General features: G+C 40.7%; 77 protein-coding genes, 1 pseudogene and 1 riboswitch. Of the genes and pseudogenes, 44 read left to right on the top strand and 34 right to left on the bottom strand.

What is annotated here, in order from left to right; translation table 11 throughout:
• The 4 genes and pseudogenes from QMA00_RS06675 to QMA00_RS06660 form a co-directional block, all read left to right on the top strand.
• A pseudogene (locus QMA00_RS06675) lies at positions 1–1,352 on the top strand (type I restriction endonuclease subunit R); the annotation flags it as partial.
• A complete protein-coding gene (locus tag QMA00_RS06670; RefSeq protein WP_076922123.1) occupies positions 1,352–2,179 on the top strand; it encodes a SprT family zinc-dependent metalloprotease in 828 nt (275 codons plus the stop codon). The pseudogene QMA00_RS06675 and the gene QMA00_RS06670, both read left to right, overlap by 1 nt.
• Before the next feature lie 532 nt (positions 2,180–2,711).
• Positions 2,712–2,909, top strand: a complete 198-nt coding sequence (locus QMA00_RS06665; RefSeq protein WP_356947888.1) for an Hpt domain-containing protein — start codon at positions 2,712–2,714, stop codon at positions 2,907–2,909.
• A complete protein-coding gene (locus QMA00_RS06660) occupies positions 2,899–3,798 on the top strand; it encodes a diguanylate cyclase (RefSeq protein WP_076922122.1) in 900 nt (299 codons plus the stop codon). The genes QMA00_RS06665 and QMA00_RS06660 overlap by 11 nt, the downstream gene beginning before the upstream one ends.
• A gap of 13 nt (positions 3,799–3,811) precedes the next feature.
• On the opposite strand, the gene QMA00_RS06655 is transcribed toward QMA00_RS06660, so the two are convergent.
• Together QMA00_RS06655 and QMA00_RS06650 are read right to left on the bottom strand one after the other, a co-directional pair.
• Positions 3,812–4,192 carry a DUF3192 domain-containing protein gene (locus QMA00_RS06655; protein WP_013465869.1) on the bottom strand — a complete coding sequence of 127 codons (381 nt, stop codon included), beginning with the start codon at positions 4,190–4,192 and terminating at the stop codon, positions 3,812–3,814.
• 175 nt (positions 4,193–4,367) lie between these two features.
• Positions 4,368–5,312, bottom strand: coding sequence for a D-2-hydroxyacid dehydrogenase (locus QMA00_RS06650; RefSeq protein WP_076922121.1), 945 nt, complete (start codon positions 5,310–5,312; stop codon positions 4,368–4,370).
• A 440-nt stretch (positions 5,313–5,752) separates the two neighbouring features.
• On the opposite strand from QMA00_RS06650, the gene QMA00_RS06645 reads away from it, so the two are divergent.
• Together QMA00_RS06645 and QMA00_RS06640 are read left to right on the top strand one after the other, a co-directional pair.
• The gene (locus tag QMA00_RS06645; protein WP_076922120.1) at positions 5,753–6,886 is read left to right on the top strand and encodes a 1-acyl-sn-glycerol-3-phosphate acyltransferase; all 1,134 of its coding nucleotides are present in this window, start codon (positions 5,753–5,755) and stop codon (positions 6,884–6,886) included.
• Between the two features lie 103 nt (positions 6,887–6,989).
• Entirely contained in the window at positions 6,990–7,235 is a 246-nt protein-coding gene (locus tag QMA00_RS06640) for a DUF1289 domain-containing protein (RefSeq protein ID WP_076922119.1), read from the top strand.
• Here the strand turns inward: QMA00_RS06640 and QMA00_RS06635 are convergent.
• Positions 7,232–7,957, bottom strand: coding sequence for a transporter substrate-binding domain-containing protein (locus QMA00_RS06635; protein ID WP_290156514.1), 726 nt, complete (start codon positions 7,955–7,957; stop codon positions 7,232–7,234). The two genes, QMA00_RS06640 and QMA00_RS06635, sit on opposite strands and share 4 nt — an antisense overlap.
• A gap of 354 nt (positions 7,958–8,311) precedes the next feature.
• Here QMA00_RS06635 and QMA00_RS06630 point away from each other — a divergent pair, with 354 nt between their 5' ends.
• From QMA00_RS06630 to QMA00_RS06620, 3 genes are read left to right on the top strand one after another with little or no spacing between them, the layout of a single operon-like run.
• The gene (locus QMA00_RS06630; protein WP_013465864.1) at positions 8,312–8,515 is read left to right on the top strand and encodes a DUF3283 family protein; all 204 of its coding nucleotides are present in this window, start codon (positions 8,312–8,314) and stop codon (positions 8,513–8,515) included.
• Positions 8,516–8,527: 12 nt separating this feature from the next.
• Entirely contained in the window at positions 8,528–8,929 is a 402-nt protein-coding gene (locus QMA00_RS06625; protein WP_076922118.1) for a GNAT family N-acetyltransferase, read from the top strand.
• A 25-nt stretch (positions 8,930–8,954) separates the two neighbouring features.
• Positions 8,955–13,460 (top strand): EAL domain-containing protein, encoded by a 4,506-nt coding sequence (locus QMA00_RS06620; RefSeq protein WP_290156511.1) that lies wholly within the window; start codon positions 8,955–8,957, stop codon positions 13,458–13,460.
• Between the two features lie 225 nt (positions 13,461–13,685).
• Here the strand turns inward: QMA00_RS06620 and QMA00_RS06615 are convergent, their stop codons facing one another.
• Both QMA00_RS06615 and QMA00_RS06610 read right to left on the bottom strand, forming a co-directional pair.
• Positions 13,686–14,630: an ion transporter gene (locus tag QMA00_RS06615; protein ID WP_076922116.1), complete on the bottom strand. Its 945-nt coding sequence runs from the start codon at positions 14,628–14,630 to the stop codon at positions 13,686–13,688.
• Positions 14,631–14,638: 8 nt separating this feature from the next.
• A complete protein-coding gene (locus QMA00_RS06610; RefSeq protein ID WP_138627324.1) occupies positions 14,639–17,305 on the bottom strand; it encodes a bifunctional acetate--CoA ligase family protein/GNAT family N-acetyltransferase in 2,667 nt (888 codons plus the stop codon).
• A 114-nt stretch (positions 17,306–17,419) separates the two neighbouring features.
• Here QMA00_RS06610 and QMA00_RS06605 point away from each other — a divergent pair, with 114 nt between their 5' ends.
• Positions 17,420–18,136, top strand: a complete 717-nt coding sequence (locus QMA00_RS06605; RefSeq protein ID WP_008467710.1) for an SIMPL domain-containing protein — start codon at positions 17,420–17,422, stop codon at positions 18,134–18,136.
• Here QMA00_RS06605 and QMA00_RS06600 read toward each other — a convergent pair.
• From QMA00_RS06600 to QMA00_RS06565, 8 genes are all read right to left on the bottom strand, one after another.
• Positions 18,128–18,787, bottom strand: a complete 660-nt coding sequence (locus QMA00_RS06600) for a hypothetical protein (RefSeq protein ID WP_076922114.1) — start codon at positions 18,785–18,787, stop codon at positions 18,128–18,130. The genes QMA00_RS06605 and QMA00_RS06600 overlap by 9 nt on opposite strands.
• A 303-nt stretch (positions 18,788–19,090) precedes the next feature.
• The gene (locus QMA00_RS06595) at positions 19,091–20,923 is read right to left on the bottom strand and encodes a DUF885 domain-containing protein (protein WP_076922113.1); all 1,833 of its coding nucleotides are present in this window, start codon (positions 20,921–20,923) and stop codon (positions 19,091–19,093) included.
• A 37-nt stretch (positions 20,924–20,960) separates the two neighbouring features.
• The gene (gene hemW / locus QMA00_RS06590) at positions 20,961–22,097 is read right to left on the bottom strand and encodes a radical SAM family heme chaperone HemW (protein ID WP_290156505.1); all 1,137 of its coding nucleotides are present in this window, start codon (positions 22,095–22,097) and stop codon (positions 20,961–20,963) included.
• A complete protein-coding gene (locus QMA00_RS06585; RefSeq protein ID WP_290156503.1) occupies positions 22,094–22,693 on the bottom strand; it encodes an XTP/dITP diphosphatase in 600 nt (199 codons plus the stop codon). Before QMA00_RS06585 ends, hemW begins: the two co-directional genes overlap by 4 nt.
• A gap of 2 nt (positions 22,694–22,695) precedes the next feature.
• The gene (locus QMA00_RS06580) at positions 22,696–23,139 is read right to left on the bottom strand and encodes a DUF4426 domain-containing protein (RefSeq protein ID WP_290156501.1); all 444 of its coding nucleotides are present in this window, start codon (positions 23,137–23,139) and stop codon (positions 22,696–22,698) included.
• Between the two features lie 58 nt (positions 23,140–23,197).
• A complete protein-coding gene (locus QMA00_RS06575) occupies positions 23,198–23,731 on the bottom strand; it encodes a YggT family protein (protein WP_008113334.1) in 534 nt (177 codons plus the stop codon).
• 26 nt (positions 23,732–23,757) lie between these two features.
• Positions 23,758–24,579: a pyrroline-5-carboxylate reductase gene (gene proC, locus QMA00_RS06570; protein ID WP_290156497.1), complete on the bottom strand. Its 822-nt coding sequence runs from the start codon at positions 24,577–24,579 to the stop codon at positions 23,758–23,760.
• Positions 24,580–24,596: 17 nt separating this feature from the next.
• Positions 24,597–25,310, bottom strand: a complete 714-nt coding sequence (locus QMA00_RS06565) for a YggS family pyridoxal phosphate-dependent enzyme (RefSeq protein ID WP_076922112.1) — start codon at positions 25,308–25,310, stop codon at positions 24,597–24,599.
• 2 nt (positions 25,311–25,312) lie between these two features.
• Between QMA00_RS06565 and QMA00_RS06560 the strand changes: the two genes are divergently transcribed.
• Both QMA00_RS06560 and QMA00_RS06555 read left to right on the top strand, forming a co-directional pair.
• Positions 25,313–26,353 carry a type IV pilus twitching motility protein PilT gene (locus QMA00_RS06560; RefSeq protein ID WP_010391590.1) on the top strand — a complete coding sequence of 347 codons (1,041 nt, stop codon included), beginning with the start codon at positions 25,313–25,315 and terminating at the stop codon, positions 26,351–26,353.
• Positions 26,354–26,362: 9 nt separating this feature from the next.
• Positions 26,363–27,499, top strand: coding sequence for a PilT/PilU family type 4a pilus ATPase (locus QMA00_RS06555; protein WP_076922111.1), 1,137 nt, complete (start codon positions 26,363–26,365; stop codon positions 27,497–27,499).
• 58 nt (positions 27,500–27,557) lie between these two features.
• On the opposite strand, the gene ruvX is transcribed toward QMA00_RS06555, so the two are convergent.
• The 6 genes from ruvX to QMA00_RS06525 form a co-directional block, all read right to left on the bottom strand.
• Positions 27,558–28,007 (bottom strand): Holliday junction resolvase RuvX, encoded by a 450-nt coding sequence (ruvX, locus tag QMA00_RS06550; protein WP_064663514.1) that lies wholly within the window; start codon positions 28,005–28,007, stop codon positions 27,558–27,560.
• Positions 28,008–28,286: 279 nt separating this feature from the next.
• Positions 28,287–28,844, bottom strand: coding sequence for a YqgE/AlgH family protein (locus QMA00_RS06545; RefSeq protein ID WP_076922110.1), 558 nt, complete (start codon positions 28,842–28,844; stop codon positions 28,287–28,289).
• Between the two features lie 135 nt (positions 28,845–28,979).
• Positions 28,980–29,930, bottom strand: a complete 951-nt coding sequence (gene gshB / locus QMA00_RS06540) for a glutathione synthase (protein WP_076922109.1) — start codon at positions 29,928–29,930, stop codon at positions 28,980–28,982.
• A 66-nt stretch (positions 29,931–29,996) separates the two neighbouring features.
• Positions 29,997–30,731: a 16S rRNA (uracil(1498)-N(3))-methyltransferase gene (gene rsmE / locus QMA00_RS06535; RefSeq protein ID WP_055012525.1), complete on the bottom strand. Its 735-nt coding sequence runs from the start codon at positions 30,729–30,731 to the stop codon at positions 29,997–29,999.
• Positions 30,732–30,801: 70 nt separating this feature from the next.
• Entirely contained in the window at positions 30,802–31,275 is a 474-nt protein-coding gene (locus tag QMA00_RS06530; protein ID WP_076922108.1) for a hypothetical protein, read from the bottom strand.
• 77 nt (positions 31,276–31,352) lie between these two features.
• Positions 31,353–32,246 (bottom strand): hypothetical protein, encoded by an 894-nt coding sequence (locus QMA00_RS06525; RefSeq protein WP_076922107.1) that lies wholly within the window; start codon positions 32,244–32,246, stop codon positions 31,353–31,355.
• 78 nt (positions 32,247–32,324) lie between these two features.
• Here QMA00_RS06525 and glnE point away from each other — a divergent pair, with 78 nt between their 5' ends.
• Positions 32,325–35,120, top strand: a complete 2,796-nt coding sequence (glnE, locus tag QMA00_RS06520; RefSeq protein WP_076922106.1) for a bifunctional [glutamate--ammonia ligase]-adenylyl-L-tyrosine phosphorylase/[glutamate--ammonia-ligase] adenylyltransferase — start codon at positions 32,325–32,327, stop codon at positions 35,118–35,120.
• Between the two features lie 64 nt (positions 35,121–35,184).
• Here the strand turns inward: glnE and QMA00_RS06515 are convergent, their stop codons facing one another.
• From QMA00_RS06515 to tolC, 3 genes are all read right to left on the bottom strand, one after another.
• Positions 35,185–35,757: a toxin co-regulated pilus biosynthesis Q family protein gene (locus QMA00_RS06515; RefSeq protein WP_076922132.1), complete on the bottom strand. Its 573-nt coding sequence runs from the start codon at positions 35,755–35,757 to the stop codon at positions 35,185–35,187.
• A 37-nt stretch (positions 35,758–35,794) separates the two neighbouring features.
• Positions 35,795–36,718: an LpxL/LpxP family Kdo(2)-lipid IV(A) lauroyl/palmitoleoyl acyltransferase gene (gene lpxL, locus QMA00_RS06510; RefSeq protein WP_076922105.1), complete on the bottom strand. Its 924-nt coding sequence runs from the start codon at positions 36,716–36,718 to the stop codon at positions 35,795–35,797.
• A 635-nt stretch (positions 36,719–37,353) separates the two neighbouring features.
• The gene (gene tolC, locus QMA00_RS06505; RefSeq protein ID WP_076922104.1) at positions 37,354–38,712 is read right to left on the bottom strand and encodes an outer membrane channel protein TolC; all 1,359 of its coding nucleotides are present in this window, start codon (positions 38,710–38,712) and stop codon (positions 37,354–37,356) included.
• Between the two features lie 158 nt (positions 38,713–38,870).
• Between tolC and QMA00_RS06500 the strand changes: the two genes are divergently transcribed.
• The 9 genes from QMA00_RS06500 to rraB all read left to right on the top strand — a co-directional run bounded on the left by QMA00_RS06500 (position 38,871) and on the right by rraB (position 47,861).
• Positions 38,871–39,497 (top strand): NUDIX domain-containing protein, encoded by a 627-nt coding sequence (locus tag QMA00_RS06500; protein ID WP_076922103.1) that lies wholly within the window; start codon positions 38,871–38,873, stop codon positions 39,495–39,497.
• A gap of 30 nt (positions 39,498–39,527) precedes the next feature.
• A complete protein-coding gene (locus tag QMA00_RS06495; RefSeq protein WP_013465838.1) occupies positions 39,528–39,986 on the top strand; it encodes a DUF1249 domain-containing protein in 459 nt (152 codons plus the stop codon).
• Entirely contained in the window at positions 39,973–40,758 is a 786-nt protein-coding gene (locus tag QMA00_RS06490; protein WP_076922102.1) for a metallophosphoesterase, read from the top strand. The genes QMA00_RS06495 and QMA00_RS06490 overlap by 14 nt, the downstream gene beginning before the upstream one ends.
• Positions 40,743–41,306 carry a YqiA/YcfP family alpha/beta fold hydrolase gene (locus QMA00_RS06485; protein ID WP_008110593.1) on the top strand — a complete coding sequence of 188 codons (564 nt, stop codon included), beginning with the start codon at positions 40,743–40,745 and terminating at the stop codon, positions 41,304–41,306. The genes QMA00_RS06490 and QMA00_RS06485 overlap by 16 nt, the downstream gene beginning before the upstream one ends.
• Positions 41,307–41,326: 20 nt before the next feature.
• Positions 41,327–43,216: a DNA topoisomerase IV subunit B gene (gene parE / locus QMA00_RS06480; protein WP_036980166.1), complete on the top strand. Its 1,890-nt coding sequence runs from the start codon at positions 41,327–41,329 to the stop codon at positions 43,214–43,216.
• Between the two features lie 27 nt (positions 43,217–43,243).
• A complete protein-coding gene (locus QMA00_RS06475) occupies positions 43,244–44,338 on the top strand; it encodes a PQQ-dependent sugar dehydrogenase (protein WP_076922101.1) in 1,095 nt (364 codons plus the stop codon).
• A gap of 10 nt (positions 44,339–44,348) precedes the next feature.
• On the top strand, positions 44,349–46,646 hold the full coding sequence (gene parC / locus QMA00_RS06470) for a DNA topoisomerase IV subunit A (protein ID WP_193049683.1): 2,298 nt from the start codon (positions 44,349–44,351) through the stop codon (positions 46,644–46,646).
• A gap of 166 nt (positions 46,647–46,812) precedes the next feature.
• Positions 46,813–47,526, top strand: a complete 714-nt coding sequence (locus tag QMA00_RS06465) for a 1-acylglycerol-3-phosphate O-acyltransferase (RefSeq protein ID WP_036980160.1) — start codon at positions 46,813–46,815, stop codon at positions 47,524–47,526.
• On the top strand, positions 47,526–47,861 hold the full coding sequence (gene rraB, locus QMA00_RS06460; protein WP_008110603.1) for a ribonuclease E inhibitor RraB: 336 nt from the start codon (positions 47,526–47,528) through the stop codon (positions 47,859–47,861). The genes QMA00_RS06465 and rraB overlap by 1 nt, the downstream gene beginning before the upstream one ends.
• Positions 47,862–47,929: 68 nt before the next feature.
• Here rraB and QMA00_RS06455 read toward each other — a convergent pair whose 3' ends face one another.
• Positions 47,930–48,901 carry a zinc transporter ZntB gene (locus tag QMA00_RS06455; protein WP_076922099.1) on the bottom strand — a complete coding sequence of 324 codons (972 nt, stop codon included), beginning with the start codon at positions 48,899–48,901 and terminating at the stop codon, positions 47,930–47,932.
• 575 nt (positions 48,902–49,476) lie between these two features.
• Here QMA00_RS06455 and QMA00_RS06450 point away from each other — a divergent pair.
• The 3 genes from QMA00_RS06450 to QMA00_RS06440 all read left to right on the top strand — a co-directional run bounded on the left by QMA00_RS06450 (position 49,477) and on the right by QMA00_RS06440 (position 51,915).
• Positions 49,477–49,899 (top strand): ATP-dependent zinc protease, encoded by a 423-nt coding sequence (locus QMA00_RS06450; protein WP_008110607.1) that lies wholly within the window; start codon positions 49,477–49,479, stop codon positions 49,897–49,899.
• Between the two features lie 65 nt (positions 49,900–49,964).
• A complete protein-coding gene (gene rimK / locus QMA00_RS06445; RefSeq protein ID WP_008110610.1) occupies positions 49,965–50,870 on the top strand; it encodes a 30S ribosomal protein S6--L-glutamate ligase in 906 nt (301 codons plus the stop codon).
• Positions 50,857–51,915, top strand: a complete 1,059-nt coding sequence (locus QMA00_RS06440; RefSeq protein ID WP_008110612.1) for a succinylglutamate desuccinylase/aspartoacylase family protein — start codon at positions 50,857–50,859, stop codon at positions 51,913–51,915. The genes rimK and QMA00_RS06440 overlap by 14 nt, the downstream gene beginning before the upstream one ends.
• A gap of 98 nt (positions 51,916–52,013) precedes the next feature.
• On the opposite strand, the gene QMA00_RS06435 is transcribed toward QMA00_RS06440, so the two are convergent.
• From QMA00_RS06435 to recQ, 4 genes are all read right to left on the bottom strand, one after another.
• Positions 52,014–52,589, bottom strand: a complete 576-nt coding sequence (locus QMA00_RS06435; RefSeq protein WP_024600801.1) for a mechanosensitive ion channel domain-containing protein — start codon at positions 52,587–52,589, stop codon at positions 52,014–52,016.
• Positions 52,590–52,653: 64 nt separating this feature from the next.
• Positions 52,654–54,372, bottom strand: a complete 1,719-nt coding sequence (locus QMA00_RS06430; protein WP_076922098.1) for a POTRA domain-containing protein — start codon at positions 54,370–54,372, stop codon at positions 52,654–52,656.
• A 128-nt stretch (positions 54,373–54,500) separates the two neighbouring features.
• Positions 54,501–54,785, bottom strand: coding sequence for a DUF3630 family protein (locus QMA00_RS06425; RefSeq protein ID WP_016900566.1), 285 nt, complete (start codon positions 54,783–54,785; stop codon positions 54,501–54,503).
• A 7-nt stretch (positions 54,786–54,792) separates the two neighbouring features.
• Positions 54,793–56,616, bottom strand: a complete 1,824-nt coding sequence (recQ, locus tag QMA00_RS06420; RefSeq protein WP_076922097.1) for a DNA helicase RecQ — start codon at positions 56,614–56,616, stop codon at positions 54,793–54,795.
• 151 nt (positions 56,617–56,767) lie between these two features.
• On the opposite strand from recQ, the gene QMA00_RS06415 reads away from it, so the two are divergent.
• Both QMA00_RS06415 and rarD read left to right on the top strand, forming a co-directional pair.
• Positions 56,768–57,223 (top strand): thioesterase family protein, encoded by a 456-nt coding sequence (locus tag QMA00_RS06415; RefSeq protein ID WP_028835656.1) that lies wholly within the window; start codon positions 56,768–56,770, stop codon positions 57,221–57,223.
• A 51-nt stretch (positions 57,224–57,274) separates the two neighbouring features.
• Positions 57,275–58,195 (top strand): EamA family transporter RarD, encoded by a 921-nt coding sequence (gene rarD / locus QMA00_RS06410; protein WP_076922096.1) that lies wholly within the window; start codon positions 57,275–57,277, stop codon positions 58,193–58,195.
• Positions 58,196–58,200: 5 nt separating this feature from the next.
• On the opposite strand, the gene QMA00_RS06405 is transcribed toward rarD, so the two are convergent.
• Complete coding sequence (locus tag QMA00_RS06405) at positions 58,201–59,433, bottom strand: diguanylate cyclase (protein WP_076922095.1); 1,233 nt, start codon at positions 59,431–59,433, stop codon at positions 58,201–58,203.
• An 86-nt stretch (positions 59,434–59,519) separates the two neighbouring features.
• A complete protein-coding gene (locus tag QMA00_RS06400) occupies positions 59,520–59,894 on the bottom strand; it encodes a DUF413 domain-containing protein (RefSeq protein ID WP_008110628.1) in 375 nt (124 codons plus the stop codon).
• Positions 59,895–59,983: 89 nt separating this feature from the next.
• On the opposite strand from QMA00_RS06400, the gene QMA00_RS06395 reads away from it, so the two are divergent.
• The 8 genes from QMA00_RS06395 (at position 59,984) to ung (ending at position 67,614) form a co-directional block, all read left to right on the top strand.
• A complete protein-coding gene (locus tag QMA00_RS06395; protein WP_016900557.1) occupies positions 59,984–60,853 on the top strand; it encodes a LysR family transcriptional regulator in 870 nt (289 codons plus the stop codon).
• 163 nt (positions 60,854–61,016) lie between these two features.
• Positions 61,017–61,946, top strand: a complete 930-nt coding sequence (locus tag QMA00_RS06390) for a porin (protein ID WP_076922094.1) — start codon at positions 61,017–61,019, stop codon at positions 61,944–61,946.
• 60 nt (positions 61,947–62,006) lie between these two features.
• Positions 62,007–62,131: riboswitch (cobalamin riboswitch) on the top strand.
• Between the two features lie 78 nt (positions 62,132–62,209).
• Positions 62,210–63,022 (top strand): ABC transporter ATP-binding protein, encoded by an 813-nt coding sequence (locus QMA00_RS06385; RefSeq protein WP_013465821.1) that lies wholly within the window; start codon positions 62,210–62,212, stop codon positions 63,020–63,022.
• A 1-nt stretch (position 63,023) separates the two neighbouring features.
• Positions 63,024–64,034 carry an iron ABC transporter permease gene (locus QMA00_RS06380; RefSeq protein WP_028835661.1) on the top strand — a complete coding sequence of 337 codons (1,011 nt, stop codon included), beginning with the start codon at positions 63,024–63,026 and terminating at the stop codon, positions 64,032–64,034.
• On the top strand, positions 64,034–65,515 hold the full coding sequence (locus tag QMA00_RS06375) for a cobyric acid synthase (protein WP_076922093.1): 1,482 nt from the start codon (positions 64,034–64,036) through the stop codon (positions 65,513–65,515). Before QMA00_RS06380 ends, QMA00_RS06375 begins: the two co-directional genes overlap by 1 nt.
• Positions 65,508–66,107 carry a cob(I)yrinic acid a,c-diamide adenosyltransferase gene (cobO, locus tag QMA00_RS06370; RefSeq protein WP_076922092.1) on the top strand — a complete coding sequence of 200 codons (600 nt, stop codon included), beginning with the start codon at positions 65,508–65,510 and terminating at the stop codon, positions 66,105–66,107. The genes QMA00_RS06375 and cobO overlap by 8 nt, the downstream gene beginning before the upstream one ends.
• Positions 66,107–66,955: a cobalamin-binding protein gene (locus QMA00_RS06365; RefSeq protein WP_076922091.1), complete on the top strand. Its 849-nt coding sequence runs from the start codon at positions 66,107–66,109 to the stop codon at positions 66,953–66,955. Before cobO ends, QMA00_RS06365 begins: the two co-directional genes overlap by 1 nt.
• The gene (gene ung / locus QMA00_RS06360; RefSeq protein ID WP_076922090.1) at positions 66,952–67,614 is read left to right on the top strand and encodes a uracil-DNA glycosylase; all 663 of its coding nucleotides are present in this window, start codon (positions 66,952–66,954) and stop codon (positions 67,612–67,614) included. The genes QMA00_RS06365 and ung overlap by 4 nt, the downstream gene beginning before the upstream one ends.
• A 59-nt stretch (positions 67,615–67,673) precedes the next feature.
• Here the strand turns inward: ung and QMA00_RS06355 are convergent, their stop codons facing one another.
• Complete coding sequence (locus QMA00_RS06355; protein ID WP_013465815.1) at positions 67,674–67,862, bottom strand: DUF3545 family protein; 189 nt, start codon at positions 67,860–67,862, stop codon at positions 67,674–67,676.
• A gap of 227 nt (positions 67,863–68,089) precedes the next feature.
• Positions 68,090–69,040, bottom strand: a complete 951-nt coding sequence (tal, locus tag QMA00_RS06350; RefSeq protein WP_076922089.1) for a transaldolase — start codon at positions 69,038–69,040, stop codon at positions 68,090–68,092.
• Between the two features lie 218 nt (positions 69,041–69,258).
• Here tal and yaaA point away from each other — a divergent pair, with 218 nt between their 5' ends.
• Both yaaA and QMA00_RS06340 read left to right on the top strand, forming a co-directional pair.
• Positions 69,259–70,038 (top strand): peroxide stress protein YaaA, encoded by a 780-nt coding sequence (gene yaaA / locus QMA00_RS06345; RefSeq protein WP_013465813.1) that lies wholly within the window; start codon positions 69,259–69,261, stop codon positions 70,036–70,038.
• A 119-nt stretch (positions 70,039–70,157) separates the two neighbouring features.
• Positions 70,158–71,114, top strand: coding sequence for a mechanosensitive ion channel family protein (locus tag QMA00_RS06340; protein ID WP_013465812.1), 957 nt, complete (start codon positions 70,158–70,160; stop codon positions 71,112–71,114).
• Positions 71,115–71,859: 745 nt separating this feature from the next.
• On the opposite strand, the gene QMA00_RS06335 is transcribed toward QMA00_RS06340, so the two are convergent.
• Together QMA00_RS06335 and srmB are read right to left on the bottom strand one after the other, a co-directional pair.
• On the bottom strand, positions 71,860–72,180 hold the full coding sequence (locus QMA00_RS06335; RefSeq protein ID WP_013465811.1) for a BON domain-containing protein: 321 nt from the start codon (positions 72,178–72,180) through the stop codon (positions 71,860–71,862).
• A gap of 239 nt (positions 72,181–72,419) precedes the next feature.
• A complete protein-coding gene (gene srmB / locus QMA00_RS06330; RefSeq protein WP_013465810.1) occupies positions 72,420–73,646 on the bottom strand; it encodes an ATP-dependent RNA helicase SrmB in 1,227 nt (408 codons plus the stop codon).
• A 76-nt stretch (positions 73,647–73,722) separates the two neighbouring features.
• On the opposite strand from srmB, the gene QMA00_RS06325 reads away from it, so the two are divergent.
• Both QMA00_RS06325 and QMA00_RS06320 read left to right on the top strand, forming a co-directional pair.
• Complete coding sequence (locus QMA00_RS06325; protein ID WP_013465809.1) at positions 73,723–74,421, top strand: methyltransferase; 699 nt, start codon at positions 73,723–73,725, stop codon at positions 74,419–74,421.
• Positions 74,422–74,502: 81 nt separating this feature from the next.
• The gene (locus tag QMA00_RS06320) at positions 74,503–74,961 is read left to right on the top strand and encodes a DUF2147 domain-containing protein (RefSeq protein WP_008467790.1); all 459 of its coding nucleotides are present in this window, start codon (positions 74,503–74,505) and stop codon (positions 74,959–74,961) included.
• Positions 74,962–75,008: 47 nt separating this feature from the next.
• Here the strand turns inward: QMA00_RS06320 and fldB are convergent, their stop codons facing one another.
• Positions 75,009–75,530 carry a flavodoxin FldB gene (gene fldB, locus QMA00_RS06315; protein ID WP_008467792.1) on the bottom strand — a complete coding sequence of 174 codons (522 nt, stop codon included), beginning with the start codon at positions 75,528–75,530 and terminating at the stop codon, positions 75,009–75,011.
• 105 nt (positions 75,531–75,635) lie between these two features.
• Here fldB and xerD point away from each other — a divergent pair, with 105 nt between their 5' ends.
• The 5 genes from xerD (at position 75,636) to lysS (ending at position 81,975) form a co-directional block, all read left to right on the top strand.
• A complete protein-coding gene (gene xerD, locus QMA00_RS06310) occupies positions 75,636–76,562 on the top strand; it encodes a site-specific tyrosine recombinase XerD (protein WP_008467794.1) in 927 nt (308 codons plus the stop codon).
• A 72-nt stretch (positions 76,563–76,634) separates the two neighbouring features.
• Complete coding sequence (gene dsbC, locus QMA00_RS06305; RefSeq protein ID WP_013465808.1) at positions 76,635–77,363, top strand: bifunctional protein-disulfide isomerase/oxidoreductase DsbC; 729 nt, start codon at positions 76,635–76,637, stop codon at positions 77,361–77,363.
• 84 nt (positions 77,364–77,447) lie between these two features.
• Entirely contained in the window at positions 77,448–79,169 is a 1,722-nt protein-coding gene (gene recJ, locus QMA00_RS06300; protein WP_076922088.1) for a single-stranded-DNA-specific exonuclease RecJ, read from the top strand.
• A 145-nt stretch (positions 79,170–79,314) separates the two neighbouring features.
• A protein-coding gene (gene prfB, locus QMA00_RS06295) for a peptide chain release factor 2 (protein WP_096038752.1) occupies positions 79,315–80,413 on the top strand; the annotation gives its coding sequence in 2 pieces (ribosomal slippage) (positions 79,315–79,389 and positions 79,391–80,413; 1,098 coding nt in all).
• Positions 80,414–80,439: 26 nt separating this feature from the next.
• Positions 80,440–81,975, top strand: coding sequence for a lysine--tRNA ligase (lysS, locus tag QMA00_RS06290; RefSeq protein WP_076922087.1), 1,536 nt, complete (start codon positions 80,440–80,442; stop codon positions 81,973–81,975).
• Positions 81,976–82,644 lie beyond the last annotated feature (669 nt).

The raw sequence follows: 82,644 nt of genomic DNA, 5'->3' as shown, positions 1-82,644 counted from the left end.
ATGTTGATAAAATGGATGAAAAAGCCTACACCAAAGCCATTATTGAAGACTTTGGCAGAGATGACGGCCCTGACATCATGATAGTGGTTGATAAACTGCTAACGGGCTTTGATGAGCCAAAGAACACCGTACTGTATATTGATAAACCTCTAAAAGAACATAACCTTATTCAAGCCATTGCCCGTGTAAACCGTTTACATAGCAAAAAGCAGTTTGGTTACTTAATTGATTACCGAGGCATTTTAAAAGAGCTTGATACCACCATTGAAAAGTACCAAGACCTTGCGGAGCGAACTCAAGGCGGCTTTGATATTGATGATCTGAAAGGTTTATATAACCGAATGGATACGGAATACAAAAAGCTTCCGGGGCTGCACAGCGATTTGTGGGCGATATTCGATGGTGTTAAAAACAAACAAGATGGCCCCGCTTTACGCCAAGCACTAGCACCGAAAGTGCATGAGGTTGATGGTAAGCTTACCGACACCAACCTTAAAAAGCGTGATGATTTTTACTCAATACTTACGGCATTTTCAAACTGTATGAAAGTAGCGCTGCAATCTGCCACCTACTTTGAAGATAAGTCATTCGACAACAAGCGCGACCTATACAAACGAGACTTAAAAGCCTTTGTAGATTTACGTAAACAAGTACGTGAGGATGCCGACGAAACCATTAACTATGACGAATACGCAGAAGATATCCGTAGCTTGCTCGATAAACACATAGCGGGTATTGAAGTAAAAGAACCTGACGGGGCGTATTTAGTCGGTAACTTGGGCAAAGACGTTAAACCACAGGATATGAGCGATGACGAAGCGCGTAACCAAACAGATAAAATCACTGGCCGAATCACTAAGATGATTGAGCAAGACTTAGCTGACGATCCGTATGCGCAGGAATATTTTTCTAAGATGCTTAAAAAGGCCATTGAAGATGCCAAAGCGATGTTTGATGCGCCAGTAAAGCAGTACATATTGTTCGCTGATTTTGAGCAAGAAGTAAAAGACCGCAAGATCGCTGATGTTCCCAATGACTTTATGGATGACGCAGGCAAGTTAAACAAACATGGCCAAGCCTATTTTGGCCTGTTCAAACATTTATTCGATAGTGAGCTTTTAACTGAAAAGGCACTGGATAATGAGAAATTGGTAGCGCTTGCTTTTGATATTGATGCCGTCGTAAATGACGCGGTTGCTGAGTATTCCATTAATCCAGCAGAGATTGAAAACGCTATTCACATGAAGTTATTACCCATACTGTTTGCTGAGCTTGGCCTTGATAACGCACAAAAGCTGATTGAAGAAGTGTTAAAACGAGCAAGGTTAGGATTATCACGAGGTGATTTTTAGTGTCTAATTTAACATTAGCTGCTGAGATCCAAACAACGACCAATGAACACGGTGTTTTTACTTATGGTAACGACACCATTCGCTATGAGGTTATTCGTAAAACAAAGCCTAGTGATACCGCTAAAAAAGTAGCACGTAAGGTCATTATTAAGGTTCACCCTGATCAGCGTGTTGTTGCGACTGTGCCTTATGATGCGAGTGATGACGCTATTGTTGATGCCATGCATAAGTGTGCAAGATGGATATGGCAAAGTATTAATGACTTTGCAAAGCAAAAAGACACGGTATTACATAAACGTTATGTAAGTGGCGAAACCCAATTTTATTTAGGTAAGCGCTATGTACTCAAGGTCATTGTTGATGCTGAGCAAGTGCCCAGTGTGAAGCTCAGCCGAGGCAAATTGAACGTCACACTCAAGTATGAAATAAGCAAAGATACTGCCCCGGATAGTCAAGGTAGCCGCGCTGCGAAAATTAAACCACTTATTGACAAATGGTATCAACACAAAGCTAAAGCTATTTTTCATGAGCGACTAGCCGAATTGCTGCCTAAAGCTTCATGGGTAACAGGCATTCCGTCTTTTCGTGTGATGGCAATGAAAAAGCAATGGGGAAGCTGCTCTACCAAGGGTAACTTGATGCTCAACCCACACCTTGTTAAAGCCCCGAAAGAATGTATTGATTACGTGATACTACACGAGCTTTGCCATATTGTTGAACACAATCACAGTGAGCGCTTTTGGCGTTTACTAACTCAAGTAATGCCAAACTGGAAAGAAGTAAAAGCTAAACTGGACGATATGGCTGAGATGTATTTAAATGAGTAAAGCACTTCTTAGTAATTTAACTAATAAGTGTTGAAGCTATTACTAATCACTACCGGTGTGCTAGATCTGACGTTACTTATTTTTAAGCATATGGCTGTTAGTTTAGATTTGAGCTACTCCCTAAATATACTTATTCTTTAATGGTTTTATTAGCCTATTTTATTTGCATCGATAGCTGATTTAGGCATATCTAAGCCTTGCTTTTTTGATAAAACCTTCGCTTTGACACAGTTCAATAATGATGAGAAGCTATTGCAAAGCATGCTTACTAAGTTAGCGGTGTTAAGTGAGTCATATTCCGCTGAGCTTCAAAAAGACATACCTAACCTGAACTCTGGTTAAGAGATTTACTAACATATTGAATCATCGTTATATTTAATTTTATTTTCTCTAGCCAGAGGTTTTCAGTGAAAACAAGGCGAATTTACGCGTCAATAGCTGGCCTATTGCAAGTAAATTCAACGCAGTTAGCGCTGAAAACAGCTGCTTGAGATAAGTTTATTATCCGGAGCTCAGGTTACCTACTATTGAAATGGTACGCTTAGTGCATAGTCTAAAAGGGATTGCAGGAAACTTAGGGTTTAACCGATTATTATTATGTGCTCAACATACTGAGCAATTATTAAAAGTGGGCGACAAGAACGCTAATGCTGCAATTAAAGAGCTGATAATACAGTTAAAACAAGTTCATATTTATATAAAAATTTTAGATGTAAGCAATGATAAATAAAGCAAAAATATTAATTGTAGATGACGATGCGCTTAACCGAATCATTTTAGAAAAAACCTTAAGCGATGAGCATGATGTTTACTTAGTGACAAGCGGTGAAGACGCGCTGGCGTTTGTTAAACACACGCCAGTAGACTTAATCATTTTAGATATCATGATGCCTGGTATGAATGGTTATGAAGTACTCGTACAGCTAAAAGAGAACAGTATAAGCCAGGCTATTCCTATTATTTTTATCTCTGCAAACAACCGTCATGAAGATGAGGTAAAGGGGCTAGAGCTCGGCGCAATGGATTATATTGGTAAGCCATTTAGTGCCGCTATTGTGAAAGTTAGAGTGCGGAACCAGTTATTAATTAAGCAAAAAAATGATTTGCTAGAAATACTTGTCTCTATTGATGGCTTAACAGAAATACCCAATAGACGTTATTTAGATGAGAACTTAGAAAGAGAGTGGCGTAGAAGTAAGCGTAACAACTCTCCTTTGTGCGTTTTACTCATAGATATTGATCATTTTAAACGTTATAACGACTACTATGGCCACCGAGCTGGAGACGAATGTTTAAAAACAGTGGCAAAAACGTTAGCCGCGCAATGTGAGCGTGGCGGTGATTTTGTTGCGCGTTACGGCGGTGAAGAATTTGTGGCCGTATTACCAGAAACCAATCAGCAAGGTGCAATCGCTTTTGCCAACAAGTTACGTAACGCCGTTAATGATTTGAATATTGAACATAATGCGTCTTTAAACGCTACACACGTCACCATTAGCATCGGTATTGCTTCTAGTGAGAGTAGCCAAGCTTACACTGAAAAAGCATTGTTAGAAGAAGCTGACTCCGGTTTGTATAATGCGAAAAAGTTAGGGCGCAATCAAATTAGCGCCCAATAAATGCTGTAGTTACTTAGTTTGTCAGCATTTGCAGTGCTGAGGCACCAATACCAACTAATTTATCATTTTTAAATACCAACGGTGTGCATTCATCTTTAGTCATTTTACCATCTGAATGGATGCTGTGCGTTGCATAAAATAAGACTTGGTAAACATCCTCTTCTTTTTTGAGTAATTCGGTGAAGTCAGGTGTTTTTAGGGTTTTTAATACCGACTGATAAGAGCTATCCATTGCCAAGCCTGAAATAATTTCACGATTATTCTTATGTGTTGCTTGCCAGCTAGAAGAACTATTACCAGCCCAATGACCTTCCGCTTCGCCATCGGATACAGCAATAACACAGCCAGTTAAAAAAGGAGCGGTGAGGGCGGCGATTAAAAGCGTTTTTTTCATTTTTTATTATCCTAGATGATTAATTACAGACTTTAGAGCAAAGACTAGGCCAGTTTTTTAATCCTTTAAAAATCAATGGGTTGTTATTGTTGTGTTTGGTGGGGTGGTGGCTTTTTTAAGAAATAAAATTAAAAAGCCACTTTTTAGTTATTTTGACTAACTTAATTTAACGGTATTAAACCAAGCGATTACGCGACTCTTGTTGACTAAATGCAGCGATATTTAAACTCACTTCTTTAACCAAGCGCACAATAGATTCGGTACTGGCCCACGCGATATGTGGGGTTAGTAGTAAGTTATCTCCCGTGTAATTGGCCAGTGGATTGTTGTGCTCAGCAGGCTCTTTGGTTAGTACGTCAACACCTGCACCAGCAATCACATTGGTTTTTAAGGCTTGTGCTAAGCCGGCTTCGTTAATGATCCCCCCGCGCGCGGTGTTAATAATAAGCGCAGTTGGTTTCATCATTTTTAATTCATTAAGCGTAATTAAGTCACGCGTTTCATCATTAAGTGGGCAATGTACGCTGATAATATCCGCTGTTTTTATTGCAGTTTCAAAAGGCGTGCGTCCTTGGCGACACTCAGCACCTTTGCGCTCTGCAACAATGACATGAGCACCAAAGGCTTCAGCCACTTTAGATACAGCATTGCCCAGAGTTCCCCCACCAATAATGGCTAATGTTTTACCTTGAATGTCATTAAAGCTGTAATCAAGGCGACAAAACATGTCACTTTTTTGCCATGCGCCTTGTTGGCAGTCCGCTTGGTAGCGATGAGTATTGCCTAATAAGTTAGTAATTAACGAAAAGGTATGCTGCACAACCGAGGGGGTTGAATAACCAGCAACATTGGTTACCGCAATGCCTAAATCTTTCGCGGCATTTAAATCAACATTATTGGTGCCGGTGGCACTAACACAAATAAGTTTGAGTGATGTTAATTGTGCCATGGTGTCACGATTAATCACTACTTTATTGGTGATTAACACCTCTGCATTTTGGCTATGTGCTAGCACTTGCTCTGGGCTAGTTAGCTGATGCACGGTAAGCTTTCCCAGTGCTGAGATACAATCAAGTGAGGTGTTTGCCAGTGTGGCGTTATCAAGAATTGTTATGTTCACGGTGTGTCCTAATAGTGTATGTGTTAAGGGAATAATAACCCCTGTACGCAAAATGCTTGTGATAAAAAGAGTATCATCTATTTGAATGTTATTGGGTTTATCATGTTGCGTTTACATTAGCAGTTGTAGAGCCATATTTAAATGTGGTCTGCCCACTGACGGTTAACTTGCATGTTATTATGATCAACTGCCTTGCTAAGTTAACTTGAACAAAGTGCTGTTAGTAGGGTCTACCCATTTAAATTAATAATTAATAGCCATAGTTTATACGTATGCGTTGTTAGCAAGACAGCTTGGCTCGGCGTTAAACTATAACGCTATGAAAACTCAGTAAATCGAACTTTAGTATTGCTAGTTTCGTATTTTTGATTGAGTTATAATCAAAATCAGACACAGCGGGGCGTTTTAACGCGCCGTTTTTAACTTTGTAGATGCAGTAAATGATTGAATTAGAAGATAAGTACGCAGATATAAGACCTTACAATGACGATGAAGTTGCTGCCTCATTAGCGCGATTAATTAACGATAATGCGTTTATTGATGTAATTGCAAAATACAATTTGCCACGCTTTATATCCGCAGTTGGGTTTTTAGCACGCGCTATAATAAAGCATCAGTTGCGCAAAAAGTGGGGCAAAGTTAAAACGGTTGAAGATGTACAAAATGAAGTGGCACATTACTTAAATAAATTAATAAAACGTACCACCTCAAAAGTCACTTTTTCTGGCTTAGAAGACTTAGACCCTAATCAAGCCTATCTTTTTGTTTCAAACCACAGAGATATTGTACTTGACCCTGCACTGGTTAATTGGGGCTTATTCCAGCATAAAATGAAAACAGTGAGAATTGCGATTGGCGATAACTTGCTGCAAATTCCTTACATTACTGAGCTTATGCGCTTAAATAAAAGTTTTATTGTGAAACGCTCAGCAAAAGCCCCAAAAGAGATGTTAAAAGCGCTGACTCAGTTATCGGCTTATATTTATGATTCACTCAGTAGCGGGCACTCAATTTGGATTGCACAAAAAGAAGGGCGCGCTAAAGATGGGGTTGATCAAACTGATCCTGCGCTTTTAAAAATGTTGCAACTTAATGGCCGTAAACAAAAGAAAGAATTTGGCGAATACATTAAAGAGCTCAAAGTGGTGCCGGTTGCAATCTCTTACCAATACGAACCATGTGCAATTGCCAAGGCAAAAGAGCTATATCATAAACAACATCATGGCAAGTATGTTAAATCGGCGGGTGAAGATATTGCCAGCATTGTTGAAGGGTTTAGTTCAGCCAAAGGGCATGTGCATTTATCGTTTGGTCAGCCCATTGAGTCAGGTTGTGACAGTGCCGATGAACTGGCAAAAACCATTGATAAGCAAATTATTGATTCGTTTTACTTACACCCAGGCAACTTTATTGCTGCTGGTTGCACTGAGGCGGTGATCAATAAAAATGACGCAGCACAGTTTGAAGAACGTTTGGCCAAGGTGCCAGAAGAGTTAAGGGCTTTGGTTTTAGCTATGTATGCCAAGCCATTTCATCGAAAAACACAAGTAGATGAACAAAGCTGTGAGCAGTAATTAACAGTTTAAGCTAACAACAAAGCAGCAATTTATTTGCTGCTTTTTTTTTGCACAAAAATAGCGCTATACTCAGGCTATGCTTTTAATACCGGAGGGTAAAATGCAACAAATTGAAATATTTGATATTCCTAGCCCTTGTAAAGGTATTTGCTTAGTTAATAATCGCGGTTATTGCAAAGGCTGCTATCGCAGTCGCGATGAACGTTTTTCTTGGAATTCGTTAACGAATTCCCAAAAGAAAAAAGTATTGAATTTATGCCAGCAGCGCTATAAACGTTACTTACAGCAAAAAAATAAAGTGGCACAATCATCACCGCAAGCAGATCAACAAGGTTTTGATTTTTAAAACTGTAGGTTGTATTTTGACCTGAGTTTTGCAACTGCGCCGTTATTGTGTAACTTATCCAGTGTTGCTTCTAGCTGGGGAACAATATCCGCATGACTGTTATGTAAATAATGATAAAGCGGGTAGGTTGTAACTACTTGTTTTTCATAGCAGCCTAAAGAGGGGGGAATGGTTTTATTTGCCATCGCAAAATCAATAAGTAACGCTCCTTGTACTTTTTGCTGGATCAGTAAGTTAAGCTGCGTATTATTATTTTTAACTTCAATTACCTTACCTTGAAAATCAATACTGTCTAAATATCGCTGTTGCACAGGGTAACTGGCAATAATGGCAATGCTATCTATGGTTTTAGTGGAGCTGGGCTCACAGTGTTTATAAAGCTCAAGGTTAAATTTAAAGAGTGGATAGTTAACTCGAATTAAATTTTTATAGGCACTTTCAATACTGATATCGCGAGCAAGCTGCCCATCCAACATGCCATTATCCGCTGCAAATAATGCATTTTGACGATTAAAATCGACAATATTTAGTTTAAAGCCCATATCTGCATAGGCCAATTGTAATAGCTCAATGGTATAGTTTGCTTGTTGAGTGTTTTGCGGGCGATTAAATGTGTAGCTATAACTGTGCGCAAAAGACATATTACTAAAAACTAAGCACAGTAATACCAGCAATCCGTTAAAGCGTTTAAGCACGTCAGTATTTCCAATTAATTGCGGCAAGATAATAAGCGGCTATAGTAACAAATTGTCTGTCTTTTGCACAGTTTGCATTAGTAATCTTGCAACAGTTACCACCAACAATTATTGATTACGTTGAATTATTTACAGTCGCTTATTTTTATTAGTTATTGAGTTAGTTTTTTATAAGTTTAAACGTATAATCTACGTTTTATTGAGCGAGGGGTTGTTGACCTTTGCGGATGAAAATTTGTTCAAACTAGGGGCGCTCGGCGCGAGTTGTTTAATCTAGTGGGCTAGTAAAAGTCGAGCAAAGCCTCCGTGTGCTGCTCACGGCCCTTACCTGTATTCATGCAGGCAACAATAAGTTTATAGCCCCTAATAATTGGAGTGAATATGAGTTTTAATCTGTGTAACTTGCCGCGAGAGCAAAAGTATCAAATTCAGTTAGATTACGAGGCCTCATTTTGGGCTTATCAAATTAAGCGCGGTAAAAAAACGCGTGAGCAAGTGTACGACACTCTGCATAGTCGTCCTGTTGCAGAGCAAGGTGTTTTAAAACAAAAATTTGAGCAGTATTTGGCTATTATGCTTAGCTAGGGTTTGCCTACTATGCTTGTAATTAAACAATTAGAATCAATTAAAACGCCCTTAGTTAATAAGTTTTATACGTTACATCACGTCCGCGGCCGTGCTAACAAACAGGATCAAGTCTGGGTCGCTTACGATAATAATACGATTATTGCCGCCTGCCGGTTACAGAATAAGCCCACTTTTTTATTTTTATCAACGGTGTTCGTGGCTCCTTCTTATCGTTTAAAGGGGGTGGCAACCCAGTTATTAGTTGCCCTTTTAAATGCGCAAACAGAACCAGTTTACACCTTTGCTTATCAACGCCTTACTGATTTTTATCAAGCACTTGGTTTTAACCAAGTGTTAACATATACTCCTGCATTATTAACGCTATTTGATGCCTATAAGCACCGAAATATTACCGCATTGAAATATCAATAAAACATAAATTAGCAATAGGACAAGCATGGGTATGAGTATTAATGGGTTTATCACAGCCATATTTGTGCTGTTTATGCTCATAAGCGTTGAAGTAACAGCGCAAGTAAAACGATTATCCCCAAGCGAAGGCTTATCTCAAAGTTACGTTAATACCATGCTTATCGATAACAATGGGTATTTATGGCTCTCTACTGAGGGAGGCCTTAACCGATACGATGGCTATCAAGTTATTCCAATCAATGGCCCTAATGGTGAGTTAGAAGAGGCGATCATCGATCGCATATATCAAGACCAACAAGGGCATATCTGGATTGCCTCCTTATTAGCAGGCTTGTTCAGATACGATCCGAAAACGGATACCTACCAACAATACATAGAAAAACCTGTCACAGAAGAGCAAATACTACAGCAGTCCGTTTTTACTATGTTAGCCACCGATGATAAAACCTTATGGATTGGACAAGGCCGAGAGTTTGCAAAACTCGATATAGACAACGGCTCTATTACCTCATTATTTACACTTCCTGAGCAATTTGAAAATGCGTTTGTGCGTACTTTGTTTCATTATAACGGTTATATTTTTATAGGTAGCACAGACGGCGCGTATGTTTTTAACATCGCAACACAGCAGGTAAGGCCACTCGAGTACTTGAGCGAAACGGATGTACATATTTATCAAAAGAATGTGAAATCATTTGCGCTAGGTAATAACAATCAGTTGCTTGTAGGTGCGGTTAAGGGCTTATACGCTGTTGATATTAGTAATTTAGAGGCAATGTTTAACAACCGCGAACAATCATTTACAAGCCAAAAATTACTGGCCGATTTGAATGTTTGGGATATTGATAATCAGCAAGGAGTGCTCGATTTAGCAACAGATAAAGGCCTGCTTTGTTTTAATTTAACTACTAAAAAAGTGGTAAAAAATAAACGTATCCAACAGAGTAAGTACACCCTCGCCGATAACAGTATTATTGATATGGTGAAAGATAAATCGGGCGGAATGTGGCTAGCCACTAAAACCGATGGTGCGTTTTATTTATCGGGCGACAATTACAAGTTTTATAATGTAGAGGGAAATGCACTGGTTGGGGATGGTTTATCACATCATTCGGTATGGTCAATTAAGGAGTTCCAAGAAAAGCTATGGTTAGGCACACACAATGGTTTAACTGCGGTTGATTTAAAAAGTAATCGCTCAAAGGTGTATTTAAAAGATTATAAAGTCGATTTACTGACCACAGAGTTTACTATTTTCAAAATTATGCCTTACAAAGATAAACTCTGGTTGCACTCAAACCGAGGATTATTCATTTTTGACCCGCAAACTCAGCAACTTACCCAACCAAAAACCAACAGTCCTACCAATCAGATTTTTTTAAATGATTGGATGCATGGCCTGACATTGCTACCAAACGGGGATTTGTATTTTGTACACCCAGATCATGGTATGTTTAAATATAATATTGATAGCCGACAATTAGTTCACTTAAAAGGCGAATTAGCACAATTTGACCCTTTTTTAGCGCATGGCTTTTTACCCCCATTACCGAACCAACCCGAGAAGCCATTATTTTTTAGTGGTGGCGTTTTATATCAATTTAACCCCAATGATTTAAGTTTAAACACCATTTATAAAGTGCCAAAACACCATGAAAATGTAGCCGTTAGTATTCTTTCCTACGTGGTAGATGGGCAAGACATACTTTGGCTATCGTTATCTAATTTTGGGCTGATTGGTATAGATGCAACGACCTATGAGTTAGTGCACACAATTGATTTAGATAAAAATAAACTCGGTACCTTGTTGTACGATATGGTTCTTGATGAAGAGGGAATGATTTGGATGAGTAGCCATAAAGGAATATGGCGACTAAATCCTGAAACAATTCATTTTCAGCAATTTACAACATCAGATGGGGTGCTCTCTGCTGAGTTTAATAATGGCGCTATGGCTAAGTTAGCGGATGGTCGAATTGCCTTCGGTAGCCTCAAGGGTTTTACCTACTTTGACCCTAAAGACAATAAAAATAGCCAAGGTTTATTAGATCAGGTCAATATCACGCGCATCAACTTAATGTCTCGGGACTTGTCTATAAATTTACAGCAGCCATTAAAAAATATCACTTTAAACCATGATGATATCGGGCTTGAGATTGCATTTTCAGCGATGTCATTTAGCTTCCAAGAGCGCATTATTTATGAATATCAGCTCGATAAAGGTAAAAAAAGTTATACCCGAAATAATCGAGTGGTGTTTCCTAAATTAAACCCCGGCAGTTACCAGTTAAAAGTCTGGGCAAAAGACCCACTGACCGGCGACTATACTGCGCCAGCCACGTTAAATATTAAAGTGAAATATCCGCTATGGCGTGCTCCATACTTTTTAGCGCTTTATGCCATTTTATTGATCACCATAGTGACTGCATGGGTAATGAGGCGCAACAAAATACAGCGTATCTTATTGGCAGCACACAAAGAAAGCCAAGACAGTGAGGCGCGTTTAAAGCTTGCACTAGAGGGAAGTGAGTCCGGGGTATGGGATTGGCAGGCGAGCCAGTTAAATATTTATCAGCCTAGATTAGTCAACGAATTAGGCTACGAGGATGACTCGGTGAGTTTAGATGCCTACCTAGAAAAAATTCACCCTCAAGAGCGTGCTATTTTTAGGTTGGAGTGGTTAGAATTTTTATCAACAGATAAAGGGTATTTTAATTGTACCTACCGATTACGCCACGCCAAAGGTCATTGGCGCTGGTACAAAGATTTTGGCAAGGTGGTTGAATGGGACAAAAAAACGCCGCAAAAAGTAGCCGGTACGTATACCAATATGACACGCGAAAGGGTGTTTGAAGAGCATGCGCGGTTATTTACCGCCGCGTTTGAACAAACCCGAGATTGGGTGTTTATCTTAGATAAAAACTTTAATATACGTGCCTCAAATAAATCGCTGCAAAGCGCTTTTGGCTTATCAGCAGAGCCTCGTTCAACCCGTGCGCTTAATTTGGGAATGTCCCGCAGTAGCTATTTTGATTATTTACGAATTATGCAAAAGCTTGAAGTGGGCGAACATTTTTCATGTGAAGACACTGTCGTTCTGGCAAACAAAGAGCAACGCCATGTACTGGTTAAAATAAGCGCCGTAGCTGATGAAAGCCAAAGGCTGAGTAGTTTCGTGATTATTTTAACGGATATTCATGCACAAAAGTCAGCTGAGAGCGAACTGCATATACTGGCTAATTACGATTCACTTACTGGGCTGCCAAACAGAACCTTGTTTAACGACAGAGCTATACATGCCATCGATCAGGCGCGCCGCCATCAGTGTAAAGTGGCTTTGTTACACGTTAATATAAAACGGTTTAAGTATTTTAATGATTCATTTGGCACAGAAAACGCCAATGAGATAATAAAGCTGGTGGCGAACCGCTTGAAAACAGCATTACGTCCTTGTGATAGCGTCGCGCGTTTAGGCGGTGATGAATTTGTAATTCTAGTTGAAGATATTCAGCAAATAGAAGAAGTATTACTTATATGCACCAAACTAATGGATTGCGTGAGTAAAGACATTGTTATGAATCAGCAAAGCGTCAATGTACACCTAAGTATTGGTGTGGCTATTTTCCCTGATGATGCCGTGCATTATAAAGCACTATTGAAAGCATCAAATGTGGCGCTTTATTATGCTAAAGATGGCTTGGAAGGGTGTTATAAGTTTTACAAACAAGAAATGAATCAACGTGTTGAAAGAGCGATGCATTTAGAATCACAGTTGATCAAAGCTTATCATGAACATGAATTTTGTAATTATTATCAACCCATTATTAATGCGTCTACGCAAAAAACAGTGGGCTTTGAGGTGTTACTACGCTGGCCTTATAATCAGTTAGCGAGTACACAAGAGTTTGCAAACGTAGCTGAAAATATAGGTTTAATCACTAAAATAATGCTACAAACATTTAAGCGTGCTTTGGTGCAGTTAGCTCGTTGGCGTAAAGTGTGTCCTGATCTATACCTATCAATTAACCTCTCAGCACTGGATTTTGAATTTATCGGACTCGTCCCTGAAATATCCCAAGCACTAAACAATGCAGCACTGCCGCCCGAGGCTATTGTATTTGAAATAACAGAGTCTATTTTAATGCGAGACTCAGAACATGCGCTTAAAAATATGGACTTATTAAAGCAACTAGGCTGTAAGTTGTACATGGATGATTTTGGAACAGGGTATGCCTCGTTAACTTATTTGAAGCGCTTTCCGATTGATGTATTAAAAATAGATCGCAGCTTTGTGCAAGATATTGGTATTGATTCGGATAACGAAGCGATTATTCAATCTACACTAACTTTAGCAAGCAGTTTAGGTAAAGAGTGTATTGCTGAAGGGGTTGAAAGCGCACATCAGTTGGCTTTTTTAAAAGCGCAAGGTTGTAGCTACTTTCAAGGTTACTTGTTTAGTAAAGCGGTGCCTAAAGAGCAGGTGCTTGAGCTTATTGAGCACGATTGGCATCCTGTATTCTCACAAGCTTAAAGCGCCGCTTAATACATTATTTTATTAAGGAACCTGAACTCTGGATAATAAATCAATCTCAAGCAGCTATTTTCAGCGCTAACTGCGTTGAATTTACTTGCAATAGGCTAGCTATTGACGCGTAATTTCGCCTTGTTTTCACTGGAAATCTCTGGCTAGAGAAAAATAAACATAAATATCATTTTTGATTCAATACGTGAGTAAATCTCTTAACCAGAGTTCAGGTTAAGGACGCTTACCACAGTGACGGCAAAATAAGTGTGAGCTGCGTTTATTTAGCTCCGCTTTTATTGCTTTATTGGCCTCTAGTTTACTTAGCCCTAGTTTGTAGCGTAACTCCTCAAGGTGATGCATCTGCTCATCAGTGAGCTTACCATCGGTTATTTTCTCGTGGGTGGCATCTTCAAATAGCTGGCGACGTTTGCGTACTTGCTCTGAGAAACTCGACGCTAATAAACCGGTTGGTATGGCAACCATCCCCATACTCACCAAAGTGATTACGCCACCAAATAGTTTACCAATAGGCGTTATAGGTACAACATCGCCATAACCAACCGTAGTTAGGGTTGCCATTGCCCACCACATGGCTGCAGGAATAGAGCCGAACTTGTCTGGTTGAATGTCGTGTTCTAATAAATAAATACCGCAAGAGGCTAAAATAAGTACCACAGACATAATAAAAAATGCCGCCAGTAATGAACTCGATTCATCAATAAACGCCTGCAATAACAATTGCATTGCTCGAGAATAACGGGTGAGCTTAAATACCCGCAACAACCGCAGTACCCGTAAAAAACGTAAATCGATAGCAAAGAAAAACATTAATAAACTAGGCAAAATGGCAATTAAATCGATAATTGCCAGTGGTGATAAAATATATCGAATCCGTTTTTGTGTATTTGAGCAATTCATGGAGGCGTACTTTACGCGATCGACACAAGTCCAAGCACGTATTAGGTATTCAGCACTAAATATGGCAACCGATACCAGCTCTAACATTAAAAATTCGTTGTAGTACTCAGTGGCAATGCTATGCACTGATTCGAGTACGATGGCCACCACATTAATCATAATGATGCTGATCAGTATGACATCTAAAATGTGTCCCGCTCGCTGATACTTACCTGACGCTTCAAATACTTGGTTTATGGTTTGTCTTAGTTTACGCATAGTACCTATTACAATGTGAGCAGCATATTGATACTGCCTTCTTCAAAATCACGACTTATTTTAAACCCGAGTTTACGAGCCAACTCAATCATGCCGGTATTTTCTGGCAGGGTGATACCTTCAACCGTTTTCACGCCTTGGCGTCTGCAGTGAGAAATAGCCGCGTTCATTAAAATACGCCCTAACCCAAGTCCTTGGCAATCAGAACGTACCACAATGGCAAACTCTGCTTGTAAGTTATCGGGATCCATAATCACTCGCGAAACCCCTAATGTGTGTTGTTGCTCGTCTTGTGTTTGGGTAACAATAAATGCCATCTCGCGGTCGTAATCAATTTGCGTCATTTTAGCGAGTTGATCATGGTTAAATTGTGGCAATTCACCAAAAAAGCGCTTGTATCTATCTTCTTTGCTTAAGGAGCGGTCAAACTCTTGATGTGCCTGCTCATCTTCAGGTTTGATTGGTCTGAGCGTTGCTAAGGTCTTATTTTTTAGGGTCACCGTTTCAACCAGCTCAATAGGATAAGGGCGGATTGATAAACGTTTTCGGTGCGCCTGAACCTGATACTGATTTAGGTTCATGGTGGCATCAAGGACTAAAAACTGCCCATTACTGGCTAAAATAGGATTTAGCTCTAATGAGGTGATATCGGGTTGATCTACGACCAATTGAGAAATTCGAGTTAGTAGTGAACACAAGCGATATTTATCTACTTTTTCTGGCAGAATGCGATCTTTAAGAACTCCCTTATCATGGGCGGCGGCAATTAAATATTTAGCTAGGTTCATATTCAGTGGTGGCAAGGCCACCGCCGCTTGAGCGTACTCAAGCCCTGTGCCAGCTTCACCTAATAAAATAACTGGCCCAAAATTAGGCTCTGTTTTAATGGCTATGCGCAGCTCATTGGCACCTGCTCTAGGCGCCATTTTTTGTAACGAAAAGCCATCAATAATAGCATCAGGGTAGGTGTTTTTTATTCTTAACAGCATGGCAAATGCCGTTTGCTCGACCTCTTGTGCATCATTGAGGTTGAGTACTACGCCACCGACTTCAGACTTAGAGGGAATACTGGGGCTCATCAATTTTAATGCGACCGGAAAACCTAGCTCTATTGCTTGCTCTTTGGCCTCGGTAGGGGTGTAGGCTACTTCAGTTTGGATACAGTCTATACCGTAGCTACTTAAAATTTGACTCGCTTGATGGGTTGATAAGTAATGTTGCTCATCATTTAAAAACTCTTTAATAGCTGCTTTCGCTGCTACTTTATTAATAGTCGCATCATCGGTGTTTGATTCTGGCGTTTGGGTTAAATGTTTTTGGTTACGACGATAGCTTACTAAGTGCATAAAGGCACCTACTGCGCCTTCTGGGGTACGATAGGTCGGAATGGCGTTATTCGCGCAGATGCGTCTGGCTGCAAATGCAGCATCTTCTCCCATGAAATTAGTGATCACATACGGGCGTGCCATTTTCGGTAATTTATTCAGTGCCTCAACAATAACCTGAGCGTAATTTTCACTCGGGGCCAATGCCGATGGAGTATGAATGATCAGTAAGTTTTTAACTTCTTTAGCATTTAGTAATATTTCCAACGCATGCTTGTAACGCACTGGCGCAGAATCGCCAAAGATATCGACAGGGTTGGATGTTGTGTCTGAATGTGGGATCACTTTATTGAGTGCTTCGCGCGTTTCATCACTAAGCTGAGCAAGTTTACCTGAGCTTTGAATAAGTTCATCAACGGCCATCACTCCAGGGCCGCCGCCATTAGTTAATATAGTTAGCTGCTCTACTTGCAATAATTTGGGGTGCATTGCTAAGGTTTGAGTGGCGGCAAAGAGTTCACGCAAATCATTTACTCTTAACATCCCTGCACGTTGAAACATGGCATCATATACTGCATCTGAGCTTTGTTTTCCGCCGGTGTGTATTTCAGCGGCAAGAGCGCCTGCACTGGTTCTGCCCGTTTTAATGGCAATAACGGGCTTAGAAAATGCCGCCGCACGCGCGGCAGAAATAAAGCTGCGAATATCATTAATATTATCTATGTAAAGTAGGATAGCTTTGGTTTTAGCATCGCGGCCTAAAAAGTCGAGTATTTCGTCAAACTCAATATCTAAACAATCTCCCATAGATACAAAGTATGAAAAGCCAATTTCTTTATTTTTAGCCCAATCAAGAATCGTTGAACAAACAGCCGCTGATTGCGACACAAAAGCCAGTTTACCTGGCGTGGCAACAGTGTGCGAAAAACTCGCGTTTAAACCTATGTGCGGAATAAGTAACCCTAAGCAATTTGAGCCAAGCAGCGTCACTTTATGCTTTGCAGCGTTATCTTTAAGTTCTTGTTTTTGAGTACTTGTTAGACCATCAGCAATAATAATAGCGCTATGGCACCCCAGCGTACCTAGCTGTTCAATAATTTTCATTAAGGTGTTTTTATTGGTACAGATAACGGCTAAATCAGGTACTTTGGGGAGGGCTTCAATACTTGGGTAAGCCAATACGCCATGCACTGCAGTATGATTGGGTGTAACAGGCATGATGGGCCCTTTAAAGCCCCCTTGTAATAAATTACGCATTACCACATTACCAGCCCGAGTGGGGGTGTTTGATGCCCCAATAACAGCGACTGAGCTTGGATTAAAAAACTGGCTAATACGTTTTAGACTCATTGCGTTTCCTTGGCTGATTAAGTTTTGCTATCTATACCTTCTCAATGTAACCTGTTTATAGTGTTTTTTCGAGCGTGAACGTGCATATTATTGATATCGGTCAAGGAGACTAAGGTGAATAAAATATCGAATGTAACCGTTGTTATGGCAGCGGCGTGTTTAAGCATTGGCCTAATTGCATTGGGTTTTATTATAAAAGGGGCTGCGCTTGATATTAAAGGGATGGAGCGCACGGTGCAGGTAAAAGGGTTAGCTGAACGTGAAGTTGTGGCTGATACCGTTATTTGGCCTTTGCAGTTTAACGATGCCGACAACAATCTTGAAAAGCTTGTTGAGCGAGTTGAGCAAAAAAACGATGCGGTGATTGCTTTTTTAAAGTTACACGGCTTTGATGATCAAGAAATATCGACAGGTACTCAATCTATTATTGATAAGCAAGCCCGTGAATACGCGAATGATAACCAAAAGTTTAGGTATGTTATTAGCTCAAATATTATTGTTTACTCCAATGCTCCTGATAAAGTTAAAAACGCACTGAGCAAAGTGAGTCAGCTAGCTAAACAAAATATAGCTATTGTGCAAGACAACTATCAAACCCGTATTGAGTATATTTTTACTGGGCTTAACGATATAAAACCAGCCATGGTGCAAGAAGCCACAGAAAAAGCTCGTGAAGTGGCAGATAAGTTTGCTAAAGATTCAAATTCACGCTTAGGTAAAATTAAAACCGCTCGCCAAGGGCAGTTTAGCATTAGCGATCGGGATTCAAACACGCCGCAAATTAAAAACGTACGTGTTGTTACCAGCGTAGAATATTACTTATCAGATTAGAGCCGCCACTTGTTCAGTAGAGCGCTGTAAATAAGCGGCGCTCAGTAGCAAGGTTATCTCGCTTGGGGGATTATTTTTTAATGCCTCAAGTATTTGTAATTTTGCTGCAGGATTTTGTTTTTGCTCTATTTCTATTAATGCGAGCAAGGCCGAAAATTCATGTTTTACCGGAATGTTTGGCTTATGTGCATAGGCGATGTAACTGGCAACCGGAGTGAGCCCTTGCTTATTTGTATGTGCTAATGCATGTAGTAACTCTTCGTTAGATTCAAATAACATTAACGAGCGAACATAGTTAAAAGGCAGTTGTGTGGGCATTGCTTGCTTAAATACATTATGCAGGGCGTTATTGCCAGAGTCGTCTGTACTAATAAATCCCTTATTTAATTTAAGTGCAGGCGTAAAAAAACTCAGTGCGTCTAAACTGGTTAGTTTTTCAATAAACGGCGCTGGTGGCGTATTGGTGGTTAAAATACGCACGGCGATGTTTTGCATAAAATCGTATTTAATACTCATGCGTAGCGCAATTTCAAACAGGTAATTAAGCTGTATTACTTGCTGTGCCTCAGTGAGCTTTTTAAAATCGTTATCTAGCTCATCAAACTGCTGTTGTTTAATACGCGCATTGAGTAGCTGTATGCTTAGATCCATTCTGTTCTCCTTGAGTTCCAACTTTATCCTAGCTTAATTTACCTGAGCTCCGGATAATAAACTTATCTCAAGCAGCTGTTTTCAGCGCTAACTGCGTTGAATTTACTTGCAATAGGCCAGCTATTGACGCGTAAATTCGCCTTGTTTTCACTGAAAACCTCTGGCTAGAGAAAATAAAATTAAATATAACGATGATTCAATATGTTAGTAAATCTCTTAACCAGAGTTCAGGTTAATTTTTTGTTTTATAAAACAAAAGGCCGCAATTGCGACCTTTTATACCTTTAAGTAAATACTTAAAAATTAAGCTTGTTTGCTGGCAATCCACTCATTAACGAAGTTTTCTAGTACGTTTAATGGTACAGGGCCATTTTTAAGCACTACATCGTGGAACTGGCGGATATCAAACTTATCGCCAAGTTGCATTTTAGCATCTTCACGTAGTTCTAAAATTTTCAGCATACCTACTTTGTAAGCCGTTGCTTGAGAGGGCATTACAATATGACGCTCAACCATTTTTACACCGTCAGAAGTGGCGTTAGGGGTGTTGTTAACGTAGTAATCAATACCTTCTTGACGAGTCCACTTCATTGCGTGAATACCGGTATCAACCACTAAACGACATGCACGCCATAATTCCATGGCTAAGCGACCAAAATCTGAATACGGGTCTTCGTAAAGGCCCATTTCTTTTGGTAGTAATTCTGAGTATAACCCCCAGCCTTCAATGTAGGCTGTGTAACCACCAAATTTACGGAACTTAGGTACACCTTCAAGTTCTTGTGAAATGGCAATTTGCATATGGTGACCCGGAATCCCCTCATGATAAGCCAAGGCTTCCATTTGGTATGTAGGCATTGCTTCCATGTCGTATAGGTTGGCGTAGTAAATACCTGGGCGAGAACCATCTGGCGCAGGTTGTTGATAAAACGCTTTACCTGCCGCTTTTTCACGGAATGCTTCAACACGTTTTACAATCATGTCGGCTTTTGGTTTTACAACAAACAGCTCATCTAAGCGTGTTTTCATGTTATCAATTAAGCCTTTAGCTTCACTTAAGTACTGTGTTTTACCAGCTTCAGTGTTAGCTAAATAAAATTGCTTGTCGGTTTTCATAAACTGCATAAAGGCGTTTAAGTCGCCCTCAAAACCGACTTTATCTTTAATGGCACGCATTTCATCATGAATACGTGATACTTCAGCAAGGCCAATGGCATGAATTTCTTTTGCTGTAAGGTCTGTGGTGGTGGTGCGTTTCAGTGCGTTATTGTAAAACGCTTCGCCATTAGGGAATTTCCAAGCACCGTCACGGTCATCAGCACGTTTTTCTAACTGTGCAATGTAGTTAATTAACTTAGAGTAAGCAGGTTTAACCGCTGTTTTTAATGCTTCAGTCGCTTTACTAATAAGTGCATCTTTTTCAGCTTGGTCTATTTCTAAGGCATTAACTTTGCGTTTAAAGTCAGCTAAAAGCGTAGAATCTTCACCTTGTTCAAACGGCGCACCTTTAATGATGTTTTTGCTTGAATCAATGACGTGTGGAAATACAAATTTAGGCGCGATGATGTTTTTATCGGCGCGAATTTCTAAGCCAGTAATAAGCTGATCAAATACACCCGGTACCCCATTTAAACGAGCAATGTAATCGTTGGCTTCTTTTACGTTGCTAATTTGATGCTGGTTGATTAAAAAAGCCGGCACCATAGAGTGCGTACCAAACATTTGGTTTACTGGGTAGTTATGGTAACGCCATTTGAAATCAGCAATGCTGGCTTCTAAATCTTGTTTTTTTAAATCATAACTTACTTGGGTTGCTGTATCTAATTGCGCACGATCAATGCTGTTGAGTGTGACCAAATCGGCTTTAGCTTGTGCAAGGTCTTTAAGGGCTTTTTCTTCGCTGTTGTCATCCCATTTATCGTAATCTTTTTTGATGCCCATGTAGGTTTGATAAACTGGGCTGCTCATGACATCACGATTAAAAGTGTCTTCAAAAAAAGCATTCGCTTTATCAATTTCACTTTGAACAGGTTGAGCTTGAACCGCAGGTGCAGGCGTTGATTGTTGTGTTGCTTGTTGGCAACCTGCAAGCAGTGCCACACTAATGGTGGCAGCAATTAGAGTAAGTTTACGCATTCGTTTCCCTTTTGTTGTTAGAAACCTATTATTGTCACTAAACAAATAACGCAAGTAGATCATTTAAAAAACGTTGCCCTTGGAGTGTAACGTGCCAGTGGCTGTCTGTTTTTGTTAGTAAACCGGCATTAATGGCTTTATCTAGTGCATGCTGTTGGCTTTGCAGTGGTTGCTGCGTCAGCGCATTAAAATCATTTATAGGGCATGGCTCTGTTAAACGAAAGCGATTCATAAAAAATTCAAACGCTAAGTCGTCTTGTTCTACTTGCCAGCTTTTGTACAAGTAGGGCTTAATAATGTCCATGTAGCCCCGTGGGTGTTTAACCTTTTCAGTGCGTGTTATCACCCCCGTTTTCGCATCAGTAACCTTACCATGCGCGCCGCAGCCAATGCCAAGATAATCGCCAAACCGCCAATAATTCAAGTTATGTTGGCATTGATAGCCAGGTTTTGCATACCCTGATATTTCATATTGCTGATAGCCAGCTTGTGCTAATAATGCTTGGCCTTGCTCTTGAATATCCCATAAGGTTTCATCTTGTGGCAAAGTCGGCGGTTTTGAAGCAAATTGCGTATTGGGCTCAATGGTGAGCTGATACCAAGAAATATGCGGTGGATTGAGCGCAATAATTTGTTTTAAATCACTCAGTGCATCATCAAGAGACTGCTCTGGTAAGCCATGCATTAAGTCAAGGTTAAAGCTATTTAACCCTGCTTCACTGGCTTGCTGTGCAGCATAACTGGCTTCATCGGCACCATGAATTCGACCTAGGGCTTTTAACTTATCGTCCTGCATGCTTTGCACGCCGATAGAGATACGGTTAATGCCTGCTTTTACATAATCTTTGAAACGGCCAGTTTCTACTGTGCCGGGATTTGCTTCAAGGGTTATTTCACAGTTATCGGTTAAGCCAATTAGGCTATCTACTTCCTTGAGTAAACGGGTGTATGCCGCGCCGGTTAATAGGCTTGGTGTGCCGCCACCTATAAAAATACTGTGAATTTTACGCCCTTGTACTAAGTGTAAATCAGCTTTTAAATCGTCGATTAAATGCTGCACATACTCAGCTTCAGGGATGTCACCTTTTTGCCCGTGGCTATTAAAGTCGCAGTAAGGGCACTTTTGCACGCACCAAGGCACGTGCACATATAAACTCAGTGGAGGAAGGTTCACAGGCCGCCTTTGTGTTGTAACTCTTGTAGTAATTTATTAAGTGCTTGCCCACGGTGACTTAGTGCATTCTTCTGCTCTTTTGTAAGCTCTGCACTGGTACAATTTTCTGATGGTACAAAAAAGATAGGATCGTAACCAAAGCCACCTTTACCGTGTTGGCTAAGGGTAATTTCGCCCTCCCAGCTAGCACTGCAAATAAGTGGAGTAGGGTCGTCGGCATGACGCATTAGTACCAACACACACCAAAAACGAGCGCGGCGGTTAGGGTTATCGCCTAAATCAGCCAGTAATTTATCGATATTATCTTGATCGCTTGCGCTATTTCCTGCAAAACGAGCAGAGTAAACACCGGGTGCGCCATTCAGGCCATCAACTTCTAAGCCTGAATCATCTGCAATAGCAGGCAGTCCGGTAATTTTAGCCGCATGACGCGCTTTAATTATCGCGTTTTCTACAAACGTGGTGCCTGTTTCGTCTACGTCACTGACATTAAAGTCGCTTTGCGGTACAACATTAATATTAAATGAGCTGAGCATGTTAGCCAGCTCATTCACTTTTCCGGGGTTGCCGGTTGCAAGAACTAAGGTGTTGGTCATATTTAATCTACGTAAAATTTTTGCTTAAACTTTAATGTTTGAAACTGATTACCTTGTTGGATTTCAATTTCAAAACGTAAAATCTCTTCGTTGGTGTAATCTACTTGTGCTAGGTAATAAGTTGAATCGCCTTCAACGACTTCTTTAAAGTTAAGGGTTTGCTTGTTACCTAATAAGTTTTTAGCGGTACCTTGTAATGTCGCTTTTTGCGCTGTTTTATCAGTATCATTTTTTAAGATGGAAATATTAACAATACCTTTGTAGCCACTGCGTTCCAGGCCATACGTTTTGGCTATTTGCGGTTGAATAAACGTTGATGGAAAGGCTATGTAATGAACTTGCCAAGGGCCTAGTTCTTTATACTGGGCGCCTTGTTCTTGTGCGCTGTGTGCATTAAATGCTAAAGCGAGACAAGCAATAAAACAAAACTTTATTAAACGTTGCATGGTTAACTCCTGAGTATGTAAAAAAGAGGCGCTAGGCCTCTTTTATATTACGTTATGCTTAAGCTAAAAGGTCCATTAGCAGCATTTGTAAAAACTGAATGCCGATGATAAGTACCAGTACCGATAAATCTAATCCCCCTAGTGGCGGTAAGATTTTACGGATTGGCTTTAGCATTGGCTCAGTAAGCTGATGGAATACCGCTTCAATTGGGTTATAGCCTTGGCTTACCCAGCTTAAAATAGCGCGGATGATTAATACCCAAAAGACTAAATTTAAACCTTCTTTTAAAACAGTTATTAGTGCCTGTATAAGCACAGGTTGAATAGCCCAAGAGCTATAAATAAGCCACATTAATGTACTTATTTTTGCCGCAGCCACTATAAATGCCAGCAACAAAGAGGCTAAATCAAGCCCGCCTAGCCCTGGAATGATTTTTCGCAGCGGGTTAACTGCAAACGAAGTGGCTTTGACCACAAATTGGCTCATTGGGTTGTAAAAGTCGGCTTTTGCCCACTGTAGCCAAAAACGCAGTAGTACCACCATTAAAAATAGATCAAACAAGGTGCTAATTAAAAATTGCATGGCATTCATAGTATAACCTTCAATAAAAAATGGTTTTAAAGTTCTTGTTCCATTTGCACTGCACGCGCAATACATGCATCCATTGCATCGCCTACGGTTTTAGTTAAACCTTGTGCTTTTAAATGCTCAACGGCTGCATGCGTGGTACCGCCTTTTGATGTCACATTTGAGCGTAATTGTGAAATGCTAATATCTGGTTGGCTAAGTGCCATTTCAGCTGCGCCTAGGGCGGTTTGCTGCACTAAGCGGCGTGCGTCTTCATCACTAAACCCAAGCGCTTTGGCTTTTTCTTCAATGGCTTCCATAAATAAGAAAAAGTAAGCCGGCGAAGAGCCTGTCACAGCAATCACGTCGTTTATTTGCGACTCTTTTTCAACCCATACAACAATGCCTGTACATTCAAATACTTGCTGTACAAACTCATGCTCGCTTTGGGTTTCGCCTGCACCATATAAGCCAGATACACCACGACCAAGTAATGATGGCGTATTTGGCATACAACGTACCATTTTTACATCTTGACCAAGCATTTCACGTAAGCGCTTAACGGTTAAGCCTGCCGCGACTGAGATAAATAATTTATCGCTAAAGTCGACACCTGAATCTTGAAATGATTGGCATAAATCGCCCATCATTTGTGGTTTAACAGACAAAACAATGACATCGGCATCGCGCATAGCTTCGTTATTGTCACTGGTGGTTTGCACCTTAAAGTCGGCAGCTACCTTAGCTAGTTTTTCTTGGTTGCGGTTAGTCGCAATAATATTATTTGCGTTAAAGCCGTTTTTTACCATGCCACCAATGATGGCGTAGCTCATATTACCTGTGCCTATAAATGCGATTTTTTTATCTGACATATGTCTGTTATCACCTTTTAAGTTCGTGTTCCAAAAATATCTGTGCCGATCCTCACCATGGTTGAACCTGCCGCTATGGCAGCCTCTACATCGTTACTCATCCCCATCGACAATGTATCTATATGAGGATATTGGGTCTGTAGTTTATCAAAGCAAGTTTGTAATTGCTCAAAATATTGAATTTGCGTGTTTGCATCGTCGCTTTTAGCGGGAATAGCCATCAGTCCGCGCAACTGTAAATGGGCACATTGATCTATATATTGCGCCAGCTCAGTGATTTCATTGGGGTGACAACCAGACTTTGCTTCTTCTTCGCTAATATTGACTTGAATAAGTACATTCAGTGGCGGCATTGTCTCAGGGCGTTGACTGTTTAATCGCTTGGCTATTTTAAGTCTGTCTACACTTTGCACCCAAGCAAAATTGGCAGCGACTAAAGCACTTTTATTTGACTGAATAGGGCCAATGAAATGCCAAACAATATCGCTAAATGTGGCTAGTTGCGCTATTTTATCTACAGCCTCTTGAACATAAGATTCACCAAATTGACGTTGCCCTTGCTCATAAGCTGCCATAATATCAGTAGCAGGTTTGGTTTTAGATACTGCAAGTAACGTAATATCGTTACTATTACGTTGTGCTTTGTGCGCTGCCTCTGCAATTCTAGCGTAGGCGGATGTGAGTCGTTCTGCTATTGTAACCATATATTTATCAGTTAGTTGTGGAGTCATAAATGGATATCACCGAATTATTGGCATTTAGTGTGCAACATAAAGCATCAGATTTGCACTTATCATCAGGGGTATCACCTATGATACGTGTTGATGGTGATGTGCGACGAATTAATATACCAGCACTTGGAGATAAAGAAGTCAGCAGTCTGGTTTATGACATTATGAACGATAACCAGCGTAAGGACTATGAACAAAATCTCGAAGTGGATTTTTCTTTTGAAGTCCCTAATTTAGCACGTTTTCGTGTAAATGCCTTTAACTCTAATCGTGGTCCTGCTGCCGTGTTTCGTACTATCCCGAGTGATGTATTGACACTTGAAGATTTGGGCGCGCCGGAAATATTTAAACAAATTTCAGATAACCCACGAGGCTTAGTATTAGTTACCGGCCCTACAGGCTCTGGTAAGTCGACTACACTTGCAGCCATGGTGGACTATATAAATCAAAATAAACATCACCATGTACTGACCATTGAAGATCCTATCGAATTTGTGCACGATAATAAACTCAGCTTAATTAACCAGCGTGAAGTTCACCGCGATACACATAGTTTTTCTAATGCGCTGCGAAGTGCATTGCGTGAAGACCCTGATGTTATTTTGGTCGGTGAGTTACGAGACTTAGAAACTATTCGCCTTGCTATGACTGCTGCTGAAACTGGTCACTTAGTGTTTGGCACTTTGCATACCACGTCGGCACCTAAAACCATTGACCGTATTATTGATGTATTCCCTGGTGAAGAAAAAGACATGATCCGCTCTATGCTTTCTGAATCACTTCGTGCGGTTATCTCACAAACATTGATCAAGAAGGTCGGTGGAGGGCGAGTGGCTGCACATGAAATTATGTTGGCAACGCCTGCTATTCGTAACTTAATTCGTGAAGATAAAATTGCTCAAATGTACTCATCGATTCAAACCGGTGCGTCGCAGGGCATGCAAACCATGGATCAATGTTTAACGAATCTAGTTAACCGAGGCATTATCACTCACTCAGCGGCGTATACAAAAGCACAAGATAAGACGCAGTTTAGCGCTTAAGGAATTATTATGACTTTATCTTTAAATCACTTTTTACAAATAATGATCGACAAAAAAGGCTCTGATCTATTTGTATCGAGCCAGCTGCCTATTAGCGCTAAAATTAACGGCGAGCTGATACCTCTTAATGATGACAAACTAACCGATGAGCAAGCGCTGGAATTAGTTGAATCAGCGATGAGTGAAAAACAAAAAGCAGAGTTTCATAACACTAAAGAATGTAACTTTGCGATTGCAACTAGCGAAGGGCGCTTTCGTATTTCGGCTTTTTGGCAACGCGACAGAGCGGGCATGGTTATTCGCCGAATCGTCACTAAAATTCCCGATGTTAAAGAGCTTGGATTACCTTCTGCATTGACCGATGTGATTATGTCAAAGCGCGGACTCGTGTTATTTGTAGGTGGTACGGGAACCGGTAAATCAACGTCTTTGGCGGCACTTATTGGTTATAGAAATCGCAATCAACGTGGGCATATTTTAACCATAGAAGATCCAATTGAGTTTGTTCATGAACATAAAAAAAGCATTATTACTCAACGTGAAGTGGGTTTAGATACTGAAAGCTTTGAATCGGCACTTAAAAGCTCTTTGCGCCAAGCGCCTGATGTTATTTTAATTGGTGAAATTCGTTCGCAAGAAACCATGGAATATGCGTTGAGCTTCGCAGAAACAGGTCATTTATGTGTTGCCACCCTGCATGCTAACAATGCTAACCAAGCTATTGACCGCATTATGCACTTAGTACCAAAAGAAAAGCACGATAAGCTTAAATATGACTTAGCATTAAATTTACGCGCTATCATTGCTCAGCAACTTATTCCGACCTCTGATGGGGAAGGGCGTGTTGCTGCCATTGAGGTATTACTTAATACGCCAATGGTCAGTGAGCTAATTAAAAACGGTAATATTGGTGGCATTAAAGAAACCATGGCTAAATCAACTGAAATGGGCATGCAGACCTTTGACCAAGCGCTGTTTGAGCTTTACAGACAGCAACGTATTAATTATGCCGATGCATTACATCATGCAGACTCGCCAAATGATTTACGTTTAATGATAAAACTACGTAATAACGAGCAGCAAGGAGCTGGGTTTTTGCAAGGTGTAACCATTGATGGCCTTGATGATAAAGGTAATATTACTTAGTCTTAACCCACATAAAAAAAAGCGCCTTAGGCGCTTTTTTTTATGTGTGTTAAGTGCTTTATTCACCATAACTGGCTTCAAAAAAGCTCTCTAGAATAATCACCGCAGACATATTATCTACGTTGCCTTTACCTAAGTTTTTATAACCACCACGTTCAAATAACCGTGCCTTTGCATCTGCAGTCGTTAAGCGTTCATCTTGAGTATGAACCGCTATACCGTAATGATTATGCAAACGATTAGCAAACTTTTTGGCTTTAAAGGTAACCTCTTGTGAGGTGCCATCCATGTTTAGCGGTAAGCCAACCACCATTAAATCGGGTTGCCACTCTTTTACCTGTACAGCAATGTCATCCCAATTAGGAATGCCATCTTGGGCTTTCACCGCTTTTAAGCTGGTGGCGCTGCCTGTGAGCTCTTGACCAATAGCAATACCAATGCTCTTAGTACCAAAGTCAAATCCCATAACGGTGCGCTCACCTTGCGCTTTTACTATTTTTTTAGTCATGTTTGTCTTTTATGTTATTAGGGTCTGTTAACCTTTCAGGTTGAATTTGCAGCAGTCTGTTTGGTATTTGGGCAAGGCAGAGCCTTTGTGGTGTTCTTCCCCATAAATAGGCGATAACGCAGCATCAATGCCAAACAGGCGCTGCCCGAAGGGTTCTGCCTAGGGGCGATTTACTCTTTGTTGCTCGGTTTTTACTTAGCCCACTAGGTTACAAACTTCGCGCCGCGATTAAACCGCCCCTAGTTTGAACAAATTTTAATCCGCAAAGGTCAACAGACCCTAAGCATGTCCAGCTTCGGGGCTTAATTGGCTAACATCAAAACCAAGCATAGAAACGGCCATTTCCCAGCGCTTTTCCACTGGGGTACCAAAAATTATTTTAGGATCGGCTTTAATGATCAGCCAGCTATTGTCTAATAGCTCTTGCTCTAATTGGCCTTGTTCCCAACCGGAGTAACCTAAGGTAATTATAAATTGCTCGGGTGCTTGGGCTGTGGTTAAAGTGGCTAACACATCTTTTGAGGTGGTGATCATAATATCACTGCTCAACTTTTGGCTTGCCGAGTACCCAGGTTTTGGTGAATGTAGCACAAAGCCACGATCCGTTTTTACCGGCCCGCCAGCATACACTGTCACTTGCGCGGCATGTTGCGACTTATCGTTATCAATATCAATTTTGTCGAGTAACTCACCTACGGTAACATCAATCGGCTGATTGATAACAAGTCCCATAGCGCCTTCTTCATTGTGTTCACAAATATAAGTGACGGCACGTTTAAAAAAAGGGTCTTGCATTGATGGCATTGCGATTAAAAAGTGATTTTCTAATGACTGCATAAGTTTTACCCTTTTAGTTATTGAATCTTGAGTATGGCATAGTCCCATGTTTTAACACTAAAAATTTATTCGAGTTTTCAGCGATGACACGATAAGCGTCATCGCTTTATATCTTAGAACTGATTCAGTGATAATTTATTTATTAAGCTTTTTCTCTATGGCATCAAATAAAATGCCCGTAATTGAAATATCGTAAGCGGCTTCAATTTCTTTTACGCAGGTTGGCGCTGTTACGTTAATCTCAGTTAACTTATCACCAATGATATCTAAGCCAACAAATATTAAGCCTTTTTCTTTCAATGTAGGGGCAACTGCTTGAGCAATTTTAAGATCTGATTCGCTAATTGGGCGTGCTTCACCACGTCCGCCTGCGGCTAAATTACCACGTGTTTCGCCATTTTGTGGAATACGCGCTAAGCAATAAGGAATCACTTCACCATCAACAACCAATACGCGCTTATCGCCTTGAGTGATCTCTTCAATGTAATTTTGCGCCATCGCAAAGCGGCTACCATGCTCGGTTAAAGTTTCGCATATTACGCCTATATTAGCATCATCGGCTTTTACTCTAAAAATAGAAGCGCCACCCATGCCATCAAGCGGTTTTAAAATAATATCTTTATGCTGGGCTAAAAATTCACGAATTTGTTTTTGGCTGCGTGTTACTAATGTATCTGGCGTGTGTTCACTAAACCAAGCTGTAAAGAGTTTTTCATTGGCGTCGCGCAAGCTCTGTGGCTTATTAATAACTAAAGTACCCGCTTGCTCTGCACGTTCTAAAATATAGGTTGCGTAAATATATTCAGTATCAAAAGGCGGATCTTTACGCATTAAAATAACGTCTAAATCAGCCAGTGCAATGGTGGTTTTTTCTTCAAGTTGGTACCACTTTTGTTCGTTATCAAAAACTTGAGCTTTAGCTGCAGTGGCGTAGGCATTGCCTTGACGCAGCGATAAATCATCCATTTCCATGTAGTAAATTTCGTAGCCACGGGTTTGTGCTTGCATCATCATTGCAAAACCGGTGTCTTTTTTAATATTAAATCCACTAATAGGATCTGAAATAATACCTAACTTAATTGCCATGCGCTGTGCCTTAGTTTATGTGTTTTTTACAACTGTAGTCTTGATATGTGGGTGCTTTTAGTTATTTCAATTAGCTAAATCGCCAAATTGTAATTGCAGTGCGCTTAAAACGGTTAACGCTGCTGTTTCTGTGCGAAGTACCCGCGGGCCTAAGCGAATATCTACAAATTCTTGTTGCTTTGTTTGTGCTATTTCATCGTCGGTAAATCCGCCTTCAGGCCCTACTAAAAAGCGCACGCCGTCATCGGGAACGGTAATGGTTTTAATACTGTGTTCGGCGCGAGGATGCAAAGTTAATTTAATGGCAGCTGTTTGCTGTTCAAGCCAGGTTTTTAAATCAACAGGTGAGTGTATTTTTGGCACAAAGTTGCGCCCAGATTGCTCTGCTGCGGCAATGGCTATTTTTTGCCATTGCTGGTGTTTTTTTTCTAAGCGGTCGCCACTTAGCTTTACGCCGCAGCGCTGGCTAAAAATAGGGGTGATTTCAGTGATCCCTAATTCAACAGACTTTTGAATGGTAAAATCCATTTTGTCACCACGGGATACGCACTGGCCTAAATGAATCTTTAATGGCGATTCAACGTCATGAGGATTAAATTCAAGCGGCATAACAACCACGCTCTTTTTACTCACCTCAATAATTTCACTTAGAAACTCTCCGCCTTCACCATTAAAAATAGAAACCTGCTCGCCTACTTTCATGCGCAACACACGGCCTATGTGCCCTGCAGCATCATCGTCTAGGTTTAAAGGAGTATTAAGGGCAATTGGTGATGATTGATAAATATGAGGCACTCGCATGGCAAATCACTTTTTTACATAGAAGTTATATCCCTCTATGGTAAGTAAGCAAAGGCTTGGGTGCAATTATTTATTTTTCATATTCAGGGACTGCAAGCTCTGTTAGTTCTTGTGCGGTTTGGGCTATATCGGTATCACAGGACAAATGATTTGAATGGCACTCTTCATTTATGGGGTTAATGTCATAGCCATGATTGGTTTGACTAATCATATAGCGTTTTTCATGTAATGAATTATAAATAAAGCGCTGTGTATCATCAGCGAGCAAATAATCTGTTTGGTTGAATAATACGCCTTGAACATTGTGGTGTTCGTGAAGGTAGCTGGCCAGTTCTGAAATACTGATTTCGTTCTCAATATCGCAATAGCAATAATCTTTAACGAGTTCATCAAACATCATTTTAACCAGCTTTTGCGTGTTCGCACCGGCTATTATGATGTCCTTTTTAGCAGCATCATTAGTATTTATGTAATGTTTTACAAATGCTCGGCTGAACTCGTTATCTATATCGATTAATAGATAACTTCCTGTTTTAATTGCCATATGCCTAAAGTCCCTGTTAATTTACCAAACAATTAAATAGGGACGTTAAGCAACGGCTAAATTTAATGAGTTTGGTACTAAATTGAAAACATACTTATTAATAAATAACCAATAGCACAAAATACAGCAAATTCAATACAGGCAATGCCAATATTATCCTGATGATCGACTTCAAGTGCGGTATCTATATTTGGCATTGAAATAATTTTTATAATATACGTTAAACAGTATAGTAACAGCCACATCACACCGCAATGCATTACCAAAGTAAATAAGTTCTCTACCATTTTACCGTTTTGAAACGCCGCACTCGATAAACCAGCATATGCAGCAAGTGCTAAGCCTATTGATTTACCCGCATAGCGAATACCAATGGAGGTGTTTTCTAAACCAAAGTTACTTTGCAACGAGGCCCCTTGGTTGGCTTTAGCAAAGCGTTTTTCGCGTATTTTACTGTCTAGGGCAAACATGCCTTGTAAAACAAAAAAGCTTACCGAGGCTATTAATAAATTACTAAAGCCTTGAGTGTGTGTCCACGTATATAAACCCAATACTAAAATGCAGTTGGCAATCAGCATGCCTGAATCAACCAACGCTGCACAGACGTTTTGCTTTAATATAGCTGCTTCTTCATTAAAGCGGCGTAAAATCCATTTACGGTGGATTAAATGTCCCATTTTTATAAACGAAAATAACAGCACAATTAATAAAATGACTTTCAGCGGATTTGATTGAGCGGTGCTAATACTAATTTCATCGAACAAAAATGCCATCGTGGCGATCACGACTGATATTTCAGAAGCAAAACTAATCCCCATTGCAAAGTTATCATGCTGCGCTAATTCTTCTTTAAGTGCTTGTTTTGCTTTTATTTGAGTAATAATTCTTAAACTGATGATAGTAATACAAATAACCACAAAACTAATAGCAATCGCAACTAAACTAGTGTTAGATAATGACAAATATGACATGGTGTTCCTAAATAGATTTACCTTGATAGGTTTTTAACCATTCTAGTATGGTTATTGGTGAGATAAAAGAGGGTATTGATGAGTAACGACACGCAGCTTCCTATTGAATTAAAAAAACTCGGTGAAACACGCTTTGCCGCGCTGTACCCAGAGCAACAAAACCAGCAGCAGATAATACGGCTATTGGCGTTAAGTGATTTTGCTTGGCGCAGTTTAAGCTCTCAACCTGCGCTACTGTCTTGGTTGCTGTGTGAGCACGAAATTAAAAGTAGAGAAATTTTAGACCCTTTTGCACAGCTAGATATAACTAAAATAGAAGAGAGTGAGTGCCATAAGTTACTGCGCCAATACCGAGAAAAATACTGGTTAAAGGTGGCTTTTTTAGATTTATGCTGCAAAAACCCGATTGAAAATAGTATTAAATATATTAGTGAACTTGCTAATAAACTGATCGACAGTGCGAATCAATGGGCCTATAAAAATGTCGCTAAAACCAATGGTGAGCCATTAGATGAGCACAACAACCCGTTACCGTTAATGGTATTAGGAATGGGTAAACTAGGTGGACAAGAACTCAATTACTCATCTGATATCGATCTTATTTTTGCATATCCTCGCAATGTTAAAACCCAAGGTGGGCGTCGCTCGCTTGAAGCATCTGTCTTTTATACTAAAGTTGCCCAAAAGCTAATTACAGCACTTAATCAATGTACGGTCGATGGCCAAGTTTTTCGCGTAGATATGCGTTTGCGACCATTTGGGGAAAGTGGTCCGTTGGTAATGAGCTTTAATGCCATTGAAGATTACTACCAAGAGCAAGGGCGTGATTGGGAGCGCTACGCGATGTTAAAAGGGCGCTTAATTGGCACGCCTAACATTTATTGGCAGGAGTTTAATACGTTATTAAAGCCTTTTGTGTATCGCCGTTATATTGATTTTTCGGTTATTGAGTCGCTAAGAAAAATGAAGCTTATGATTGCCCAAGAGGTGCGTCGTAAGCGCTTAACCAATAATATTAAGTTAGGTGGTGGTGGCATTCGCGAAGTGGAGTTTATTGTTCAGGCTTTGCAAATGGTGCGAGGTGGCAGAGAGGCAAACTTACAAACCCAATCTTTATTAATTGCATTAAAAGAGTTAACACTAAGCCAAGTTATTGATGAACTTGAAGCTAAAGATTTAAAAAGCAATTACTTATACTTACGCAAAGTAGAGCAATACCTACAAATATTTGATGATCAACAAACACAAACACTGCCCGATGATGAGCTAAATCAACAGCGACTCAATGTGTTGCTCGCTCAGGCAGATTTTGCTGCAACGCTTGTGAAAATAGAACATGTGATGAGCCAAATACATAACGAATTTACACAGGTTATAGGCGAAGAAACTGAACCACTTGATACCTGTGAAGGGGCGTTTATTAGTGCTTGGGATCACGGCGATGTTAGCTTTTTAAATGAGCCCAGAGATGAGTGGCAAACACCATTATACGACTTCAAACAGCGCCTATCTAAAGCTAAAGTAGGCAATCGTGGGCGCGATATTCTTGATAAATTAATGCCGGCATTACTTAAACAGTTAAACGACTTTAATGCCAGTGCTAGCGCCTTTGCAACGGTATGCCAAATATTAAATAAAATTATTTCGCGCACCGCTTATCTAGAGTTGCTGTATGAAAATCCAGGAACGCTAAAACAATTGGTTTTACTTTGTTGTCACAGTAAATGGATTGGCGAGCATATTTCATTATACCCCATTTTGCTCGATGAACTTATCGACCCAGCTGTGCTTTACAAGCCAACCCCATTAACTGCATATAAAGATGAAATAAGGCAGTATTTTTTACGCATTGAACATGACGATTTAGAGCAGCAAATGGAAGCGCTGCGTCAGTTTAAGCAAACCCATCAATTACGCATTGCCGCAGCTGATGCGACGGGCGTTATTGATGTAATGAAAGTAAGCGATCACTTAACAGCATTGGCTGAAGCGATAGTCGATCAGGCTGTAAATATTGCGTGGTACCACTGCGTAAAACGCTTTGGTATGCCACCTAATACCGATGATGAAAACAAGGGGTTTGCGGTTATTGCGTATGGTAAAACTGGCGGTTTTGAGGTGGGTTATGACTCTGATCTCGATTTAGTCTTTGTGCATAACCATGATGGTACAAGCTACACCAATGGTGATAAAGCGATTGACTCAAGACAGTTTTATTTAAAACTCGCACAACGATTAATGCATTTATTTAATACCCGTACCGCCTCAGGTATTTTATATGAGTTAGATACTCGTCTGCGTCCAGAAGGTGCATCAGGGCTATTAGCTATTAACCTAGAAAGCTTTAATCATTATCAGCAAACGCAAGCATGGACATGGGAGCATCAAGCGCTGGTTAGAGCGAGGCTGATTTTAGGCCAAGCTGAATTAGTAACACGGTTTGCACAAATTCGCGCCGAGATATTGTGCCAACAACGTGATGAAGATACTTTAAAGGCAGACGTGATTAAAATGCGCGAAAAAATGCGTGCCCATTTGGCTAAAGGCAATGCGCAGCAATTTGACTTAAAACAAGATGTAGGTGCCATGACCGATATTGAGTTTATAACGCAATACTTGGTATTAAAACATGCCCATGAGTTTACCCACTTATGCGATAATTCTGACAATGTGAGAATTTTAACTGATGCGGCTAAAATTGGCTGTATCAGCGATATTCAAAAACAGCAGCTTATTCAAGCGTATATAGACTATCGCTCACGCTATCATGTGTTGAGCTTAGACCAGCAAGGTCGCTGCGTTAAACGAGAAGAGTTTAGTGAAAATATCAATAATGTTAGCACGGTTTGGAAGGCAATATTTGGGCTAGATTGAGCAATTTAATGTTATGCGCTCAGCAATATTTGAGCGCATATCAACAAAATTAAACCGAATGTAGTTAATTGCTTAGCTTTAAACAGTTTGAGCGTACAAATTCAGACGGTAGCTCGGTAATCACCGCTGCACGTTGTTTAGGGCAGAAAAACGCATACACTTCATTTGAAAAGTCATCATTAATAGAGCGGCTAACGCGGTATAAAGCGGAGTTAAAACTGCTATCTATACGAAAGTGATCTTTTATTACGTAATCTTTGTTTAAGTACCACATTAAAGTAATACCTTCGTTATTAGCATATTGGGTCAGTACAGTACGCAAGGTTGAGTCACGTTGAAAGCGACGCGGGCCTACTTCTCCACTCCAATTTAAAGGCATAGGCTCTACTACAAAAGAACGCTGGTTTAGCGCTCTGTCGAGGCTAAGATCGGGTTTTTCGAGTTCAATGACAAATTTGTCATTGTCTTTATTGACAGTAATTCTATCTCGAATTGATGCATAAAACCGTGATAACCCTTCAGCAGCAGCGTTGGTGGTTTGTTGATAATTAAGTGACGACGTACCATTTAGTAAAAAGTAAGTGGCTGCACCAATTAACAATAAAGCTAAAAGTATATATCTAATCCAAAACCACATGGCTGTCACTCATCTTTGTTATTTTAATAACCCATCTTTAATAGAAAGAGGGGGCGTCTTTATCTGGGCGTGTTTTAAAACGTCTATGCAACCACATATATTGTTCAGGGGCGGCATTTATTGATTGCTCCATGCGCTGATTAACACGTGTTACATCGGCTTTATCATCGCCGCTTGGGAAATTTTCAAGCTCAGGTACGATTTCTAAATGATATTGGCCTTTCTCATCACGACGAGTAATTAGGCTCATTGTTTCGCAGTTTTTACTACCCGCAAACATCAGTGTGCCAGTGGTCGTTGCTGTGTCGGGAACTGCGTAAAAAGGCACAAATTCACAACGGTTACGGCCATAATCTTGATCAGGTAAGTAATAACAAACTTTTTTGTTCTTTAATGCTTTTAATAGACCTTTGACGTCTTTTTTACCAATTAAATATTCATTCGAGCGCAGGCGTCCGTTAGTGGTAAAGTATTCCATCAGCGGATTATTGTGTGGGCGATAAAAACCTATACCTTTACACCCAGTCCCCATTAAACGGCCAGCCATTTCAAGGTGAAGCACATGAGGAACGAGTAATAAAACGCCTTTTCCTGATTGTTGCACGCGTTCAAAATGCTCAAGCCCTTTTATTGATCCCAATACTTTTTTGACCCGCCACTGTGGCCACCACCAAGCCATGCCGGTTTCGACCATAGCAATACCGGTATTTTCCATATTTTTAAGTACTAGCTGTTGTTGCTCGGCTTCGCTCATTGTTGGAAAGCAGTGCTTAATATTAACCTCAGCAATGTGCCTTCTGCGTTTCATATACTTATAAACCAAGCGTCCGAGCTGCTTACCCATGGCTAATTGTAGTTTTTGTGGTAACCATGAAATAAGATATAAAAACAAAACACCAATCCAGGTTAGCCAGTAACGAGGACCTAAAAAAGAAGCTTTAAAAGGGGATGAGTTAACCACAAAAATTTCTCTAAAAATAAAAGGCTAGGGTCTGTTGACCTTTGCGGATTAATATTTGTTCAAACTAGGGGCAATTTAATCGCGGCGCGAGGTTTGTAACCTAGTGGGCTAAGTAAAAACCGAGCAACAAAGAGTTAATTGCCCCTAGGCAGAACCCTTCGGGCAGCGCCTGTTTGGCATTGATACTACGTTATCGCCTATTTATGGGGAATAACCACATTATACCCAAGTTGCCTCAATATGCAGAATTCAGCGCTTCACAGGGACTTAATATCAAGGCGTTCCCTTTGTAATAATGGTCGTCCCTTTTAAAAAGGAACAACGAAGGGAGTAAGTTTCTGTGAAACGCCCTACGGGTTGGTTTAAAAGCTATTTATACTGCGTTATTGATTTTAACAAGGGAATAACCATTATTTTCAATCAATGCCTTGTCAAAATAGCTTTTAATCCCAACTGAAACTCGCAGATTGAGGCAACTTGGGTATAGATAGGCTCTGCCTTGCCTAAATACCAAACAGGCTGCTGCAAATTTAACCTTGAAAGGTCAACAGACCCTAGTTTAACGCTATGTGTTAAAAAATACAAAAAGCCAGCAAAAAGCTGGCTTTAGTGATTATTTATATGAAGTCGTTTGCTTAGTTAACGGTATTTAAACCTTGGTTTATACCCACTAAATCTTCACGGCTCAATGTTCCTGTTGCTTGTTTTAAGCGAAGCGTTGATACAACATAACGATAGCGTACATCGGCAAGGTTACGCTTTGCATTGTATAAGTTTTGCGTACTGACGAGCACATCAACAATGGTACGTGTACCCACTTCAAAACCCGCTTCCGTGGCTTTTAATGCGCTTTGTGCTGAAATAACCGCTTGTTCAAGCGCTTTATAGGTCGCAATATCAGATACCACTTGGTTATAAGAAGTAATAACAGAGCGAGTTACTGCGCGATAATCCGTTTCAAAATCTTGGCTCGCAGCAACGTAAAATGCACGTGCTTGATCTGTTGCAGCAACCGTTGCGCCACCAGAGTAAAGTGGTACGCTAAAGTTAAGTCCAACAGATGTTGAATCTGAACGAGGCTGGTCGTCAAAACTAGCGCCATTTAACTCGCTATCTGTTAATGAGTCGCCGTAACTAGCATTTAAAGTTAGTTTTGGATAATGCCCTGCTTTAGCAAGTTCAATTTGTTCTTTAGCGATATCAACCGTTATTTTTGATACTTGCAGATTTAAGTTTTTGTCTTTCGCTATTTTAACTAAATCCGTTGCAGGCGTACTTGGCTTAACAGTAGAAAATGTTTCGGTGTTTAACATATCCAGCTTTGCGTGGTACTTACCAGTGATCTCACGTAGCTGCTCACGGGCTGTTTCTACCGCATTATTAGCAATGATTTCTTGCGCTACTGAGTTATCAAATTGTGCTTGTGCTTCATGTACATCGGTAATAGCCGTTAAACCTACAGCGTAACGTTGTTTAGTTTGTTCAAGTTGGCGCTCAATGGCACGTTTTTCAGCTTGTACAAATTCAAGGTTATCAATAGCGCTTAATACGTTAAAATAGCCTTCAGCCACACGTACTATTAAATTTTGTTTAGCAAAATCGTACTGGCCACTAGCTTGCAGTGCTTGTTTGTCAGCAATGCCGAGTGAATTCCACGCGCCCAAATCAAATAGCGTTTGGCTTAAGCTAATACCACGTCTGAATTGGTCCGTTTCACTTTCGACTTTAACTTGGTTTGATAAATCGCCTATGCTTTGAAAAGAGGTCGAGTCACTTTTTTCATAACTCATGCTTAAACCAATTTGCGGTAATAGTGCGCTCATAGCGCGATCGCTTTGGTATGATTGTGCTTCAGCTTGGGCTTTTGCTTTTAAAACGGTAGGATCGTTGGCTGTTGCGATTTCAAAAACTTGAAGTAAATCTTCTGCATTGGCTACGGTTGAGCCCAATGCGCATGATAAACTAACCAGTGCAGCAAGGATGTTCTTTTTCATGTGATGTTCGGTCCTTAGACAATTTTTGTACTAGTAGCATGTTAACCTGTTTTAACTAATAACTAAAAAAAAAATTAGTAAAACAGCGTTCTCAAGTGTAACAGAATATATACCTAAATGACGTTGATGTATTTGCACCCTCAAAAAGGAAAGAATAGATGACGAATAAAAGTCGTATTAAATTTACCCATGACGATGTGAGATTAAAACCAATTGAAAATTTGTATGATGGTTTTTTTAAAATAAACCTTTATCAATTTAAGCATGCCTTATTTGCGGGTGGAGAGTCTGAGGTAATTCGTCGAGAAATTCTTGAACGCGGAGATGCGGTCGCAGTTTTACCTTATGACCCAGTAACTGAGCAAGTGCTGCTAATTGAACAAATTCGAATTGGCGCAATTAAAAGCAAACACACGCCTTGGCTGTTAGAATGTATAGCGGGCATGACCGATGGCAGTGAAGATTACGAGTCGGTTGTTAAAAAAGAAGCGTTTGAAGAAGCGGGACTTAATTTAACAGAACTTGAGTTTATGTTGTCTTACCTTTCAAGCCCCGGCGGTACTACAGAGCGTTTATATTTATATTTAGCTCACGCCGACTTAAGCCAAATTAATACCGGTATATATGGCTTAGACACCGAAGGTGAAGATATTAAAACGCATATTATGGATTTAGATGAAGCATTTGAGCGACTCAATCGTGGCGAGATAGATAATGCGGCTACGGTAATTTGCTTGCAATGGTTAGCACTAAATCGCGACAGAATACGTAAGAAGTGGGCATAGTTTTAATTTTTTAATAGTAATGGCGGTATTTTGACAGCACTTTTAACGACTAATCGATACATTCAAAGCCTTCCAAAGTATTTAACACTTTGTGAGCATAATTACGTACGCCTTTTAAAATTACTACCTAGTGAACGAGCGATTGGCAGTGTTAGAGAAATCAAACTGGGCCACAGTGAATTTGCCATCAACATAGATGACAATGCCAAGTACACCCTTGATGTATCTATTAAACAGTTATCAGGAATGGTAAGTGGTATTTCGCCTTTGTATTTAACAGTGCGCTTATATAATGATGCTAAAGTAGCCGAAATTGTCCATCATGATTACCACCAACGAATCAAACCTTCCTATGGCTACCCTAATCCTAAGATGCATCAAAAAGATGAAAAATATCAGTTGAATGCTTTTTTATATGATTGGTTGGTTGCCTGTGTAGAGCGAGGTCAATCAACACTTAATTGGGATGTAAATAATGGCTTGGTTTGATGATACGTATTATTTTGAGCAAGCCCAGCTTCGTATAGCCCATATAACGGATTGTCACCTTTTTAGCGATAAGCAGGGCGAGTATTTTGGGGTTAACACCGCAGAACATTTTACTAGGGCACTTACAGATATAGCAAAACAGCAGCTTGATGCCTTGATATTTGGTGGCGATTTAACCCAAGATCACAGCTTTGATTCCTATTTATTATTTGCTGAACTGATTCATAATAGTGACCTTGATTGCCCCGTATTTTGGGTTCCCGGCAATCATGATGAAATTGAACAGCTCAATTTAATTAGTGGCGGGCAAATACAACGCGCTAAACATATTGTGGCGCAAGGGTTTGAGCTTTTATTACTTAATTCTAAAGGAAATACCCCTGCTGGGTGGGTGACGCCCTCGCATTTAGAGGAAATTATGGCGTGTTTAGTCGATTCAGACAATCGTCATATTGTATTTTGCCATCATAACCCATTGCCTATTAATGGCTACCTAGATAAACACATACTAGAAAATGGGCCGCAGCTATTAAATTTATTAGTTAATAATAGCTGCGTTGATGCGCTGTTTCATGGGCATGTTCACAATGACTACCAACAGCAATTTAGAGAGCTTGATATTTACGCGACACCGGCCAGTTCCGTGCAGTTTACAAAGCACAGTGCTACTTGGCAGCAAGAAGATAAAGGGGCGGCTTATCGTATGCTGCACTTAAATGCTGAGCAACAAAAGGTGCATATACGCACGGACGTGGTATGGTTAAACGAGTAATCTATATTCATGGTTTTAATAGCTCTGAAAAATCATATAAAGCTGTGCGCTTTGGTGAGCTTATGGCACACTATGATGTTGATTATTGTGTGCCACGCTTAAACCATGAACCTATAGAGGCGATTATAGCGCTTGAACAACTATTAACACCGAATACCGTATTATTGGGCAGCTCGTTAGGTGGCTTTTTTGCCACGTATTTATCGCAGCGTTATCAAATTCCTGCGGTGGTAATTAATCCTGCCGTTGCCCCATATACATTATTAGAGCCTATACTTGGGCCTAATTATAATCCGTATCAAGATTATAATTACCAATTACAATCTCGTCATATAGATGCGTTAAAAGCATTAACGGTGACAGAGTTAAAACACCCTGAGCTGTTGTACTTATTACAGCAAACAGGGGATGAAGTGTTAAATTTTCAGCACGCAATAAAGTATTACTCACAATGTAAACAGTTAATTGAATTTGGCGGCGATCATAGCTTTAATGGCTTTGAGCGAGCTTTTTCAAGCATTGTCGATTTTCTTAAAATCAGATATTAGCGTATATAAAGATAAAAACTATGACTCAACAAAATTATAACGCCGAAGCCATTGAAGTACTTAATGGATTAGAGCCGGTAAAACGCCGCCCAGGCATGTATACAGACACATCGCGCCCCAATCATTTAGGCCAAGAGGTTATTGATAACAGTGTTGATGAAGCAATGGCCGGGCATGCGACGCGTATTGATGTCATTTTGCATGAAGATAACTCACTTGAAGTGAGCGATGATGGTCGGGGGATGCCGATAGATATTCACCCTGAAGAAGGTATTCCTGGGGTTGAACTAATATTCACCAAATTACACGCAGGTGGTAAATTTTCAAATAAAAATTACCAGTTCTCTGGTGGTTTGCATGGGGTAGGTATCTCGGTCGTTAATGCGCTATCTACCCGCGTGGAAGTAACGGTTCGCCGTGACGCACAGCAATTTAGAATGGCTTTTGAGCATGGCGATAAAGTTGAAGATTTAAATGTTATTGGCTCAGTGGGTAAACGCAATACCGGTACTACTGTGCGCTTTTGGCCAGATACCAGCTATTTTGATTCTGCTAACTTTTCACTGACTAAGCTTAACCATTTATTAAAAGCCAAAGCGGTACTATGCCCAGGTTTGCGTATTAAGTTTGTAAATAAACAAACGAAAGAAACCCAAGAGTGGTTTTATGAAACCGGCTTAAAAGATTACTTAGTAGAAGCAGTTAAAGGCTATGAGATACTGCCTAAAGACCCATTTGTAGGTGAGTTTTCAAGTTCTATTGAAGGCGCTGATTGGGCCGTTGTATGGATGCCTGAAGGCGGTGAGTCAACAGCCGAAAGTTATGTAAACTTAATTCCTACCGCACAAGGTGGTACCCATGTTAATGGCCTGCGCCAAGGGCTTTTAGAGGCGATGCGTGAATTTTGTGAATTTAGAAACTTATTACCACGTGGTGTAAAGCTCACCCCAGATGATATTTGGGAACGTTGTAGTTATGTATTGTCGGTAAAAATGCAAGACCCACAATTTGCAGGGCAAACCAAAGAAAAACTCTCATCACGTTCATGTGCTGCGTTTGTATCGGGTGTTGTAAAAGATGCCTTTAGCTTATGGCTAAATGAGCACACTGACACCGCAGAGTTACTTTCTGAATTGTGTATTTCAAATGCACAGCGTCGCTTACGCGCGGCTAAGAAAGTAGTTCGTAAACGTGTTACTTCAGGCCCTGCATTACCAGGCAAACTGACCGATTGTAGTGCTGCTGATAATGACCGCACGGAATTGTTTTTAGTAGAGGGTGACTCAGCGGGTGGCTCAGCTAAACAAGCGCGAGATCGTGAGTTTCAGGCGATTATGCCGCTAAGAGGTAAAATTTTAAATACTTGGGAAGTAGAATCAGGGCAAATTTTGGCCTCTCAAGAAGTGCATGATATTTCAGTGGCATTGGGTATTGACCCCGATTCAAGTGATTTATCAGGGCTGCGTTACAATAAAATATGTATATTAGCGGATGCTGACTCGGATGGACTGCACATTGCCACTTTATTGTGTGCCTTATTTGTGCGCCACTTCCCACAACTGGTAAAAACTGGGCATGTGTATGTTGCTATGCCACCGCTGTTTAGAATTGATATTGGTAAAGATGTTTATTACGCGCTTGATGAAGATGAAAAAACGGGCATTTTAGCGCGTATAGAAGCAGAGAAAAAACGCGGTAAGGTAAACGTACAGCGCTTTAAAGGCTTGGGTGAAATGAACCCGCTACAATTGCGTGAAACAACCATGGATCCAAATACCCGTCGTTTAGTGCAGCTAACACTTGATGAAGAGCAGCAAACAATGGAAATGATGGATATGTTACTTGCTAAAAAGCGTTCATCAGATCGCCGCCAATGGCTTGAAGATCACGGTAACAAAGCACAAGTTTAATAAGCCTTTGGGCTACAGGAGAGGCAAATGAAAATACTATTTAGCACACTGTTGTTAGTCGGCTTTATGTCATCGCCAGTGATGGCGAAAAATATCCTCGACAAGCTGACGGCTGCCCCAGGGTTTGAAATAAGCTTATTTGCTGATGATGTTGAAAATGCTCGGCAAATTGCAGTATCAAGCCGAGGTATAGTGTATGCAGGTTCGCGTAATGCGGGTAATGTGTATGCATTGATTGATCATAACAGCGATGGTGTGGCAGATAAAAAAATAGTGATTGCAGAGGGACTGAATATGCCCTCGGGTTTAGCAATTAAAGGCGGTGACTTATATGTTGGTGAAGTGCACCGTATTATTCGTTTTAAAAATATCGATAAGCACCTCAAAAACCCTGAGTATGAAGTGTTTTATAGCGATTTACCGTCAGAGCGCCACCATGGCTGGAAGTTTTTACGCTTTGCGCCAAACGGCGAGCTGATTATTCCGGTGGGTGTTCCCTGTAATATTTGCGAAGAAGATCCTCGGTTTGGTCGTATTTTTTCGTTAAACACCGACACCAAAGAAATAACCACTTTAGCCAAAGGTGTGCGCAATACTGTAGGCTTTGACTTTCACCCTAGCACGCAAATGCTATGGTTTAGCGATAATGGCCGCGACATGATGGGGGATGATATTCCACCCGATGAGCTAAACCGCATCACTAAAGAAGAAGAACATTTTGGTTTTCCATACGTGCATGGTGGCGTTATTGTTGATCCGGAGTTTGGTGAAGGCAAAAAGATTGCTGACTACACTCAACCTGCATTGGCATTAGGTGCGCATGTTGCGCCATTAGGTATTCATTTTTATACCGGCAAGCAGTTCCCTGATAGCTATAAACAACAGTTATTTGTAGCTGAGCACGGTTCATGGAACCGCTCTAAAAAGGTCGGTTATAAAGTGGCAGTGGCAACTATAGAAAATGCCAAGGTAACAAAGTATACGCCACTGATCACCGGCTTTATGCAAGACGAAACGACATTTGGACGCCCTGTTGCATTTGCACAATTAAATGATGGCAGTCTATTGGTAAGCGATGATTACGCAAACGTAATTTACCGCGTAAGCTATAAGAAAAACTAGGTAAGCTTTAATGAGTGATACAGATACCTTGCTAATGCAAGGAATTGAACAGCAAACAATGGGGCGTTTTACCGAAGACGCCTATTTAAATTATTCAATGTACGTGATCATGGATCGTGCCTTACCGCACGTTGGTGACGGCCTAAAACCCGTTCAGCGTCGTATTATTTATGCGATGAGTGAACTGGGGTTATCGGCAAGTGCTAAATACAAAAAATCAGCCCGTACCGTGGGTGATGTATTAGGTAAATACCATCCTCACGGTGATAGTGCCTGTTATGAAGCCATGGTACTTATGGCGCAGCCGTTCTCTTATCGCTATCCCTTGGTGGATGGTCAAGGTAACTGGGGTGCAGCTGATGATCCTAAGTCATTTGCGGCAATGCGTTATACCGAAGCGCGTTTATCTAAATTCTCTGAGGTATTACTTAAAGAATTAGGCCAAGGGACCGTTGATTGGACGCCAAACTTCGATGGCACCATGGATGAGCCTTTAGTGTTGCCATCGCGCTTACCGCATATATTACTTAATGGTGTCACCGGTATTGCTGTGGGTATGGCAACCGATATACCGCCGCATAATGTGCGTGAAGTAGCCAGTGCCTGTTGTTTATTACTTGATAAACCAAAAACAGAACTCGAAGAGTTATTGGATTTAGTGCATGCGCCTGATTATCCAACTGATGCTGAAATAATTACGCCTAAAGCTGATATTCACAAAATTTATAAAACCGGTCGTGGCTCAATTAAAATGCGCGCTGTGTATTGTGAAGAGCAGGGCGATATCGTTATTACTGCGTTACCGCACCAATGTTCGGGTGCAAAAGTACTTGAGCAAATTGCAGCGCAAATGAACGCTAAAAAGTTACCAATGGTGGCTGACTTACGTGATGAGTCTGATCACGAAAATCCAACCCGTATTGTAATTGTTCCGCGTTCAAACCGAATTAAAGCTGAGCCATTAATGGCGCACTTATTTGCCACCACCGATCTTGAAAAAAATTACCGCGTAAACTTAAATATGCTGGGCTTAGATGGCCGTCCACAAGTTAAAGACTTACGTAGTATTTTAACTGAATGGTTAACCTTTAGACGTGAAACAGTGCGTCGTCGTTTGCAATATCGACTCGATAAAGTACTCGCAAGATTACATATTTTAGAGGGCTTGCTTGCTGCCTTTTTAAATATTGACGAAGTTATAGAAATTATCCGCTCTGAAGATAAGCCTAAACCATTATTAATGGAACGCTTTGAGTTAACCGATATTCAAGCAGAAGCCATTTTAGAATTAAAACTTCGCCATTTGGCAAAACTTGAAGAGTTTAAAATTCGTGGTGAGCAAGACGAATTGGCAAAAGAGCGTGACAAATTAGAGCAAACATTGGGCTCAGACCGTCGCATGTCGACGTTGCTTAAAAAAGAAATTCAAGAAGCCGCAGAAATGTATGGCGACGATCGTCGCTCACCTGTTATTGAGCGTGTGGAAGCCAAAGCTCTGAGCGAAAAAGATTTAATCCCTTCAGAGTCTGTGACTGTTGTTCTATCTGAGAAAGGCTGGGCACGTGTTGGTAAGGGGCATGACTTAGATGTAGAAGGGTTAAATTACCGCGCCGGTGATGGCTATAAAGCATCAGCGCGAGGTAAAAGTAATCAACCTGCAGTATTTTTAGATTCAGCAGGGCGTGCATTTGCGACCGATGCCCATAGCCTTCCTTCTGCAAGAAGCCAAGGCGAGCCGATGACAGGGCGCTTTAACTTAACCTCAGGCGCAAGCTTTGAGCACGTAGTTATGGGTGAAGACGCTCAAGTATTGCTAATGGCTTCTGATGCCGGTTATGGCTTTATTACTGACTTTAAAGATTTAGTCAGTAAAAACAAAAACGGTAAAGCCTTAGTGAGTGTGCCAAAAGGTGGTGTGTTGTTATCGCCAGTACGGGTTAATGACGTTGCCAGTGATTACTGTATGGCAATTTCTAACGAGGGGCGAATGTTGTTATTCCCACTGCGTGATTTACCTAAGCTAGGTAAAGGCAAGGGCAATAAGATTATTTCTATTCCGGGCGCTAAAGTACAAGCGCGCGAAGAGTTTGTAAAAGTATTAGCAGTTGTGCCGCAAGGGAGCAGTGTTACGCTGCATGCAGGTAAGCGTAAATTGACGCTTAAACCAAGCGACCTTGAGCATTACCATGGCGAGCGAGGCCGCAGAGGGAACAAGTTACCTCGTGGTTTACAGCGCGTTGATGAAGCCGTGGTAGAGTTGACGCCGCAGCAAGTTGATGAGCCAAATTCAGATACTGAGCAAAGTTAAAACACTCGGAAAATTAGACTAAACTAGATAACGGCTTACTTAGGTAAGCCGTTTTTTTATGACTGTTTTATTTCAGCGAACGCTTGTGCGCTATTTTCTCGTCTGCGCAACAAAATAACGTTATAATAAAGCAATATATGATTGTGGTTATATTGGAGAGGCGCACTTGCTAGCTGTTATACGTATTTTAATAATGCTGTTGTTTATATTATTAAGTTGTTTTTTTGGTTTGTTGTTATCAATATTTAGACCATTTCATCCTAGTAATGTGCACGTTATTGCAAGTTGGTTTGGCTCAATGGCTAAAATGCTTGGGGTTAAATTAGAACTAAAATATCATCCTGATGCGCTTAAGGTGGGGCCTGCTGTGTATGTAGCGAATCATCAAAATAGCTACGATTTATTTACTATTCCAGCTATGGTACCAAAAAATTGTGTGAGCGTTGGCAAAAAAAGTCTTAAATGGATCCCATTTTTTGGTCAGCTTTATTGGTTGTCGGGTAATATTTTAATCGACCGATCAAATCGTTCAAAAGCTGCTGGCACAATCTCAAAAGCAGCGGCTAAAATAAAACAAAAAGGCTTATCGGTGTGGATGTTCCCTGAGGGGACGCGTAGTTATGGTCGTGGTTTACTCCCCTTTAAAACCGGTGCATTTCATACCGCAATGAGTGCAGAGGTGCCTGTTGTGCCAGTATGTATGAACACAACCGATAAAACCATTAAACTAAATCGCTGGGATAATGGTACAATTTACATTGAAATGTTAGCCCCCATAGCACTTGATAACAGTATCAGTGCCCGTGAACATGCTAAAAGTGTGCACAGTATTATGGCTGCTAAAATAACAGAATTAGATGCTCAAGTGAGAGAGAAATAATGGAAAACTGGCGTGAAATAAGTGAAGACATCGTAACTTCACTACTTGAAGATGGGTCCGATCCAGAAATTCTTTATGAAGTAGAACACCACTTTGTATGTGAAGACTTTACTAAGTTAGAACAAGCGGCATTGGCTGCGTTTAAACTAGGTTACGATGTAGAAGAGCCAGCAGAACTTGAGCTTGAAGACGGTGAAAAAATTTGGAGTTTTGACATTGTTGTTGAAGCCGAATTAGATGTCGACGTGATAATGGAAGACGTTGATAAACTCGCGCAACTTGCTGTTGAATGCGATGTTGAATACGATGGTTGGGGCACTTACTTTCAAGAGTAATGGTTACCAATGCAAAAGGCGAACAATGATGTTCGCCTTTTTTGTGCCTTGTTGGAGCTGTATTGTAATTACAGCCACTTTTTATTTTTAAAGTAAATACCAATCCCACCAGTCAAAACAATTAAAAACACCACAAATGCAGTGAATGCATAAGGGCTTTCTGTTCCAGGTATACCGCCGACATTGACCCCCAATAATCCCGTTAGAAAGCCCAGCGGTAAAAATAAAGCAGCCACCACCGACATTACATACATCCGCTGATTTAATTGCTCAGAGACCTGATTTGTAATGGTTTGTTGGATAACAAGTGCGCGCTCAATTGAACTATCGAGCTCTTCTAAATAGCGAATAAGTAAATTGGTGGTTTCATTTAGCTTGGCTTTATCATCGTCAAAAAGCCATGGGTAATGATTATTAACCATGCTACTGAGTGCTTCTTTTTGTGGTTTTAAGTAACGTTTTAGCGCGATGGTTTGACGGCGAAGTTGCGACAAGCCTTGGTTATCAAACTTTTTACTGGGCTCATCAATTTCCTCTTCAAAATCATCTAAGCTTTCATCTAGCTCATCAATTACTGTTTGCATACGTGAAGTGAGCTTGTGCGCTAATGTACACACCAATTCAGAAATACTGCATGGCCCCTCATTATTATTCAACGAGGCTAGAATATCTTGCACTGATAATAATCGGCGCTTACGCGTGGTGATCACCACATCGTTATTTATAAATAACCGAATAGATACCATGTCTTCAGGGCTTTGTGCTGGGTTTAAGTTGATCCCGCGTAAAAATAACATATGGCCATTCGTTGTTGGCGTTATTCGTGGACGCGGTTCATCAGCAGTGAGTGATTCCAGTTCATAGTCGTTTAACAGCCCGCAGTTTTTTAACCAATCCACCGCATCTGTTTGGCTGTAGTCCATATGCACCCACAGTTTTCCATCAGTAGGTTGCCATTGGTGTAATTGCTTGCTGTTTTCTATGGGGCGTACACCGCCTTTTTCATCAAGAATAAGTGCATGAAGTAAGCCATTAATCATAATAATTTCTCATCGATAGTATGTTTTTAATACAGTTAACTGTAATGTAATTAGGATCTGTTTATCTTTCAAGGTTAAATTTTCAGCAGTCTATTTGGTATTTAGGCAAGGCAGAGTGTGGTTATTCCCCATAAATAGGCGATAACACAGCATCAATGCCAGATAGGCGCTGCCCGAAGGGTTCTGCCTAGGGGCAATTAACTCTTTGTTGCCTACATGGATGTAGGTAAGGGGCGTGAGCAGGACGCGGAAGCTTTGCTCGATTTTTACTTAGCCCACTAGGTTACAAACCTCGCGCCGCGATTAAATTGCCCCTAGTTTGAACAAATATTAATTCGTAAAGGTCCACAGACCCTAGTTAAATAAAATTTAGCTTTACTTTGTATATGTTAAACTGAGTTTAGCAACAAAAACTTATGTTTTAGCCTATGGTTAAATGCATACGTAAGAACTGCATTGTTAAACGAGTTAGCTTAAAAGGTCAATCAAATCGGCTTATCGAGTAGATTAATTTATTTTGTTGGTGTTTTATTTGCTGTAGCGTATAAAACACTTTTTTTACTAAGGGCACATTTATGACGACAAAAATAACAGTTGGTTGGCGTGAGTGGTTGAGTTTACCCGAGCTGGGCATCGAGCAAATTAAAGCAAAAATAGATACCGGTGCACGTACTTCCTGTATTCATGCAATTAATATTGAAGAATATGAAGTGGAAGGCGAAAAATGGGTTAAATTTATAGCCCAACCATTGCAAGAAGACGAGCAAACGCAAATTACCTGCAATGCCAAAGTTAAAAAAATGAAGTACGTTACCAGCTCTAGTGGCCAAAAAGAACTGCGTTACTTTATTGAAACTACACTACATGCTGGCGAATTTAGTTGGCCAATAGAAATTACATTAACAAGTCGTGCGTCAATGAAGTTTAGAATGTTATTAGGGCGCACAGCTATGGAAAATCGTATAGTCGTTGATCCGGCTTTATCACATTTATTATAAGAATTCGTTGAGTAGCAACATACTTATATGTGCTTGCTCAACATAATTTAGTTAAGGTTTTAACTATGAAAATTGGTATTTTATCTCGCAACAAAAATTTATATTCAACGCGTCGTTTAATTGAAGCGGCTGAGCAACGTGGTCATGAAGTAAAAGTGATTAACGCGCTACGTTGTTATATGAATATAAACTCAGATCAACCTGAAATCCATTACCGCGGCGAAAACCTAAAAGATTTTGATGCCATTGTTCCGCGTATTGGCGCATCAGTTACTTTTTATGGCTGTTCTGTATTACGCCAGTTTGAAATGATGGGTGTTTATCCGGTCAATGAGTCTGTGGCTATTTCTCGTTCGCGCGATAAATTACGTTCTCTACAATTATTATCACGCAAAGGCGTAGGCATGCCGGTAACAGGCTTTGCTAGCAAGCCAGATGACGTAAAAGACTTACTCGAAATGGTAGGTGGCGCACCGGTCGTTATTAAGCTACTTGAGGGTACTCAAGGTATTGGTGTGGTACTTGCTGAAACACGTAAAGCGGCTGAAAGTGTTATTGAAGCGTTTATGGGTTTAAAAGCCAATATCATGGTACAAGAATATATTAAAGAAGCGGGTGGTGCGGATATTCGTTGTTTTGTACTCGGAGATAAAGTGATTGCTGCAATGAAACGCCAAGCACAGGAAGGCGAGTTCCGCTCAAACCTTCACCGTGGTGGTAGCGCTACACTGGTGCGTATTACGCCAGAAGAGCGTAAAACAGCGGTAGCAGCGGCAAAAGCAATGGGCTTAAACGTTGCTGGCGTTGACTTACTTCGCTCATCTCGTGGTCCTTTGGTTATGGAAGTAAATTCATCGCCAGGTCTTGAAGGGATTGAAGTGGCAACAGGTAAAGACATTGCGGGCATGGTGATTGATTTCATCGAGAAAAATGCTGCAAGTAAAGGAACGGCAACTCGTGGCAAAGGTTAAAATTAACCGACCTTTCACCCTATTAGGTGAAAGTATTGGTGTAGGTGAACGTAAAACACTCGCGCTAGAAGCTGCAAAGCTTTACACCCATTCACCGCTTAATATTCCTATTGAAGTGGTTAACGGTGTAATGGAAGGCCCTGTATTGATGGTGTGTGCGGCTATACACGGCGACGAACTAAATGGGGTTGAGGTTGTGCGCCAGTTACTGGCTAAAATCGACCCTAATCAGCTGCGTGGGACATTAATAGCGGTCCCGATTGTGAATGTATTTGGTTTTATTCATAAATCTCGTTACTTGCCCGATCGCCGTGATATGAACCGGAGTTTTCCGGGGTCTGAGCGTGGTTCGTTAGCAGGTCGTATGGCGTATATGTTTTTTAACCAAGTAGCTGTGCATTGTACGCATATTATAGATTTGCATACGGGTGCAATTCATCGTACTAACTTACCGCAAATACGCGCTAATTTAGCCGATGAAGCTACAGCGCAAATGGCTAAGGCTTTTGGCACACCTGCGGTTATTGATGCGTCGTTACGCAATGGCTCATTGCGCAGTGAAGCGGCTAATTTGGGTATACCCGTTATTACCTACGAAGCAGGTGAAGCGTTGCGCTTTGACCCGATTGCGATTGCAGCGGGTGTACAAGGGGTTGATTATGTTATGCGACATTTAAAAATGATACGCGGTAAACGCCCTAAAAAACTGCCTGATCCTGTGATTGCAAGCTCCACTAGTTGGGTGCGTGCAGAAGTAGACGGCATAGTAAGAGCGCAAGTATCGTTAGGTGAGCGAGTAATGAAAGGCCAAGTGCTTGCTTATATTAGCAGTCCGCTTGGCGATTCAGAACTTGAACTCCTTGCTCCTCGAAGCGGTATTATTATTGGCCAGCAGACCATGCCACTGGTAAATGAAGGCGATGCCGTATTCCATATTGCTTATTTTGCACATGCAAATAGCTTGGTAGAGCAGCAGTTAGAAACGTTTATTGATGAGATAAATGATTTAGATGATGAGCTGAAAACGGCTGAACTAAATAATTAATACCAATTTGCTCAATTAAGTGAATTGGTATGACTCTATCTGTAGATATAAAAAACCGCCTTAGTTTTAAGCTAACGCGGTTTTTTAATAGGTGTTGTTTAGCTACGCGGTTTAGGGCCAATAATGCGTTTAATTTTAGGCGCTTTTGTTGGTTTAGGCTCCGTATTAAGCACTAACACCGGGCGGGTAACAAATAAGTTATTAGGGTAAATCACTCTGTGACCATCAACGTGTTCGAGTAAGACATTCATCAGCCCCATTTCAATAATACGCCCTTCAATGGCGTTAGCTCCATCCACAATTCTCACCCAATAACCTACACGGCAGTCATTTTGAATAAACATCAGTAAAAAAGCAGTTAAGTTGCTCAATAATGACCAAGCCGCAAACAGCGCAACACCTAACATGGCAAATAAAGAAGAGCCTAATACCAGTAAACCACGCAGCTCTATTCCCCAAAAAACTAACACTAAACACAACATAACAAAGGCGAGTATTATTTTTAATAGTAACTCTGCTCGGTATTTTCGGTGTAAATCGATTTTACCTCTAATGGCTTTTTCGAGTAACTTTTTAGTGAGCTTTAACAATAACGGAAAGCTCAACAGCGCAATCACGGTTACGATTAGCTTATATTGTGTGCCCACAAGCTCTAAAAGAGAGATTAATTCCAAAACGTATTCTCACAATAATGATAGGCGCAAAGTGTAACGCGTTAACTTTGTGCGCAGTAGTGATTTAAAAAGAATTTTTAACGCTCAGTAGCCACTGTACCGAGTCAACATCATCATATTTATTTAGTGGCGCGGCTATATCAAGGTGGATCATGGTACCCGCATTGGCGCGACTTGGCGCAAGGCGCAAACCTAAGCCCACATTTTTTAGCACTGGGGTGTTCTCAACTTGATACTGAGTGTTCGAGTCGCTGTTATACCAAGCTCGACCGATATCTAAAAAGGCCGCCCCTCCCACTTTAAACAGCTGTAGTAAGTCATATTCCCAGTAATAGCGCTTTTCTAAACTGACTAAAAAACTCCGATCCCCATGTTGAAATTCCATAGGATAGCCACGAAGTCCAGTTTCGCCCCCTAGGGTGAGCTGTTTATCATTAGTGAGGTTTTTTGCGTATTGCAGCCTTGCTTTTACATACCAAGATTGATCAATACTGGTATTTAAATAATATTGAATTTGGCTAGTAGTGAGCAAGTTTTCGAGCTGTTTTTTCTCGTTATTCCAATAGCCTTGAATATCTGCATGAAAACGCCAAAGGGTATGGTTAGTGCTAAAATGGGCTTTGTTAAAATTAAACGAGTACACAGCGCGGCTATCGTCGTTACTTATTGATTCATCGGAGTAGCCCAGGGTGGCTTTGATATTCCAACCTAAATTTAAATCCTCAGTACGATAAATACTGTCAAAGTTACGTACTTTTATAAAGTTATCTTCAAACCAGTGGCCGCTTACATAAGGATAACTAAGCTGCCTATTTTCAGCTAGCGGCACAGTCGTTTCATCGATGCTTTTAAATGTTTGTTGCTCATCGATATAACCTAGGCTCAAGCGCTGTGTCCAGTTATGGCTAAGGGCTTTAGAGTGACCAAAAAATACTTGATTTAGATCGGTGGTCTGTTCAAACTCACTAAATTTATCGCCCCTAAGGTACAGGGCCTCTTCTCGCTGGGTTGAGTAACTCAGGGCGCCATAACTATAGGGCGTATCGATGGCATAAAACGGGTAGGTTAGTTCAACTAAATGACTTTTGCCGTCGCTGTTGTCGGCATACTCTAAACGCCCTCGGTAGCGAGTTGATAAGATATTAGGATCATCGTAAACAAATAAATAACCATTTCGGTCACTGTCTGTTTTACGTGCAAACGATAACCGTTTGCCCCAACCAAATAAGTTAGATTCGCGAAAACCAATACTTGATTTATTTTCACCACCACTACGGCTAAAACTAAGTTCGGGCAGTAAAGTCCATAAGTCTCGAGTAATTACTGTTACATCAATATTTCCATCACAATTTTCGTCAGCAATAATTTGTGCGTCATATAAATAGTTTTGTTTACGCAGTAGCCGTTCAGATTCAGCCAAGGTTTTTTGATTAAAAGTATCACCCGCTTTAAACAATAAAATGCTTTTAATAACCTCAGGCTCAGTTTGTATATGTGCACGATTAGCAAAGCGAAACAGTGCGTTGTTTTCAGCTTCGAGTTCGGTATTAAAAACATTAAGTTGTTTAAGATTAATTGAGGCAATTTTAGCGTTACTATTTATCGTAAGCGGTGGAGGTTGAGACTCGATTTGTCGACGCAAGTTAATTTCAGAAGTTTTCAATGAATCGTCATTTTGGCAGCTTTGGGCTAGTGGCGTTTCTTGCGCGCAAACGCTGAGCATAAACATACTCGAAATAGAAAGGCTAAAACAACTACGTGCAATCCATTTTCTATTTAACATTGACCCTCTTTAGCGCTATTTTGCAAAATAAAACACTTACTCTTAGCTTACATCATTGTTATTGATATGTAAGTAAAAGACAGATTTAGTTTTATTTTTATAGCGATTATAAGGTATTAGCTATGCATTTAAGTTAAATAAAATGTTAACGCTGCCAATAGGTTGTCGGCATCTTGCCCTTCACCATTAATCCACACACTTTGGCTGTAATGCTCAAAATTTAAATTAAATGTGTGGTTAGCATAGTTAAAACGCAGTTGATGACGATCTGCCCCAGCGGCATACTCATTAATGCTAATTTCATCGCTGTGCAAAAATAACGTTCCCCACAATTCAAAGTCTTCATCGTGCGGCAGCTCTGCCGGTTTAATAATAATACATTGATGTGTGTGATCGTATTCAAGTTCGGTCATAAGGGGCTTATTGCGTTGCTAGGTAATGTCGAATTGCGGTTAAAAACTCACCGCCATACTTGTTTAATTTAGTAAAACCAACCCCCGACACTTTTAAAAATTCACTGTCGTTAGTGGGCATAAGCTGCGCCATTTCGGCTAGCGTTTTATCGTTAAATACTACATAAGGCGGCACATCATCGGCATCGGCTAACTCTTTACGCAATGCACGCAGGCGAGCGAATAGTTTTTTATCGTAATTAAACTTCGCTAACTTATCCTGATAAACGTGTTTAGCTTGTAAGCGAGGCTCGGCCAATTGCAGCGCATATTCACCTTTTAAAATAGCGCGTGCAGCTTCCGTTAAACGCAATGAAGCGCCTTGGGTTATATCTTGGCTTAATAGCCCTTGATGAATAAGTTGGCGTAAAATACTAAGCCAAAATTCACTGCTTTTATCTTTACCTATGCCATAGGTACTAAGTTCATGATGATTGTTATCACGAATGCGGCTAGTATTTGCGCCGCGTAATAACTCTACAATGTAACCCAATCCAAATCGTTGTTGCGCGCGATAAACACATGAAAGCGCTTGCTGTGCGACAAATGTGCCATCAAAACTTTTAGGTGGATTTAAGCAAATGTCACAGTTCCCACAGGGCTCGCGTTGGTACTCACTGAAGTAGTTCAATAATATTTGACGACGACACGTTTGTGCTTCGGCAAAGCTGGCCATGGCATTAAAGCGCTGCTCTTCTACGCGGCGGCGTTGTTCATCGTCAATATCTTCAAAAAAGCGTCTAACTCGGCCTATATCGGCAGGGTCAAAATACATGATGGCCTCTGCAGCCAGCCCATCTCGTCCAGCACGGCCTGTTTCTTGGTAATAAGCTTCAATACTTTTTGGAATGTCGTAATGCAGAACAAAGCGTACGTTAGGCTTGTTAATTCCCATACCAAAGGCAACGGTGGCAACCACAATTTGAATATCGTCACGGGCAAATCCGGTTTGCACAAACTGACGTTGCTCGTTACTCATTCCCGCATGGTAAGCGGCAGCATTAAGGCCTGCATCAGCAAGCTTTTCAGCTATATCATCAACACGTTTACGACTGGTGCAATAAATAATACCACTTTGATTTTTTTGCTCTTTTAAATAACGCAGTAATTGCACCATAGGTTTAAATTTTTCTTCTATGGTGTAACGAATATTAGGGCGATCAAAACTGCCGGTATGAATGTAGGGCTGTTGTAGCTTGAGTTGCTCAACAATATCAAAGCGAGTCGCTTTATCGGCAGTGGCAGTGAGTGCCATCATAGGCACATGTGCAAAGCGTTGTTTAAGCTCATTTAAACGAAAATAATGCGGTCTAAAATCGTGACCCCAATGAGAAACACAGTGTGCTTCATCAATAGCAAACAAGCTAACATTCAAATGAGAGAGCCGTTCTAAAAAATCGCGTTGTAGCACTTTTTCAGGAGCTACATAAAGTAGCTTTATCAGCCCTTGATGCAGTTGCTGATACACTAATTGTTGTTCTTCGCGAGCTAGGCTGTTATTGACATAAGCGGCCTTAACTCCCAGTGCTTGTAACTGGGTGACTTGATCTTGCATTAAAGAGATCAGCGGAGAAATAACAATGGTGACTCCCTCTAATACCAACGCGGGTATTTGGTAACACACCGATTTACCACCACCGGTGGGCAGTAATACTAATGAATCTTGGCCATTTATGGCGGCATCAATTACTGCACTTTGACCGTCGCGAAATTCACTGTAACCAAACACTTGTTTGAGTACAGTTTCGGGTTTACGCACAAGCGTATTAGGAGAAGGAGTTAGTGTATTCATCGGCGCTATTTTAGTGGTTTTTTATCAGGATGTCTTTAGCTTTCATTACTTGGTACACACATCTGTAGTGATAAACTAAAATCTGCAGGGGGTTACAATAGCCTCAAGCTGTGCTTTACTCATCGTACCACTAAAAACATAGAGAATAATAATGAATAAAGAAATGTTGATCGATCAAGTTGGGGCGCTGTTTGTTAATAACATGCCCTTTAACCAGTTTTTAAAAATAGCAGTAGAGTCACTTAGTACTGAACAAGCTAAAATATCATTTCCTTGGCAAGACGTATTAATTGGTAATCCGGCGCAAAAGATTCTTCACGGTGGAGTGATTTCTGCGGTGCTCGACAATGTAGGCGGAATGCTTGCTGCAGCAAGTGTAATAGGAAAACTAGACGATGCCGACTTACCCAGTGTGCATAAAAAGTTAGCAACACTGGGCACCATAGATTTACGTACTGATTATTTACGCCCAGGTAAAGGGGAGGTATTTATTGCCAGCGCCACACTTATTCGCTCAGGAAATAAAGTGTGCGTGTGCCGGATGGAGTTACATAATGAGCAGTCAGTACAAATAGCGTTTGGAACGGGCACGTATTTAGTTGGCTAAAAAGTGAGAGGGGGTTAAACTTACGGCCTTTTAAATCATCAAGTGGTTACTATGTCGATTGATACCGAGCAGCGAAAGGGCGCCATTTTTGCCTGCCTCGCCTTTTTTATGTGGGGCCTAGCACCCATTTATTTTAAGATGATCCAACATGTATCAGCATTTGAAATTTTAATGCATCGTGTTATTTGGTCAGTGATGTTTCTTATTTTAGTGGTGAGTGTGCTCAACTACTGGGATAAAATTAAACGCATTTTAATCCAACCTAAATTAATTATGATGCTAGTTGTTACCTCGACCTTATTGGGGTTTAACTGGGGGTTGTTTATATGGGCTATTAATAACAACCACATGCTAGATGCCAGCTTAGGCTACTATATCAATCCTTTGTTAAATGTATTACTTGGTATGGTGTTTTTAAACGAGCGGTTACGTAAGTTGCAAGGAGCTGCTGTTGCCTTGGCTTTTACAGGTGTTTTATTACAGTTAATTAGTTTTGGTTCATTTCCGATTGTGGCATTTTCGTTAGCGACTTCTTTTGCGTTATATGGCCTATTACGTAAAAAACTACAGGTTGATGCCCTGCCTGGGATTTTAATTGAGGCATTAATATTATTACCGGTGGCACTGACCTATTGGTGGTTAATGGTGCCGACTGAAACGTCTAATTTACCAGCGAATGATTGGCTAACTAATGCGCTATTAGTAAGTGCAGGTATAGTGACTACGCTACCATTGCTGTGTTTTACCGGCGCGGCTAAGCGATTGCAATACACAACGCTTGGGTTTTTTCAGTACATAGGGCCTAGCTTAATGTTTATTTTAGCAGTGGTGTTTTATGGTGAAGTGTTTGATGCTGAGCGTGTAATTACCTTTGCGTGTATTTGGAGTGCACTGGCTATTTTTAGTTGGGATTCATACCATCAGTCGCGTAAACGCAGAAAAGCAGCCATTGTCGCCTCAGGTGTGGTTTAGTTAAACTAAACCACTTTATTACGCCCCGACTCTTTAGCTTTGTAGAGCTTTAAGTCGGCTTGCTTTAATAGTTCGTCAATTTGATAGGTTTCACTATGGCTGAAGCCTATCGACAGCGTAAACTTGATTTGTGCTTGGCTAAACTCATGGCTATTAAGCTCAATAAATAATCGAAAGCTTTCTAGTCGTTTTAGCGCTTCTTGTTCGGTCAGTTCAGTAAAAAATACCGCAAATTCTTCTCCGCCTAAACGGGCAACCAATTGGTTTTCAAAATATTTATTAAAGCATACCACCAGCCCTTTAAGCACTTCATCTCCGGCATCATGGCCATAGGTATCATTAATAGCTTTAAAATGGTCAATATCAAGCATAGCTAACATGGCTGGTGCTTTTGCTTTTTTAAACTGCTTTAATGACTTATTGGCCTCTTCAAAAAAGTAACGACGATTAGGGAGTTTAGTTAAGTAATCTGTATTAGCTTGTCGTTTTATGGTGGCTATGAGCTCTAACATATCGACGTTTTGACTTAACCGGCAGTAAAATTCTTCACTATTAAATGGTTTATACAAGTAGTCATTTGCCCCATTTTTTAAAAATAAAGTGGATAAGTTAGACGAAGTGATACCTGAAATACCAATAATGGCTTTTTCGTCATTACTATAAATGCGTCTAATTTCATTACACAGTTCAATGCCGTCCATATTAGGCATTTCTTTGTCGGTAATAATCACAGAAATATCGGGGGTGTTTTCAAGCTCTTTAAGCGCCTCTAGACCATCGGCTGCTTGTAATATTTGATATTTGTGACGTGTTAATAAACTACATATGTATTGGCGTGTTGACGCAGAGTCATCAACAACCAATACTTTTACATGCTTATTACGGGGCAGGCGGTAAAGCTGCTTTTCTAAATACTCGTAGGCTTGTTTATTGCCTTTGATGATGTAATCAATAATGGGGTATTTTTCAACGGTGTCACGGGTATGCTTATCGATATTGCCTGTCATCACTATGGTAGGAATATCTGCTGCAATGGTGTATGGAACCGCTTCACCTTGTGGCGCGTCAGGTAATATAAAGTCGACCACTGCGCAAAAGTAATGATGCTTACTTATTAGCTCTTTAGTCTCAGCCAAGGATTGAGCAATATCAACCTCGTAGCCGACTTTTTGCGCGATATGCTTTTGCACTCGCGCAATAGTCGGAGTGTCTTCAACAATAAGTATTCTGTGCGTCACGTAACAGCCTTGTTTAAATTTTGCAAAAGTGTTTGCTTATACAAGTTGTAACTGCTAAAACGCCAAAAAGCAACTATTGTAGTGACTTATAGATTGTCAGCCTCAGAATAATAATCTTGGCTTATTGGTGTTGGCCCTGAAATTTTTGAGCGTCCAAATAATGTATGGAATTTTGTTTTGCAGGTTGTTAACTTTAAATATTTAACCCATGCTCGCTCAATTGGGTTACTTGGCTCTATTATGCCACTGACAGCATTTACAAATTGTTGCTGATGTTCGTTTTGTGGCTCAACTGTTTTGTTATACAGGCTTTTTAAAACAACACCATGCTGTTCTAAAATACTTGCCTCTAACAGGGTAAAGTGTCCGCTGCGGCTAAATCCGCGTGGAAAGTTTTGGTCATCATAAAATTGACGTTGACTTACGAATGCTTGACGAAGTAGTGAAATATCATTGCTCATAGCTGTACCCTCATACCAATTATTAGCTGGAGTATGGTACATAATCGCTATTTTTTTAAACAAAAAATTTTTATCGTGAGGATAAAAAATTGGACATAGATTTATTAAAAACATTTGTTGAAGTGGTGCGTACTCGCCATTTTGGTAAAGCGGCAGAAAACCTATACATAACGCAGTCTGCGGTGAGTTTTAGAATTCGCCAACTAGAGCAGGGCTTAGGCGTAAATTTATTTATTCGTCAGCGTAATAATATTCAACTCACCGCCCCAGGTGAGCGTTTGTTACCGCATGCGCAAATGATTATTACTGGGATGCAAAGAGCCAAAGTGGATGTTGCACTTGCAGATAATATGCATAAGCAAATTAGCTTAGCAGGTACGCCTAATATTTGGGATGCATTTTTACAGTTTGGTATTACAAATATTGTATCGGCGATGCCTGGTGTATCGCTGGTGGCAGAAGTGAAAGCGCAACAAGAAAGCACTCGCTTATTGTTGGAGCGTACGCTTGATTTAGCTATTTTGTTTGATCCCCCTAAAGTTGATGAACTTGTGGTTGAACGTATTTGTGAACTGCCTATTATTCCGGTGAGTGGTTACGATACGGCAACCAGTGATAACTTTTTTGATAATCAATATGTGTATGTTGATTGGGGAACCACGTTTTCTCTTTGGCATGCGCGTCAGTTTACCGGTAAAACACCGCCTTATTTTAGAACCAGTACAGGGCGTATTGCGCTTGATTTAATACTGCAATGTGGCGGCAGTGCGTTTATTCCACAGGTATTAGTTAAAGATCATTTAGAAAAAGGCGAACTTTTTCATGTAAAAGGGGTAGAAAATACCTCAAGAGATGTATTTGTTGCTTATCATAGAGATAACGAACAGAAAGAGCTGATAGAAACCTTGGTTAATTTGTTAACGCAAATGACACCGAGTTTATTGAAACAAAGTAAGTAGTCGGTAGGCAGTTTATTTTACATGTTATTTTGATTTCAGATTTAATGCAGTTTTATTAACTTAAAAAGACAAAAATGTGTCCTTTGTAATATTTTTGTCATTTAGTGGTGACACACTGCTGCTGTTTTAAAAATTAGTCTATTGTGGTTATCGAGGAAATAACATGAAATTTGCAAAATCGAGCTTATGCTTAGCCCTACTTAGTGGTTTATCTTTTAATGCACTTGCAGAGGTAGATATTTACGGTAAAGCAAATGTAACCGTTCAATCATCTGACGATGGTGAAGGGTCTTTTACTGAAATTAAAAGTAATGCATCTCGTTTCGGACTTAAAGGGTCTGAAAAAATTTCAGACGGTTTAGAAGCGGTTTATAAGTTTGAATTTCAGGTCGATGTGTCTGATGCCGATTCTAAAGGTGATAACGACAATATTTCAGCGCGTAATCAATATGTGGGCTTTAAAGGCGGATTTGGTCAGGTTGTGATAGGCCGAAATGATACCGCGCTTAAGCAAGCGCAGGGGAAACTAGATCTTTTCAACGATCTTGAAGGTGATATAAAAAATACCTTTAAAGGTGAAAATCGTTTAGGTAACTCAGTATCTTATGCTTCAAACTCATATGAAGGTTTTAAAGTATTAGCGTCATTTATTGCAGAAGACGACGTAGATGCCAAAAATGGCTACTCAGTGGCGTTAACTTACGGTGATGCAGGCCTTAAAAAGAGCGCAGTATATGCTGCCATTGCTGCTGATAGCGAAGTCAATGGTTACGATGTAGTGCGTGCAACAGTTCAAGGTAAAATTGAAGATTTTAGACTTGGCGCAATGTACCAAACACAAGAAAAAGTAGATGGCAGCGCTGAGGCTGACGGTTACTTAGTGAATGCAGCTTACCTTATGGGTAGCAACACTTTCAAAGTGCAATACCAAACAATGGATTTTGATGATAGCGATGATAAAAGCGCGATATCGGTAGGTGTTGACCATAAACTAAACAAAAACCTTAAAGTATTTGGTTTTTACTCAAGCTTTGATATGGATAACAAGGTTGACCAAGATTACCTAGGTTTAGGTATGGAATATAAGTTTTAACTAAACCTTAGTTAAAACACTCCCTTTTAACCGCACTCAGTTGAGTGCGTTTTTTTTTGCTTTAAATTATTTACTTATCTGCGCATAATAGCCAAGCATTTGGAATGAGGTGTAACTCCTCAACTATTCCCGTAACTGTGATCAGTTTTACTGTAAGTCAGATACAAATGCCTTAAAACTTCATATAACGAGCGGGTTAACTCATTTTCTTTTTGGTACGTATTAGTACTGAGTGTGGGTGTTTCCCTGCCTAGGATAATTTTTTGCACACTCACACCTCTTTAAACTTACCGCTTTTAACCGTTAACAACGTTTCTTGGCGAGTGGACAATACATTAATTCTTAAGCACATTAATGTGAGCATTGAGCGTGGTAAATTTATTGGTTTAATTGGCCCTAATGGGGCAGGAAAGTCGAGTTTACTGCGGTGCTTATATCGATTTAATCAGCCATCAGCAGGCGACATTAAATTTAACGATACCGATATTTGGCAGCTAAAAAGTGAAGACTATGCCAAGCAAGTTGCGGTAGTGCTACAAGAAACACCGTCGCAATTTAATCTCTCGTTATTCGATGTTGTAGCTCTAGGGCTTACCCCGTATAAAACGCTATTTAGCTCGACCACCCAAGCAGATAAACAAAAAATAGCGCAGGCTATTAGTCGTGTTGGGCTTGAATCTCATAGCAATCAGTCATTTGACTCACTATCTGGCGGTGAAAAGCAACGAGCGCTTATTGCCAGAGCGATTGTGCAGCAACCACAGCTACTCATTATGGATGAACCCACAAGCCACCTGGATGTTAAATATCAAATTCAATTAATGGAGCTGGCTAAATCTTTGGGCATTACTGTGTTTGCTTCATTTCATGATTTAAATTTAGCGGCAGCCATGTGCGATGAGTTAGTGGTTATTAAAAACGGAGAAATCGCTAGCGCGGGAAAGCCTAATAAGGTGATCACCGAGCAAATGCTTGATGAGGTTTTTGGTGTTTGCGCGCAAGTTAATACTCACCCTCAAACGGCGTCCAATGGTGAGTCTATTCCCCATATTACCTATTATTATGGATACCAATAACATGGCGATTATGTCTAACCATGGTGTGGCGTTAATTATTGCACTGTTATGCGCTGTATTTAGTTTATTTGTGGCATTGAGCTTTGGTGCTGCCCCTACCTCGCTCGCAGATGTATACCATAGCTTAACTTTTTCAAGCGAGGCCTCATTTACCAGCCGCATTATTATTGAATTAAGAATGCCACGTACGTTATTGGCTTTTTTGGCCGGCAGCGGTTTAGCGATTGCTGGATTGATATTACAAACAGTTACTCGTAATCCATTGGCTGACCCTTATTTGTTTGGTATTTCGTCGGGAGCATCATTAGGAGTCGTAGTATTAATGGCTTTTGTTGGAATAGGCGCAGGCATTGCGCTATCAGCAGCAGCCTTAATTGGCAGTTTAGTAGCAATGGGGTTATTAATTTTAATTGCTGGCAGTCAACGCAACGCCCAAGTTGAGTCGATGTTATTGGCTGGGGTGGCCTTATCATTTTTATTTAGCGCCTTTACCAGTTTGTTACTTTATTGGAGCGATCCACAGGCCGTCGCGGCTATTTTATTTTGGACTTTGGGAAGTTTTGCTAGGGCGCAATGGCCGTCACTGTTATTACCTGCCTTGGTCATCATTACATGTACAGTCATTATGTTAGGTTTTAGACGCCAACTTAATGCCATGTTGTTAGGTGATGAAAGCGCAACAACGCTTGGTGTACGGGTGCATCGCTTTCGAATTTTAATGCTTATTTTAAGCTCATTGATCACAGCAGTATTGGTTGCTATGTGTGGCGGAATTGGCTTTGTTGGCTTAATGGTGCCGCACATAGTGCGCTTTTTTATCTCTCAAGGCAGCAGCGTTGGATTGTTAATGACCGGATTAGTCGGGGGCATATTTATGGTGTGGGTCGATGTACTGGCACGTTCATTACTCGCTAACCAAGAGCTGCCAATAGGGGTGATCACGGCGGCCATTGGTAGTCTATTCTTTTTAAGTATCTTGTATTTTCGTAAGCGCCAGCTGGTGGGTAAATAATGAAAACATTAATGGTACAAGGTACCACCTCCGATGCGGGTAAAAGCACCTTAGTGGCAGCACTTTGCAGAGTGTTTGCTAACCAAGGGGTTAATGTTGCACCGTTTAAACCACAAAATATGGCGCTCAATAGTGCCGTAACGCACGATGGTGGCGAAATTGGCAGAGCCCAAGCATTACAAGCCATAGCCGCAAAAGTTGAACCTGAAATCGACTTTAACCCTATATTACTCAAACCCAATAGTGATACCGGCGCACAAGTTATTATTCATGGTAGAGCTATCAGCAATATGGAAGCCGATGCTTACCATGACTACAAAAAAGTGGCTATGGATGCGGTATTAACCTCGCATAAGCGTTTAGCTAAACGCTTTGATTTATTACTGGTAGAAGGGGCTGGCAGCCCAGCTGAAATTAATTTACGCGCAAACGATATTGCAAATATGGGTTACGCCGAGCAAGTGGATTGCCCTGTTGTTATTATTGCCGATATTGATAAAGGAGGAGTATTTGCGCACTTAGTCGGGACTTTGGCGTTATTAAGCGAATCAGAGCAAGCACGGGTAAAAGGCTTTGTGATTAACCGTTTTCGTGGTGATATTAGTTTATTACAAGGTGGGCTAGATTGGCTCGAGGAGTACACCGGTAAACCTGTATTAGGGGTATTACCTTACTTGCACGATTTAGCACTTGATGCAGAAGATGCTGTGGCCATAGATAATAATGTGACCGATGCCAGTATAAATATTGCTGTACTGTTATTGCCACATATTAGTAACCATACCGATTTTGATGCTCTGCGATTACACCCGAATATAAATATAACCTACGTGCGCCATACACAAGCAATTCCTGCTGTTGATTTAATTATTGTACCTGGCAGTAAAAATGTACTCAGCGATCTCGCGTTTTTAAAAAATGAAGGCTGGGATCAGCAAATTAAGCGCCATCTACGTTATGGTGGCAAAGTATTGGGTATTTGCGGCGGTATGCAAATGCTAGGTAATACTATCAGTGATCCAAATGTGGTGGAGTCATCGTTGGGGCAAGTGACGGGTTTAGCGCTTAGCGATTTTGATACCATTTTAGGTGGGCAAAAAGTGCTAAGCCAAGTAAATGCAATACTCAATTTAAACCAGCAGCAGGTTGCTTGTCAGGGTTACGAAATACATGCTGGGATCAGTAAAGGTCAAGCGCTCAACAAACCACTTATTCGCTTTAATAAACACCCAAATGGCTTTGAAACTGATGGTTTTATTAGTGATGATAATGCTATTGCTGGTACTTATTTACATGGCTTATTTGACAGCCCTGCAGCCACAGAACAGCTGTTAAAGTGGGTGAAACCAGAAAGTGCAATTAGTGCGATTAGTATAAATGAGCATCGTGAACGCCAGCTAGAACGCTTAGCTGATATGTGTAAAGCGCATTTAAATATTGAACAAATTATTAAAATTTACCAAGGACATAACAATGACTGAATCAACTAACGACAAGCACCAACAGCGCCAGCAAAAAGTAAAAGAACAAGTTGATGCTCGAGTAGCAGCGGCACAGCAAGAAAAAGGCATTTTTCAGGTTATTACTGGTAATGGCAAAGGTAAATCAACCTCTGGTTTTGGTGTGGTTGCACGCTGTGTTGGTCACGGTAAAAAAGCTGCGGTATGTCAGTTTATTAAAGGCACATGGGAGTGTGGTGAGCGTAATTTACTGCAAGGTGCTGGGGTTGAATTTGCTGTTATGAATACCGGGTTTACGTGGGATACGCAAAATAAAGAGGCCGATACCGCGGCAGCGCAAGCAACATGGCAAGAGTCAAAGCGGATGCTAAGCGACAGCAGTATCGATGTGGTATTACTCGATGAACTCACCTATATGGTGACCTATGGTTATATCGACCTTGAAGAAGTGGTTGTTGCTGTAAATAATAGACCGCCTATGCAATCGGTAATTATTACTGGTCGTGCTGCGCATCGCACCTTAATAGAGCTTGCCGATACGGTAAGTGAAGTACGTAATGTAAAACATGCGTTTGAGTCGGGCGTAAAAGCATTGAAAGGCTTTGATTACTAATGTTAAAGCGTATTGTTTTTGGGCTGTTATTGTTTGCTGTTAATGTACCTCAAGCCCTAGCTGACAAGCCGCTTCGTATAGTGGCTCTAGCACCACACATAGTTGAAAATTTATATGCCATTGGGGCGGGTGATTTAATAGTGGGCACGCTGGATTACGCAGATTACCCGCAAGAGGCGACTAAAATTGAGCGTATTGGTGGCTACAATGGCATTTCTATTGAAAAGTTACTCATGCTAAAACCTGACATGGTGATTGCGTGGAAAAGTGGTAATCAGGCTGAAGATTTAGCACAAATAAAGCGTTTAGGAATTGAATTATATTTAAGTGATCCAAGTTCTATTGAAGGGGTTGCCTCGGAAATACTAAAACTAGGTCAAATAACGGGCCATATTGAGCAAAGTAAACAAGTAGCCGAGACATTTACAGCCAAACTCAACGCAATTAAAGTTACCCAGAAAGATAAAACCACGCTTACGGGGTTTTATCAGTTGTGGCCTGAGCCTATGATGACTGTATCAAAAAATACATGGATCAATCAGTTAATCGAAACGTGCCAAGTAACCAATGTATTTGCAAACAGCGACACAGATTACCCACAAATTAGCATCGAAAACGTGATAGTTACTAAGCCACAAGTTATTATTATTCCCGATGAAAAATCAAAAAGGGTAATGCCTACGGTAAATTGGCAGCAGTGGCCTGAAATTCCTGCGGTAAAGTATGAGCAGTTTATTAGCGTCAATGCTGATTTATTACATCGGTTTACCCCCAGAATGTTGGATGGATTAGCGCAGATGTGTGACAAAGTAGATATATCTAGAGAATTTATTAAGAGTCAATTATGAGCAACTGGTCATCTTTTTTAAACCATGAACTTAGCCAAACATATATGCAGCAAACCCTTGAATATATTGCGAATAAACGAGCCGAAGGCACTGCTGTATATCCGCCAAAATCACAGGTGTTTAGCGCATTTGATGCAACTCCACTTAGCGACATTAAAGTGGTTATATTAGGTCAAGACCCTTACCATGGAGAAGGGCAAGCGCATGGTTTGTGTTTTTCAGTATTGCCTGAGGTTAAAAAGCTCCCGCCTTCGCTTAAAAACATTTATAAAGAGTTAGTAACTGATATTAATGGCTTTACCACGCCAGAACACGGCTATTTACAAGGCTGGGCAGAGCAAGGTGTATTTTTACTCAATACTGTATTAACCGTAGAGCAAGGGCAAGTCCATTCCCATAAACACTTAGGTTGGGAGCAATTTACCGATAACGTGATTGCTCATATAAATGAACACTGCCAAGGTGTGGTGTTTATTTTATGGGGCGCACATGCACAAAAAAAAGGTAAAAGTATTGATCGCCAGCGCCATCATGTATTGGCAGGGCCTCATCCTTCGCCGCTTTCAGCGCATCGCGGCTTTTTTGGTTGCCAGCACTTTTCCAAAACCAATGAACTGTTAATAGGGCAAGGGGCGCAGCCCATTAATTGGCAGGTATAGGGTAATAGGCATTAAAAAAGGCTTTCATTTATGAAAGCCTTTTTAGTTGCTTATGTTGGTTAAAACTCTAACTCATCAATAGCAACACTATCTGCAAAATAGTCAAGCTCCAGTAGTTCTTTGCGCAAACGTTGCTTATCTTTTATTGCTTCTATTTCGCGCCATTTTCTTTTTTTATTTTTTTGAGAGGTTTTTTTCGATGTATCAGAATCTTCTAATATCTCTATTATTTCGTTTAGGCTATCCATTGATTATCTCCTATTGACCACTTTTTGAACCTCGGCAGTATCTATACCACAGCTATTAATAAAATAGAATATAAATGTGACGAAACTGTTACTAACGGGTGGTATTTTGATGAAGATCAATGAGAACTGCACTTAAATGGGGACAAGGCGAGTATTTAAAATAAAATTGCAGGTATAAAAAAACGCCGCAATAAGCGACGTTTTTAAACTCTTAAAACAGCGGTTAGTTACATCGCTTTAAAGCGTGCTTCTAATTGTTCCTGTGCATCTGCAAATGAGCGAATACCTTCAGCGAGTTTTTCAGTCGCCATGGCATCTTGGTTATGTAACCAACGGAACTGTGTTTCGCTAAGTGGCTCAGGTTTTGGCTCTTTAGTAATATCACTTGCTAGCAAGTATTCTTCAGCACCTTCTAAATTACCCAAATCTTCTAAAAGATTAGGGCTAATTGTTAGCTTATCGCATCCTGTAAGTGCAATAATTTCACCGGTATTACGAAAGCTTGCGCCCATAACTACGGTTTTGTAGTCGTGACGTTTGTAAAACTCAAAAATGCTACGTACAGATTGCACACCCGGATCTTGAAGCGGATCGGTTGGTTTTTCCATACCGTTTGCCACGTGCCAATCTAAAATACGGCCAACAAATGGAGAGATTAAAAATACGTTTGCATCAGCACAGGCGCGCGCTTGGGCATCGCTGAATAATAAAGTAAGGTTACACTTAGTGCCTTCTTTTTCTAATTGCTCAGCCGCTTTAATACCTTCCCATGTTGACGCTATTTTAATTAAAATTTTGTCTTTGCTTACGCCTTCTTTTTCGTAAAGGCTCAATAGCGTGTGTGCTTTATTAATTGTTGCTTGGGTGTCAAATGATAAACGTGCATCAACTTCGGTAGAAATATAACCCGGTACAATTTCACTAATTTCTTTTCCAAGTAATACAGCAAAATAATCACAAGCCAGCTCTAGCTGTTTTGCAGGCTGCTGCTCTGTTTCTTTTGCATACTGCCATGCTTTATCTAGATAAGGTTTGTAAGCTTCAATCTCGCTCGCTTTTAAAAGCAGCGATGGATTGGTAGTCGCATCTTCAGGTTGATGTTTTTTTATGGCTTCTATATCGCCCGTGTCGGCCACGATAGAAGAGTGTTGTTTAAGCCTTTGTAGAGCGCTAGTCATTTGCTTTTCCTCATTCCAAGCAAGTTAAAAGAAAATCTAAACTACCTTAATATAGCTATACTGCAACAGTGTGACAATGCTTGATAGGTCTTATGTCCTTATCAATGAAAAAACGGTAACGGTTGAGTTTTAGGTAGGATAATTTTAAACAAAACGTGCTTTTCGTCTCATTTAATGTTGAAATTGACATTAAATAATTTACAAGTCAATAGCTAACTATGATCACTGTTATTTCACCAGCAAAGAATCTTGATTACGACACGCCACCCGCAACAGATAAGTTCACTCAACCTGAATTACTTGAGCACAGCGAAGCGCTCATGAAAGTATGCCGTGAACTAACTCCTGCGCAGATTGGTAGTTTAATGAAAATTAGCGATAAGCTCGCGGGCCTTAATGCAGCACGTTTTAGTGAGTGGGCGCAACCGTTTACTACGAGTAATGCTAAACAAGCGGTGCTTGCCTTTAATGGCGATGTATATGGCGGTTTAGATGCCGACACCCTAACGGCTAAGCAACTTGATTATGCTCAAGAGCATTTACGTATACTCTCGGGTTTATACGGATTATTAAAACCACTTGATTTAATGCAAGCCTACCGCCTAGAAATGGGTACAAAGCTTGAAAACAGCCGTGGTAAAAACCTATATGAGTTTTGGGGCAGTATTATTGCTAATAAACTTAACGACGTTTTAGCGGCACAAGATGCACAATACTTAGTTAATTTAGCGTCTAACGAATACTTTAAAGCGGTAGATAAAAAAACGCTTAACGCACAAATTATTACGCCACATTTTAAAGACTGTAAAAACGGCCAATATAAAGTGATTAGCTTTTACGCTAAAAAAGCGCGCGGCATGATGGCGCGTTACCTTATCGAAAACCAAGTCACGCAGTTAAGTCAGCTTAAAGAGTTTACCGTGGCCGGTTATTACTTTAGCTCAGAAGCAACCACTAAAGAACTTGAACCGGTATTTTTGCGCGAAGAGCAAAGCTAAATTTAGCGCTATTTGCAGCTAAACACATACCCAAAAAGCTATGCATTGCATAGCTTTTTTTATACTGGCGCTATTTTTGCAAACCTTAGGTTATTAATAGAAACTAAGGTATAAAATAAATGCTCTCAATTCCCTCAATTACAGAAGCCGAAAAACTTATAGAAGAGAAGCTCGGCGGTTGGTTTGATGTTGTTATAAGTCATATCCCTAACTTTATAGTCGCGGTGATTATTGCGATTATATTTTCATTTATTGCCCGCCTTGCAGGCAAAGGAATGAAAAAAGTATTGCGTCGCTCGCTCGATTCTACTCAAATTGCTGACTTAATGGCCTCCATTTTTAAAGTTATTGTTCTGAGTGTTGGGGTCTTTATTGCCCTTGATTTTATGGGCTTAAAAAGTACCGTTACGTCACTGCTTGCGGGTGCAGGTATTGTTGGTCTCGCCATTGGTTTTGCTTTTCAAGATATGACCGAAAACCTAATTGCGGGTATTGCTATGGGTATTCGTAAACCGTTCAAAGCGGGTGATGTTATCGAGACCGATAACGTATTTGGTTCAGTGCATTCAATAAACTTGCGCAACACACTAATAGAGAGCTTTTACGGGCAGTTGATACTGGTTCCTAATAAAATACTATTTAGAAATGTACTGCGTAATTACAGCACTTTAGGGGTCAGAAGAATAGAGGTAGCTGTAGGTATTTCTTACGCTGATGATATAGAAAAAGCCAGTGAAGTTATTGTCGAAAAAATTAATCAATTTGACTTTGTGATCCGCAAAAATGAGACCGCGGTGTACGCAGAAGGCTTTGGTGATAGCAGTATAAACTTACTGGTATGGTTTTGGATTAAATACCCTGGTGAGCCCGATTTTATGACGGTGCGTCACAAAGGGGTTGTGGCAGTAAAGCAAGCACTCGATGCTGCTGATATAAGTATTCCGTTTCCTATTCGTACGTTGGATTTTGGTATTAAGGGCGGTGAAAAACTCGATGCCATGATAAGCGATAAAATAAATCAGCAGTCAGCAAATAAAGAGGGTGACAATAATACTGATGCAAGCCAAGGTGAGTAAATAATTTAAAACCCCGAAGGTAAAAGCATTGGGAAATAGTTACTGACTATCAGCGCGTTTTTACAAATTAAAACGCGCTTTTTATAATAAATAATATAAGGGTCTGTTGACCTTTGCGGATTAAAATTAGTTCAAACTAAGAGCTATTTAATCGCGACGCGAGGTTTGTTGCCTAGTGGGCTCGATAACTGCTCCTGTGTTATTCTACTGGCTTACATCCATGTAATAATAAGTAAAAACCGAGCAAAGCTTCCGCGTCCAGCTCACGCTCCTTACCACCATCCATGTAGACAACAAAGAGTAAATGTCCCTGGGCAAAACCCTTGGCTAAATACCAAACAGACTACTGCAAATTCAACCTTGAAAGAACAACAGACCCAATTGATAATCTGAAGTAATTAAAGCCTTGCGCTAACTGCCTTAAAAACGCCTCAATTAGAAAACTATATCGATAAGGTTTCTCATCTCAAAATAGATTATTTAATCAACCGAACTAGAGCCCAAGCTTGATGTAAGCTCTTTATAATAAGTGTCTATAAACAAAGGTTTCAAAAGTATAAGCAGCTGCAATGAGCGTCGCGATTGGTGCGTAAACTAAAAGGCTTTTAATTAAGTATTTAAACTGGCTTGGGAATATGCTCTGCAGTGAATTATATTGTGCAAACCATAAAAAAGCGCCGCTTGTGTTGGAGAAACAAGCAGCGCTGAGGGATAAGTTAGGTGTATTAGTTAAGAAAAAGTTGTATTAAATGACACTAATTTTGTTATGAATGATTTTAACCCCATCCATATTTTCTAAAAACTTTTGTGCGAGAGCGCGTTCAAAACCGTTATTGGCTTCACCTTTAAGTTCAACGTTACCGTCATTAACGTGTACGTTTAGTTTTTCTAACTTTAAATTTGGGTTAGTGCGCAACTCATGAGTAATAGATTGTTGTAAATTAGGTTGTGTAGCCACACTGCTAACTACAGCTAAATGCGTTGCTGCACTGACTTTAAAAGCAGAGACTAATAAAAATAAACAACAAAACGAAATAAAACCGATAGTAAATTTAATGCGACTCATAACTATATCCTTAGTGTGTTACTAAAAAACAACGCCATTACTCGGCGTTTTAATACTCGTATATTCGATAGGGTTACAAGTTTCATTCCAAGATTAACTATTTGAAATAAATTACTATTTTATTAATTGGTTATTCAGCTAAGTATTTTTTACATATTACTATGAATAGCTTACTCACTGTTTTTAAGTCACAAAAAAGCCGACAAACGTCGGCTCAATTAAATGTGTTAAAGCTAAAGCTATTTTTTCTTTTTAGCTTTGGCTTTTTTCTTCGCTTTCATTTTTACTGGATCTTTACGTTTTTTAACCGGTGGCTTGGCTTCTTTATGCTTTGGCTCTAATCCTTTAAATACACGGCGTTTTAGCTTTTGCTCTATGTAACGTTCTACTTTGTAAAGTATGCCAATGTCGTGCGCTTCAATGAGTGAAATCGCAATACCTTTTTTACCCGCACGACCCGTACGGCCAATACGGTGTACGTATACATCTGCAGTACGTGGCATATCAAAATTAATTACGTGGCTTATATCAGCTACATCAATACCGCGGGCCGCCACATCGGTAGCGACTAAAATACGGGTTTTGCCACTGTGGAAGTTTTCCATGGCTTTCATGCGTTTGTCTTGTGGCATTTCACCACGTAACCACGCAGCTTTTACGCCGTTATTAGTAAGCTCACCAATTAGGGTTTCAAGGCGCTCACGAGTTTTTACAAACACAATCGCTTTACTTACATCAGGGCCATTTAAGGTGTTAACTAATAGCTCTAGTTTATGGCGGTAGTCGTCGGCTAAATGAACCCATTGATGAATTTTAGCTTTTTCTTTGCGTGATGATTCGGCTTCAAGTAGCGCGGGGTCGTTTAAAATACGCTCAGCAAATAATTCTACGCTATCGCCCTCAAGGGTTGCTGAGAATAAAAAGCACTGACGGCGGTTCTTAGCTTCATCACAAATGCGCAGCATTTCTTTACGAAAGCCCATGTCGAGCATGCGGTCGGCTTCATCAAGAATGAGCATTTCTACGTTTTCTGCGTGGAAGTTCTCGGTTTCCAAATACTCCATTAAACGCCCAGGTGTGGCGATTAAAATGTCATTATTATTTTCAAAAATTTCTTTGTGTGTACCGTAGTTTATACCGCCGGTAACCACCCCAATTTTTAACTGGGTTTGTTTTGCAAGTAACTCACATTGTTCATGAATTTGATAAGCAAGCTCGCGCGTTGGGGTCATAATTAATACCCGTGCAAAGCCCGGATCACGACGTGGGAAATCCATTAAATATTGAATTGCCGGAATTAAAAATGCCGCCGTTTTACCCGTACCTGTTGGTGCCGACGCTAAAATATCGCGTCCTTGCAACGCCTCAGGAATGGCTTGTTGTTGAATGCTAGTGGGGGTTTCATAGCCCATTTTATTAATAGCATTGAGTAGCTTATCATCAAGATCAAATTCAGAAAATTGCATAGAGTGTCAAAAATAGGGGACAATTGCCGTTAATTATACGCACTTAAACCTGCTTGGTGAATGAAAAGGTGAAAAAATGTCTGGTTTTGCATTTAAACAATTTAAGGTTGAGCACGACCAGTGCGCCATGAAGGTCTCTACCGATGGTATTTTACTGGGCGCATGGGCTGATTTAAGCCACGCAAATACGTTACTTGATATAGGAACAGGTACAGGGTTACTGGCTCTAATGTGTAAGCAACGAGCGCCACATTTAAAGGTGAGTGCGGTTGAAGTTGATGAAACCGCCTACCAGCAGGCTTTACAAAATTGCCAGCAAAGTCCTTGGCGAGATATTAGTATTTACCATCAGCCTATTCAGCAGTTTGAGGCTGTGGGTTTATTTGATTGTGTTATAGCTAATCCGCCTTATTTTAATCACAGTTTAAAAGGTGATAATGCAGCGCGAAATACCGCTCGCCATACCGATGGTTTAAGTTTTGCAGAACTGCTTGGTGCGTTTAGGCATCTAAGTCATCAAGATTCGCGTTTTAATCTTATTTTACCCACCACTGAGGCGCAGTTATTTATAACATTAGCACAGCAGCAAGGGCTGTATTTAAATCGCCTTTGCCAAGTACAAGCTATGCCAAATAAGCCCTTTAGCCGCAGTTTGATGACTTTTAGTTATGAGCAGAGTGAGATAAGTACAACTAAGTTATGTATTAGAGCCAATGATAATAGCTATACCACAGAGTATCAGGCGCTATGCCGCGCATTTTATTTAAAAATGTAGCGCGTTCTGGGTGTTTAAACAGTTTTGCATCTGGTTGTTTATTGTTACTATGGCTTAATTAATCGCTAATATAGTAACGCAATGAATTTATTGAATAAAAAAAGAGCTAACTCGCTGTTGATGGGATTTTTGGTCGGCAGTATTTTTGCCTCATTTAAGTTATTAGCTAACCCCACACCGGTTGGGCTTTGGAAAACTATTAACGAAGAGACTAACGAGGCTAAGTCGTACGTGCGCATTACTGAGCAAGATGGCGTGCTGACTGGAAAAATTGAAAAAATACTCAATAAAGCCAAGCAAGATGCACTTTGCACCGAGTGTGATGGTGATAAAAAGAATCAGCCTATGTTGGGGATGACCATTATTGAAGATGTGACCTATGCGGGTGACGGTAGTTGGGAAGACGGTGAAATACTCGACCCAAATAATGGTAAAACCTACAGCGTGCGTTTAACACCGCAGCAAAATGGCGAAAAACTAGAAGTGCGCGGTTATGTGGGCTTTTTTTACCGTAACCAATACTGGTTAAAAGTAGAATAGTTAAGAATTAAAAAGCGCTGCATGGCAGCGCTCTTTGCAATAGTGAGTTATAGGGTTTCAGCGTACTCTGTCATCACTTGTTCTACCCAAGTGGCGATACGCTCGTCGCTTAGCTCGTACTGACTGTCTTCGTCTAATGCTAAACCTACAAACTGTTTACCGTCTTCGGTAAGTGCTTTTGATGCTTCAAATTCGTAATTACTGTCGTTCGGCCAAAAGCCTAATTGAGTAATGGCTTGGGCATTTATTTCGTCGTGAAGCATGCCTAATGCGTCTTGAAACCACTGACCATACCCTTGCTGGTCGCCCATACCAAACAAAGCAATGGTTTTACCATTTAAGTCGACATCTTTTATGTCGTCCCACTTTGATTCCCAATCTTCTTGAATTTCGCCAAAGTCCCACGTAGAAATACCAAAAATGATAAAGTCATATTGCTCAGCGTTTTTAAGCGGCTCGTCTTTAATATTGTGTAAACTGACGATATCGGCGCCAATAATGTCGCGTATTTTTTCTGCCGCCATTTCGGTATAGCAGGTAGTAGAACCAAAAAATAAACCAATCTGCATCGTATTTATCACTGTGTAATTGCCTGTTATGATAGGCTCAAGTTTACCGTAAGGTATTTTTAATTGATACCTTCTCCCGTGGTATTACCAACATGAGATCACAACGTGACAACGCTATCTGACGATTTACCTGAACAAAATACTGAGCTAAGCAGCAATAGCGACTTTTTAGAAACCTTTTTAGATAGCCTCTATTTAGAGCAAGGCGTAAGTGAAAACACACTGAGCGCTTATCGCAGTGACTTAGATAAGTTTTGCCAGTTTTTAAAAGGTGAAAGCTTAATGACGGTAACCAGTTTAGATGTTGAAAGTTACCTAGCACACCGCGTTGATTTAGGGCTAAAACCACGCAGCACTGCGCGAAGTATTAGTGCATTAAAACGTTTTTATCAGTACTTTGTACGCGAAAAAATAATTAGCGACTCACCTATGGTCAATATTGCTCAGCCAAAGGCAGGGCAGTCGTTACCAAAAACGCTATCTGAGGCCGAAGTAGAAGCGCTATTAAGTGCGCCCAACATTGAAGAGCCAATGGGGCTGCGCGATAAAGCCATGCTGGAGTTACTGTATGCAACAGGCCTGCGGGTAACCGAGCTGGTGGGGCTTAGAATGGAGCAAATAAATTTGCGCCAAGCTGTGGTGTTTGTAAAAGGTAAGGGAAACAAAGAGCGGCTAGTGCCATTAGGTGAAGAGGCCATGTACTGGCTTGAGCAGTTTTTAAAGCTCGGGCGCGCACAAATGATAAAACACGCCACCGATTTTGTATTTCCCTCAAAGCGAGGGGTGGGTATGACACGACAAACTTTTTGGCATCGGATTAAACACTATGCTATTTTGGCATCCGTTGAGTCGCCGTTATCACCCCATACCTTGCGACATGCATTTGCAACGCATTTATTAAATCATGGGGCTGACTTGCGTGTGGTGCAGATGATGCTTGGCCACAGCGACCTATCAACTACCCAAATTTATACGCATGTAGCGAATGAGCGATTAAAATCGGTGCATGCTGAGCATCACCCTCGTGCTTAAGCGAATTTTTTTGTCACTAAGCCGGTCATATAGACACGATAAGATAAGTATTTTTAGGATAGAGAACCCGTTATGAAAAAATTAATGTTAGCAGGTGCCATGTTGTGCACTAGTTTGAGCGCTTTTGCTAATAGCGTTGCAGTCACTCCGGATGCTACAGATCCTATCGTGACAAAATTTGCCGCGCTAGGGGTGACCGTTAAACAAATTAATCCAAGCCCAGTTGCAGGCTTAAAAGAATTGATCACCAATAAAGGTGTGTTGTATGCAAGTCCTGACGGTCAATTTTTAATGCAAGGTACGCTAATCGATCTAAACAACCGTAGTAACTTAACCGAGCAAGCACTTAATGGTGTGCGCCAATCAGGGTTAAAAGAATACGAAGACTCAATGATTGTGTATAAAGCGCCAGAAGAAAAACACAGCATTACTGTATTTACCGATATTAGCTGTGGTTACTGTCGTAAATTACACCGTGAACTAGATGACTTACTTGAATCGGGCATTACGGTTAAATACCTAGCGTTTCCACGCGGTGGCCTACAAGGGTCAGGTTATGCTGATTTAATGAATGTATGGTGTGCGAAAGATCAGCAAGAAGCATTAACTGAAGCTAAATCGGGTGCAGATACCCAAATTGTTAAAGGCTGTAGCGCACCTGTTGCTGAGCATTATCAGTTAGGCCAGAGTTTTGGTATTAGCGGTACACCGGCTATTATTTTAGAAGATGGCACGATGATCCCAGGTTATCAGCCTGCTGCGGCATTAAGCGCAGCGCTTGAGGCTAACAAAGCGGGCTAAGCAATACCGCGAGTATGTGTTTAAAAAGGCCTTAATGGCCTTTTTTTGTCTTATTATCATGAACATCATAAGTTAAAAACTAGCATGAAAAAAATGATCATTGCGCGAGAACCCGTTGACGACTCTCATCTGCCGAGCCATCTTCACCCTGTTATTAAGCAAATTTATGCCACGCGAAATGTGTCCCATGCCGATGAGCTAAACAATAGCGCAGCTACACTCCACGACTTCAAACTTTTTAAAGATATAGACAAAGCCAGCCAACTGTTAATTGAAGCCCTACACGCACAAAGCAAAATACTTATTGTGGGCGACTTTGACGCCGATGGCGCAACCAGCACCGCCACCTTAATGCAAGGGCTGGCCATGTTTGGCTTTACCCACTTAGATTACTTAGTACCAGACCGCTTTAGTTTAGGGTACGGTTTAAGCCCAGCATTGGCTGAGCAAATAGTGACGATGCAGCCCGATTTAGTGATCACCGTAGATAACGGCATATCGTGTATCGCAGGCATTGATATTGTTAAAGCCGCAGGCATTAAAGTGCTGGTAACAGATCACCATTTGCAGGGTGAACAACTGCCTAACGCCGATGCTATTGTTAACCCTAACCGCCACGATTGTGATTTTCCCTCTAAGTCGATAGCTGGTGTTGGTGTGGCATTTTATTTACTCATTGCCCTGAGAAGTGCACTGCGTGAAAAAGGTTATTTTGAGCAGCATCCCATGCCAAATATTGCTGATTTGCTTGATATTGTAGCGTTAGGTACGGTAGCCGATGTGGTGGCACTTGATGCGAATAACCGCACCTTAGTGCACCAAGGCTTGGCACGTATTCGCAGCGGAAAAACTCGCCCAGGTATTACCGCACTGATTGAAGTGGCTAATCGCAATGCCGCGCGCTTGAGCGCCAGTGACTTTGGTTTTTCGCTTGCACCACGCTTAAATGCAGCAGGGCGCTTAGACGACATGAGTCTAGGCATAGCGTGTTTACTTAGCAACGACATAAATCAAGCAAGGCGCATAGCTGGCGAGCTTGATAGTTTAAACTTTGCCAGACGTGAAATAGAGCAAGGCATGCAAGTAGAAGCGCAAGCGGTGCTCGATAGGCTCGCCTTTAAAGAAGACAGTGTGCCCGATGCTATTTGTTTGTACCAAGACGATTGGCACCAAGGGGTAATTGGTATTTTAGCCGGGCGCTTAAAAGAAAAGTACCACCGGCCAACGGTGATATTTGCCGGTGGTGAAAACGGTGAAATAAAAGGCTCATGTCGCTCAATTGAAGGCTTGCATATGCGCGACTTACTTGAGGGTTTAAACACCGCGCAGCCTGGTTTAATTAATAAATTTGGCGGCCACGCAATGGCGGCAGGATTAAGTATTAACGAGCAGCAATTTACTGAGTTTAAACGTGCGTTTGATAGTGCGGTCAGCGCGCAACTCAGTGAAGAAAGTAAACGCTGCATTGTATTTACTGATGGTGAACTACCTAACGACTGCTTTAGCATGGATTTTGCGCAATTATTAAAGCAATCAGGCCCGTGGGGGCAGAAATTTCCTGAGCCGATATTTGAACACACCTTTGAAGTAATCCAGCAGCGCATTGTGGGTGAAAAACACCTAAAGTTAGTCCTTAAACACCAATCTGCACGTTTAGTTGACGCCATAGCTTTTGGCATTGATGTAAAAGCGTGGCCAGATACCGAGGCGCAGTTTGTTAAAGTAGCGTACCAGCTCGATATAAATGAATTTAGAGGTAAATTTAGCTTACAACTGATTGTAAGAGAGCTTGAAAAAGTGGGCTAAAAAATATCTTCAAACCATGCATAAAAGGCTAATAAAACGCGCGGTTTTTTGTTAAAATCGGGCGTTTTTATTATTTGATGATTTTTAATTGCGCTCGGTCTCTTTTTTAAGTGCGCAATAACCTAGCCATTTTGGAGTAATGTACATGTTTGAAGTGAATCCTGTGATTAATCAAATCAAGGAAATTCGCGAACGTACTGAACTGCTTCGGGGGTACCTTTGACTACGCTCTTAAACAAGAACGTTTAGAAGAAGTTAACGCCGAACTTGAAGATTCAGCCGTATGGAATGAACCTGAGCGCGCACAAGCCCTTGGTCGTGAAAAGTCAGCACTAGAGGCTGTTGTTGAAACCATTGACACCTTAGTGGCGGGTACTGACGACGTTGAAGGGTTAGTAGAGCTTGCTGTTGAAGCCGAAGATCAAGACACCTTTGATGAAGCACAAAGCGAACTGGCTGATTTAAATCAGCAGCTTGAAGGGCTTGAGTTTCGTCGTATGTTTTCAGGTTCTCACGATTCAAACGATGCCTACCTTGATTTACAGTCAGGTTCTGGCGGTACTGAAGCGCAAGACTGGTGTAATATTTTACTTCGCATGTATTTACGCTGGGGTGAAGCAAAAGGCTTTAAAGTAGAGCTTGTTGAAGCGACCGATGGTGATGTTGCCGGTATTAAAGGCGCAACGGTGCGTTTTTCTGGCGAATACGCTTATGGTTGGTTACGCACTGAAACAGGCGTACACCGCCTCGTTCGTAAAAGTCCATTTGACTCAAGTGGTCGTCGTCATACCTCGTTTGCTTCTGCGTTTGTTTACCCAGAAGTTGATGACAATATTGAAATTGACATTAATCCGTCTGACTTGCGTATAGACGTTTACCGTGCATCAGGCGCGGGTGGTCAGCACGTAAATACCACTGAATCGGCGGTACGTATTACTCACGTGCCAACCAATACTGTGGTGCAGTGTCAAAACGAGCGTTCACAACATAAAAATAAAGCCCAAGCAATGAAGCAATTAAAAGCGAAATTATTTGAGCTTGAGCTACAACAGCAAAATGCTGAAAAGCAAAGCCAAGAAGACAATAAGTCTGATATTGGCTGGGGAAGTCAAATTCGTTCTTACGTACTTGATGACTCGCGTATTAAAGATTTACGTACCGGCGTTGAAAACCGTAATACTCAAGCGGTACTCGATGGCGACTTAGACAAATTTATTGAAGCCAGCTTAAAATCTGGTTTATAACCACCAAGCTAAAAAAGAGCTAAAAAATGACTGATCAAATCCAAGACGAAAATAAGTTAATCGCTGAGCGTCGCGGCAAATTAGACGCTATTCGCGCAAATTGCCCAGCCAACGGTCATCCAAACCAATTCCGTCGTGAGCATTACACGGCAGATTTGCAGGCTGAGTTTGGTGATAAGAGTAAAGAAGAATTAATCGAATTACAGCACGTAGTATCGATTGCAGGTCGTATTCTTGCTAAGCGTGGTCCGTTTATGTCTATTCAAGATATGAAAGGCCGTGTACAAGTTTATGCATCAAAAGACGTACAAAAAGATTTAAAAGCAAAATATGGCCAGCTTGATATTGGCGATATTATTGGTGTTAAAGGGCCGCTTAATAAATCGGGTAAAGGCGATTTATACGTAGATATGGCTGAGTACGAACTACTGACAAAGTCACTTCGTCCACTTCCTGAAAAATTCCATGGCCTATCGGATCAAGAAACGAAATACCGTCAGCGTTATGTTGATTTAATTACTAACGAAGCAACGCGTGAAACATTCCGTATTCGCTCACAAGTGGTTGAAGGTATTCGTCGCTTTTTAGCAGACCGCGATTTTATGGAAGTAGAAACGCCAATGTTACAGGTTATTCCTGGTGGTGCATCTGCGCGCCCATTCGTAACTCATCATAATGCGCTTGATATCGACATGTACTTACGTATTGCGCCTGAGCTTTACTTAAAGCGTTTAGTAGTAGGTGGTTTTGACCGTGTATTCGAAATTAATCGAAACTTCCGTAACGAAGGGTTATCAACGCGTCACAACCCAGAATTCACCATGATTGAGTTCTACCAAGCATACGCTGACTACATTGATTTAATGAACATCACCGAAGACATGTTACGTACAGTTGCAACTAACGTACTGGGCAGCCCAATTGTGGTTAACACCACTAAAGATGAAAACGGCGAAGTTGTTGACTCAGTAGAGTACGACTTTGGTCAACCGTTCACGCGTTTAAGCATGGCAGATGCTATCTTAAAATATAACCCTGAGTTTGATGCTGTGGTATTTAACGACCCAGAAAACCACTTTGAAGAATTAAAAGCGTACGCTAAACAAGTGCATGTTAAAATTCCTGAAAACTGCGTATGGGGCCCGGGTAAGTTTTTATGTGAAATATTTGAAGAAACGGCTGAGCATATGCTTATCCAACCTACATTTATCACAGGGTATCCGTGGGAAGTGTCTCCACTTGCACGTCGTAACGACGAAAACCCATTTGTAACTGACCGCTTTGAATTCTTTGTTGGTGGCCGTGAGCTTGCAAATGGTTTCTCTGAGCTTAATGATGCACAAGATCAAGCTGAGCGTTTTTCTCGCCAAGTTGAAGAAAAAGACGCAGGTGATGATGAAGCAATGCACTACGACGAAGACTACATTCGCGCGTTAGAGTATGGTTTACCACCAACAGCGGGTGAAGGGATTGGTATTGACCGTTTAGTCATGTTGTTTACTGACTCATCAACTATCAAAGATGTTATTTTATTCCCACATATGCGCCCACAAGCAGACTAAGCTTGAAGGAATAAACTAAAAAATTATCAACGCCGCTAACTAGCGGCGTTTTTTTTGCCCTATTGTTTGTGAGACATTGCCTAAACTGCTCATTAAGTCTTTTAATTAATTGTTTTCACATTAATAATGAAGTCTAGGTATAAAGAGCAATTAACCTTTAATTCAGTTTCACTCGCATATGGTTACTCCACTGCTTAGCAACATTACAGCAGTGATATAACTTTTTGGTATGATTGTTTTTTAAACACTGCGTTGTATTTATGTAAATTTTTTAGCTAAAATGTGGCGGAAATTTATACGCTGTCATTCTTAGTCGTAAAAAATAAAAATTTCTAAAGGACTTAGAAAAATAATATGAAAGTTAAACAAGTAGAATCTTTACCTGATGAAAACACCACTGAACAACAGCGACAAGCATAATCTTGCTGAACTTACGGACGAACTAGTGCCAGTGATGGGTGTAAACTCAAGCACTCCAAATACCTAACCTGATTAATTTTCAAACTAATTACACTTTAAAACCAGACATGTGTGCAATCTATAGCCATATAGTCACTTTTGTCAGAAAAGTGTTTGACATATTTTCTGAAATCTTTATTATACGCCCCACAAGACGGAGAGGTGTCCGAGTGGCCGAAGGAGCTCCCCTGCTAAGGGAGTATAGAGTTT

The sequence above is a fragment of the Pseudoalteromonas sp. APC 3694 genome, assembly GCF_030407565.1.
Lineage (GTDB): Bacteria > Pseudomonadota > Gammaproteobacteria > Enterobacterales > Alteromonadaceae > Pseudoalteromonas > Pseudoalteromonas tetraodonis.
The sequence above is the reverse complement of the archived record's forward strand: the minus strand, read 5'-3'. Positions and strand labels throughout refer to the sequence as shown.

Coding starts and splice junctions, on each gene's coding strand:
- QMA00_RS06665 (WP_356947888.1), top strand. CDS start 2,712: ATGGTACGCTTAGTGCATAGTCTAAAAGGGATTGCAGGAAACTTAGGG.
- QMA00_RS06660 (WP_076922122.1), top strand. CDS start 2,899: ATGATAAATAAAGCAAAAATATTAATTGTAGATGACGATGCGCTTAAC.
- QMA00_RS06655 (WP_013465869.1), bottom strand. CDS start 4,192: ATGAAAAAAACGCTTTTAATCGCCGCCCTCACCGCTCCTTTTTTAACT.
- QMA00_RS06645 (WP_076922120.1), top strand. CDS start 5,753: ATGATTGAATTAGAAGATAAGTACGCAGATATAAGACCTTACAATGAC.
- QMA00_RS06640 (WP_076922119.1), top strand. CDS start 6,990: ATGCAACAAATTGAAATATTTGATATTCCTAGCCCTTGTAAAGGTATT.
- QMA00_RS06630 (WP_013465864.1), top strand. CDS start 8,312: ATGAGTTTTAATCTGTGTAACTTGCCGCGAGAGCAAAAGTATCAAATT.
- QMA00_RS06625 (WP_076922118.1), top strand. CDS start 8,528: ATGCTTGTAATTAAACAATTAGAATCAATTAAAACGCCCTTAGTTAAT.
- QMA00_RS06620 (WP_290156511.1), top strand. CDS start 8,955: ATGGGTATGAGTATTAATGGGTTTATCACAGCCATATTTGTGCTGTTT.
- QMA00_RS06615 (WP_076922116.1), bottom strand. CDS start 14,630: ATGCGTAAACTAAGACAAACCATAAACCAAGTATTTGAAGCGTCAGGT.
- QMA00_RS06610 (WP_138627324.1), bottom strand. CDS start 17,305: ATGAGTCTAAAACGTATTAGCCAGTTTTTTAATCCAAGCTCAGTCGCT.
- QMA00_RS06600 (WP_076922114.1), bottom strand. CDS start 18,787: ATGGATCTAAGCATACAGCTACTCAATGCGCGTATTAAACAACAGCAG.
- QMA00_RS06595 (WP_076922113.1), bottom strand. CDS start 20,923: ATGCGTAAACTTACTCTAATTGCTGCCACCATTAGTGTGGCACTGCTT.
- QMA00_RS06585 (WP_290156503.1), bottom strand. CDS start 22,693: ATGACCAACACCTTAGTTCTTGCAACCGGCAACCCCGGAAAAGTGAAT.
- QMA00_RS06580 (WP_290156501.1), bottom strand. CDS start 23,139: ATGCAACGTTTAATAAAGTTTTGTTTTATTGCTTGTCTCGCTTTAGCA.
- QMA00_RS06575 (WP_008113334.1), bottom strand. CDS start 23,731: ATGAATGCCATGCAATTTTTAATTAGCACCTTGTTTGATCTATTTTTA.
- proC (WP_290156497.1), bottom strand. CDS start 24,579: ATGTCAGATAAAAAAATCGCATTTATAGGCACAGGTAATATGAGCTAC.
- QMA00_RS06565 (WP_076922112.1), bottom strand. CDS start 25,310: ATGACTCCACAACTAACTGATAAATATATGGTTACAATAGCAGAACGA.
- QMA00_RS06560 (WP_010391590.1), top strand. CDS start 25,313: ATGGATATCACCGAATTATTGGCATTTAGTGTGCAACATAAAGCATCA.
- QMA00_RS06555 (WP_076922111.1), top strand. CDS start 26,363: ATGACTTTATCTTTAAATCACTTTTTACAAATAATGATCGACAAAAAA.
- ruvX (WP_064663514.1), bottom strand. CDS start 28,007: ATGACTAAAAAAATAGTAAAAGCGCAAGGTGAGCGCACCGTTATGGGA.
- QMA00_RS06545 (WP_076922110.1), bottom strand. CDS start 28,844: ATGCAGTCATTAGAAAATCACTTTTTAATCGCAATGCCATCAATGCAA.
- gshB (WP_076922109.1), bottom strand. CDS start 29,930: ATGGCAATTAAGTTAGGTATTATTTCAGATCCTATTAGTGGATTTAAT.
- rsmE (WP_055012525.1), bottom strand. CDS start 30,731: ATGCGAGTGCCTCATATTTATCAATCATCACCAATTGCCCTTAATACT.
- QMA00_RS06530 (WP_076922108.1), bottom strand. CDS start 31,275: ATGGCAATTAAAACAGGAAGTTATCTATTAATCGATATAGATAACGAG.
- QMA00_RS06525 (WP_076922107.1), bottom strand. CDS start 32,246: ATGTCATATTTGTCATTATCTAACACTAGTTTAGTTGCGATTGCTATT.
- glnE (WP_076922106.1), top strand. CDS start 32,325: ATGAGTAACGACACGCAGCTTCCTATTGAATTAAAAAAACTCGGTGAA.
- QMA00_RS06515 (WP_076922132.1), bottom strand. CDS start 35,757: ATGTGGTTTTGGATTAGATATATACTTTTAGCTTTATTGTTAATTGGT.
- tolC (WP_076922104.1), bottom strand. CDS start 38,712: ATGAAAAAGAACATCCTTGCTGCACTGGTTAGTTTATCATGCGCATTG.
- QMA00_RS06500 (WP_076922103.1), top strand. CDS start 38,871: ATGACGAATAAAAGTCGTATTAAATTTACCCATGACGATGTGAGATTA.
- QMA00_RS06490 (WP_076922102.1), top strand. CDS start 39,973: ATGGCTTGGTTTGATGATACGTATTATTTTGAGCAAGCCCAGCTTCGT.
- QMA00_RS06485 (WP_008110593.1), top strand. CDS start 40,743: ATGGTTAAACGAGTAATCTATATTCATGGTTTTAATAGCTCTGAAAAA.
- parE (WP_036980166.1), top strand. CDS start 41,327: ATGACTCAACAAAATTATAACGCCGAAGCCATTGAAGTACTTAATGGA.
- QMA00_RS06475 (WP_076922101.1), top strand. CDS start 43,244: ATGAAAATACTATTTAGCACACTGTTGTTAGTCGGCTTTATGTCATCG.
- parC (WP_193049683.1), top strand. CDS start 44,349: ATGAGTGATACAGATACCTTGCTAATGCAAGGAATTGAACAGCAAACA.
- rraB (WP_008110603.1), top strand. CDS start 47,526: ATGGAAAACTGGCGTGAAATAAGTGAAGACATCGTAACTTCACTACTT.
- QMA00_RS06455 (WP_076922099.1), bottom strand. CDS start 48,901: ATGATTAATGGCTTACTTCATGCACTTATTCTTGATGAAAAAGGCGGT.
- QMA00_RS06450 (WP_008110607.1), top strand. CDS start 49,477: ATGACGACAAAAATAACAGTTGGTTGGCGTGAGTGGTTGAGTTTACCC.
- rimK (WP_008110610.1), top strand. CDS start 49,965: ATGAAAATTGGTATTTTATCTCGCAACAAAAATTTATATTCAACGCGT.
- QMA00_RS06430 (WP_076922098.1), bottom strand. CDS start 54,372: ATGTTAAATAGAAAATGGATTGCACGTAGTTGTTTTAGCCTTTCTATT.
- QMA00_RS06425 (WP_016900566.1), bottom strand. CDS start 54,785: ATGACCGAACTTGAATACGATCACACACATCAATGTATTATTATTAAA.
- recQ (WP_076922097.1), bottom strand. CDS start 56,616: ATGAATACACTAACTCCTTCTCCTAATACGCTTGTGCGTAAACCCGAA.
- QMA00_RS06415 (WP_028835656.1), top strand. CDS start 56,768: ATGAATAAAGAAATGTTGATCGATCAAGTTGGGGCGCTGTTTGTTAAT.
- rarD (WP_076922096.1), top strand. CDS start 57,275: ATGTCGATTGATACCGAGCAGCGAAAGGGCGCCATTTTTGCCTGCCTC.
- QMA00_RS06400 (WP_008110628.1), bottom strand. CDS start 59,894: ATGAGCAATGATATTTCACTACTTCGTCAAGCATTCGTAAGTCAACGT.
- QMA00_RS06390 (WP_076922094.1), top strand. CDS start 61,017: ATGAAATTTGCAAAATCGAGCTTATGCTTAGCCCTACTTAGTGGTTTA.
- QMA00_RS06380 (WP_028835661.1), top strand. CDS start 63,024: ATGGCGATTATGTCTAACCATGGTGTGGCGTTAATTATTGCACTGTTA.
- QMA00_RS06375 (WP_076922093.1), top strand. CDS start 64,034: ATGAAAACATTAATGGTACAAGGTACCACCTCCGATGCGGGTAAAAGC.
- cobO (WP_076922092.1), top strand. CDS start 65,508: ATGACTGAATCAACTAACGACAAGCACCAACAGCGCCAGCAAAAAGTA.
- QMA00_RS06365 (WP_076922091.1), top strand. CDS start 66,107: ATGTTAAAGCGTATTGTTTTTGGGCTGTTATTGTTTGCTGTTAATGTA.
- ung (WP_076922090.1), top strand. CDS start 66,952: ATGAGCAACTGGTCATCTTTTTTAAACCATGAACTTAGCCAAACATAT.
- QMA00_RS06355 (WP_013465815.1), bottom strand. CDS start 67,862: ATGGATAGCCTAAACGAAATAATAGAGATATTAGAAGATTCTGATACA.
- tal (WP_076922089.1), bottom strand. CDS start 69,040: ATGACTAGCGCTCTACAAAGGCTTAAACAACACTCTTCTATCGTGGCC.
- yaaA (WP_013465813.1), top strand. CDS start 69,259: ATGATCACTGTTATTTCACCAGCAAAGAATCTTGATTACGACACGCCA.
- QMA00_RS06340 (WP_013465812.1), top strand. CDS start 70,158: ATGCTCTCAATTCCCTCAATTACAGAAGCCGAAAAACTTATAGAAGAG.
- QMA00_RS06335 (WP_013465811.1), bottom strand. CDS start 72,180: ATGAGTCGCATTAAATTTACTATCGGTTTTATTTCGTTTTGTTGTTTA.
- srmB (WP_013465810.1), bottom strand. CDS start 73,646: ATGCAATTTTCTGAATTTGATCTTGATGATAAGCTACTCAATGCTATT.
- QMA00_RS06325 (WP_013465809.1), top strand. CDS start 73,723: ATGTCTGGTTTTGCATTTAAACAATTTAAGGTTGAGCACGACCAGTGC.
- QMA00_RS06320 (WP_008467790.1), top strand. CDS start 74,503: ATGAATTTATTGAATAAAAAAAGAGCTAACTCGCTGTTGATGGGATTT.
- fldB (WP_008467792.1), bottom strand. CDS start 75,530: ATGCAGATTGGTTTATTTTTTGGTTCTACTACCTGCTATACCGAAATG.
- dsbC (WP_013465808.1), top strand. CDS start 76,635: ATGAAAAAATTAATGTTAGCAGGTGCCATGTTGTGCACTAGTTTGAGC.
- recJ (WP_076922088.1), top strand. CDS start 77,448: ATGAAAAAAATGATCATTGCGCGAGAACCCGTTGACGACTCTCATCTG.
- lysS (WP_076922087.1), top strand. CDS start 80,440: ATGACTGATCAAATCCAAGACGAAAATAAGTTAATCGCTGAGCGTCGC.